This window comes from Actinomycetospora sp. NBRC 106378 (assembly GCF_030269685.1).
Lineage (GTDB): Bacteria > Actinomycetota > Actinomycetes > Mycobacteriales > Pseudonocardiaceae > Actinomycetospora.
The window spans coordinates 1-109,728 of the sequence record NZ_BSTT01000007.1; the positions used below are offsets into that span (position 1 = coordinate 1).

The window sequence follows — 109,728 nt, forward strand, 5'->3', positions numbered from 1 at the left end:
CTCGAACCCTGTCCTGCCCACAGCCGAGCAGGCTGGTCACCACCGTGACCAACCCACCCAGCGGGCCTGCTCAGTGTCCGCGATGTGCTGAGACATCAACTGTCCTCGATGTCCTGAGCACAGACATCGTCCAACCCGGAAACCTTTCGCAGCCGGGTCATGACCTTGTCGATGACCTCGACGTGATCGGCGTCGACCACCCCGTCCTGCACCGCGGCTGAGGTCGCGGGCAGCGAAGCGGGGGTGGTGGCGCCGGTGGGGGTGACGGTGTCGTGCAACGCCTCCGCGTGCCGATCCAGCTTGAGTACTGCGACCCGGTCGAGGCGGACGTGGTCCTCGAGCAGCGGCGCGAGCTTCCGGTACCCCGACTCGGCCAACACGTTCCCGGCGCGGATCGCGGTGAACGCCCGGTACACCCGCGCCCCGGCCAGCCGCTGCGCCCGCACCGCCTCCGAGAGCTCCGCCAACTCCGCCAACGACCGCGCCGACAGACCCTCCTCGGAAGGCTGCTCGTCGGTGACCCCCGGAACCGCCCAGCCCGGCTCCTCGTTCCCCGGGTCGTCGGCGGCCGCGTCGAGCTCGGCCCACCACGACAGCTCCGCTTCGTCCGGCAGCTCGAACGCCGGCTCGTCGGGATCCTCGTCCCACATCGACGGTGGCGTGGGCAGCGGCAACCCCACCTCGGGGTCCCACCCTGCCTCGATCGCCATGCAACCCATCATCGAACACATGTTCGACACAATCAAGCAGCCGATCGGAGCAACTCCCGCGACCACAGGCTAGGGTCCGGCCGTGCCCGAGCTGTGGACCGACGAGCGGGTCGCCGCGCTCCCGAGCTGGTCGGTGATCCGCACCCACCTGCTCCTGGCCCCCCGCCTGGCCCGCACGCTCGCCCCGGTCGGACTCAGCCCCACGCAGTTCGGCGTCCTCGTCCAGCTCGACAACACCCCCGGCGCGACGTCCTCCGAGCTGGCCCGCGCATGCCTCATGACCCCGCAGAGCATGAGCGAGCTGCTCCCGGGCCTGGAGGCGGCGGGATACGTGCACCGCGCTGCCGCCGGCCGCGGCCGTCCGGCACCCGTCCGTCTCACCGGCGCCGGTCGCGACGTCCTCACCCGGGCCACCCCGCTCGTCGAGGACGCGGACCGCCCGGAGGCCCTCGGACTGCAGCCCGACGAGCTGGCGACCCTCACGGCGTTGCTGAACCGCGTCGCCGAGCAGGTTTCAGGTCCCTGAAACCCTGGGCACCCGGGGACCGTGCTCAGGACCGTCGGCAAGCGCACCCGGCAGCTGCTCGTCTTCGTCCACGTCGTCGTCTCGCTCGGCTGGATGGGCGCGGGCGCCGCGAACGTCGTCCTGACCTCGACGGGATCCGTCACCGGGGACGTCGAACTGCGGCGGGCCTGCTACCTGCTCGTGTCGACGATCGACCTCTGGCTCGTCATCCCGGGCGCCTTCCTCGCGCTTGCCACCGGCGTCGTGCTGTCCCTCGTGACGCCGTGGGGACTCGTCACGTACTGGTGGGTGCTGGTCAAGCTCGTCCTCACCGTCGCCGTGATCCTCTACAGCACCTTCTTCGTCGGCGTGTGGGTCGAGCAGAGCGTCGCCCTCGGCACGTCCCCCAGCCCGGTCGCCGTGCCGCTCGTCGTCGGCCCGCTGGTCAGCATGGCGGCCTTCCTGTTCATGACGTGGGCGTCGGTCGCGAAGCCGTGGGGCCGCACGCCGTGGCGGCGGCGCCGGACACCGCGGCGGGTCCTCGCAGCGGCCTGACACCGGACGCGGGAGGCTCGACGACCGTGACCTATGTGCGACGCGGACCCTGGACCTGCGGGTTCCTCGTGGTCCTGCTCGTCGCCCACGTCTGGTTCACGGTGTCGCCCGCCGCCGATGCCGCCGTCGCGTGGCTCTCGACCAACCTCGACAACCTCGGCCGGCATCCGGTCGGGTCCCTGCTCGGGAGCGCCGTCGTCACCGACGGATCGCTCCTGGACCCGGGCCTGCTGATCACGCTCTGGCTCGGGATCGGGATCGCGCTGTGGTGGATCGAGGCCCACCGGGGCGCCGGGCGGGCGGCCGCCGTCTTCCTCGCCGGGCACGTCGGCGCGACGCTGCTGACCGCCGTCGTCCTGCTCGTCGCGATCCGGGCCGGGACCTACCCCGACGACACCCGGTCCGCCGTCGACGTCGGCATCTCCTACGGCGCCGAGGCCGCGCTCGCCGCCGCCGTCGTCGCCCTGCCACGGTGGGCGTGGGCGCCGTGGGTGCTCTTCGTCGTCGGCTGGCCGCTCGCCGACGCCGACTGGTTCGGCGCGGTACCCGACTTCACCACCGTCGGTCACCTGCTCGCGGCCACCATCGGCTTCGCCCTCGCGGCGACGGTGCTCAGAACTCCACGACCGACTTCGTGATCTGGCCCTGGGCCAGGACGACCCCGTCGGTCTCGCGCTCGGCGGTGACGGCGACGAACGCGAGCGCCCGGGTGCGGCGGACCAGCTCCGCCCGCACCCGGACCCGCTGCCCGACCGTCCCGGCCCGCAGGTACTGGGTGGAGATCTGATGGGTGACGGCGTGCTCGGCCGTGGTGAGCGTCGGCAGGACCGCGAGGTACCCCGCGAGCTCCAACGCCGCCGCCAGGGCGGCGGCGTGCAGCGTGGCGGCCGGCGTCACCGCGATCCCGGCGACCTCGAACGCCACGCCGCGCAGCGGGTCGGAGGGGTCGACGAACTCGACGCCGAGCGCGTCGGGCAACGCCACCGCGAGGGCAGCCTCGGCGCGGGCGAGCAGGGCGTCTCCGTCGAGCAGGTGGGCCATGACCACCAGCCTGGCCCGACCCGTCGTCGAGAACGTGACCGCGAGGCGACCCCCGGCCGACGTTCACCTGTCGGCCACCTCGGGCGGTCATGATCGCGCGCGTGACACCGGACCGTGGCGAGCTCGCCGACCTCGCCGACCTCGCCGACCTCTCAGCCGTGCCGATCGAGCAGCTCTCCGTCGACACCGACGGGGCGGAGGACGACGACCCCGCCCTGCTGGGGCCCGACGGCACGGTGGTCGACACCTGGCGCGAGGGCTACCCGTACGCCGAACGCCTCGACCGCCGGGAGTACGAGGAGCAGAAGCGCCTGCTCCAGATCGAGCTGCTCAAGCTCCAGGCGTGGGTCAAGGACACCGGGCAGAAGATCGTCGTGCTCTTCGAGGGCCGGGACGCCGCGGGCAAGGGCGGGACGATCAAACGGTTCACCGAGCACCTCAACCCGCGCGGCACCCGCGTCGTGGCCCTGGAGAAGCCGACCGACCGCGAGCGCACGCAGTGGTACTTCCAGCGCTACGTCGTGCACCTGCCCGCGGCCGGCGAGATCGTGCTGTTCGACCGGTCCTGGTACAACCGCGCCGGCGTCGAACGCGTGATGGGCTACGCCGAGCCGCGCGAGTACATGGAGTTCCTGCGCGAGACCCCGGAGCTCGAACGCATGCTCGTCCGCAGCGGGGTCCACCTGGTGAAGTTCTGGTTCTCGGTGTCGCAGTCCGAGCAGCGGACCCGGTTCCTCATCCGCCAGGTCGACCCGGTCCGCCGCTGGAAGCTCTCCCCCAACGACCTCGCCTCCATCCACCGCTGGGACGACTACACGGCCGCCAAGGAGGCGATGTTCTTCTACACCGACACCGCCGACGCGCCGTGGACCGTGGTGAAGTCGAACGACAAGAAGCGCGCGCGCCTCGAGGCGATCCGCCACGTCCTGCACCGCTTCGACTACCCCGAGAAGGACCTGGAGGTCGCCTACGCGGCCGATCCCGCCGTCGTCGGGCCCGCGTCGGAGCTCTTCGAGCACGGCGAGGAGGCGGGTGCCCGCCAGGCGCCGCCGTTGCGCTGAGTCCCGCGCGCGACGGCGCCGGGCCGCCTACAGCTTGTGCAGCTTCGGCTTGGTGTAGGCGGTGACGGCGGCGGCCAGGGCCTCGTCGGCCTGCTCCCGCCGGGTCCGGGCGCCGACGTGCAGCACCCCGTAGGTGAAGCTCGGTTCCCCCGCCCGGTGGGCGAGATCGGCGAGGTCGACCAGCCAGTGCGCGGCCGCCTCGCTGCGTCGCCGCTCCACCAGCGCCGCGGCGAGGGCGTCGGCGGCGCGCGCGAGCTTGCGGGCGTCCTTGCCGAGGACGGGCTGCGTGACCCTCGCCGTCGTCGCCACCGTGGTGGCCGCCGCGATGACCGGCGCGAGCTGCGGGTCGCCCGCCCGATCGGATCCCCGGGCCTCCACCACCGCCGCGTCGGCGGCCTGGCGGGCGGCCTCGTCGGCCGTCGTCAGGGTCCGGGCCAGCACCTTCGCCGTGTGCTTGGGCTTCGTGCCGGCGATGGGCGCGGTCAGCACGAGCCGGTCGGCGTGCTCGACGAGGCTCGTCCACTCCGGCTGGGTCAGCATCGTCGCGACCGCGTCCCGGCGCTCGGTGGTCCGGGCCGAGACCACCAGGCGCAGCCGCTGCTCCACCGGTCCGAGGCGCAACGACGGGTCCAGGCCGCCGAGCAGCTCCTCGAGCACGTCGACGGTCTCCTCCAGGCCGTGTGCCTCGTCGACGACGGCGCGGGCCCAGGCCAGCTCCGCGCGCAGGGCCGTGATGTCGGTGCCCTCGATCAGCGGGGCGAACCCGGCGACCACGGCGTCGAGGTCGGACAGCACCTCCGCGAGGCCCTCCACGTCGACGCCGGCGGCGACCACCGAGTCGTCGTCATCGTCGTCCGCGTCCGGCACCTCCTCGGGCGCGGCGGGCACGGTGACCGAGCTCCCGCCGTCGTCCTCGACCGAGGCCGTGTCGTCGTCGGCGGCGGCGTCGGCGGCGACCGGCTCGTCGGTCTCGAACTCCACCGCGGCGTGGAGAGCGGCCACCCGCTCCCGCAACGCGGCGAGGACGAGGGTCGAGGCGGTCACGGACGAGGCCTTGGTCTTGGTCTTTGCCACGTGCGCCGTTGTACCCCGTCGCGGAGCCCCGACCCACCCGGACGGGGACGACGATCCGGCGACGTCGGCGAGTGTTCACCGCGGCGTACACCGGGTGGCTGCACGATCAGCACCGTGACCGAGTCCCCCACGCATCCCGGGAGCGGCCTCGACGCCGCCCTCGTCCCCACGTTCACCGCCGAGCCCGGGCGGATGCCCACCACCCAGCTGCCCGACCACGAGCTCGACCCCGCGGTCGCCCACCAGCTGGTGCACGACGAGCTGATGCTCGACGGCAACTCGCGGCTCAACCTGGCCACGTTCGTGACGACGTGGATGGAGCCGCACGCCGCCGCACTCATGGCGTCCTGCGCGGACAAGAACATGATCGACAAGGACGAGTACCCCCGGACCGCCGAGCTCGAGCAGCGCTGCGTCCGGATGCTCGCCGACCTCTGGCGCGCCCCCGACCCGTCGACCGCGCCCGGGACCTCGACCGCCGGGTCGAGCGAGGCCTGCATGCTCGCCGGGCTCGCCCTCAAGCGACGGTGGGTCGCACGCGGCAGGGGGACCGGGCGACCGAACATCGTCATGGGCGGCAACGTCCAGGTGTGCTGGGACAAGTTCGCCAACTACTTCGAGGTCGAGCCGCGCCTCGTCCCCATGTCCGGCGACCGGTTCCATCTCGACGCGGCGTCCGCGCTCGAGCACGTCGACGAGAACACGATCGGCGTCGTCGCGATCCTCGGCTCCACCTTCGACGGCAGCTACGAGCCCGTCGCCGAGATCTGCGCGGCGCTGGACCGCCTCGCCGCGGACGGCGGGCCGGACGTCCCGGTGCACGTCGACGGCGCCTCGGGCGCGATGGTCGCGCCGTTCCTCGACCCCGAGCTCGTCTGGGACTTCCGGCTCCCGCGGGTCGCCTCGATCAACACCTCGGGACACAAGTACGGCCTCGTCTACCCGGGCCTGGGCTGGGTGGTCTTCCGCGAGCCCGACGCCCTGCCCGAGGAGCTCGTCTACCGCGTGAACTACCTCGGCAGCGAGCTGGCCACCTTCACCCTCAACTTCTCCCGCCCGGGCGCCCCGGTCGCCGTGCAGTACTACCAGTTCCTGCGCCTCGGCCGGGACGGCTACGCCCGGGTGCAGCGGCACTGCCGCGAGGTGGCGACGACGCTCGCCGACCGGATCGCCGACCTCGGTCCCTTCGAGCTGCTCACCCGGGGCGACGAACTCCCGGTCTTCGCGGCCCGACTGCGCGACGGGATCACGAACTACTCGGTGTTCGACGTCTCCGCCGGGCTGCGCGAGCACGGCTGGCAGGTCCCGGCCTACACCTTCCCCGCCGACCGGACCGACCTCGCCGTCCTGCGGTTCGTGGTGCGCAACGGGTTCACCCACTCCCTCGCCGAGCAGCTGCTCGACGACCTGCGCACCGTGCTCGGCCGCCTCGACCGGCAGAAGGAGTCGATCCGCACGGCCGAGGAGGACAGCTCCTTCGCCCACACGGGCCGGTAGGCCTCAGCCGGTCACCAGCCCCCAGAGGTCGTCGGCCCCGACGGCGAGCGCGCCCAGCCGCCCGGCCCAGGCGCGCTCGTCGCCGTCCTCGTCGCGCCACGACCACAGCCGCGTCGTCGCGTGCCGCAACGCGCTCCGCTCGGTGAACCCGATCGCCCCGTGCAGCTGGTGGGCGATCCGGGTGATCTCGCCGACCGACGCGGACGCCTGCGCCTTCGCGACGGCGACCCCGAACACCCCGCCCCGCTCCGCCCCCACGGCGACGGCGGCCTCCACGAGCGCGACCTCCTCGACGAGCTCCGCCACCGACTGCTTCACGGCCTGGAAGCTCGCGAGCGGCCTGCCGAACTGCTCGCGCTCGCGGACGTGGGCGATCGCCAGCTCGCTCGCCCGCCGGGCCGCGCCCGCGATCGAGGCCGCGCGCAGGAGCGCCAGCCGCTGCGCGGCACCCGTCGCCGCCTCCGGGTCGAGCGGCGACGCGGGGACCGTCATCTCGTGCAGCGTCAGGGATTCCCGCGGCTCCCCCGCCAGGTTCCGTCCGTTCCCGACGACGGCGCTGCCCGACTCGAGCAGCGTCACCAGCGGCCCGTGCGCGCCCTGGGTGACCAGCACCGTGGTCGCCGAGCGGGCCCACGGCACCCGGACGAGCTCGCCGTCGAGGACCACCCGGTCGCCGTCGGTGTCCCGGACCGCGACCCGGTCGTCGAACACCACGGTGAGCGGTCCGTCCGGGACCGGCCGACCGGCCGCCGCGAGCACCTGCCGGGCGACGAGGTCCTCGATCGTCGGGCCGTCCGTCACGCCGGCGCCGAGCACGCGGGCAGCGGCGACCTGCTCCCCGACCGGCGCGTCGGGGTCCAGGGTCACCAGGCCGTCCTGCGGCGCGGGCGGACCCCCCAGTCCCTTCGTGATGATCCCGCGCAGGATCTCGTTCGTCCCGCCGCGCAGCGTGTAGGCGGGCAGGTGACCGATGCCCAGGGCGAGCACCTCGGCGTGCGACCCGACCGGCGCCGACGGGTCGGCCACCACCGGCGACAGCGCGCGCACCTCCTCCACGACCCGGCCCTCGAAACGGGTGCCGAGGTCCTTGACCAGCGCGGCCGCCACGTCCGGCGACTCCCCGCGCTCCAGCGCGCTCGCGACCCCCAGAGAGAGCCGCCGCAACGACGCGAGCCGGGCGACGAGCAGCCCGACCGGCACCGACCCGGCGTCCGGGACCCCGAGCCGCAGCAGCGACGTCAGTAGCGGGAAGGTCGACAGGAACCGCTCCGGACCGCTGCGCTCCTGCGCGAGCTCGCCGGTGACCTGCGCCCACCCCGAGCCCTCCGGGCCCAGCGGCTCGCCGGGGACGCCCTCGAGGTGGGTGGCGTTGAAGCGGTGCTCGCCGGTGAGCAGGTGGATCGGCTCGGCGCGGACCTCGGGGGCGTGCAGGTCGACGACGTACTGGGAGAGCCCGGCGTGTCGGGACGCGGCCTCGGGGTCGGAGCGCGCGAGGACGATGGCGACGTCGTTGACGTGCGAACCGCCGGTCCACATCTTGACCCCGGTGAGGCGCCAGGTGTCGCCGTCGCGCTCCGCGCGGGTCGCGACCGCCGCCAGGTCCGAGCCGGCGCCCTCCTCGCTCATCCCGATCGAGAAGAAGCACTCGCCGCGGGTGATCGCGGGCAGGTAGCGGGCGCGCTGCTCGTCGGTCCCGTTGGCGAGGATCGAGGGCCCGGCCTGCCGGTCGGAGACCCAGTGCGCGCCGACCGGGGCACCCGCGGCGAGCAGCTCCTCGATGACGACGTAGCGCTCCAGCGGGGACCGTCCCCCGCCGCCGTACTCGGGCGGGAGGGTCATCCCGACCCACCCCTGCTCGGCCAGCCGTCGACTGAAGTCGCGGTCCCAGCCGGCGAACCAGGAGTCGGGGCGGTCGAGCACCGTCCCGCGCGCGCGTTCGGCGTCGAGGAAGGCGCGGACCTCGGCGCGGAGCTCCTCCGCCCCCTCGGGCATCCGGATCTCGGGGACGAACGTCGTCATCGGCGGACCTCCTCGCGGGTCGTCACCACAGCAGCATCGTCGACCGACCGGGCGAGCCGCTGGGCGAGCGCGGCGCAGACCATGAGCTGCAGCTGGTGGTAGAGCATCAACGGCAGGACGACCAGCCCGACGACGGGTCCGGCGAACAGCACGCCCGCCATCGGCAGGCCCGAGGCGAGCGACTTCTTCGAGCCGCAGAACATGATCGTCACCCGGTCCTCCCGGGGCAGCGAGAACAGCCGACCGGCGTGCCACGTCGCGAGGAGCACGACCGCGAGCAGCACCACCTCGAGGCCGACCAGGGCGACCAGCGACGTCACGGACGTCCGCTGCCAGACGCCCTCGACGACGCCCTCCCCGAAGGCGGAGTACACGACGAGCAGGATCGAGCCGCGGTCGACGAGGCCGAGCAGCCGGTGGTGGCGCGCGAGGAACCGTCCGATCCACGGCCGGGCGAGCTGCCCGAGCAGGAACGGTGCGAGCAGCTGCAGCGCCACGTCGAGCACCGCCCGGCCCGAGATGCCGCCCTGCCCGCCGAGGACCAGCGCGACGAGCAGGGGCGAGACCACGATCCCGAGCAGGTTGGAGAAGGACGCCGCACAGATCGCCGCGGCGACGTTCCCCCGCGCGACGGAGGTGAACGCGATCGAGCTCTGCACCGTCGAGGGCAGGCAGCACAGGAACGCGATCCCGACGGCGAGCTCGGGCGTGGGCAGGTCGGTCAGGCCGACGAGCAGGCCGAGCAGCGGGAACACCACGAAGGTCGCGACCACGACGGTGAGGTGCAGGCGCCAGTGCCGCAGCCCCGCCCACGCCTCGCGCGGCGAGAGCCGGGTGCCGTAGAGGAAGAACAGCAGCGCGATCGCGACGGTCGTGGCGTGGTCGACCACCGGGGCGAACCCGCCACGCGCGGGCAGGAGCGTCGCGATCCCCACGGTGGCCAGGAGGGACAGCACGAAGGCGTTGGCCGTGAGGAACCGCCGCATGATCGATAGGTTACGCAACCATTCGCGGTCGACGGGTTCCCCGTGACCCATCACGCCACGCCGGCTCGACCGCGGCCCACTCCCGGTCGAGCGGTCGGGGGCGTCCCGACGGCGGGTCACCGGACCGCCGCGAGCGCCGCGGCGATTGGGCGAGCCCCTTGTGTCCTGGAGCAGGATCGACGCCGTGTCCACCGCACCGACGCCGTTCGAGGAGTACGCCCCGGGGGTGCTGCTGCACGGGACGGCGGCCGAGCTCGCCGTCGGGGACCTGCTGGTCCCCGGGCGCCCCACGCACTTCGAGGCGGGGCGGATCATGAATCACGTCTACGTCACCGCGACGCTGGACGCCGCGACCTGGGGCGCGGAGATGGCGGTCGCCCTGACGCCCGGCGCGACTCGTGGGCACATCTACCTCGTCGAGCCCACCGGCGCGCTCGAGGACGATCCGAACGTCACGGACAAGAAGCTCCCGGGCAACCCCACCCGCTCGTACCGGACCCGCGAGCCGGTGCGGATCGTCGGCGAGCTCAGCGACTGGGTGGGCCACCCGCCCGAGCAGGTGCAGGCCATGCTCGCCGGCCTCGCGGACCTCCGCCGCCGCGGGGCCGCCGTGATCTACGACTGAGCGGAACCGCAGAACCGCTGCCGGCAGCACCGGTTCCAGGGCCATCAGACCGGACGTGCGTCACCGAGGGTCACCGGGTGCACATACGCCCCGGCCCGGCCCGAACGGTTCGCCGCCCCCGCCGCGAGAGGTACACCAGGCAGCGTTCCGGGCCCGTCGTCATGCCTCGTGTGCACCTCGAGGACGCGAGACAGCCGATCGGCGCGCCACGAGGACGCGCACGGGATGATCGGCGCCATGCGCAGCATGCTCGTCACCGGAGGCAGCCGAGGGATCGGGGCGGCGACCGCGCGACGGGCGGCCGCCGCCGGCTGGTCGGTCTGCCTCACCTACCGCTCCGACCAGAACGCCGCGGCCGCCGTCGTCACCGCGATCGAGCACGCGGGCGGGCGTGCCGCAGCGGTCCGCGCCGACGTCGCCGTCGAGGCCGACGTCGTCGCCGCGGTGGAGGCCGCCACGACGCTGGGGCGGCTCGGTGCCGTCGTCGCGAACGCCGGCATCGTCGGGGAGAGGACCCGCGTGGACGAGCTCACCGTCGACCGCGTCGAGCGGATGCTCACCACCAACGTCACCGGCACGATCGTGACCTGCCGCGAGGCCGTCCGGCGCATGTCCACCGCCCACGGGCACGACGGCGGGTCGATCGTCCTGGTCGGCTCCGCGGCGTCGCGGCTGGGCTCACCCGGGGAGTACGTCGACTACGCCGCGTCGAAGGCGGCCGTGGACACCCTCGGGCTGGGGCTCGCCAAGGAGGTGGCGGGCGAGGGCATCCGGGTCAACGTCGTGCGACCCGGGATCGTCGACACCGACATCCACGCGAGCGGCGGCCAGCCCGACCGCGCCGGTCGCCTCGGACCGGCCGTGCCCCTCGGACGGGCGGGCACGGCCGACGAGATCGCCGCCGCGATCGTGTGGCTGGCCTCCGACGAGGCCTCCTACGCCACCGGCAGCATCCTGGACGTCGCCGGCGGCCGGTGAGGGCTCGCCCCCGGACGGCGACTCCCACGAGATCCGTGACGGCAAGCGCTTGCGCTCCTAGGGTGATCCCCATGAGCGCCGACGCTGTGGCCCTGAACCGCGCCTCGCTGCCGGAGCTGGCCGGACGCTCGGTCCCGGTACCGGACTACGACCGCGACGCGCTCGCGGTCGGCATCGTCCACATCGGCGTCGGCGGGTTCCACCGGGCGCACCAGGCGATGTACCTGGACCGGCTGTTCGCCGCGGGGCGCGACCACGACTGGGCGCTCTGCGGGGTCGGGGTGCTCGACGCCGACCGGGCGATGGGCGCGGTGATGGAGCGCCAGGACGACCTCTACACGCTGGTGCTCAAGCACGCCGACGGGTCGCGGGAGCCGCGCGTCATCGGCTCGATGGTCGACTACCTGGTCGCCCCCGACGACCCCGACGCGGTCCTCGAGTGCATGACCGACCCGGCCACCCGCATCGTGAGCCTGACCGTCACCGAGGGCGGCTACCACGTCAACACGGCCACCGGCGAGTTCGACGGGTCCGAAGAGTCCGTCGCGTACGACATCGCCCGCAACGCCGACACGATCCCCCGCTCGGCGTTCGGCTTCCTGGTCGAGGCCCTGCGGCGGCGCCGGGCCGAGGGCACCGGGCCCTTCACCGTGATGAGCTGCGACAACATCGCCGGCAACGGCGACGTCGCGCACCGCATGATCACCGCGTTCGCCCGCCTCCGGGACGAGCGCACCGGCGACGACCTCGCCGCCTGGATCGAAGGCGAGGTCCCGTTCCCCAACTCGATGGTCGACCGCATCACGCCGCGGACCACCGACGAGGACCGCCGCGAGCTGGCCGAGCGCTCCGGGGTCGACGACGGCTGGCCGGTGGTGTGCGAGTCGTTCACGCAGTGGGTGCTCGAGGACCGCTTCGCGGCCGGGCGCCCGGCGTTCGAGGAGGCGGGCGTCCAGGTCGTCGACGACGTCGAGCCCTACGAGCTGATGAAGCTGCGGCTGCTCAACGCCTCGCACCAGGCGATCGCCTACCTCGGCTACCTCGCAGGCTTCCGCTACGCCCACGAGGTCTGCGCCGACGAGGAGTTCGTGCGCTTCGTCCGCGGCTACATGGACGACGAGGCCACGCCGACCCTGCTGCCGGTCCCCGGCGTCGACCTCGGGGACTACAAGGCCACGCTCATCGAGCGGTTCGCGAACCCGGAGATCCGCGACACCCTGGCCCGGCTCGCGGCGGAGTCGTCGGACCGCATCCCGCCGTGGCTCGTGCCGGTCATCCGCCGCAACCTCGAGCAGGGCGGCGAGATCGAGCGCTCCGCCCTGATCGTCGCGGCGTGGGCCCGCTACGCCGAGGGGGTCGACGAGGCCGGCGAGCCGATCGAGGTGGTCGACACCGGCCGCGCCGAGGAGCGCACGGCCGCCGCGCGGCGCTACCCGGACGAGCCGCTGGCGTTCCTCGAGGACCGCTCGCTGTTCGGCGACCTCGCCGCCGACGAGCGCTTCACCGCGGCCTACCGCCGTCACCTCGACCGGCTGCACGCCGAGGGTGCCCGGGCGGCCCTCCGCGCGGTGCTCGACGGCGTCTGAGGCCGCCGACACCCCGGCGCGCCGGGGCCGTCCGTCCGCGGCGGGAATGTTGAAGGTGCTAGCGTGTTGAACGATTCAGTGACCGGCGGCCGGCCCCGCCCCGCCGGTCACGCCCCTGCACCACGATCTGCCTGAAGGAGACACCGTGGCCGTCCCCGACGCCGCCACCGAGTACGCACCGCTCGTCACCAGCTGCTCCCCGCGCGCTCCCGAGACCGAGCAGGCGCGCGAGGCGCTCATCGACTCCGAGACCGCCGAGCTCAACCAGCTGCTCGACCGCATCGACGGTCTCACCCACGAGGCCCGCCGCCGGCTGCGGCGCCTCGAGCACCACCGCCGCGGCGTGGCCGTGCAGTGGACCGACCTGCACGGGTAGCAGTTCATGACGACGGATGCCATCGGCATCCGTCGTCTTCGCTCATGAGGCCAGCCGCTCCCCCGACGACGCGTCGAACGCGTGCACGGCGTCGGGGTCGACCCGCACCGCGATCGTCTCGCCGTAGCGCACCCGCGTCCGGCCCGGGCCCCGCACCACCAGCGTCGTGTCCGGGTGCTCGGCCATGTGCGCGTAGAGGTAGGACTCGCTGCCCAGCTCCTCGACGACGTCGACCACGGCCTTGATGCCGTCGCCCTCCGAGGTGAGGGACAGGTCCTCCGGGCGCAGCCCCACGGTGACCGTGTCGGCCGACCCCGCCGCGTCGGCCACCTCGCGGGTCAGCGGCAGCGTGGAGCCGCCGAGCGTCACCCCGTCGCCGGAGCGCTGCAGGTCCATGAGGTTCATCGCCGGGGAGCCGATGAACCCGGCGACGAACGCGTTGACGGGGCGGTCGTAGAGCTCCGACGGCGTCGCGTACTGCTGCAGCTTCCCGTCGCGCAGCACGGCCACGCGGTCGCCCATCGTCATGGCCTCGACCTGGTCGTGCGTGACGTACACCGTCGTGACGTCCAGCCGGTTCTGCAGCCCGGCGATCTGCGCCCGGGTCTGCACGCGCATCTTCGCGTCGAGGTTGGACAGCGGCTCGTCCATGAGGAAGACCCGCGGTTCGCGGACGATCGCGCGGCCCATCGCGACACGCTGCCGCTGACCGCCCGACAGCGCCTTCGGCTTGCGGTCGAGGTACTCGGTGAGCCCGAGGATCTCGGCCGCCTCGTTCACCCGCTTCGCCTGCTCGGCCTTGTCCATCCCGCGCATCTTCAGCGGGAACGCCATGTTGTCCCGCACCGTCTTCGACGGGTAGAGCGCGTAGCTCTGGAACACCATCGCGATGTCCCGGTCCTTGGAGGCCACGTCGACCACGTCACGGCCGTCGATGCGCAGGTGCCCTGCGTCGATCGGCTCCAGTCCCGCGAGCATCCGCAGCGCGGTCGACTTCCCCGAGCCGGACGGACCGACGAGGACCACCAGCTCGCCGTCGTTCACCGTCAGGCTCAGCTTGTCGACGGCAGGTGTCGCCCCGGGCGTGTAGATGCGCGAGGCCTCGTCGAACACCACTTCGGCCATGTCCCTGATCCCCTTACTTGACCGCGCCGAACGACAGACCCTGCACCAGCTTGTTCTGCGCCACCCAGCCGGCGATGATCACCGGGAGGGCCGCCAGCGTCGCGGCCGCCGAGAGCTGGGCGAAGTACAGCCCCTGCGAGGTCACGAACTGGACCAGGAACGTGGGCATCGTGCCCGCGTTCGCCGAGGTCAGGTTCACCGCGAAGAAGAACTCGTTCCACGAGAAGATCACGCAGATCAGCCCCGTCGCGAAGATGCCCGGCGAGATGATCGGCAGCACCACCTCGCGCAACGTCCGCGCCAGCGACGCCCCGTCCATGGTGGCCGCCTCGAGCAGTTCGCTCGGCACCTCCAGGAAGAACGAGCGCATCATCCACACCGCGATCGGCAGGTTCATCGCGGTGTAGAGGACGATCAGGGTCCAGATGTTGTCCAGGAGCCCGATGTCGTTGACCACGACGTAGATCGGCACGATCGCCGCGACCACCGGCAGCATCTTCGTGGAGATGAAGAAGAACAGGACGTCCTGGGTCTTCTCCACCGGCCGCATGGAGAGGGCGAACGCGGCCGGGATCGCGAGGAGCAGCACCAGCAGCGTCGAGATCACCGTGGCACCCAGCGAGTTGGCCAGGTACGGCCCGATCCCGGCGTCGAACACCGTGCGGAACTGCTCGAACGTCGGCGTGAACACGAAGGTCGGCGGGCTCGACTGCGCGTCGCCCTCGGTCTTGAACGCGGTGAGGACCATCCAGAGCACCGGGAAGAAGAACCCGATCCCGAGGATCCACGTGAGCGTCGTGAGCAGGACCGGACCGGTCCGGGACGTGCGCCGCGGTCCGTCGTCGACGGGGGCCGACGAGGTCGTCGTCGACCCGCGCTCGGTGGTGATCGCCATCAGTTGCTCCCCTCGGCCGCGCCGAAGCTGCGGAAGACCAGGCGCAGCGCGAAGGTCGCCACGATGATCGTCATGACCACGACGACCACGCCCATGGCGGCCGACTGTCCGATGTCGAAGCCGAGGAACGCGCGCTGGTAGATGTAGAAGGGCAGGTTCGCCGACGCCGTGCCCGGGCCGCCCTGGGTGATCATGTAGACCGCGTCGAAGGTGTTCACGAGGTAGATCGCCCCGAGCACCGTGCCCAGCTCGATGAAGCGGCGCAGGTGGGGCAGCGTGAGCTCCTTGAAGATCGCCCACGCCCCCGCGCCGTCCATCCGGGCGGCCTCGATCTGGTCGGTCGGCATCGACTGCAGCCCCGCCAGGAGCAGCAGCATCATGAACGGCGTCCACTGCCAGATCAGCGCGACCATCACCGACGCCAGCGGGAAGTCCGAGATCCACGCCTCCTCGCCCACGCCGAACGGCGACAGGACGAAGTTGATCAGGCCGTAGGTCGGGTCGAGCAGCGTCGTCTTCCACAGCAGGGCCGCCGCGACCGGGGTGATGAGGAACGGCGTCACCAGCAGGGTGCGCACGATCCCGCGGCCGATGAAGTGCCGGTTGAGCAGGAGCGCGAGGACCAGGCCGAGGACCACGGCGATGAGGACCGACCCGAGGGTCATGATCACCGTGTTGAGCGCGACCCCCCGGAACTGCGAGTCCTGGAAGACGCTGACGTAGTTGTCGAACCACACCCACTGCTGGGAGCCCGGGCGCACCAGGTTCCACGACTGCAGGGAGTAGAAGATCGTCAGCAGGAACGGGATCTGCGTGACGATGATCGTGAAGACCAGCGCCGGTAGGAGCGGGGCCCGGCGGACCCAGCCCTCGGCGCGGGCCGAGCGCGTCGGGGTCTGCCCGGGTGCGGGCGGCGGCCCGGAGGGCGCGGCGGGCCGTTCCAGTGTGGACGTCATCGCTGGTAGCTCTCCCCCACCGTCGTCGCGTACTCCTGGGACTGCTCGAGCGCCTCGGCCGGCGTGATCTGCCCGGCGATGGCGGCGCTCAGCTGCTGGCTGACGCGGGTGCCGAGGTCCTGGAACTCCGGGATCCGCAGGAACTGCACGCCCTGGTAGGGCACGGGCTCCACCGTCGGCTGCTGCGGGTTGGCGCGCACGATCGCGTCCCGGACCGTGTTGGCGAAGGCGCCGGCAGCCTGCTGGTACTGCGGGCTCTCGTAGGTCGAGGTGCGCGACCCGGGCGGCGCGGACTCCCACCCGAGCTCGTTGCCGACGCGCTGGATGTACTGCTTCGAGGTCATCCAGCTCATGAACTTCCAGGCGGCGTCCACGCGCGGCGAGGTCTTCGGGATCGCGAGCGACCAGGAGTACAGCCAGCCGGAGCTCGGGGTCGCGACGACGGGTGCGGGGACGAAGCCCACCTTCCCGACGACCTTCGAGTCCTCGGGGTTGATCACGGTTCCGGCGGCCGAGGTCGAGTCGTACCACATCGCGACGTTGCCCTGGCTGAACGCGGTGCCGCACTCGGAGAACCCGGCCTGGGAGCCGCCGGCGATCCCGTGCGCCCGCGCCAGGTCGACGTAGAACTGCGTGGCCTGCTCGAACTGGGGGCTCGTCAGCTGCGCGTTCCACTGCGGGTCGTACCAGCGGCCGCCGAAGGTGTTCACCACCGTGTTGAACGGCGCCATCATCTCGCCCCAGCCGGGCTTGCCGCGCAGGCAGATGCCCGCCGTGTTCCCGCCGCGCGCCCGGTCGTCGAGCCGGGCGGCGGCGTCGGCCACCTGCGGCCAGGTCGGCTGCGGGGGCATCGTCAGGCCGGCCTGGGCGAACAGGTCGGTGCGGTACATGAGGAACGAGGACTCGGCGTAGAACGGCACCGAGTACATCCGGCCCTCGTAGGACAGCGCGTCGCGGACCGTCGGCAGGAAGTCGTCCCGGTCGTAGCCCGGGGTCCGGGCCATCAGCGGCTCGAGGTCGGTGAGCCAGCCGTTCTGCGCCCACTGGGGCGTCTCGTAGTTCGAGATCATGACGACGTCGAACTCGCCGCCACCGGTCGCGACCGACGCGGTGATCTTGGCGCGGGCCTCGTTCTCCGAGAGCGTCACGAACCGCAGCCGGATTCCAGGGTTCTCCCGCTCGAACTCCGGGGACAGCGTGATCGCGTCCTCCATCTGCGGGTTGGACACGATCGCGACCGTCACGGTCTCCACGCCGTCCTCGGCCCCGAGGGCGCCCGCACCCGAGCACCCCGCCACGAGCGCGAGGAGAGCTGTCGCGAACAGCGCGAGCGCCGGTCGGCGGCGCCCCCGGGCTGGTCCGGCCGGTCGTCCCGTCGTCGGTCTGCGCACGCCCCGTCCCCGTCCCCGTCGGCAGTGACGTGGTTCACCTGAACGTCACGTCGGGCGACCGTAGGACTCCTGTCCGTTCGGACGCAAGCGCTTCACCGTCACATCTCGGACGGACCTCGGAATTCCGTGCTCCCTCTCCCGCCCGCCAGTTGGCATCATCGGCGTCGACGAGGACGCACGGCGGAGGCGAGGATCGACGAGTGACCACCATGGCGGATGTCGCTCGCCGTGCCGGCGTCTCGACCGCCACCGTCTCCCACGTCCTCAACAACACGCGGGCGGTCAGCGCCGACACCCGCGCGGCGGTCCTCGCCGCGGTCGAGGAGACGGCCTACACCCCGAACACGGTGGCGCGCTCGCTCGCGACCAACCGCACCACCACGCTCGGCCTCGTCCTCTCCGCCATCTCCAACCCGTACTTCGGCGAGCTGCTCTCCTCGGCCGAGTCCGCCGCCGCGGCGGCGGGCTACACGCTGCTGCTGGTCGACCCGCACGAGGACCCGGACTACGAACGCACCGTGGTGGCCCGGCTGCACCACCACCGCGTGGACGGCGTGGTGCTGGCACCCTCGGCCCGGCCCTGGGCCGCGCTGGAGTACCTCGCCCGCCACGAGGTCCCGACGGTGCTGCTGGACCGGCTGATCGCCGACGGGCGCGCCGCCGCGCTGGACCAGGTGGGCAGCGAGAACCACGAGGCGACGGCCACCCTCACCCGCCATCTCGTCGAGCACGGTCACACCCGGATCGCGCTCGTCGCGGGGCTGCAGGGCCTGACGACCACCGACGAGCGGTGTGCCGGCTTCGGTCGCGCGCTCGACGACGCCGGGGTGCCGCGCGACCCCGCCCTCGAGGTGTCCGGGGAGTCCGCGACCGAGCCCGCCCGCGCCGCGATGGCCCGGCTGCTCGCGCTGCCCGAGCCGCCCACCGCCGTCGTCGTCGGGAACAACAGCATGACGATCGGCGTGATCACCGCCCTGCGCGACGCCGGGGCGCGGGTGCCCGACGACGTCGCCGTCGTGGCCTTCGACGACTTCGCGTGGGCGGACCTGTTCTCCCCGCGGCTGACCGTCATGGCCCAGCCCTTCGACCGGATCGCGGCCGAGGCGGTCCGTCTCCTGCTGCGACGGCGGGCCCAGCCCGAGGCCCCGGTCGAGGTGCTGCGGCTCCCGCCGTCGTTCCGGATCCGGGAGAGCTGCGGCTGCGCCGTGTGAGCATGGGCGCATGCCCACCCACGTGATCGGGGTCGACTCCTCCACCCAGGCCACCAAGGTCGTCGTCGTCGATCCCGACGACGGGTCCGTCGTCCGCGAGGCCCGCCGGGCCCACCCGGAGGGGACCGAGGTCGACCCGCGCAGCTGGTGGACCGCCCTGTGCGACGCGCTCACCGAGGTCGGCACCGACGACGTCGGGGCCATCGCCGTCGCCGGTCAGCAGCACGGGATGGTGCTGTGCGACGGGCGCGGCGAACCGGTGCGCGACGCCCTGCTCTGGAACGACACCCGCTCCGCCGACGCCGGCCGGGACCTCGTCGACGAGCTCGGCGGGCCGAGCGCGTGGGCGGACGCGGTGGGCACCGTGCCGGTCGCGAGCATCACGGCGACCAAGCTGCGCTGGACGTCGCGGGCCGAGCCGGACACCGCCGCGCGGGCCCGCGCCGTGATGCTCCCGCACGACTGGCTCACGTGGCGGCTGCGCGGCGGCGCCCGGGCCGGCGCCGAGCCGGCGACCGACCGCGGGGACGCCTCGGGCACCGGCTACTGGTCGCCGCACACCGGGGACTACCGGCCCGACCTGCTGGAGCTCGCCTTCGGCCGGGCGCTCGACGTGCCGCGGGTGGCCGCGCCGGGCGAGTCCGTGGGGCGGGGCCACGAGCACGGGCCGGTGCCCGGCGCGGTCGTCGCGCCCGGTACCGGGGACAACATGGGTGCCGCGCTGGCGATCGGCACCGGCCCCGGGGAGCTGATCGTCTCGATCGGGACGTCCGGGACGGTGTTCGTCGCGGCCGACCGCCCGACCGCGGACCCGTCGGGGCTCGTCGCGGGCTTCGCCGACGCCCGCGGCGGCTTCCTGCCGCTGGTGTGCACGCTCAACGCCGCGCGGGTGCTCGGCGTCGGAGCCACCCTGCTCGGTGTCGACCCGGCCGGCTTCGACGAACTCGCCCTGGCCGCGGAGCCGGGCGCCGGCGGGCTGGTGCTGGTCCCCTACCTGGAGGGCGAGCGCACCCCCGACCGACCCGATGCCACCGGGACGGTCGCCGGTCTCACCAACGCGAACGGCACCCGCGAGAACCTCGCCCGCGCCGTCGTCGAGGGGATGCTGTGCGGGCTGGCCGCCGGCGTCGAGGCGCTGGCGGACGTCGGCATCGAGGGTTCGAAGGTCCTGCTCATCGGGGGTGGCAGCCGCTCCCGGGCGGTCTCGGCGATCGCGCCGGCGGTCTTCGGGCTCGACGTCGAGGTGCTCGCCCCGGCCGAGTACGTGGCCCTGGGCGCGGCCCGGCAGGCGGCCTGGGCCCTCACCGGCGTGGAGCCGGAGTGGCGGATCGCCCGGGACGCCGTGGTGGAGGCCACCGACGCCGACCGGCAGGCGGCCCACCACGTGCGGGAGGCCTACGCGAAGATCGTCGGGTGAGCGACGCCGAACGGATCCCGCTGGTCGAGGACGACCTGGACCAGCCCGGCATCATCGCGCCCGGCGCGATGCGCACGCACGGGACCGTGCCGCCCGACGTCGTGCTCTGCTTCTTCCCCGAGGTCCTGACCGCACTCGCGCAGCGGCACCCGGAGATCGCCGCGCTGCATTCGGAGAACGGCCGCTCCCCCGTGTACGGCGTCCCGCTGGCCGACGGCCGGACGGTCGCGGTGGCCCACCCGGGGGTCGGATCGCCCATGGCGGCGGCCAGCCTGGAGGAGCTCATCGTGCTCGGCGGCCGGCGGTTCACCGCGGTCGGCGGCGCGGGTGTCCTGGTGCCCGACCTCGTCCTCGGGCACGCGGTCGTGGTGTCCTCCGCCCTGCGCGACGAGGGCACGTCGTTCCACTACCTGCCGGCCGGCCGGGTGGTCGAGGCCGACCCGGGCGGCGTCGACGCCCTGGTGGCGGCCCTGCACGCGGCCGACGTCGCCCACACCGTCGGGCGCACCTGGACCACCGACGCCGTCTACCGCGAGACCCGGACCCGCACCGACCGCCGCCGTGCGGAGGGCTGCCTCGCCGTCGAGATGGAGGCCTCGGCCCTCATCGCGGTCGCCCGCTTCCGCGGGGTGGCGTTCTCCCAGGTGCTCTTCGCCGGGGACTCCCTGGCCGGCGAGCAGTGGGACAGCCGCCGGTGGACGACCGCCGCCGAGGCCCGGGCCGCCCTCGTCGACGTGCTGGTCAGCTCCCGGTGACCAGGGTCAGGCCGAACTGGTTGAGGATCGGACGCAGCGGCTGGAAGTAGCTCGTGCCGCCCGTGGTGCAGGTGCCGGTACCCCCCGAGAGCAGACCCTGGGCCTGGGCAGTGCCCGGCGCGAGGAACGAGCCCCCGGAGTCGCCGGACTCGGCGCAGGCGCTGGTCTGCGTGAGCCCCTGCACGGTGACGCCGTTGCCGTAGTTGACGGTGACGTTCTTCGCCTGGATCACGCCGCAGTGGTAGCCCGAGGTCGAGCCGGAGCGGCACACCTGCGTGCCCACCGGGGCCTCGGTGGCGCCGGTGACCGCGGGGCCACCCGAGACCTGGCCGCTGCCGCGCCAGGCCGCCATGTTGGTGACCTGGATGATCCCGTAGTCGGCGTTCGGCCACGCGGTGCGGGCGACGGTGCCGATCGTCTGTCCGTTCGGGCCCGACCAGCTCGAGGTGTTCTGCGTGCAGTGTCCGGCGGTGAGCAGGTAGGTCGTGGTGTTCCGCCGCACCGAGAAGCCGTCGGAGCAGCGGATCCCGCTGCGCGTGGTCGTGCCGCCCGAGGTCGTCGTGCTGGTCACCGTCGTGATCGCGGCGCCGCCGACCAGCGGAGCGGCGGCGAGCGGCCGGACGGGCGCCGACATCGGCTGCACCCGGACCGCCGCGGGGTTCTCGTCCGCGGCGAAGTCGGTCGCGGCCTTGGTGGCCGGGCCGACCACGGCGACGACGGTCTGGTTGGTCGCCGGGTCGACGTACCAGGCGGTCACGTTGGCCGGCGCACGCCCGCGTCGCTCGTCCATGCGCTGCTTCGCGGCCTGCCCGGCCCGGGGCTCCACCGGGGTGGGCCGGTTGGTCGAGCCGGGGCCGGACGGCAGGGGCGGCGGGGTCGGGGTCTGCGCGAGGGCGGGCACGGCCAGCGCGAGCACCGCGGCGAGGGCCAGCGCCACCACGGCGCCGGCGCGGCGGGTGAGCGGGTCGGTGAGGGGCACGCGGGATCCTCCGGGTCGGGCAGCTGCGCGGACGGTGAGCAGTCGTGCGTCGGGGGTATCGCCGCCGCCGCACCCGCTATTACTCCGTTCGGCCTAATCACCGACGTGGGTGACCCTACGTCCACCGCTCCGGCCGCGCCCGTCGTCGTCGCCCGGACGGGGTGGGGCCGCCGACCGGCCGCACGCCGCGGAAAAGGCGTCGGATCGCTTTCCCGACCCTTTTCGCCCGTCGTCGGGAAATAGTTTCCCGACGGCGGGCGGGGTCGGCTCGGGCCCCTCGGCTATCGTGGCGCCGTGGCCGACCGCTGGGATCCGCGACCGGGCGGCGGACGGGCTCCCCGTCCGGCCGGGCCGTCGCGCTGGTCCACCGGCTCCCTCGGCCGGTCGCCACGCCCCGACCGGCCCGCCCCCCGGCGTCCGGCGCGCGACCCGCAGCCCCGTCAGGCCGGACGCTTCGCCGTCGGCCCGGGGTTCCCGTGGCCGCTCGTCTCCGCAGGTGCCCTGGTGGCGACGGCGCTGCTGGCCTGGCTGCTGCAGAACCGCGCCGGGATCCTCGGGTTGCTCTTCCCGGTCGGCTACCTCGTGGTCAGCCTCGTCGCGGTCTGCGCCGTCCGGGTGGACGGGGTGCTCGTGCCGGCGCTGCAGGCGCCCGTGGTCGCCCTCCTCGGCCTGGTCGTGGCGGCGATCGTCCGTGGCGACACGGCCGGCAGCACGCTGTTCCTCCTCGGTGTCTTCGCGCCGCTCGCGCAATTGTTCTGGTGGATGCTCGTCGCACTCGTGGGCAGTGCACTCGTCGGATTCCTGCGATTCCGGGAGGCGAATCCCGGTTTCTCGGTCCTGGGCGCCGTCCGCGGTGTGAGGGCGTGATGGCGGGCGAGGATTCCGGTCGTCCCGGGCAGTTCCGGATGCCCCGGCGCGGGGACACCCGGCCCGAGGGCGGCTCGCCCGCGCCACGGCCCGGTCCGCCGCCGGCCCGCCCCGCGGGTCCCCCGCCCGGCGCGCGCCCCGGACCGGCCGGTCCCGGGCCGGGGATGCCACCTCCCGCAGGCCCCGGTCCGTCGGGCCCGCCGGGACCCGCCGCTCCGCGCCCGGGCGCCCGCGGCGCGCCGGGGCGGCCGGCCGGGCCGGGTGGGTCGCCGCCCCCGGGACCGCCCCCGCGCCGCCCGGCGCCGACCCCCACCCGGGTCGCCCCGTCCCCCGTGCCCGGTGGGCCGGACCGGCCCGACGGAGCCGGGGACGGCCCGTCGTCGGGACGGGGTGGCGGTGCCGTCGCGCTGCTCGAGCGCATCCGGATCCACGCGACCAGCCGCGTGCTGCTCCTCGTGCTCGCCGCCGCGTCGGTGATCGTCCTGCTGATCTCGGGGGCGACGGTGCTCGCCGCGCGGACCTTCGACTCCGGGCTCTCGCGCGTCGACGTCATCTCGACGTCGTTCGGGTCGATCTTCGGCACCGACGAGAACATCCTGCTCGTCGGACTCGACACCCGCACCGACTCGTTCGGCAACCCGTTGCCGAAGGACATCCTGGCGTCGCTCAACGCGGGGGCAGGCGACTCCGGCGGCGACTCCACCGACACGATCATCGTGCTGCACATCCCCGGGGGCGGCGGACCCGCCACCGGGTTCTCGATCCCGCGCGACTCCTACGTCGACGTCACGGGCGGGTTCGGCACCCACAAGATCAACTCGGCGTACTCCTACGGCTCGAACGCGGCCCGGCAGGAGCTGTCGAAGGACGGCGTGCGTGGGAGCGACCTCGCCGTGCAGGCGGGTGCCGCGGGAGCGAAGACGACGATCGGCGCCGTCGAGGGCCTCACCGGTCTGACCATCACGCACTTCGCCGCGGTGAACCTCGCCGGGTTCGCGCAGATCAGCGAGGCGATCGGCGGCGTACCGGTCTGTCTGAACAAGGCCGTCGACGACTCGTTCTCGGGGGCGAAGTTCCCGGCCGGCCAGACCACGGTCTCCGGTCCGCAGGCGCTCGCCTTCGTCCGACAGCGCCACGGCCTGCCCGGCGGCGACCTGGACCGCGCGCGGCGCCAGCAGGTCTTCCTGTCCAGCATGGCCCGCACCGTGCTCTCGTCGGACACCCTGACCGACTCGACCAAGCGGAACGCGCTGATCGACGCGGTCGACAAGGCCGTGACGGTGGACCGCCAGCTCGACGTCCTCGACCTCGCCACGCAGGTGCAGGGCGTCAGCTCGGGCTCGATCGGCTTCCACACCATCCCGATCGTCAACGCCAGCTACGACACCGCCGAGGACGGCGAAGCGGTCAAGGTCGACCCGTCGGCGGTGCAGAAGTACATCTCGGACACGATCTCCGGGGCCGGCGACACGACGACCGCGCCGAAGGCGAGCGGCTCGTCGGGGAGCGCGGCGGGCTCCAACACCGGCGGGTCCTCCCCCGGCAGCGCGGCGCCGAAGACGAGCGCCGCCCCGGCCGTGCCCGCCGAGGACGCGGGCACCACCGCGCCGACGGTGCCCTGCGTCAACTGATCACCGCAGGACGTTGACGGCCCGCGCCACGACCAGCGCCACCGTGGCGAGGGAGACCGCGGACTGCACCAGCATCGTCAGCTTGGCCCACCGCGAGAGCGGCATGGTGTCGGTCGGGCTGAACGCCGTGGCGTTGGTGAAGGAGACGTAGAGGTAGTCGACGAACTGCGGCTCCCACTCCGGGTCCAGGTCCGGCGACTGCATCTGCGGGAACCAGAAGTCCGGGACGTCCCGGTCACCCCGGGCCCGCGCGGAGGGGCCACCGCGGTCGAACTGCCAGTACCAGAGGGCGAAGCCGATGACGTTGGTCGCCCAGATCGCGGCACCCGTGGCGAGCAGGGTGCCGGGGTCGTCCCCGCCGCGGCCCTCGACGAGGTGGTACACGAGCCGGACGGCGGCGAACGCGTTGGCGACGCTGATGAGCGCGGTGAGCACGAGGCTCACCCGTCGGCGCCAGCGGGGCTCCGCCTCGAAGGTGTTCGCGACCAGCAGGACGGCGAGCACCGCGAGCTCGAGGACCGGCAGCAGCCAGCGCGAACCGAGGACGACCTCGTCGGGAAGGGTCAGCTGCAGGCCGGCGACGACGAGGACGGCGAGGGCCACCGGCCAGCGCCGCTCGCCGGTGGTGGCCCGCCGCCAGGCGGGGAGGGTGGTGCTCACCCGCGTCAGTGAACCTCCTCGAGGGAGCGGCCCGTCGTCAGGGGCCCGAGGAGCCCGACGTCGAGGCAGAGCAGCACGATGAGGAACGCCGACCCGCCGAAGACCCACACCGGACCCGCCGTCGCGAGCAGTGGTACGGCGATGAACGGCAGGACCACCGAGGTGCCGCGCGAGAGCGAGTAGGCGACGCCGGAGGCGGTGGAGCGGATCGCCGTCGGGAAGATCTCGGCCTGGTAGATGTGGAAGGCGTTGGAGAAGACGTTGCTGGCCGTCGTGAGCAGGAAGCCCGCCAGGACGATCAGCCAGGGTGTGGCCGCCGCCGCGAAGACGAGGCCGAACACGGCGATCGCGAGCGCCGCGGCGATGATCAGGTACTTGCGTTCGAAGCGTTCCACCAGCGGCACCGAGAGCAGCGAGCCGAGTGGGTAGCCGGCGAACGAGAGCGCCGCGTACCCGAGCGACTCGGTGACCTCGAAGCCCTTGGAGACCAGGACCAGCGGGGCGAGCGTGCCGAAGCCGTAGTAGCCGACGGTCTGCAGCACCTGGAAGACGAACAGCATGATCGTGCGCCGGCGGTAGGCGGTGAAGGCGATCCGCAGCACCTCGCGGGTGGTCCGGTCGCGCCCCTGCTCCGGCGCGGGCGCACGGGGCCCGAGCTCGTCGACCGCGTGCGGGGCGCCGACCTTCGCCGCGATCGCGCGGACCGTCGCCTCGGACTCCTCGTACCGACCCCGCGACTCGAGCCAGCGCGGTGACTCCGGCAGCACGCGGCGCATGACGATGACGAACAGCGCGCCGAGGGCGCCTGCGACGAGGAGCCAGCGCCAGCCGGCGAAGCCCGCGATCTCCTGCGCGGCGACGAGCTTGCCGCCGAGCAGGGCGGCCACCGGCACGCCGAGGAAGCCCACCGTGTAGGCCCACGCGATGTAGCGCCCGCGGACCCGCGCGGGCAGGAACTCGGCGAGGTAGGTGTCGACGAGGACCAGCTCGCACCCGAGGCCGATCCCGCCGAGGAAGCGCAGCAGCAGGAAGACCTCGATGTTCGGGGAGAACGCCGCCAGCAGGCTGAACAGGCTGTAGATCAGCAGGTTGAGCAGGAACACGCGTTTCCGGCCCAGGCGGTCGGCCACCACCGAGAGCACGTTGGCGCCGACGAACATCCCGAGGAACCCGCTCGCGACGACCGCGGCCTTGCCGAGCGACCCGAGCTGGAACTCGCGGGCCAGGATCGGCGCGAGGACGCCGCCGAGGAAGACCTCGTACAGGTCGAAGAACGACCCGATCCCCACGAGGACCACGATCATGCGGTGCCAGCGCGAGAGCGGGAGGTCCTCCAGCGCCGCGCTGGCCCCCGCCGTCGAGACCGGTCCGGCTGTGGCCATCGTGCGCCTCCCTGCGCTCGGTACTGAGCGCAAGAAAGTACCCCCCGGATCAGGTGAGGTCGAATTGCTCCCGTCGTCCGGTCGGGACCAGGTCGACGTAGTCCGGGTGCTTGGCGATCCACCCGCGGATGAAGGGGCAGAAGGGCAGCACGGCGAGGCCCCGCGCCCGGGCGTCGTCGAGGGCCGCGCGGGCGAGGCGCCCCGCCAGACCCCGGCCGGCGAAGGCGTCGTCGACCTCGGTGTGGATGAAGGCGATGGTCTCCCCGTCGCCGTGGGGGTCCGTGCGCAGCGCGTACTCGGCGAACCCGGCGGTCGTCCCGCCCACGCGGATCTCGTAGCGGTGGCGCTCCGGGACGTCGTTGACGTCCGTGTCCTCGGTGACGTCGGGCTGGTCGGTCATGGTCGGCCTCCTCGGTCATGCTGGCGGGGTGCGACTCTATGTCGACCCGGTGTGCCCGTTCGCCCACCTCGCCCTGCGCTGGCTCGAGGAGGTCGCCGCGCAGCGGACGGTCGAGGTGGAGGTGCGGCTGATGAGCCTGGCAGTGCTCGGGGAGGCCGACCCGCGCCGCGGACCGGAGTCCGCCCGCGGCGCCGGCCTGATGTTCTCGTGACCGGCCGCGGGCGGTCGTTCGGTCGCATCGCGGACGACTACGACCGGGTCCGTCCGGGCTATCCGCCCGACGCCCTCCGATCCGTCGTCGGGGACCTCGTGGTGGACGTGGGCGCCGGGACCGGGAAGCTCACGGCTCTGCTGGCGGCTTCCCGACGCCGGGTGGTGGCGGTCGAGCCCGACCCCACGATGCGGACGGTCCTCGCCGGGCGGGTCGGCCCCGGCGTCGAGGTCGTCGACGGGACGGCGGAGCACCTACCGGTGGCGTCGGGCACGGCCTCCGCGGTGGTGTACGGGCAGTCCTGGCACTGGGCGGACCCGCAGGCCGCGGCCGCCGAGGCCCGGCGGGTGCTGGTCGACGACGGGGTGCTGCTCCTGCTGTGGAACATCCCTGACGTCACGGTGGACTGGGTGCAGGAGCTCAACCGGCTCGCGGGGCTTCCGGTGGGCTTCCCCGACCTCACGCCGACGGAGCTGGCCGGCTTCTCCCCCGGTGTGGTGGAGCGGGTGCCGTGGGAACAGACACTCGACGCCTCCGACCTGGTGCGGCTGTTCTCCACGTTCTCGCGGGTCGCCACACGGGAACCGGACGACCGGGACCGTGTCCTGGCGTCGATCCGAGCGGCGTTGACCGGCTGCACGGTCGTGGCGTACCCGTACGTCTGCGTGAGCGTGACGTACCGCCGGGAACCGAGATCCCGACGCGCGGAGCGACGTGCTCGCTGAGCGACCACTTCGCTCCGCAGAACGAGATCTCGGCCGGCGGACGACAGCGGGTGCGGTCGGGCCGCCGACCCGTCCACGCCCGCCGTCGGGACCCTCAGACGCTCTCGAGCTCCCGCGCCTGCGAGCGCGGACCGACCGACCGCTCCGCGAGCGCCCCGAACACCAGCCCGAGGACGCCCCACAGCAGGACCTGCGCGGTGATCGCGTACACCCGGAACGAGTACAGGACGTCCGGGTCGAAGCCGGGGAACACGATCCGTCCGGCCGGGTCGCGCAGCGGCTGCGGCGTCTCGGTGGTCGCGGGGCCGTACGTGGCGACGTTCGCGGCCAGCTCGCCGAGCGAGGGCAGGAGGGCCACGAGCAGGCCCGCCAGCACCACGTAGAGCGCACCACCGACGAGGACCGCGTTCCAGGTGCCGAGCCGCTCCCGCACCGCCCGCGCCACGAGGACGGCCACGACGAGAGCCACGACCGACCCCACGATCATCACGAGGTAGAGCCCCGACCGGTCGCCGATCGTCTCGTCGTGGCCGACGGCCGGCGGGTTGGCCGGGTACTTGACGAACGGCGACGCGTACAGCGTGAGGAACCCGGCGCCCGCCACGAGCAGGGCCAGCACCCGCGGGCGCAACGCCACCTTCCCCTGCGCCAGGGTGTAGACCACCGCGAACAGCAGGCCCAGGGCGACACCCGCGAGCACCATCCCGGCGCCGATGCCCCACACGCCCTGCACCGTCCGGCTGAAGATCTCCGGGCCCTCCTCGGGCGGGGCGATCCCGGCGGCGGCGTCCAGCGCGGCCTCGGCCTCGCCCCGCTCGGCCTCGTAGTCGATCGCGGCCTGGATCAGCGGCTCGGCGAACCACAGCGCGAACAGCCAGGCGACCACGCCGCCCAGCGCTCCCGCGAGCGCCGCCCGCGGGATGACGACCTTCGCGGGCATCAGTGGCACGGGAAGCCCAGGAAGTGGCGGGCGTCGTGCACGAACTCGTGCACGACCATCGTGTTGCCGAACAGCGAGGTCGCGCCCTCGTCGAAGCCGACGAGGTAGAAGAGCAGCAGCCCGACGACGAGCGCGCCGACCAGGTACGGCAGGTTGCCGATCGCGGTCGTCGCGGCGGCGCGGGCGCGGGCGGTGGAGGCAGAGGTCACGGGGGTCTCCTCGATCTCGTGAGGAGCCCGAACCTAGGACCGACGGTTGTCCATCGCAATACCTCAGCAGCTACTGAGATGTGACGTTCACGCGGGCCGCAGCCGCCAGTCCCCCGCCCGCTCGTCCCAGTCCATCCCCACGACGCCGCGTGCCCGGGCGGCCTTGGCGAAGGAGAGGAACGAGGCGAAGCCGTAGGTCTTCTCGCTGAAGTCCGGCCGCCGCTTGCGCACCTGGTCCTTCAGGCCGGACAGCGGCACCGATCCGTCACGGCCCGCCAGGTCACCGACGACCTGCGCCAGCAGCCGGAACGCGTCGTCCTCGGCCGGCTCGTCGACCGGGAAGCTGACCTCGGGATCGCCGTGCGCCGACCCCTCCCCCAACGCCACGATCCGCCGCTCCTGCAGGTGGCGCAGCAGCTCACCGAAGCCGCGGAAGCCGTGCTCGGCCTCGTCGAACGTCGGGTCCTGGCGCAGCATCGCCCGCTTCAGCCGCGACGCGAGCACCGGTCCGTCGCCCCGGCGGGCGAGCCCGGACAGGGTGCGCGTCACCAGCCGCTCCACGGCCTCCCCGCCCTCGGGCTCCGCCTCCGGCTCACCCTTCCCGACGGCGGGTGTGGCGGGTTCCGGCGCGGGCGGGGCGGTCTCGACCAGCCGGTCGTAGAACAGGAACTCGTCGCAGGCGGGCGGGAGGAGCCGCGAGGTGGAGGAGGCGACCCCGATCCCGATCACCCGCTTGTCGAGCTCGCGCAGCTTGTGCACGAGCGGGGTGAAGTCCGAGTCGCCGGTGCCGATGGCGAACGTCGTCACCCAGGACCGCTCGTAGGCGATCTCGATCGCGTCCACCGCCATCTTGATGTCGGCGGCGTTCTTGCGGGACCCGCCGAGGCGCTGCGGGATGTCGATGAGCTCGACCTGCGCCCGGGCCAGCAGCCGGCGGTCCTCGTCGAACGAGGACCAGTCGGCGTACGCCCGCCGGGCGACCACGCGTCCGCGCACGGCGAGCGCGTCGGCCACCGGGCCGAGATCGAAGGGGGAGACGCCCAGTCCCTCCCGCGCCCCGATGGCGAGGTTCTCGTAGTCCAGGAGCAGGGCGATGCGCTCGTCGCGCTCGTCCGGGGTGGCGGCCATGGGGGAAGCCTCCCAGCCCGCCGGGCTACGGGACGATCTGCACCTGGTCGTAGACGTTCAGGTAGTCGAAGAACTTCTCCGACGCGTCGTGCGAGAGGTGCACGCAGCCCGCGGAGTCGCGCTGCAGGCTGCCCTCGTGGAAGGCGTCGCCGGGAGCGAAGAACACCGAGTTGTTCATCGGGGCGTGGTCGTACTCGTCGGACTTGTGGTCCTTGTCCTTCCACATCACCGAGAAGGTGCCGGTCGGCGTCTCGTAGCCCTTGCCGCCCGTCGTGATGGGCACGGCCCCGTAGACGATCTTGCCGTGGCCGTCGGTCAGCCAGGCCTTCTTCGCCGAGATGTCCACGCACGCCTTGGCGGTGGGCGCGCACGGGGTCTGGCTGCCGGGCGCGGTGGCGGGCGCCGGCGCGGGGGCCGCGGCGGGCGCGGCGAGCGCCGGGGCACCCAGGGCCAGCAGGCTCACGCCCACCGCGCCGAGCGATCCGGCGCCCACCCGCAGTCGCGCTCCCGTGCCACCTGACGGTGAGGACGCGGCCCGGTGGTGACGACCCATGGTGTGGTTCCTTCGCGGTCGGTGATGCGGAGTGCTCGCTCCCTCAACGCCCGCGGAGCGGGACCGTTGCGGTCGGGCGCCGAGAGTCTGCACCCCGAGATCCACTGCGGACGGGCGGGGACCAGGCCGCTGAGCAGGGCATCCGTACTCAGTTCGCCATCAACCGGACGAGCGTGCTCGACCGGGCGAACCGGACGCGGTGTCATCGACGGGGCGACACGCCGGGCGTTCCTGAGAGGTCGTGGTGAATCCCGGCACGCGTCCGACGCGCCTTCAACCGTGTGGGTGTGACGCAGCTCTCAGCTGACGAGGCGGAGATCCACGCCCAGGCTCGCGGCGCTCTCCCGGGCACAGGCCACGACGCGGGCCTGCGCCGCGGGCAGCGGCTCGGCGTCCACGTGCAGCTCGAGGTCGAGGCCGGCGCCGGCAGCGCGCTCGATCGCCACGTGGAGCCGGCAGCTGAGCGTGGCCGCGTCCGGCAGCGTCCCGCGGGCGTCCACCGGGAGGCCGGGCCGTCGGGGCGCGCGCGTGGGGCCCAGCGTCGGGGTCGCCTCGAGGGTCATGGCCGCCTCCTCATCACCCGGCGGTGGGAGCGCCGGACGGGGCCCGGCGGCGGAGCCCCCGGACCTCAGGTAGAGCGTCTACCCGATCGTGCGTCGGATCACTCCTCCTCCGCGGAACCGGACGTTCCCGGCACGGCGCCCATCCCCGCCCGACGGTCCGCGGCGCCGCGCGATCGGGAGCAGACTGCCGGGCGTGTCCATCGACGAGGCCGCACCGTCGCGGGCGGACGTGATCGCCGAGCTGACCGGGCCCGGCGGGGCGTTCGAGCTCGCGCCGGTCGACGTGCGGGGCATCCCGCTGCGGGTGCACGTGACCGGCCCGCAGACCCTCCGCGAGGCCCACGAGACCCTCGCGGTCGGCGACGACCGGTCGTTCACGGTCTACGCCGGCGAGCGGGTCACCTTCGGGCAGCACCGGGCGCGGGTGGCGACGCTCGCCCGTCGGTTCGCCGAGGCCGGCCTGCGCCCCGGCGACCGGATCGCGGTGTGCCTGCGCAACTACCCCGAATGGCCCGCCCTCTGCTGGGCGGCCTGGGTCTCCGGCCTGGTCGTCGTCCCCCTCAACGCGTGGTGGCAGGCCGCGGAGCTCGCCCACGCGGTTGCCGACGCCGGGCCGCGGCTCGTGGTGGCCGACGGCGAGCGCAGCGCGGTGCTGCGCGAGGTCACCCCGGGCGACGTCCCGGTCGTCACCGTGCGCGGGCCCGGGACGACCACGTTCGAGGCCTTCCTCGGCGACCCCGTCGACGGGCCGCTGCCCGAGCACCGGCCGTCCCCCGACGACGACGCCTTCATCCTCTACACCTCGGGCACGACGGGTCGACCCAAGGGCGCGGTGGGCAGCCACCGCAACCTGCTGACCGACGTCGCGAACCGCCGCCTCGGCGTCGCCGTCGCCCAGCGACTCACCGGCGTCGCCCCGCCGGAGCGCCCGGGCACGCTCCTCGCGTTCCCGATCTTCCACGTCGCCGGCCTGTGCGCGATGGTCAACGCGACGCTGGCCGGGTCGGTCCTCGCCACGCTGTACCGCTGGGACGCCCGCGAGGCGCTGCGCGTGATCGCCGCCGAGGGGCTGACGACCGTCGCGGGCGTGCCCACGATCGCGAGCGACCTCCTGCGGGTCGCCGAGAGCACCGGCTCCCGCGAGGCCCTCGCCACCCTGGTCGGCATCGGGATGGGCGGTGCCCCGATCCCGCCCGAGCTGGTGCGCCGCGCCGCCCCGGTCGCCCCGCCGAGCAACGGCTACGGCCTGACCGAGACGACGGCCGGGATCGCCTTCAACACCGGCGCGGACTACCTCGCCGCCCCCGACGCCGTCGGGCGGGCGGTGCCGAGCGCCGACGTCCGGGTGGTCGACCCCTCGTCGGGAGCCGATCTCGGCGACGGCCAGGTCGGCGAGCTGTGGTTCCGCGGCCCGAACGTGGTCCGCGGGTACTGGAACGCCCCGGAGGCGACCGCGGCGGCCTTCGTCGACGGCTGGTTCCGCACCGGCGACCTCGGGCGGGTCGACGACGGCGTGATCCGGGTGGTCGACCGGCTCAAGGACGTCGTCATCCGCGGCGGGGAGAACGTCTACTGCGCGGCGGTGGAGGCCGAGCTGCTCGAGGTGGCCGGGGTGCTCGACGCCGCGGTCGTCGGCATCCCGCACCCGAGCTACGGCGAGGAGGTCGCCGCCGTCGTCGTCCACGCCCCGGGGCACGTCCCCGACGAGGCCGCGCTGCGCGACCGGGTGGCCTCGCGCATCGCGGCGTTCGCCGCACCGACGACCATCCGGACGACGACGGATCCGCTGCCGCGCAACGCCGTCGGGAAGGTCCTCAAGCGCGACCTGCGCGAGTCGATCACCAGGGGATGAGGCCGTTACGCGAGGTCGACCGACCGGACGGGCCCTCCGTGTCGAGGACCGCGGCGACGAGCGCGTCGGTGCCCTCGTCGAGGGTCTGGGATCCGCGGTGGTCGTTGAACTCGGTGGCCGTGAAGCCCGGGTTGACGATGGTCACGAGCACGTCCGGCAGGGTCTTCGCGTACATCAGCCCGATCATGTTCAGGGCCGACTTCGACGACGGGTAGGCCAGGTACGGGTAGTTCTCCCAGCGCCCCGCGTCCATCGAACTCAACGACCCGAGCTGCGAGGACACGAGCACCAGGCGGGGGTGCTCCGCGGCCCGGAGCAGCGGCAGGAACGCGTGGGTGACGCGGACGGGACCGAACACGTTGGTCTCGTAGGCCTCGCGGACGCCGTCCGCGGTGGCGTCCGCGGGCGCGACCTCGGGGCCGGTGATGCCGGCGTTGTTGACGAGCACGTCGAGGCCCCCGTAGGTGGTCTCGACCTCCTTGACGGCCGCCGCGACGGACGCGTCGTCGGTGACGTCCAGGGCGATCGGGTGGATGTTCTCCTCGGGGAACGACGTGGCCGCGGGCGTGCGGGCGCCCGCGAGGACGGTCACCCCCTGCGCCGCGAGACGGCGGGCGGCGTGGGCGCCGATCCCGCGGGAGGCTCCGGTGACGAGTGCTGTGGTCATGTCGATCACCGTGCGCCGGGCGCGGGCGCCCAGCCAGGGACCCCCGGTCCCAGGCACCGGCGGCCCCGACCGGGCAGGCTGGACGCGTGATCGACGCCGGAGAACTCGCCGCGGCGCTGCGCCAGTGGCGCGAGCGCCTCTCCCCCGCCGAGGTCGGCCTGCCCGCCGGGCCCCGCCGTCGGACGCCGGGGCTCCGGCGCGAGGAGGTGGCCCAGCTCGCCGGGGTGTCGGTGGACTACGTGGTCCGGCTCGAACAGGCCCGCGGGCCGCACCCCTCGGAGTCCGTGCTCGGGGCGCTCGCCCGCGCCCTGCGGCTCGCGCCCGCCGAGACCGCCCACCTGTTCACGCTGGCGGGCGTCGCCCTGCCGGGCCCCGAGCGGGTCCGGGACACCGTGCGGCCCTCGGTCCTCCGCCTGCTCGACCGGATGCACGACCTCCCGGCGATGCTGGTCGGTGCGCGGGAGGACGTCCTGGCCTGGAACCCGCTGCTCGCGGCCCTGTGGGGCGACGTGTCCGCGGTGCCCCGCGAGCGCCGCAACCTGCTGTGGCTGCAGTTCGCGGGCGACGTCCGCCTCGCCACCGACGAGCAGGGCGACCACTCCCGCCTGGAGCTCTCGGCGGTCGCGCGGGCCCGGGCCGGCCTCGCCCGCTACCCGCAGGACCGCCGACTGCGCGGGATCGTCGACGAGCTGTACCGGACCCACCCACGCTTCGCCGCGCTCTGGGACGCGCGCCCCGTCGAGCACGAGCGGGTCGCCCGCAAGCGCTACGACGTGCCCGGGATCGGGCCGATCGTCCTGGACTGCGACGTCCTCGAGGTGCCCCAGGACGACCAGCGCCTGATCGTCTACTCGGCGGCCCCGGGGACCGAGGACGCCGAGAAGCTCGACCTGCTCCGGGTCGTGGGCCTGCAGACCGTCGGTTAGGCGCCCCGGAAGACCGGCTTCTCCTTCGCCACGAAGGCGTCGACCGCGTTGCGGTGGTCCTCGGTGGCGCCCAGCCGGGCCTGCGCCGACGCCTCGTGCTCCAGGACCTCCCGCAGCGAGGACACGGTGCCCATCGCGACCGCGGCCTTGATCTCGGCGAAGGCGAGCGTCGGGCCCGCCGCGAGCCGCCGGGCCAGGGCGAGGGCGGCCGCGTCGGTGGCCTCGGAGGTCTCCGCGACCTCGCGCACGATGCCCCAGTCGCGGGCCTGCTCGGCGGTGAACGTCTCGCCGAGCATGAGCAGCTCGGTCGCCCGTGAGGAGCCGACGCAGTGCGCGAGGGTGCCCGAGAGCCCGGAGTCCCCGCCGAAGCCGATGCCCGCGAACGCCGTCGCGAACTTCGTGCCCGCCGCCGCCACGCGCAGGTCGCAGGCCAGCGCGAAACCCAGCCCGGCACCGACGGCCGTGCCGTTGATCGCGCAGACGACCGGCTTGCGCATCGTGCCGAGCGCGGCGGCGATGCGGTTGTAGTGCTCGGGCACGGTCGAGAGCGCGTCCGCGCCGATCCCGCCGTCCTCCCCGGCCCGCAACGCCTCGGCGTGCTCGCGCAGGTCCTGCCCGACGCAGAAGGCCTTGCCCGAGGACGCGAGCACGACCGCGCGCACCGACGGGTCGTCGGCCACGGCCTCCAGGGCGTCGCGCAGCGCGACCTTGAGCTCGAGGGTCAGCGCGTTGCGGTTGTCCGGCCGGTTGAGCCGGACGGTGGTCACCGCCTCCTGGTCGTCGGTCTCGACGAGCACGGGCGGGGTGTCGGCGGCGCTGCTCATGGCGGTGATCGTGACACGTGATTCAGTGGTGGTGTGAGGCCGCATCCCGCCGCGATCACGGTGTTCGTCGCCGTCGTGTGGGTGGTCGGCGTCCTGCTCGCGACCAGCTCGCTGCACGGCACCGGTGCCCGCGACGTCGGGGTGCGCGGCAACGGCCCCGAGGGCCCCTCGGTCGCCGAGCTGGCCGCCGGACGCTGCGCCCCGACGATCACCAACCCCGGCGGCACCAACAACTACGTCCCGAAGGCGCCGTTCGCCGACCCGCTGGGCGCCGGTTTCACCGTGACCGGCACGGTCCGCGACGAGGCCTGCCGCCCGGTGCCGGGCGTGCGCATCCAGGTCTGGGCGCAGACCGCGACCGCGAGCGAGCAGCGCAACCGCACGTCGGTCCGCACCGACGCCCAGGGGCGCTACCGGGTCGACTCCGACCCGCTCGTCGCCCAGTTCGGCGAGCCGAACGTGCACGTCGGGTACGACGACCCCGGGCCCTGGCGGCGGGTGTTCCTCCGCAACGTCACGCGCGACGGCGACACCGGCGCGCAGGTCGACCTGGTGCTCTCGCCGTGAGGAGACGCAGCGCCGCGGAGCTCGACCGCGTGGCACGGGTCGGGTTCCTGACGGCGGGTGTGCTCGGCCTGGCGGGCCTCGTCGTCGCGCTGACCTCGCCGCACCTGGCGGGCGCGCCGGTCGTGCTGGTGGTCTCGACCCTGACCGCGGTCGCCGCCGTCGCCGGGCTGGCCGCCCAACCCTGGCTGGTGCGCGGGCGGGTCCGGGTGCACACCGGGGTCGGGCTCGCGGTGCTCGGCCTCGTGGTCGTGCACGTCGCCGCGCTGCTCGTGCTCTCCCCCGACGACGCACTGTTCGCGATGTCCCCGGACGGGCCGACGCGGGCCCGCATGGCGTTGATCTCGCTGGTCCTGCTCGTGGTGGTCGTGCTCCTGGGGCTGGCCCGACGCCGACTCGGGTGGGCCGGCCCGACGTTCCGGCTGCTGCACGGCGGGTTCGCGCTGCTCGCGACCGTGCTCGGCATCGGGCACGCCGTGCTCACCGACGGTGCACTGGAGGGGTGGGGGACGGTCGTCCTCCTGGCCTCCGGCGTGCTCTCGGTGGCGGGCGGTGCCGCGGCCGTGCTCAGACGCCGGCCGGCGCGAGCGGCTCGGGCATCGGGAACAGGTCGAGCAACCGTTCCACCGCCGCCTGCTCCCCGGTGACGGTCAGCATCCCGTCGGACACCGCCGAGGCCAGCGGATGGCCCGTGTAGAGCACGGCGGCCCAGGCCTCGGGGGCCCCGGCCACGGTGGCGTCGGGCGCGGTCGCCTCCCCGCGGACGATCGTGAAGGCCCCGTCGTGCAGGGTCGCGACGAACGGCTGGTCACCGAACACGAACTGCACGACCTCCTCGACGCCCGCGGCACGCCCGGGCGCGAACATCGTGCGCATCGACATGACGAGCGAGTCGACCCCGATGGAGTCGGCCTGCGGCAGCGAGCGGGCCGCCCAGCGCCCGAGGGTCTGCAGGACCGGCTCGAGCTCGTAGCCCCAGTCGGTGAGCTCGTAGACCGCCGACGCGGCGGGCGGGGGCAGCCGGCGCCGGTGCAGCACCCCGGCGTCCTCGAGCTCGCGCAACCGCTGGGACAGGACGTTCGGGCTCGCGTGCGGGAGGCCGGTGCGCAGGTCGGTGAACCGCTTCGGACCGAGCATCAGTTCCCGGACGACGAGCAGCGCCCAACGCTCCCCCACCAGGTCGAGGCCGTGGGCGGCCGCGCAGCCGTCGAAGTAGTCGCGCCGTGGAGCCATGGGGCGAAGCTACCCCGGCTCCACCCCTGGGTCACTTTGTAGGACTGTGAGTCGCCACATCAGGACGTCACGACGCCGTGCTCCCACGCCCAGGCGATGAGCCGCGGCCGGTCCGGCACCGCCAGCTCGTCGAGGATCCGGCCCAGGTGGGTCTTCACCGTCGTCTCCCCCCGGTGCAGCCGCGCGGCCACCTCGGCGTTCGCGAGCCCGCGCGCGACCAGCCCGAGGACCTCGGACTCCCGCCGGGTCAGGGGCCCGCTGCTCGTGATCGGCGCGGCTGGTGCGGCGCTGAGGCCGCTCGGGACAGGACGAACGGGCCGTTCGTCACGATCCACCGTGACGAACGGCCCGTTCGTGGCGTCTCAGGTACCGGGCGCGATGAAGAACTCGAGCGCGATCCCGTCGGGGTCGCGGAACGAGATGCCCGACCCGTAGTGCGCCTTCTTGATGCCGCCGTGCTGCACGCCGAGCTCGTCCAGCTTGCGACCCCACTCCTCGAGGGAGGCCGAGTCGGGCAGGGCGAACCCGACGTGGTCGAGGCCGGTGCGGCGCTCGTCGAAGGCGTCCTTCGACTCGCGCCCCTGGTGGGTGTGCAGGCCGAAGAGCATGCCGCCGTCGAGGGCGAAGACGGTGTGGTGGAACTCGCCGCCCTCCTCGTCCTCGTCGAGGACCGGGTCGGCACCGAAGAGCTTCGCGTACCAGTCGGTGGATCGCTGCAGGTCCGACACCGTGATGGCGACGTGCTGCAGGCCGGGGAACGACATGCGACAGGGCTCCTTTGCCTCGACTGCTCGACTTACCGGTGCGCCCAGACGGGCCGGCGCTTCTGCAGGAAGGCCGACATGCCCTCCTGGGCGTCACAGGTCATGGCGTTGGTCGCCATCACCTCGCTCATCTCGGCGTACGCCTCGTCCTCGGAGAGGTCGATCTGGCGGTAGAACGCCTCCTTGCCGATCCGCAGCGTCGCGCCGCTCGCGTCGGCGACCTGCCGCGCGAGCTCGGCCACGCGGGCCTCGAGCGCCTCGGCGGGGACGGCCTCGTTGACCAGGCCCCACTCGACCGCCGTGGCGGCGTCGATGGTCTCGCCGGTCAGCAGCAGCTGCATCGCGCGCTTGCGGCCGATCGCGCGGCTCACCGCCACCATCGGGGTCGAGCAGAACAGCCCGATCTTCACGCCCGGGGTCCCGAAGACGGCGTGGTCGGCGGCGACGGCGAGGTCGGCGGTGGCGACGAGCTGACAGCCCGCCGCGACGGCCATCCCCTGGACGGCCGCGATGACCGGCTGCGGGACGTCGTGCACCGCCCGCATCATCTCGGTGCACACGGTGAAGACCTCGCGCTCCTCGGCGAGGGTGCGGTCGACCATCTCGGAGAGGTCGTGGCCGGCGGAGAACGCGGGCCCCTCGGCCGCGAGCACGATCACCCGCACGCCCTCGGTCGCGGCGACCTCCCGCAGCCCCGCGGTCACCGCGCGCATCGTCGTCACCGACAGGGGGTTGCGGCGGCGTGCGGCGGTCAGCACCACCCGCGCGGCGGGCCCGTCGACCTCCACCCGCACCGTGTCCTGCTCCTGCGTCACCGGGGCGGCCATGACCCATGGTCTAGCAGCCATGCGTTCCCGGCGACAGGTCGGAGGGGATCACGGCCCGGACGCGGACTGGTCCGAGAGGACTCACCCCTCCGTCCGGACGGGTCCTCAGGCCATCGCGGAGCCGCGATCGTGGTCGTGGTCCTCCTCGATCGCCATCCACCGCGCACGCCGGTCCTCGTGGGTGCGCAACGCGTCGATCTCGGCGAGCCGGCGGCGCTGCTCCGCGGAGGCGGACCCACTCACCACGGCCCGCGACGCCTCGGCCATCTCCCGGTCGGCCCGCATCTCGGCCCGCGTCTTCGGGCGGGAGGGCAGCGACGCCGACGGGTCCTCCGAGCGCTCGTCGTCGTCGCCGGCGGTGCGGTAGGGGTTGTCGTCGGGCAGCTTCGCGCTCACCCGGCCGTAGCTGCCGAGGATGAGCAGCACGAGTCCGGCGCCGATGGAGAAGAAGACGTTGGGCAGCCGGAAGGCGAGCAGGTTGTACGGCGTCGTCATGACCGCGAGGTTCGCGAAGGCGGAGACGAGGAAGAGGGCCCCCACCACGATCATCACCGTGGAGGAGAGTCGCCCGCCCCGGGCGGCCGCGGCGATCAGCACGACCGCCGTGACGATCGAGATCGTCGAGAGCAGGCCGTTCGACGACAGGCCCAGCACCGGGCTGCCCTGGGTGTCGAAGAAGCCGAGGCCACCGACGAACCCGAGGACGCCGAACGTGGCGATCGCGAGGGCGACGAGGACCGCGCCCACGCGGTGGACGACGACGACCTTGTGGTCGGCGATGAGGTTGGGGGCGTTCATGCGGGGCTCCCGGAACGTGTGCGATGGCGGCCTGTGCTCTGGGGTGTCCGCTGTCGGTGCTGCCAACCACCCCCGTCGTCGGGCGGTCGGCTTTGCCGCCTCGCGAACGCGGGCGTTCCGCGGTGTCGGGGGTCCGTGCCACCGTCGGCGCATGAGCGACAGGGTCCCCGCGGCCATCGTCGGCCCGGGCAACATCGGCACCGACCTGCTGGCCAAGCTCGCGCGCACGAGCTCGATCGAGGTCACGGCGATGGTCGGCGTGGTGGAGTCGCCCGGGCTGGACCGGGCCCGCGCGGCGGGCATCCCGGCCTCGGCCGAAGGGGTCGACTGGCTGCTCGCCCAGGACCCGCTCCCCCGCATCGTGTTCGAGGCGACCTCCGCCCGGGCGCACGCCGCGAACGCCCCGCGCTACGCCGCCGCGGGCATCCGCGCGGTCGACCTCACCCCGGCGCACCTCGGGCCGATGGTCTGTCCGGCGGTCAACATGCCGGACCACCTCGACGCGACGAACGTCAACATGATCACCTGCGGCGGCCAGGCCACGATCCCGGTCGTCGCCGCGGTCTCCCAGGTCGTCGACGTGCCCTACGCCGAGATCGTGGCCTCGGCGGCCTCCCGCTCGGCCGGGCCGGGCACGCGGGCCAACATCGACGAGTTCACGCAGACCACCGCGCGGGCGGTCGAGGAGGTCGGCGGGGCGACCCGGGGCAAGGCCATCATCATCCTCAACCCGGTCGAGCCGCCGATGATCATGCGCGACACCGTGTACTGCGCCGTCCCGGGCGAGGTCTACGACGACACGACGACGACCGCGATCGCCGCCTCGGTGCACGCGATGGTCGCCCGGGTCCAGGAGTACGTGCCGGGTTACACGCTGCGGGCCGATCCGCAGTTCGACCCGCCACGCCCGGAGTGGGGCGGCAACGGCCGGGTCGCGAGCTTCCTCGAGGTCCGCGGGGCGGGCGACTTCCTGCCCGAGTACGCCGGGAACCTCGACATCATGACGGCGGCGGCCACCCGCGTCGGCGAGCTCCTGGCGGCCGAGCTGGGCGCGGGGGTGGCGGCATGAGGCCGACGATCGCCCACGACGTCCGCATCACCGACACGACGCTGCGCGACGGCTCCCACGCGCAGGCCCACCAGTTCACCGAGACGCAGGTCCGCGACACGGTCCGCGCCCTCGACCGGGCCGGCGTCGAGGTCATCGAGGTCTCCCACGGCGACGGCATCGGTGGCTCGTCGTTCAACTACGGCTTCTCCCACACCGACGAGCTGCGCCTCATCGCCGCGGCCCGCGAGGAGGCCCGCAGCGCCCGGATCGCCGTGCTCCTCGTCCCCGGCATCGGGACGGTCGACGACCTGCGCCGCGCCCACGACGCCGGCGCCGAGGTCGTCCGCGTCGCCACCCACTGCACCGAGGCCGACGTCAGCCCGCAGCACTTCGGCGTCGCCCGCGACCTGGGGATGGAGACGGTCGGGTTCCTCATGATGGCCCACCGGACCTCGCCGGAGGACCTCGCGAAGCAGGCGCGGATCATGGTCGACGCGGGCTGCCAGTGCCCCTACGTCACCGACTCCGCCGGCGCGCTGCTCATGCACGAGGCCCGGGCGCGGTTCGAGGCGCTGGTGGCGGAGGTCGGCGACGAGGCGTGGGTCGGCTACCACGGCCACCAGAACCTCTCGTTCGGCGTCGCGAACTCGGTGATCGCCGCCGAGGCGGGGGTGAAGGAGATCGACGGCTCGCTCTGCGCGCTCGGCGCCGGATCGGGCAACTCCCCCACCGAGGTGCTCGCCGCGGTCTTCGACCGGCTCGGCGTCTCCACCGGCCTCGACGTCATGGGCCTGCTCGACGCCGCCGAGGACGTCGTGCGCCCCTACCTGCACCGCTGGCCCAAGATGGACCGCAACGCGATCGTCCAGGGCTGGGCGGGGGTGTACTCGTCGTTCCTGCTCCACGCCGAGCACGCGGCGGAGCGCTACAAGGTGCCCACCCACGAGATCCTGCGCCGCTGCGGGGAGCTCGGGCTCGTCGGCGGCCAGGAGGACATGATCATCGACGTCGCGATGGAGCTCGCGCGGGCCCGCGAACAGGGCTGAGGAGGTACGTTCACGCCATGCCGGTCGTGGAGATCCACCTGGTCGAGGGAGATCACGACGACCGCCGGATCGAGGATCTCCTCCGGCGGGTCAGCGAGCGCTACGCCGCGGTGCTGGAGTCCCCGATCGACCGGGTCCGCGCCTTCGTGACGATGCACGCGCCGCAGCACTGGATGACGGGCGGCCGGACCGCCGCCGTCGACGGCGACCCCGCGCCCTACTTCGCCGCCGCCGTGCTCGAGGGGCGGCCGGTCGAGCAACGGCACCGGCTGCTCGGCGAGCTCACCGACGTGCTCTGCGACGTCCTCGGGGTCACCCGGTCCCGCGTGCGCGGCCGGGTCGTCCAGGTCCCGCCCGACGACTGGGCCATCGGCGGCGTCCCCGCGGCGAGCCGCCGTCGGGACGAGATCGTGGCGCGGTCCTCACGGCTGTAGGGGCCGGGGCTCTCCCCGCGAGGTGCACACCGGGCAGGTCCGGCGGGCCGGGGACCTGCCTCACGTGACCCTCGCGGTCACCTCCGGGTCGGGGCGGAGTCGTCCGCCGCGCGCGGCGCCGGCGCCCGCGGCCCGTCGTCGGGAAGCGAACCGACCAGCGACAGGATCAGCTCGTCCTGCGCGACGAGATGCTGCCGCAGGTGGCGGCACTGCTGCAGCACCACCGCGGTGTGGTTCGCGGTCTGGATCACGCGGCGGTCCGACGCCTCCCCGAGCACGTCCTGCCCGACCATGATCAGGAACATGAAGACGAGCTGCGCGAGCGACGAGCAGAACAGCAGGAACGGGAACGGGTAGGGGTCGGGGACCACGCCGGCCAGGGCGAGGACCATCCACCCGGCCACGATCACCGCGGTCCACACCACGGCGGCGGTCGAGCCGAGCTGCTGCACCAGCCACGCGGCGATCCGGCGGTTCGGGCTGGAGGCGGCGGGCTCCACCGTCGCGGGCGGAGCGATCATGATCGGCGCGGTGTCGCAGGGGTCGAGCCGCGCGGACGGCGCGGCCGCGCGGTTGAGGATCCGCGCCTGCTCGTCGATGTGCGCCTGCAGGCGGTGGCACTCGCGCAGGATCGCCTGGGCGTCGTCGTAGGTCTGCTGCGAGCGCCGCTCCCCCGCCGCCGAGAGCGTCCGCTGTCCCACGAGGATCACGAAGATCAGCAGCAGCTGCACCACGTTGCCGACGAACAGCAGCACCGGGTACGGGTAGGGGTCGAAGCCGACGACCCCCCGCGCGCCGAGCACCATCCACAGCGCCGACAGCGCCACCGTCGCGTACACCGTGACCATCGAGCTCAGCCGCCGCGTCATCCACGCCGCCGCCCGGTCGCCCGCCGTACCCCGGTCCGGATCCGTGACCGCCACCCGCGATTCCCCCGCCGTGCCGGTCCGCCGGTGCACCCCGCGGGCCCGACCCACCCGCGGCGTGCTGTCTCGATCCAGAGACGCCGACCGCGCCGCCCGGGTTCCGAGGTTGCGCCGTTCGTGACTGCATGCCTTGACCGGCATATTCCACTATCGGCATACTCGTGGTCGTGAGCACCTGGACCGCGCTCGCCGACCCGACCCGGCGCGCCATCCTCGACCTGCTGCGGGAGCGCCCGCACGCGGTCGGCGAGGTCGTCTCGCGCCTCGACCTCGCCCAGCCCACGGCGTCCAAGCACCTCGCGACGTTGCGCCGCGAGGGTCTGGTGCGGGCGTCGGTCGACGCGCAGCGCCGCGTCTACTCCCTCGACCCGCGCCCGATCGCGGAGCTCGAGGCCTGGCTCGCGCCCTACCGCGCGCTCTGGTCGGACGCCCTCGACCGCCTCGACGCCCACCTGGAGGACCGATGACCACGGGCACCTACCTCGAGATCGACGGCCGCCCCGCGCTCCGGTTCGTCCGCGAGTACCCGGACACCGTCGAACGGCTCTGGGACGCGGTCAGCGACCCGACCGAGCTCACCGCCTGGTTCCCCGCCCGGGTCTCCTTTCCCGACGCCGGGTCGCCCGAGCCCGGCGGGGCGGTCACCTTCACGTTCACCGAGGAGGGCGACGGCGGGACCGGGACGGTGCTGGCGTGCGACCCGCCGTCGCGCCTGACCCTCACGTGGGCCGGCGACGAGCTCCGCTTCGAGCTCTCCCCGCTGAAGGCCGGGAGCCGGCTGACGTTCACCACGGTGCTCGCCGACCGGGACACCGCCGCCCGCTCCGCCGCCGGCTGGGAGGTGTGCCTGGCGGCGCTGGACGAGGCGACGGCCGGACGCACCCCGGACGCGCCGGGCGGCCCGACCCCGACCTGGCGCCGGCACTACGACGACTACCGGGCGGCCGGCGTCCCCGCCGGTGCCCCCGTCCCGGACGCCTAGAACAGACCCCGTCGCGCGCCGACGTCGAGCGCCAGCGTCGACCCGGTCAGGGCGTCGGCCTCGGGGTCGAGCAGCGTCGCGACCGCCCACGCCACCTGCGCGGGGGTGACCAGCGCCGACAGCGGCGACTCGGCCCGCCGCTCGTCGAGGATCACCCCCACGTCCACGCCGCGCTCGTCGGCCCGCGCCTGCGAGAGCCGCCGCAGCCGGTCGGTGTCGGCCGGCCCGGGGGCGACGAGGTGGGCGGTGACGCCGTCGGGCCCGTGGTGATCGGCGAGCTGGCGCACCAGGTTCGCCAGCGCCGCGTTCGTGACCCCCGCCGCGCACGTGTGCGGCGAGGGCTCGCTGCCGTAGTGCCCGCCGAGGGCGACGAGCCGCGACCCCGGCGCCAGCCGGTGCGACACCGCCCGCACGAGCCGGAGCATGCCGCCGACCTTGAGCCCGACCGCCGTGCCGAGCGCCGTCGGGTCGATGGTCGGCAGCGGCCCGGCCGCGGGGAGCCCGGCGGCCTGCACCACCATCCGCACCGGTCGGTCGAGGGTGTCGACCGCCTCGCGGATCGCCGTGACCGCCCCGTCCTCCCCGATGTCGGCCGCGCACGGGTGCAGGCCCGACGTCGGCTCGGGAGGCTTCCGCGCGACGGCCACCACGGCGAGCCCGGCCCCGACGAGCCGCTCCGCGATCGCCGAACCGAGCGCCCCCGAGGCGCCGACGACGACGGCGGTGGCGGACCCGTCGTCCGGGCTCATGCCGCGGCCCGCAGCGCGAGGAGGTCGCGGGCCCGGTCCCACGCGGCGGCCGGGTCGCGCAGGTCGACCTCGACGGTGACGATGCCCGCCGCGCGGGCGCCGTCGCAGTTGCCGGGGATGTCGTCGACGAAGACGACCTCGTCGGGTGCCGCCCCGAGGACCTCCAGGGCGTGGGCGTAGGCCCGCGGGTCGGGCTTGAGGACACCCGTCACGGAGCCGTCGACGATCGCGTCGAACCGGCCGAGGACCGGGTGACGGGTGAGGTCGGCGTCCCCGTGGAAGGCGGCCAGGTCGTTGGTCAGCGCGGCCACCGCGAGGCCGTCCCGGTGGGCGTCGTCCATCAGCGCGACGACCTCGGGCCGGAAGGGCCCGTCGTCGTCGTAGAGCGCCTCCATCAGCTCGGGGACGGTGCCGCCGCCCCCGGTCAGTGCCCCGTACTCGGCGGCGCGGTCGGCCCAGTAGGCGCGTTCCCGCCCACGTCCGGCGAGCACGTCGTCCCACGCCGGGTCGGGCCGCGGGCCGAGCACGCCGCGCACCTCGGTGAACTCCGGCGGTGCCGCCAGCGTCGCCATGCGCTCGTGGCCCGAGGTGAGCAGGACCCCTCCGATGTCGAGCAGCAGTGCCCTCATCGGACGCACGGTAGGGGCTGCGCCGCGCTCGGTGACACGTCGTGTTCGCGCCCTCGCAACGTTCCGGCCCGGCGAACGTGTTGCTTGCGTCACTCCTACGGTTGGATCACGGTCGGCTCGATCTCATCGCCGAGGAGGGTTCGATGGCCAACGTCGTTCCGGTGGACGCCTACAGCACGGGCGAGTGGTACCCGGGGTACAAGCCGGAGTTCTTCGACATGCCGTGGATCGTCGACCCCGCAGGCCCCTTCAAGCCCGGTGACGAGAACCAGTTCTGGTTCCTCGACTTCCACTGGTCGCGCGGGCTCACCCCGCTCGGCGCGACGCTGTGGAGCGGCGACGGCTACTGCTGGGGCACCCAGCACGCCGCCGAGTCCCTGCCGCTGCCGCCGGGCCGCGGGGTCAGCGCCCGCTTCGCCGGCACCCACCTCTACGGCAGCGCCCTCCCCGAGACCGACCCCCGCGAGATCGAGGCCCGGGCCGGCCGCATCGCCACCAACCTCCCGCACTTCCTGCAGAACTACCGCCACATCTGGGAGAGCGGGCGCGACGAGCTGGAGAACGCCTGGTCGTACTTCCGGGGCGTCGACTTCTCCTCGGCCCGCGGCGACCAGCTCCCGGACCTGCTGACCCAGGGTCGCCGCTACCACAAGCGGTCGATGGAGATCCACTTCGGCGTCATGTACCCGATGCTCGCGAACTTCCTGGGCTTCTACGGGGCCTGCGCGGACATGGGGATCGACCCGAACGAGATCGGCAAGTTCCTCCAGGGCGAGGACACCAAGATCATGGAGACCGACCGCCTGCTCTACGGCCTCGCGATGAAGGCCCGGGCGGCAGGCCTGGAGCCGGTGTTCGAGGCGCACTCGGGCTCGCAGCTCCGCGCGGCGCTCGGGCGGCACGGCGGCGCGGCCTCGGTCTGGCTCACCGAGTTCGACGCGTTCCTGCAGACCTACGGCTGGCGCGCCGAGGCCACCTGCGACGTCGGCGTGCCGAGCTGGATCGAGGACAACACGATCCCGCTGGACCTCGTGAAGACGTTCCTGCAGCGCCGCGACGCCCACGACTTCGAGGCGGCCGCCCGCAACGCGCTCGCCGAGCGCGAGGAGGCGATCGAGAACGCCCGGGCCGGCTTGACCCGTGAGGAGCAGGCGGTCTTCGACGCCGGGCTGGCGTCCAACCAGGAGGCCAACTTCCCCTGGTGGCAGGACGACCACAACTACTACATCGACCTCAAGGTCATGCTGCCGCTGCGGTGGGGCTGCCAGGAGCTCGCGCAGCGGGTGAAGGCCGACCGCCAGGACGACATGCTCTACCTCTTCTGGCCCGAGCTCATGGACGTCGCCACCGGCGAGAAGCCCTACGACGCCGGGCTCCGCTCGCTCGTCGAGTCCCGCCGCCAGTACTTCGACGAGTGGCACGGCCGACGAGGCGAGATGCCGAAGGTGCTCGGCACGATCCCCGAGGCGGTCGAGGACCCGATCCTCATCGAGATCTTCGGGCTGAACCCGCAGTCGATCCGGGCCGTGCAGAACCCCGACGCCGCGCAGCAGACGACGATCTCCGGGGTGGCCGCGGCCAAGGGCGTCGCGCGCGGCATCGCCCGGGTGCTGCAGTCCTCCGACGAGCTCCACCGCCTCGAGCCCGGCTCGATCCTGGTGTGCGAGTCGACCTCCCCGAACTGGACCCCGGCGTTCGGCAAGATCGCCGGGGCGGTCTGCGACGGGGGCGGGATGCTCTCCCACGCCGCCATCGTGGGCCGGGAGTACGGCGTCCCCACGGTCACCGCGACCGGCGTGGCGACGCTGTCGATCAACGACGGTGACGAGGTCGAGGTGGACGGCACCGCCGGCACCGTCACGGTGCTGACCCGCGCCGCGGACGTGGCGGCGCCGGCCGCCGAGGAGGTCACCGCATGACGGTGGTGTCGGGGATGGCGGAGGTGACGGCGGTGGACACCGAACGGCACAGCTGCGAGTCGATCGCGTGGCTGGACGAAGTGGATCCGGCCCGGGCGGTCGCGTGCGGCGGCGCGAAGATGGGACGGCTCGCCGAGCTGCTGGCCTCGGGGGTGCAGGTGCCCCAGGGCTTCGCGGTCACCGTCGAGGCCTACCGGCGGCACTGCGCCGAGTCCGGGCTCGACGCCCGGATCGACACGGTGCTGGCGGGGCTCGGACCCGATCCCGACGACGGACCGGTGGAGGCCGCGTCCGCGGCCATCCGCGAGCTCTTCGTGGAGACGCCGGTGTCCGAGGCGCTCACCGCCCGGCTCACCGAGGCCTACGAGGAACTCTGCCTGCGGTGCGTCGACGTCAACGTCCCGGTGGCCGTCCGCTCCTCGGCCACCGGTGAGGACGCGGCCGACGCCTCGTTCGCGGGCATCTTCGACACCTACCTCGGCGTCTCGGGCATCGAGCGGGTGGTCGACTCGGTGCGTCGCTGCTGGGGCTCGCTGTTCACCGCGCGGGCCCTGTCCTACCGGCTGCGCCGGGGCATCAGCCACCACGAGATGCCGATCGCGGTCGGCGTCATCGAGCTCATCCACGCCCGCGCGTCCGGGGTGGCGTTCTCGGTGCACCCCGTGACCGGCAAGCGCGACCGCATCGTCGTCGAGACCAGCTGGGGCTGGGGCGAGGCGATCGTGCAGGGTCTGGTCGACCCGGACCACGTCGAGATCGGCAAGGCCGACGGGCGGGTCCTGCGCTACGACGTCGCCCACAAGAAGGTGGTCTCCGCCTTCGACTTCGCCGTCGGGGCCGTGACCGAGATCGAGATGCCGGCGAAGCTCGCCGACCGCCGCGTCCTCGACGACGAGCAGATCGGCGCGATCGCCGCGGCGGTCACCGCCATCGAGGACCACTACGGGCACCCGGTCGACGTCGAGTGGGTCGTCAGCCGGCACCGCCGGGCCGGTGACCCGGTGTGCATCGTGCAGACCCGCCCGGTCACCACCGTGGAGCCGGAGACCCCGGCCGCTCCCGCGTACGACCCGGTCGCCCTCGCCCAGAAGTACCTCTTCTCCGGCAGGCCGATCCCGGGACGCTAGACGCCGGTCGCGGGTGGGCCGCCCCTGCGCGGGGCGGCCCGTCCGTGCGCGTGCGGTCCACCGGGACGGGCTCGTGCGGGGTGGCATCCGGCGACTGTCGGACCCCCGGTGCACGATGGTGGAACCGGATGCCCTCGTGGGCGTCCGTCTCTACGGCGTGCCGGCGGGGGCACGCGGGGAACGGCTGGGGGTTGTCGCATGGCACTCGGGCGCGCGGTGCTCGGGCTGATGGTGGCGTTCGCGGTGGCGCTGGCCGCGATCACGGTGTGGGGCACGGTGGAACGGGCGTCGGGTGCGACGTCCGGGGCGTCGGGCGGGACGAGCGCGGCGGAGGCGCCGGAGGCGCCGGCCGCGCCGCAGGCCCAGGTCACGCTGAACCCGGCGAACGGGGCGACGGACGTGGCGCCGGCCGCGCCCGCCGTCGTGACGGTCGCGCAGGGACGGCTGACCGACGTCGCGCTGTTGGGCTCCGACGGCAAGGGCGTCGCCGGTCGGCCGACGCCCGACGGGTGGACCTCGACCGGGACGCTGGCCTACGGGACCACCTACACGTGGAAGGGCCTCGCCGTCGACGCGGCGGGGAACCCGACGCCGGTCACCGGGTCGTTCACCACGGTGACGCCGCAGCGCAAGATCGCGGCGAACATCAACATCGCGGACGACGCGACGGTGGGCGTCGGTGCACCGATCATCGTGCAGTTCGACGGTGACGTCGCGGACAAGGCGGCGGCCCAGCGGGCGCTGACGGTGCGCACCTCGGTGCCCACCGAGGGGTCCTGGGCGTGGCTGCCCGACACCGAACAGGGCTCGCGGGCGCACTGGCGGCCGAAGGAGTACTGGAAGCCGGGCACGCAGGTCGACGTCGCGGCCGATCTCCTCGGGGTGGACGTGGGCGGCGGCACCTGGGGCACGGCGACCGTCACCTCGCACTTCACGATCGGCCGCTCGCAGATCGTCAAGGCGGACGTGAACTCGTTCGAGATGGTCGTGGTGCGCGACGGGCAGACCGTGATGACGGTGCCGGCGAGCTACGGGCTGGGCTCCGACCCGAACCGCAACACCACCAACGGGATCCACGTGGTCATGAGCAAGCAGCAGACGGTGCTCATGTCGAACCCGGCCTACGGCTACAACAACGTGCCGGAGCACTGGGCGGTCCGGATCTCGAACAACGGCGAGTTCATCCACGCGAACCCGCTCTCCGAAGGGGCCCAGGGGAACGAGAACGTGACCCACGGGTGCGTGAACCTGTCCACGCAGGACGCGGAGAACTACTTCAACACCGCGCTGTTCGGCGACCCGGTGGAGGTCACCGGCAGCCCGGTGCCGATGCCGCGGACCGACATCTACGACTGGTCGCTGTCCTGGCAGGAGTGGCAGTCGCTCTCGGCCCTGCCGACGTAGCTGTCCCGCTGGTGCGCGCCCCGGGTCACGGCGCGCACCGGCGGCGCCGTCAGCCGACGGTGACGATCACCTTGCCGGTCGCGTGGCCGCCCTCGACGAGTGCGAGGGCGGCCTCGACCTCCTCGAGGGGACGGACGTCGGTGACGTGCGGGTCGAGGGTGCCGTCGGCGACCAGTCCGACCAGCCGCTCCAGCACGGCGGTGCTGCGGTCGCGGACGATCTGCTGCCCGCCGAGCTCGGTGGACAGCCCGTAGTCGGCGACCGAGATCAGCTTCGACGGGTCGGTCAGCAGCGGGGCGACGGTGCGCAGGGCGTCGCCGCCGACGAGGTCGAACACCCCGTCGACGCCGTCGGGGGCGACCTCGCGCAGCCGGTCGACCACGCCCTCGCCGTACGCCACGGGGGTGGCGCCGAAGCCGCGGAGCAGGTCGTGCTTGCCCGGGCTCGCCGTCGTCACCACCCGCAGCCCGCGGGCCGCAGCGAGCTGGATCATCGGGATGCCCACGCCGCCGCCGCCCCCGTTGACGAGCAGGGTGGCGCCCGACGGCAGGCCGAGCTGCTCGAGCGCGTCCCACGCGGTCCCGGCGGCGACCGGGAGGGCGGCCGCGTCCACGGCGCTGACGGCCGACGGACGGTGCGCCGCGAACCCGGCGGTCACCCGCGCCCGCGGCGCCCAGCCGCCCTGCATGTCCGGGCACCCGCCGAACACCTCGTCGCCCACGGCGAAGCCGCCGGCGTCCGGGCCCACCTCGAGCACCACCCCCGCGACCTCCCGGCCGAGGACGGCGGGCCCGCTGATGCCGTAGGACCCGTCGCGGACCTTCCAGTCCCCCGGGTTCACCCCGGCGGCCCGCACCGCGACGAGCAGCTCCCCCGCGCCCGGCTTCGGTTCGTCGACCTCCACCCACGCCTGCTGTTCCGGACCACCGACCGCGACGAACCCGTACCCACGCACGGGGCCGCATCCTGCTCCCGTCGTCGGGCAGGCGCACCATGGACTCCGTGCAGATGCCGATGGGACCGACCCCGGGTCCGGCGTGGGCGGACGTCCTCACCACCTGGTCCCCCGCGTGGGGTGTGAACGTGGTGCTGCTGGCGCTGGCGGCGCTCTACCTGGTCGCCGCCCGTCGCCACGGCGGGTGGCCCCGGTGGCGGACGGCCTCCTTCCTCGCCGCGCTCGCGAGCGCCGTCGTGACCTGGAACTCCGGCATCGCCGTGTTCGGGCACGAGGCCTTCGCCGTGCACATGGTCATGCACCTGGCGCTGATCATGGTGGTGCCGGCGTTCTGGGTGGCGGCGCACCCGCTGGAGCTGCTGCGCTCGGCGCTGCCGGAGCGGGCGGGCGCCCGGTTCGACACGGCGCTGCACTCGCGGGCCTCGCGGGCCCTCTTCTTCCCCGGCACCGCGCTGGTGTTCTACGCGCTGGTGATCGTGCTGACCCACCTGACGTCGTTCATGGAGGCGATGGCGGGGTCGATGGCCCTGCACCACTCCGAGCAGGCCCTGTACCTGGTGGCGGGCATCCTCTTCTTCCACGTCGCGATCGGCGTGGACCTGATGCCGAACCGGCCGGCCTACTTCGTGCGCTACGTGCTCATGGCGCTGGCGATGGGGGTCGACACGCTCGTGGGCGTCGTGCTCATGCAGGCGCCGGCGACGATGTTCCCGGCCTACGACCTCGAGGGCGTCCACCTCGGCGGCGCCCTGATGTGGGTGGTCGGTGACGGGCTGATGATGGTGATCATGGTGCTGCTCGGGCGGCTGTGGGTCACCGACGCCTCCGCGAAGATCGATTTCGGGCCCTGGCTGGAGTCGGCGCGCCGCGACGCGTTCCGGGAGCAGACCGGGGCGGGCTCCGACGGGGACCCGGACGCCGACCTCGACGACGACGACGAGGCGCTCGCCGCCTACAACCGGATGCTGACCCGCCTCAACCACGGCGAGCACTGACGGGCCGCTCCCCGCCGCGAGGGTGACGCCAGGCAGGTCCGACGGCCCGCCGACCTGCACGGTGTGAGTCTCGCGCCCGGAGCACCCGGTGCGCCGTCGTCCCGCACTGCGGCACACGACGCTTCCGCCGCCGGGCCCGTCGTTCGTACCGTGACCGGGACCACCACTTCCCGGGAGGGCAGCCGTGCTGACCGCCGAGCAGAACGACGAACTCACCGCCGTCGAGGCCGGGACCCGCATGGGCGAGGTGCTCCGGCGCTACTGGTACCCCGTGGCCTTCGCGCGGGAGCTCGCCGAGTTCCCCGTCAAGCGGGTCGAACTGCTGGGCGAGTTCTTCGCCCTGTGGCGCTCGCCGTCGGGGCGGTACGGGATCATCCCCGAGCCGTGTCCGCACCGGAAGGCGTCGATGGCCTACGGGGTCGTCGAGGAGGACGGGCTGCGCTGCCCGTACCACGGCTGGCGGTTCGACACCGACGGCGCGTGCACCGACCAGCCCGCCGAGAAGGACAACACGAACTTCCAGAACCGGGTCCGCGCGACGGCGGGGAAGGTCGAGGAGCTCGGGGGCCTGGTGTGGGCCTACGTCGGCCCGGACCCGGCGCCCCTGCTCCCCCGGTTCGACGTGTACGTGATGGACGGGTTCCGCGACATCGGCTGGGCCGACCTGCCGTGCAACTACGTGCAGATCATGGAGAACGCGGTCGACCCGCACCACGTCGAGTACCTGCACGGGCGGTACTTCGAGTTCATCGGCGCGCACGAGGGCTTCACGGCCCCGGCGTCGTTCGGCAAGCAGCACCAGCGGATCGGCTTCGACGCGTTCGAGTACGGCATCATCAAGCGCCGCATCCTGGCGGGCGCCTCCGAGGAGAACGACGACTGGAAGGTCGGCCACCCGCTGGTCTTCCCGTACAATATGCGGGTCGGGGGCGGCGGCATCCACCAGATGCAGATCCGGGTCCCGATCAACCGGACCACCACCCGGTTCATGCTCTACACCGTCCACGCCCCCGAGGGCTACGAGCCGCTCGAGCAGCCGGCGATCCCCGACTACGAGATCCCGGTGTTCGACGACCGCGGACGGCACGTCGTCAACTACGTCGAGGGCCAGGACATCATGGCCTGGTGCACGCAGGGTCCGATCACGGACCGCACCACGGAGCACCTCGGCCGCTCCGACATCGGGGTCGCGATGCTGCGCAAGATGTTCCGCCAGCAGATGGTCGCCGTCGAGAACGGCGAGGACCCGCTGGGCACCGTCCGGGAGCCGCACGAGCGGATCGACCTGCCGTGCGAGAAGGACAAGTTCCACGCGGGCGGGGCGCAGTTCGCGCTCGACTTCTGCGACATGGGCTCGACGCGGTTCTCCCCGATGCTCGACACGATCCGCAAGGTGCACCTGTCGGCCGCCGACCGCGTGGTGAAGGACAAGGCGGCGGGCCGACCGTCGTTCACCCCGGAGGGCGGCATCGGCAGCGCCACCCTCGAGCCGGGCACCACCGCCCAGGTGGACTCGGAGAGGTGATCGGCGACCGGCGGTTCACCGCGGACGCGGACGCGCACCGCCGGGACCAGCCGCGGTACTGCCCCGCGTGCGCGGCGGCGCTCGATCTCGCCAGCGAGTTCTGGGAGGGCGACGCGCGCCGGTTCTACTGCTGGTGCGCGGGCTGCGGCTGGACCGGCGAGGTCACGACGACGGGTGCGACCGCGGTGGGGCACGAACCGGAGCACTAGCCGATCACGGGGAGCAGGATGGGACCGTGAGCCAGTTCGAACTCGGCACCGACGGTCCCTCCCTGATCCTCGCCGCGGTCGACGGCTCGACCACCTCGCTCCGGGCGGGCGCGTACGCCGTGGGCCTCGCGCGGCGCCAGCGCAGCGAGCTCGTCGTCGTCACCGTGACGACGACGCCCGCGCTCTCCAGCCTGTCCGCGGACGCCGCCACGGTGCTCGCGCAGTCGGCCCACGAGCTCGCGGCCGACCTCCACGAGCAGGCCAAGGAGTACCTGCGCCTGCTGGAGATGGAGGCGCGCCTGATCACCGTGCACGGCGACCCGTACCTCGAGATCGTGCGCACCGCGGACGACCTGCGGGCCGACGCCGTCGTGGTGGGCGCCTCGATGAAGGCCGGTCACCGGTTGGTCGGGTCGCTCGCCGGGCGGCTGATCAAGGCCGGGAAGTGGCCGGTCACCGTGGTTCCCTGACCTCCACCACGAGCGCGCGGTGGTCGGACACGGTGGTCGGCACGGCCACGGCCGTGACGACGTCGAGGGCCGTCGCGGGCCGCACCAGCACGTGGTCGAGCTGGATGCGCGGGTCCTCGGTGGGGAACGTCGGCTCCCGCACGAGCGAGCGCCAGTCCGCCAGCACGGCGCGCGGGACCGGACCGGGCAGGTTCAGGTCACCGAGCAGCACCACCGGTGGGCGGGCGTCGCGCAGGGCCCGGACGAGGCGCAGGAGCTGCACCACGTTCACGCCGGGCGCGAACGACAGGTGCGTCGCGACCACGGTGCCCACCGGCCCGTCGCCCGCGAGTTCGGCGGCCACCGCGACCCGCGGCTCGTCGCGCACCAGGGCCGGGCGGCGGGCGTCGATCAGCAGCGGCAACCGCGCGGGCGAGGTCCCGAGCGGAATGCGCCGCCAGCGCGCGACGGGGAGCCGGCTGGCGAGGCCGACCCCGTAGGTCGGCTCGGCGTCGGCGTCGCCCACCTCCGCGGCCCGCCACCGCTCCCCCGGCGTCCCGACGAGGGCAGGCACGAAGCGGGCGTCGACGGCGCCGAGGGCGTGCGCCGCCACCGCCGTCTGGTCGACCCGGCCGCTGCGGTCCTGCCCCCGGTCGACCTCCTGGAGGGCGAGCACGTCGGCGTCGAGCGACGCGACGGCCGCGACCAGCCGGTCGGGGTCGACGACGCCGTCGGCCGGGGAGCGGCCGTGCAGCAGGTTGAACGTCGCCAGGCGCACGGCACGCACCCTCCCCGATCGGCGCCCGTCACGCCGTGCGGGTGACCCCCAATGGCGTCACCACGTGAGCGGCAGGCTCCGCATCCCGTAGATGAACGTGCCCTCGCGGAAGTCCGCGCGGGCGACGTCGTTGACCGGGGCCAACGTCGGGAAGCGCCGCAGGAGCGCCGGGAAGGCGGTGGCCATCTCCATCCGCGCGAGCGGGGCGCCGAGGCAGTGGTGGACCCCGTGCCCGAACGCGACGTGGGGTGCGGCGGCCCGCCCGATGTCGAGCTGGTCGGGATCGTCGGCGAGCGCCCGGTCGCGGTCGGCCGCGGCGAGCTGCACCAGCACCATGTCGCCGGCCGCGATCTGCTCGCCGCCGACCTCGGTGTCGTCCACGGCGACCCGCGGGACCGCGGCGTGCACGATCGACAGGAACCGCATCAGTTCCTCGACGGCGGGGGCGACGGCGTCCGGGTCCGCACGGAGCAGCGCGGCCTGGTCGGGGTGGCGCAGCAACGCGAGCGTGCCGAGGGCCAGCATGTTGGCGGTGGTCTCGTGCCCGGCGATGAGGAGCAGGGACGCGATGCCGATCAGCTCGTCGCGGGTCACGTCGTCACCGTGCTCGCGGACGAGCATGCCGAGCAGGTCGTCGCCCGGGGACGCCACGGCGCGGTCGACGAGACCGCCCATGTATTCCCGCGACTCGAGCGCGACCTTCCCGCGCTCCGCCATCGGCAGCGTCAGGTCGATCTGCTTCGACGCCCGAGTCTGGAAGTCGTCCCGGTCGTCGTAGGGCACCCCGAGCAGCTCGCAGATGACGAGGCTGGGGATGGGCAGCGCGAAGTCGGTGACGAGGTCGGCGGGCGGGCCGGCGGTCGCCATCGCGTCCAGGTGCTCGTCGACGATCTCCTGCACGCGCGGCTGAAGACGGCGGATCCGCCTGACGGTGAACTCGCCCGTGAGCAGGCGACGCAGCCGGGTGTGGTCCGGCGGGTCGAGCGCGAGCAGCTGCCCGGCGCGCATCTTCTCGGGGTCGACCCCGGGCATCGGGACGGCGGGGACGCGTTGGTTGGAGAAGCGGGTGGCGTCGCCGAGCACCTCCCGGGCGTCGTCGTAGCGGGTGACCAGCCAGGCCTCGCGGCCCAGCGAGTCGTGCACCCGCTCCAGGCCCGGCCGGTCGCGCAGGGCGCTGATCTCCGCAGGTGGGTCGAACTGGTCGCGCTGCACGTGGAGCGGGAGCTCGCTGGCATCGACGGACACGGTGGTGACTCCTCACGACGGCGGCACCACCGACGGTAACACCGAAAATGAGAGCGCGCTCCCGCTTAGCCGGTCACCAGACGGATCGTCCGCACCTCGTCGCCGTCGTCCACCACGGCCGCCCGGCAGAACAGCCGGACGTGGTCCAGCAGGCCGGGCCGACGGCCCGGGTGCCGCGGGAGGCGGTCGGTGGCGGTCCCGACGTCGGGCCGGGCCGGCTTCGGGCCACGGACCTCCGCGGCCAGCGAGCGGACCCCGGCCCACACCTGCACGGCGCACGCCACCCGCCCCGGCCACACGGCGCTGCCGACGACCACGGCGGCCTCGTGCACGGCGATGACGGCGCGGTGGACGTCGTCCTCGGCCAGGCCCGCCGCGCGCGCCGCCGCCTCGACCCGGACACGCAGGCTGCGCAGGTCGACGGTGCCCCGCACGGCGACCGAGAGGACGCGCACGTCGTCGGGGCGCGGCAGCACCAGCGGGTCGGCGACCCCGTGGAAGCCGGGGTTGACCCGGATGCCGTCGGCGTGGAGCAGGCGCGGGTGCGTCGCGCGCAGCGTCGTCACCCGTGCGTCGCGGTCGTCGTGGGCGCACGCGCATACGAGGGTGACCGGCAGGTCCGCCGGCAGCCGGTTCACCTCCTCCTCCCCCGCGCGCAGGTCGGTGTCGGCGAGGTCGAACACGGAGTACTGCGCGAGCACCAGACCGCCAGCCGGGGTCGCCGTGTCGCGGACGTGGGCGAGGAAGCCGTCCGACGGCGCGGTCCGCAGCGCACCCGCCGTCGGGAAGCCGATCGCGACGTCGGGTCCGAGCGCCTCCACCAGCGCCCGCCGGGTCCGGCGCTCGACGACGGCCGACACGCGGCCGCCCGCCGCGAGGGTCGAGCGGACCCGGGGCAGGACGGCGGCGACGAACTCCTCCGACGTCCCGGACAAGTGCCCGAGGTGCTCGAGCCCGGGCGTCGGCGCGCGCATCAGGGCGTCGACTCGAAGCGCAGCGTGCGAGGCAGGCCGACGGCCGCCACGAGGTCCTGCAGGTGCCGGCCCGCCCCGTGCACCACCACGGTCTGGTTGCGCGCCGCCGTGTGCGCGGCGAGGAGGAGGCTCTGGGCGCCCGCGACGTCGAAGAAGGCCACGCGTGAGGCGTCGACGTGCAGGTCCGGATCGCCGGGGCCGTCGAACCGCAGGCGCAGCGCCCCGTGCAGGGCCGCGCCGAAGCAGGCGGCCACGTGCACGTCGATTTCGCCGTCCAGCTCCCACCGGCCGTGCACCCAGCGGGCCCGCCACTGACCGTCGACGATCCCGCCGCAGTGCAGCGACGCGGTCTCCCAGCTCGCCGTCCGGTTCTCGAACGCGGCCGTGAGCTGGCAGCGCGTGATCACCGGCGCCCGCCGGGCGAGCTCGTCGTACGCGCTCTCCTGGGCCGCGTACTCGGCGACCTCCGCCGCGTCCATCATCGGCCGTCCCGCGCTCTCCTGGGACATCGCGATCCGCGGCCAGCCCTCGTCGAGCCCCCGGTCGACCTCCGACTCCTGCAGCCGGCGCAGCCCCTCGGTCGTCCCACCCGCGGCCCGGACCACCTCGGCGAGGTCCATGACCTCGAGCTGCCCGGACGCCAGCGCCGCCGACGCCCGCGGCGGTCCGTCGGGGCCGGTCAGCCAGTCACGACCGTCGTCCGGCCGCACCTTGTAGAACACCTTGGTACCGGCGGCGAGGTGGTGGTCGAGCCAGGCCGCGGTGCCGGTGCGCTGCTCGTGGACGGTGGCCGCGACGGCGAGGGTGTGCACGCCCTCGCCCGCTCCGGCCGGCCGTGCCGTCCGAGCGCCCGCCATGCCTGCCCCCTCGCCCGGGTGTGACGTTTCTCGACGGGGGCAGACCCTACGCAGCCGGGCCGCCGCACGGTCGCGACGGGCCTCGTCACGCACGGCGACGAGCGACCGCCCACCACCCGACCGTCGCGGCCGCGAGGAGGACCACCGCCACGACCGGATCCAGGGGGTCCACCGCCGACCCGTCAGCCGCGTCGAGCGCCCCGACGGTCGTGCCGACCGGGGGCAGCCACGGCACCGTCGCGGTGACGATGACCACGACGCCCGCCACGGCGGCCGCCCACCCCGGACGGTCGACGACCGGCCGCGAGCACGCCAGCCCGACGGCCGTCCCGGCGAGGGCCGCCGTCAGGTGGGCGACGAGGGCCTCCCCGACGACGGCGGGCGCGTAGCCCGCGGGCTGCAGGAGCGCGGGGAGCAGCGCGCCGACGACGACCGCGGGCACCTCCAGCAGCAACGCCGCCCCTGCCGCTGCGAGCACCCACCGGGCGGGCCCGCCGACCGCGGCGGTCGCGACCGTCCGGTCCTCCCCCGCCCGGGTCGCCGCGAGCGACGCCCAGGTGCACGCGGCGTAGAGGACCGGGACGGTCACCGGCCAGGGCCCCGGGGCGGGCGACGGGTCGTTCACCACCAGCACGAGGACGGCGACCACGAACAGCACGAGCGGGACGAGGGCGCGCTGGGCGGCGACCACCTCCGCCACGCGCAGGGCGACGAGCGCGCGGACCCGGCCCGCTCCCGCCGTCGTCACCCGGACCCGCCCGGCAACCGGGTCACGTCCACCACCGAGCACCCCGCCGCCAGCGCGGCGGCGAGCCACCGGTCGGCGCGCGGCGCCTCGACCGTCACGACCAGGACGTCGCCCTCGCACCGTTCGGTGGCCGCGCCGGGCAACCCCGCCGAGACCGCCCCGGCGGGGCCGCCGCAGGACACCTCGATGCGGGTCCGACCCGGGCGCACCACCCCGGGGAGGAGACGCCCGCGCTCCACGCGGTGCACGACCGCGCCGGGCAGCGCGGACCCGCGCCCCGAGTGGTCGGCCAGGACGACGACGCGGGCGGCCGGCTCGGCGAGGAGCGCGGTGAGCCCGGCGGCGGCCCGGTCGTCGAGCGCCGTCCACGGCTCGTCGAGCACGACCAGGCCGTCCCGGACCGCCAGCGCCTGGGCCAGCCCCACCTTGGTGCGGGTGCCCGCTGAGAGTCCGGCGACCGGGGCGTCGGCGTCGTCGTCGAATCCGAGGGCCTCGAGCACCGCGAGGGCGCACCCGCGCGGGAGCCCGTGCACGGCGTCGAGGTGGCCCAGGAGCCGTCGCGTCGTCAGCCGGGTCGTCGGGAACGGGGTGGGCAGGTAACCGGTCACCGCCGGTCGTCCCACGACGGTCCCCGCGCTCGGCGTCAGCACCCCGGCCGCGATCCGCAGCAGGGTCGACTTCCCGGATCCGTTCGTTCCGGTCACGACGACGGGCCGTCCCGGCTCCGCCCGCAGGTCGATGCCGTCGAGCACCCAGCCCGTGCCCCGGTAGCGGTGCCGGACCCGACGGAGTCTCACGACCCCGACCGGTGCAGCCGCCAGCAGCACACGACCGTGCCGGGCAGCGCGAGGAGGTAGCCCCGGACCTCGCGCCGCCGGGCGGGGCCGTCACCGACGTGGTCGAGCACGGCCGCCATCTCGGCCCGCCAGTCCTCCCGGGCACCGGGTGGCAGCAGCCCGGCGAGCCGGGTCAAGACGCGACGGTCGCGGTCGGGGGCGCGGAGGGCGTCGAGCAGCACCGACGCGACGAGCAAGGACCCGAGCAGGCCCCAGGCCCGCGGGACGGCCGGGTCGGTGAGCCGGGGCACCAGGACGAGCACCACCGTCATCGAGGCGAAGGGGGCGAGCCAGACGAGCGGTCGGGTCATGTCGCCGCCCCGGGCTGCGCGTCCCCGAGCCGCGGGTTCCCGACGGCGGGTGCGGTCGCGTGCACCGCCCGGGCCCGACCCGTCGTCGTGAGCCGGTAGTAGCGCCGCGGCGGGCGCCCCTCGGTCCGGCCGACCTCCGGGTCCTCCCAGGCGTCCTCCACCCACCCGGCGGCGACGAGCCGGGCGAGGATCGGGTAGACCGTGCCCGCCTTCAGCCCGGTCGCCCGTCCGATCTCGAAGCCCCACGCCTGCTCACGGTCGAGGAGGGCACCGAGCACCGCGGCGGTCTGCGGGGTGATCCGGGGTCCGGGCACGAACCGAACTCTATCTAGGTAGAGCGAAGCCGCGTCAGTCCCCCCGCGCGTGGGCCCGCAGCCGCTCCGACCAGGACAGGGTCGGCAGCGGCTCGCCCACGTCGGCGAACCACCCGCCGTCGCGCTCGACCACCGGGTACACGCCCAGCTCGTGGGCGTCGGTGGTACGGCAGACCCCGGTGTCGAGGTCGAACCGGTACCAGTGCCAGGGGCAGCGCACCTCGCCGTCGCGCACGCGGCCCTCGACCATCGGCCCGCCCCGGTGGGGGCAGCCGGCGTCGGTCACCCGCACCGCCCCGGCGTCGGGAGCGACGAAGACGGCGAACTCCCGGCCGTCCGGGCTGGTGACGGTCCACGCGGAGCGGCCGGCCGGGTCGCCCAGGGCGACCAGCATCAGCGCCGCCCGGACGCCCGCAGCTCCGCCAGCGACTCGCCGCCGACGAACCAGTGCTCGGGCTCGCACTCGGTGACCACGACGCGGACGTTGCTCGCCGGGGCGCCGACCGCCTCGGCGACCGCGGCGGTGACCTTCTCCCCCAGCGCCGCGAGCTGTTCGGGGGTCCGCCCGCGGGCGAGGGTGATCTGGACGAGGGGCACGGGGTCTCCTTGGTCGGTGAGGGCTCAGTCGGTGACGGCCATCTCGACGGTGCCGAGCCGGTCGATCGACACCGTCACCACGTCGCCGGGCGCGACCGGCGTCGCCGCCGTCAGCCCGCCGGAGAGCACGACCTCCCCGGCCCGCAGGCCCTCCCCGGACAGCGCGAGCCGCCGCACCAGCCAGGCGACCGCCGCGGCCGGGTGGCCCAGCGAGGCCGCGCCGCTCGCCGTCGCGACCAGCTCGCCGTTCTTCTCGAGCAGCACGCCGACGAGGCGGACGTCGATCCCGGACGGGGGGACGGGGGTCCCGACGACGTAGCGGGCCGCGGAGGTGTTGTCCGCGACGACGTCGGCCATCGTGAAGCGGTAGTCGCGGAAGCGGGAGTCGAGCACCTCGATGCCGACCGCGAGCCCGGAGGTGGCGGAGAGGACGTCGACGGCGGTGCAGTGCGCGCCGTGCAGGTCACGGCCGAGCACGAAGACGATCTCCGGCTCGGCCCGGGGCTGGATCAGCTCGCGGGCGGGCAGCGGCTCGCCGAGGTCGAGGGCCGCCGCGGCCGGGAGGAACCCGCACACCGGCGCGGACACGCCGACCTGGGCCTGTTTGGCGCGCGAGGTCACCCCGAGCTTCCACCCGGCGAGCGGGCCGGCCTGGTCGCGCAGCACCCGCTGGACGGCGTAGCCCGCCTCGAGGTCGAGGTCGGGGTGCTCGTCGGTGAGCGGCTCGATCGCGGTGCGCTCGGCGACCGCCTTCGAGAGCCGGGCCGCCAGTTCGTCGTGGTTGATGCTCACGCCGGTCCTCCCTGGGTCGAGCTCCGCTCCGCTGCGTCTCCCGTCACCCTGATGCTGATCGGACCGAGCCGGTCGAACTCCGCCCGGTACACCTCACCCGCCGTCATGGGGACCGCCGCGTGCAGCGCCCCGGTCATGATCAGGTGTCCGGGCTCCAGCGCCACCCCGTGCTCGCCGAGCACGTTCGCGAGCCACGCCACGACGGCCAGCGGGTCGCCCAGCGCCGCCGCACCCGCGCCGGTGTCGAGCAGCTCGCCGTTCCGGGTCAGCGTCATGCCGATCAGCCGCGTGTCCAGGCCTGCCAGCGGCACCAGCCGCGAGGACACCGCGACCGCGCCGTTGGAGGCGAGGTCGGCCACGGTGTCGGCGAGCTTGATGCGCCAGTCCGCGATCCGGGAGTCGACGATCTCCATCGCCGCCGCCGCGCCGGCCACCGCCCGGGCGGCGTCGGTCGGGCCCACGCCCGGGCCCGCCAGCCGCTCCCCCATCACGAACACGATCTCGGCCTCGACCTTGGGGGCGATGAAGTCGGCGAGCGAGAGCGTGTCGCCGTCGCGGTAGACGGTGGAGGCGAGCACCGGGCCGTGGTCCGGCGCGTCGACGCCCACCATCGTCTGCATGGCCTTCGACGTCAGCCCGACCTTGTGGCCGACGACCCGGTCGCCGTCCTCCAGCAGCATCGGGACGAGCTCGCGCTGGATCGCGTAGCCGTCCGCCATCCCCAACGACGGGTCGTCGTCGGTGAACGGCGGGATCGGGGTCCGCGTGCGTCGCGCCTCGTAGAGCGCGCGCGCCTTGGCCTGCGGGTCAGACACGGGCATGGAGGTGGTCCGTCCTCTCTGCTGATGCTTCCGGGTTCCACCCGAGTCGCCGCGACACGGCCTCCCCGGCCTCGACCACGCACCGCACCAGGTGATCACGCGGGAGGGTGAGGAACCGCATCACCGGGGCGCCCACGCTGATCGCGGCCACGACGTCGCCGCCGGGGCCGAACACCGGCGCGGCGAGGGACGCGACGCCGATCTCGCGCTCGTCGACCGCGTCGGCCCAGCCCCGGCGGCGGACGGCGGCGAGCTCGGCGCGGACGGCGTCGGGCTCGACGATGGTGTGCGGGGTGAGGGCCGGGAAGCCGCGGGCGATCACGGCCTCCCGGCGCTCGGCGGGCATCGCCGCGAGCAGCACCTTGCCCGAGCTGGTGCAGTGCAGGGGGACGCGGCGCCCGGTCTCGTGGAAGAGCCGCAGCGAGTGCGTGCTCTCCAGCCGGTCGACGTAGACCACCTCGTCGCCGTCGAGCACGCCCACCTGCGAGGACTCGCCCGTCTGCTCCCGCAGCTCGACGAGGACCGGACCGGCCGCGCCGTGCAGGTCCAGGTGCGCGCGCACGGCCTCGCCCAGCTCGAACATCACCATCCCCAGCCGGTAGGTGCCGTTGTCGGCCCGGGCGACCAGGCCCTCGGCCGCGAGCGTGGCGAGCAGCCGGTGGACGGCGGACTTGCCCAGGCCCAGGCGTCGGGAGAGCTCCGAGACCCCGAGTGTCTCCTCCCGGGACAGGAACGCCTTGAGCAGGCGCGCCGCGTTGGTGACCGACTGCAGCGTGGCGTCCACTCACACCGCCCCGGCGGTGCCGGCCGGCGTACCCCCGAGCGCGGCGACGAGGACGCGCCGGACGGCGTCGGGATCGGGCGCCGAGCCGGGCCGCAGAGCGGCGTCGACGGCGTCGGAGACCGGCGCGTTGTGCGGCGCGATCGCCCGGGCGAGCAGGACCTGCGCCCGCGCGAGCCCCGCCGTCGCCGCACCCTGCATCTCGTCGACGAGGGCCTCGCGGCCGCGCGCGCGGGACCGGAGGGCGTCGAAGTCGCGGGCGGCCGCGGAGTGGCCGGCGGCGAGCCCCGAGCCGACGTGGCCGGCGTGGTGCGGCGAGAGGCCGGAGCCGGGCTGCGTCACCAGGTGGTAGAGGACGGTGGAGATGCCGAGCGTGCCCCGGACCTCGTCGGGACGGGGTCCCTGTCCCTCGTCGATCAGCCCGAGCGCGGGCAGCACGACGGGGTCGTAGAACCGGACCCTCCAGTCCAGGCCGTCGAGCGACCCCGGGAGCTCGACCTCCTCGCCCCGCAGCGGTCCGAGGGGCTCGGTGGTGGCGAGGACGTGGAGGTGGCGGGCCCCGGCGGCGACCACCGTGAAGCGTCCGGCCGCGAGCAGCGGCATCCGCCCGCGCACCGCCGGCGGGAACGTCGCCGCCTGCTGGGCGTAGGCCGCGTGGATGCCCTCGACGTAGCCCGCGACGGCACGACGCATCGCCATCGGGTCGGCCACCGCGCCTCCTCGGGGTCGTTCCGGCTTCCGGAACGCGGGCTCTTCTCCCCGGAACGCTAGGGCGGTTAGCGTCGTGACGTCAAGCACACGAGTCCCCGACGGAGAGGACCCCGACGTGGGCATCCTGCGCCTCGCACACATCGACGTGCGGACCCCCGACCTCGACCTCTCGACGGCCTACTACACCGAGGTCATGGGCCTGCAGCAGGTGCAGCGGACCGACGACACGGTGTACCTGAAGTGCTGGGACGAGGAGGACCACCACTCCCTGCGGATGCGGTACAACCCGCGCACCGGGATGGACTCCTTCACGTTCCGCGTGGAGGCCGAGGACGACCTCGCCGACTTCGAGAACAAGGTCGAGGCCTACGGCTGCCCGACCTCGCGGGTGAGCCGCGGCGAGGCGGTCGGCCAGGGCGAGTCGTTGCGCTTCGAGGTCCCGTCCGGCCAGATCATGGAGCTGGTCTGGGACATCGAGAAGACCGGCAACCTGCTCGGCAAGCACAACCCGTCGCCGACCCCGCCGCCCGACCTCCCGGGCATCGCGCCCCCGCGCATGGACCACATGCTGGTCAACGCCGAGGAGGTCGCCGAGTCGGCGCGGTTCTTCATCGACGTGCTCGGGCTGCGGATGACCGAGCAGGTCCTCGACGGCAACGGCCACCAGCTCGGCGTCTGGCTCGCCGGCCGCACGAACTCGCCGCACGACATCGCGATCGTCAACGGCCCGAACGGCGCACTGCACCACTGGGCCTACTGGCTCGACGACTGGGACCACATCCGCAAGGCCGCCGACACGCTCGCCTTCAACGGCGTGCAGATCGACCAGGGCCCGACCCGCCACGGCGTGACCCGGGGCAACACCATCTACTTCTTCGACCCGCTCGGCATCCGCAACGAGGTCTTCACCGGCGGCTACTGGGTCGACCCCGACACCGAGATCCTCACGTGGACCGAGGACAACTTCGGCAAGGGCCTCTTCTACTACGAGAACGTCGTCAGCCAGCGCTTCCTGCGCATGCACACCTAGGCGGCCGAACCATGCCCACCAATTCCTCGTCCGACCGCATCCTCCGGCTGCAGCACGTCGAGATCCGGGTCCCCGACCTCGAGCTCGCCGCCGCCTACTACACGGAGGTGCTCGGCCTCGTCGAGACCGCCCGCGACGAGCGCGACGGCGCCGAGCGCGTGTTCCTCAAGTGCTGGGACGAGCGCGAGCACCACTCGGTCATCCTGCGCGCCGCGCCCACCCACGGCCTCGACCACATGTCGTTCAAGCTGCACGCCCCCGAGGACCTCGACCACTTCACGACGAAGCTCGAGGCGGCCGGGGTGGGAGTCAAGCGCTTCGCCGCCCGCGAGCTCGGCCCGGGCTGGGGCGAGGCCATCCGGTTCGAGGCCCCGTCGGGCCACCTCGTCGAGCTGACCCACGGCACCGAGCGCATCGGGAACATGCTGCCGATGCAGAACCCGCCGCCCCGGCCGCAGGACCTGGTGGGGATCGCGCCGCCCCGGCTCGACCACATCTTCGTCATGGCCGAGGACGTCGAGACGTTCACCGCGTTCTTCACCGAGCTGCTCGAGTTCCGGCTCACCGAGCAGATCCTCGCGAACGACGGCCACCAGCTCGCCACGTTCCTCGAGCACTCCCACACCCCGCACGACATCGCCGTCATCACGGGCCCGAACGGCGCGTTGCACCACTTCGCGTTCTGGATGGACGACTGGAACGGCATCCGCGACGCCGCCGACACCCTCGCCTACCACGGTGTGCCGATCGACGTGGCCCCCACGCGCCACGGTGTCACCCGCGGCTACACCACGTACTTCTTCGACCCGGCCGGCAACCGGAACGAGCTGTTCACCGGCGGCTACTGGGTCGACCCCGACTTCGAGCCGATCACGTGGACCGAGGAGGAGATGGGCCGGGCGATCTTCTACTACCACCGCCAGGTCAACGAGCGCTTCTTCACGGTGCACTCCTGATGGCGCGCGACCCGCGGTCCGTCGACCGTTACGAGACGCCGGACTACCTCTCGAAGTACCGGTCCCGCCGGCAGGTGGCGACCTCGGAGGCGCCGACCGAGGACGGCACGCCGCTCTACCTGCGCCGCTTCCGCGAACGGACCACGGCCTCGTCGGGCACCGAGACCAGCGTCTCCTACGACGGCGAGCGCTTCACGCCGGCCCTCGCCGAGGCCAGCCGCGGCAAGGAGATCGCCGCGCCGGTGGAGCGGAAGGCCACCGAGAAGATCACCTGCGAGATCTCGATCATCCGCCACGGGATCACGCAGGGGTACTCGACCGACGCCGGACTGACCCCGATGGGCGCCTGGCAGGCGCATCGGCGCGGTCACGAGCTCGCGCGACGCTTCTCCGACGGCGACCGCGTGCTCCTGGTCTGCGCCGACACCAACCGGGCCCGCCAGACCGCCGACCAGCTCTTCCGCGGCGCGAAGGACGGCCTGTCGATGTGGGGCATCGACGCCGAGATCACCGACAAGGAGCCGATCCCGGAGCTGCGCAACTTCGGGGTGTGGACCCCCGACGGGCTGCGCGACGTGACCTCGGCGTTCCGGCAGTACCAGGCGACGAACGAGACGCTCGAGCGGCTCGCCGTCGGGGACCGGCCGCGGTGGCTCGTCGAGATCGACCGGTTCTACCGGACCCAGCTGGGCGGGGCGGACCCGATCCAGGAGTGGCTGACGATCCCGATGATGTACTTCGAGCCGCCCGCGATGTGCGTGCGGCGGTTCTGGCGGGGCTTCCACCGGCTGATGACGGAGCAGCCCGGCCACCAGCGGATCCTGGCGGCGACGCACTCCGGCCCGATGCGTGCCTTCGCCACGTGGGCGCACGGCTACGACCCCGGCGAGCCCCTCAACACCGAGGAGATCCGGGTCAAGATGCGCGAGGGCGGACGCACCGCGTTCGTCTCCTACCGGAATCGGGTGACCGAGGTGAACGTGCCACCGCCCGACGAGTTCCCGAACTGGGAGGCGTGACCATGACGGTGCTGCCCTTCTCGCCGCCGGTGTCCGACGACGCGCTCGAGGACGCGCCGCTGCGGTCGGTCTCCACCGCGGTCGCCGTCCTCGACTGCTTCGCCTCCGAGGCCGAGCTCGGTGCGACGAAGGTCGCGGCGCGCCTCGGGATCGCGAAGTCCACGGCCTGCCGGATGCTCGCCGCCCTCGCCGCGGGTGGACTGCTGGAGAAGGCGGGGTCGGGGCGCTACCGGCTCGGGCTGCGGCTCTTCGAGTACGGCCAGCTCGCGGTGGACCGGCTGCTGCTGCGCGAGGTCGCGATGCCGATCCTCGGCGAGCTGCGGGAGACGGTCCGCGAGACCGTGCAGCTCGGCGTCGCGGTGGGCACCGACGTGCTCTACCTGGAGCGGTTGGAGACGGCGGGTGCGGGGCTGCGGTTCCGCACCGACTACCACCGCAACCCGGCGCACTCCTCGTCGATCGGGCGGGTGCTCGCGGCGTCCGACCCCTCGCTGACGATGGCGATCCTGGAGCGCGGCCTGGAGCGCCGGACCCCGTTCACGGTCGTCGACCCGCGCCGCTGGCGGCAGACGCTCGTGCAGACCCGCGAGCAGGGCTACGCCACGTGCCGCGACGAGTACGACCAGGGCTGGTCGTCCATCGCGGCGCCCATCCTCACCGGGGCCTCCGGTCGGCGCCGGGCCGTCGCCGCCGTGTCGGTGGTCGGCTCGACCTCCCGCGTGCTCGGGCCGCGCAAGCCCGCGCTCGTGCAGGGGGTCCGCCGCGCCGCCGAGCGGATCACGGTGGCGTTGGAGCGGGCCGGGTCCTGAGCCCCTTCGTGGCAGGAAAGCGTCGTTGCCGGCGTCCAGTGGCAGCAACGACGCTTTCCTGCCATCACACCTGAGGGACGGCCACGCCGATCAGACAGTCCCGGGTGACGACGGCGAGCTGCTCATCGTCCGGGAGCGCGTCCACCCCGTCCGGCGCCATCGGCACGACGAGGTACCGCGCCTCGGCGCTCGCGTCCCACACCCGGACCTCGACGTCGTCCGGCAGCGTCGTCCCGAACTCCGCCAGCACGCCACGCGGGTCGCGCACCACCCGCGACCGGTAGGCCTCGCTCTTGTACCAGGCCGGGGGCGGGCCGAGCCAGGCCAGCGGGTAGCAGGAGCACAGGGTGCAGACGACGACGTTGTGCAGCTCGGGCGTGTTCGCCACCGCGTGCAGCCGGATCTCCGACGAGTAGCCCCCGCCCGCGACGCCGAGCTCGGCCGCGGCCGCCCCGGCGTCGCCGAGCAGACGCTCCCGGTACCCGTCGTCGTTCCAGGCCCGGACCACCATCCGCGCCCCGTTGACCGGCGACACCGACCGGTCCAGCGTCTCGATCCGCCGGTCGATCTCCTCGCGGTCGACGATCCCGCGCTCCTCGGCGAGGGCCAGCAGCGCGTTCACCCGCGCCTGCAGCTCGCCGTTGCGGTGGTGGCCGGTCATGGGTGCTCCAGGTACGACTCGAAGAGGTCCACGTGCACGAGGTCCCGCGCGCCGCCGTCGGGACCCCACAGCTCTCTCCCGGTGAAGGCCACCGTCCAGATCGCCTCCCGCCGGGCGTCCGCCCCGACCGCCGCCGCCTCGTCGGGGAAGCGCCCGTCGCCCACCGGGCGCACGACGACACCGGTCCGCCCCCGCACGTACGACGGCGCCCGGTTGTGCCCCGGCGGGTTCAGCGCGCGGACCCGCACGCGGTCGCCCGCCTTCACGCCGCCAGCAACCGTTCGACCGCGTACAGCCAGCGCTCGTAGTACGGCATCGCGTAGTACTGCGCCGGCGGGATCCGCTCCATCGTGTGCCGGAACTCGTCGAGTGTATAGACGCCCGCGGCCACGCACGCCTGGTTCAGCGCGAAGACCTGGGCCTCCCACACCGACTCGAAGCCGTGGTCCTCCGGCAGGTCCCCGAACCCGTGCATGCCACCGACGTCGTTCGCATACGCCACGGCCCCGAGTCTCACGAGGGGAACCCTCGCACCACAAGAGCGCTCACATCCTCCCCTCACGATCGCAAGCCACCGTCTGATCCGCCAGTCAGTCCTTGCGATCCGAGCAAGGGAGCCGTAGCGTTCCAGCTATGGACGACGACGGGCTCCGCGACCGGGTCCGCGCGGCGATCGACGCCGCGGGTTCCCGACGACGGGTCGCGGCGGCGGTCGGGCTCGACGAGACCAAGCTGTCGAAGTCGCTGGCCGGTCGGCGCCGCTTCACCCCGGACGAGCTGGACCGGATCGCCGCGCACACGGACGTCGAGCTGACCTGGCTGCTCCGCGGCGAGGGCGCTCCCCCGGTGACGGCCGCGTCCGACCTCATCGCGGCCCGGGACGAGCCCGACGACGCCCGCAAGCGCATCCTCGACGCGGCGTGGACGCTCATCGCGACGCGCGGCTACCACCGGGTGCGCATCGCCGACGTCGGCGAGGCCGCGGGCACCAGCAGCGCGAGCGTCCACTACCACTTCGCCGACAAGGACGCGCTGCTCGACGAGGCGCTGCGCCACAACGTGGAGCTCGCCCACGACCGGCAGGCCGCCGCGCTCGCCGGCGTCGACGACCCGCTCGAGCGGTTGCAGACCCTGCTCGACCTGCAGATGCCCGAGGGCCCGGTCCTGGAGCCGGAGTGGTCGATCTGGATGCAGGTCTGGGTCGAGGCGCTCACCGAACCCCGCCACCGCGACCTCTACGCCCGCGGGCAGGACCGCTGGTTCCGCACCGTCCTGATGACCCTCGTCGACGGAGCCGAGCGCGGGGTGTTCACCCACGGCGACCAGGAGCTGCGCGCCCGCCAGCTCACCGCCCTCGTCGACGGTCTCGGCGTCGGCGTGATGACCGGCGCTTCCACCCCCGCCCAGATGCGCGCCGCCCTGCGCGACTTCACCACGACCATCGTCCGGAAGGACCTGCCATGACCCGTCCGAGGAACCGTCGGGTGGTGATCACGGCCGCGCTCACCGGCGCCGCCGACTCCCCCGCCAAGAGCCCGCACGTCCCCGTCACCCCGCAGCAGATCGCCGACGACGCGATCGCCGCCGCCCGGGCGGGCGCGGCGGTCGTCCACGTGCACGTGCGGCACCCCGAGACCGGCATCCGCTCCCGCGACGTCGCGCTCTACCGCGAGGCGGCCGGGTTGATCCGGGCGAGCGACGTCGACGTCGTCCTCAACCTGACCGCGGGCATGGGCGGCGACCTCGTGGTCGACGCCGAGGACCCGCTCAAGCCCGTCGACGGCACCGACCTCGTCAGCCAGCACGACCGGATGCCGCACGTCGAGGAGCTGCTCCCCGACATCGCGACCCTCGACTGCGGCTCCTACAACTTCGGCGACGGCCAGGCGCTCTACGTCTCGACCACCGACATGCTGCGCGAGGGCGCGAAGCGGTTCCAGGAGATCGGCGTGAAGCCCGAGCTGGAGGTGTTCGACTCCGGCCAGCTGTGGTTCGCCAAGGTCCTGCGCGAGGAGGGCCTCATCGACGCGCCGGGGCTCTTCCAGCTCTGCATGGGCGTGCCGTACGGCGCGCCCGCCGACCCCGGCCTGCTCGCCGCCATGGTCAACCTGCTCCCCGACGACGCCGAGTTCACCTCCTTCGCCCTCGGCCGCGACCAGCTGCCGTGGGTCGCGCAGTCGGTGCTCCTCGGCGGCCACGCCCGCGTCGGGCTGGAGGACAACCTCTACCTCTCCCGCGGGGTGCAGGCGACGAACGCCCAGCTCGTGGACAAGGCGGTGACGATCATCGAGTCGCTCGGCTCGGCCGTGGCCACGCCCGACGAGGCACGCGAGATCTTCGGGCTGCAGCGGTGATCGCCTGCATCGGCGCCGGCGTCATCGGCGGCGGCTGGGCCGCGTACTTCCTCGCGCAGGGCCACGACGTCGTCGCCTGGGACCCTGCCCCCGACGCCGAGGCGCGGCTGCGCACGATCATCGAGGCAGCCCGTCCCGCGCTCAACTCGTTGGGCCTTCCCGACGACAGGTGGGGCGGGTTGCGCGTGGCGGCGTCCTTGGAGGACGCCGTGCGGGACGCGGAGTTCGTGCAGGAGTCGGCGCCCGAGGACCTCGAGCTGAAGCGGTCACTCCTGGCCGACCTGGCCGCGGCGACGGGGCCGGACACGATCGTCGCGTCGTCGACGTCGGGCTTCCCCATGACCGACATGGCGGTGCGCGCGGCGGACCCGTCGCGGCTCGTCGTCGGGCACCCGTTCAACCCCCCGTACCTCATCCCGCTCGTGGAGGTGGTCGGCGGCGAGGCGACCGCACCCGCCGTCGTGAAGCAGGCGGCGGAGTTCTACCGGTCGCTCGGCAAGTCCGTGATCGAGATGGATCGGGAGGTGCCCGGGTTCGTCGCGAACCGGCTGCAGGAGGCGCTCTGGCGCGAGGCGCTGCACATGGTGGCCAACGGGGAGGCGACGGTCGAGCAGATCGACGCGTCGATCACCGAGGGGCCGGGCCTGCGCTGGCCGGTCCACGGCCCGTGCCGGACGTTCCACCTGGCGGGCGGGGAGGGCGGGATGGCGCACATGCTCGACCACTTCGGCCCGTCGTTGCAGGCGCCGTGGACGCGGCTCGAGGCGCCGTCGCTCACGCCGGAGCTGCGCGACGCGATGGTGGACGGCACCGCGACCGACCGGTCGTTCGCGGAGCTCGTCACCGAGCGCGACCGGGCCGTGATCGCCATCCGCCGGGCCGTGGAGGAGTCGCGAGCGGGCTGACTTCTGCGCGTCGCGGACTAACCCAGCATCTGCTGCGATACGTTGACGATCCGGGGCCGATGCCGCGATAAGCCCTCTTATCGCGGCACTGGCTATGTGGCCACAGCCGTGTCCGGCAGAGAGCGAGCAGTCTTCCGGACGGACCTTCTCGCTCCCGGTCGACCTCCGGCACGTCTTTGGCGGCGGCGTGCTGGACGTCGGAGCGCTAGTCGGTCGGCGTCCCGAGGTGGTCTGCTCGCATCCGTGTTGGCGGCTGTCTCTCCAGCGAGGGCGGCTGGCCCGAGCTCACGTGAGGAACCTCTGGAGGGCCGCGGCGACGAGGGCGGGTCGCCCGCCTCGGCCGGTGTTCCAGGGTCCGGAGTGCCCGAGTCCGTCGAGTTCGACGTGCTCGGCGTGGGGCAGCGGCCGGGCCAGCTCTCGGCTCCGGTCGCGGAGGAACGCTGGGCTCTTGGTTCCACTAAGCAGGAGGACCGGCGTGGTCATCCCGGCGAAGGTGTCGATCTTCCCGTTCATCGCGCCGACGACGGCGAAGTCGTAGCGGATACCGGGCAGGAGGTCGCGGAACCGCTGCGGGGGTACGGCCACCAGGTCGTGCACCCGGAGCGCGAGGGCGGCGATCCATCGCGCGAGGCCCCGTGGCAGGACCCGGAAGGGTGCCGGTGCGGTTCCCGCGGTCAGGAGTGCGGTGACCAGCGCGGCGGCGAGGTCGCCGCGCTCGATCTCCTCCCCGAGTCGCCGCTCTCCGTTGTCGGAACGGCCCGCCGCATAGAAGGGCGGCTCGTACACCGCGGCGCGGGCAACCCGCGGGAGTGTCCGCGCCGCTTCGAGGGTGATGACGGCGCCGGAGCTGAGGCCGAAGAGCCGGTCGGCGCCGGTGGCGGCCAGGACCGCGTCGAGGTCCTCGACGTCGCGGGCGATGTCGTGGTCGACGTCGTAGGGCCTCGGGCTCATCCCGCGGCCGCGACGATCGGGGCGGACCACGGTGAAATCGCGGGCGAGCTCCCGCGCGAGCTCGTCGTACTGCTCGGCCGTGGCCATCGCGCCCTGGACCAGCACGACCCCTGGTCCGTTGCCTTGGCGCAGGAAACCGATCCGCGTGCCGTCCCGGGAGACCACGTCGCTTCTGGTGATCGTCTCGACGGTCGGTGCCGCGAACGAACCCGGCCCTGGTAGGAGCACGGGTCTCCCGCCGGCGGTTCCGTCGCGGTCGTCACGGTTGGCCTGCACGGCCTGTTCGAGGGGATAGGCGACGGTCGTCGGAGGGCGCAGACGGCCCGCCGCGATCTGCGCCGTCGCATCGGCGAGTGCGCCGGGCACCCATCGTCGACCGACGAAGCGCACGCCGTGGACGCCCGCGTCGGGGCGAGCGATGGTGACCACCTGTTCCGGTCCACCCGCCAGCGCCAGGAGGTCGTCGAGCTCTCCTCGTCCGGCCACGTCGAGCACCGCATCGACGACCGGCCCCGTCGACTCCGGTCGCCCCAGAGCGGCGCGGACCCGGCTCACGAGGCCGTCCCCGTAGACGACCGGGGTCGCGCCCAGGGTCGTGACCTGCTCCTGACGAGCCGGTCCAGCGCTGCCGATGACGTGCAGCCCGTCCGCGACGGCGGCCTGGACGGCCATCGTCCCGACACCGCCGGAGGCGCCGTGCACGAGCAGGACCGCGCCCGGCTCGAGGGAGAGCTCGTCGAGGGCGCTGCGAGCGGTGTGCACGGCGACCTCGAGAGCGCCGGCGACCTGCCAACTCATCGTCGGAGGCTTCGCCACGATCTCCTTGACCGACGCGAGGGCCTTCTCGGCGTGGGAGCCGCCGGTGGCGCGTCCGAGCACCTCGTCTCCTACGACCAGGTCGGCGACGCCCTCACCGAGGGCCTCGATCACCCCGGCGACGTCGGTCCCGGGGATCACCGGCGCGTCGGGATCATTGGAAGTAGCCAGCAGTCCGTCGCGCAGCAGTTGGTCGAACGGGTTCACCGCCGCTGCCCGGACCACGAGCCGGACCTGGCCTGGGCCGGGTCGCGGGTCCTCCCGCTGTACCAGCTCCAGCATCTCCGGCCCGCCGTAGCGGCGGTAGCAGACGGCTCGGGAGCCCCGCTCGATGTCCTCGGTGGTCATGACGCTCGCTCCCGTTCGCTGGTCGATACCGCGGTCCCCCGGCGCCAAACGCTCCGGTAAGTTGCTCTACAGCATACCTACTTTGTGGCAGCGTGACTTGGTAACCGGCTAAGCTGGTGCGCGAGTTCGACGGCGAGGAGGGACGTGGGCGAACATGGCGACGAAGGACGTCGGCGCGAGCAGCTGATCGAGAACCTTCAGGGTTACGCATCCGGCCAGAGCGAGCTCGGCCGCGAGTTCGCCCGGCACGAGCACATGCACGTCACCGACTCCGCCGCGATCGTGGAGATCCTGCGAGCCGAGGGACGAGGGCTTCCGCTGACTCCGGCCCGCCTCGCCGAGCGGGTGGGCCTGAGCTCCGGCGCGACCTCCATCCTGCTCAACCGCCTCGAGGATGCCGGGCACGTCGCGCGTCGGCGCGGCCACAGTGACCGACGCCTGGTCACGTTGCACTCGACCCCGTCGGTGCACGCATCCGCCGACGCCTTCTTCAGCCCGCTGCGCGCCCGCATCGATGAACTCATGGATCGCTACACGATCGAGCAACTCGACCTCGTCGACGAGTTCGTGACCGACATGCGTCGGGCGGTGGAGAACCACCTGCAGAACCGGCCGGGCTGACACGCTCGGCCGCGCCCCCTCGATCAACTGCGCCTCAGACCGACGGCGGCGGTGGCCCGCGCCCCCGGGTCGCGGCATCGACAGGCTGACACCACCAGCGAAGGAGTGTTCAGCGTCGGTCCCCGCCAGCCCTCCCGGGCGCTCCATCACAGCAGTTCCGCGACCGATCGCTCAGCGACGAGAAGGTGTCACGCGCTCGGCGCCAGCCCAACGCCCCTCGCCTTCGCTGGCGTCGCACGCGAGCGGGCGACCAGTGCCACGACCAGGCCGATCGCGGAGAGGACGGGGAGGTCGACGACCCCGAACGCGTGCAGGGTGATGTCGATCAGGGGTAGCCCGACCATCATCGCGAAGACCCACCTCGGGGCGGTGGGCCGGCGTCCCGGGGCCCGCCGTCCCCACCGTGTCCGGCCACCGGGCTTGGCGACCGAGAGCCACACCTGCGCGGCGAGACCCGTCGCAACGAGCCCGAGCCCGAGCGCCACCGGGAGCGCGGCCCCGTGGGCGCCCGACCGCGCGTCCTCCACGACGCCGGGCAGGGCCTGGCCGAGTACCCCGGTCCCGAGCGCGATCTGCGCGAGGGTGAGGACGACCTTCGCCGAGACCCACCGGTGCTGGAAGCATCCCCAGGCGGTGGCGGTGGACAGCGCGAAGCCGGACAGTGCCGCGATCATGGCTGAGAATCCGAGCACGGTGAGGTCGAGTTCGTTCGCCATCGCCGCTGCGGCGACCCGGGTCTCGCCCGGCGGGGACGAGAGGCTCAGGCCCAGCAGGGCGACCAGGGCGACGGCGAGGCCGAGCCAGCAGACGGACGCGATGACGTGGATCGAGACGAGCAGGGCTCGCCAGGACCGGACCGAGGGCAAGGATGCCGAGGACGGCACGTGCGGGACCCGCATGCCCGCAGGCTACCCGGATAGCTAAGCTGTTTAACGAAACTGTTTGACGAACTCGGAGGATCGGAGCCGGAGATGACCGACGAGGCGGCCTCCCTGGACGCCGAGCTCGACGCCCTCGACGACACCACGCTCGCGGTCCGCGACCTCATCAGTGCCTCGCAGGACCTCACCGCCCGGATGGCCCGGCGCATGCGGATGAACGTCAGCGACATGACCGCGATCCTCATGCTCTCCGAACGCGGGCCCCTGGGTGGCACCGAGCTCGCCCGCCTGCTCGGGGTGTCCACCGCCGCGGTCACGATCCTGGTCGACCGGCTCGAGCGGTCCGGCCACGTCGAGCGTTCCCGCGATCCCGACGACGGGCGCCGGATGCGGGTGTCGGGGACCACGGCGGCCCGCACCGCGGCCCTGCGCGCGTGGATGCCGGCGATCCAGGACCTCGACGAGGTCTGCCGGTCGCTGTCCACCGCCGAACGCGCCGTCGCCCGGGACATCCTGGGACGTCTTGCTGCGGCGATGGCGCGGCACGCACAGGTCTGACCCGTAGGGTGGCCACCCCTGGACGAACTGGACTTGATGTCGCGGTTGGGCTGCTACCCCGACTCCGTCACGTCCGCTCGCTCTGCTCGTGCCGCGATAAGCCCCTTTATCGCGGCATGGCTCCGTGCGCGGACCACGGTGGCTGGTCCACTGACCTGGCACCGCTGCCACTTTCGCCCTCGCCCCCGAACCGGGCAAAGTCGATCGCTGGTATCTCCCTGCGACCCCGAACGGTCGATTCGTGTGTGCCCCGCGCAAGGATCGACTCGGTTCCTCGCCTCGTTCCCGATAAGTGTGCGTCCCGTGCACAGGCACACTCGAGCTGTGCCCTCCCCCGTCCGGCTCCGCGTCGCCGTCGCCCTGACCCGCGAGACCGACCACGGGCCCGAGGTGCTCGTGTTCGACCACCGGGACGTCCCGCAGGCCGGCACGCAGCTCCCGGGCGGCGGCGTCGACCCGGGCGAGTCGCTCGAGGCGGCGGCCCACCGGGAGGTGTTCGAGGAGACCGGCCTGACCGGCATCACCGTCGGCGCCCGGATCGCCGTGCACAACCGCCCGACCGCGGAGGGCGCCCCGCAGCACACGGTCCTGGTCCGCGCTAGGACCACCGAGACGCGCGACCGGTGGCAGTACACCGTCGAGGGCGAGGGCCACGACCGCGGCCTGGTCTACCTGTGCCGCTTCGTCCCGCTTCCCGCGCACGTCGACTTCCACCACGTGCCCCGTCCCGCACACGCGAACGATGCGGTGTCTCGGGGGAACGCCCGTTCCTAGCGTCGGGGCCATGCAGCGCAGCGGAGAGCGGATCCTCACCACCCACGTCGGCAGCCTCGCCCGTCCGGAGGCGCTGCTCGACACCATGCGGGAGAAGGAGCACGGCCGCCCGTACGACGAGGCCGGGTTCGCCAAGCAGGTGGCCGAGGCGGTCCGCGACGTGGTGGCGAAGCAGGTCGAGGTGGGTCTCGACGTCGTGACCGACGGCGAGATGGGCAAGGTCAGCTTCGCGACCTACATCCAGGACCGCCTCGAGGGCTTCTCCCCCAGCAGCGGGGAGAAGCTGCTCCCGCCGTCGTGGCAGCTCGAGCTCGACGCCTTCCCCGGCTACTACGAGCAGTACATGGGGAAGTACACGAAGACGGTCGCGCCGATGGTGACCGTGGCGTGCGTCGGACCGGTGTCCTACTCGGGCCACGACCAGCTGCGCACCGACATCGACAACCTGAAGGCGGCGCTCGTCGGCGTCGACGCCACCGAGGCGTTCATGCCCTCGACCTCACCGCGCGGGTTCGGGCGCAACGAGTACTACGCGACCGACACCGAGTACTACACGGCCGTCGCCGAGGCGCTGCGCGAGGAGTACCTGGCGATCGTCGACGCCGGGTTCCTGCTGCAGATCGACGACCCGTGGCTCATCGAGATCCTCTCCGACCCGGAGCTGTCCCCCGAGGAGCGACAGCGCACCGCCGCCGAGCACGCCGAGATCGTCAACCACGCGCTGCGCGACATCCCGACCGAGAAGATCCGCCTCCACACCTGCTACGGCCTCAACCACGGGCCGCGCATCCACGACATCACGATGGCTGAGGTCGCCGGTCCGATGCTGGCGATCCGGGCGGGGGCGTACTCCTTCGAGGTCGCGAACCCGCGCCACATGCACGAGTGGACGATCTGGTCGGACGCGGCGCTGAGGGAGAAGCTCGGCGACGCGATCCTCGTCCCGGGCCTGCTCGGGCACGCCCAGAACTACGTCGAGCACCCCGACCTGATCGCCGAGATGCTGCGCCACTACGTCGACGCCGTCGGTCGCAAGCAGGTCATCGCGGGCGCCGACTGCGGGTTCTCCTCGCGGGCGAGCTACCAGCCCGAGGTGCACCCGACCGTCGTCTGGGAGAAGTTCCGCGCCCTGCGCGCCGGCGCAGACCGCGTCTAGACCGGCCGCTCCCCCGCCCACGCCCGGCCGAGCAGCGACCGCAGCCCCTCGCGGGTCAGCTCGGCCGGGTTGGGATACGGGGTCCCGACGGCGAGCTCGGCCGCCCGGTCCAGGTCGGCCTCCGCCATCCCGAGCTCGCGCAGGGAGGTCGGACCACCCGCCGTCGTGACCAGGTCGAACACGCCGCCCGGAGCGTCCGGGACGTCGAGGGCCTCGGCGAGCCGGCGCATCGCCCCGGGAGCGGCCGCGGCGTTGTAGGCCATCGCGTGCGGGAGCACGACGGTGTGGGTCGGGGCGTGCGGCAGGTCGAACGAACCGCCGAGCGTGTGGCAGAGCTTGTGGTGCAGCCCCATGCCCACCGACCCGAGGCACGTCCCCGCCAGCCACGCACCCATCAGCAGGTCGTCGCGGGCACCCGGGGTGTCGAGCCCGCGCAGGCCGGCGGCCAGCCGGCGGACGGCGTCGAGGGCGAGCAGGTCGACGACCGGGTTCGCCTGCGGCGAGTACACCGCCTCGACGGCGTGGGCGAGGGCGTTGACCGCGCTCGTGACGGTGACGTCGTGGGGCAGCGAGCGGGAGAGCTCGACGTCGTAGAGGACGGTCTCGGGGAGGATGTCCGGCGAGCTCCGCGTCGTCTTGACGCCGTCGGCGGTCTCCCCGAGGACGGGCGTGACCTCGGAGCCGGAGTACGTGGTCGGCACGATCACCTGGTCGACCCCGGTGCGCACCGCGAGCGCCTTCGCCAGGCCGGTCGCCGAGCCGCCGCCGACGGCCACGACGCAGTCGGCGTCCGCCTCGCGCAGAACGGTCAACGCCTTCTCGGTCACCGCCACCGGCGTGTGCATCGCCGCGCCCTCGAAGGTCCCAACGGCGAGCTCTCCCAGCACGGCCTCGATCCGCGCACGGTGCCGGGCGCCGGCGAGCACGAGGATCCGGGACCGGCCGAGCCGCTCGACCTCCTCGGCGAGCCGGTCGAGACTCCCGGCGCCGAAGACGACGCGGGCGGGCTGCGCGGTGTAGACGAACACGCCTCCTTCTACCGCAATGGTCAAGGGTTCAACCGTGCACGCGGCGGGGCACCCGCCCCTCATGCACGCGCTCTCCCGTCCCCTGATCGTCGGCGTCACCGGCATCGTCGGCCACGCCCTCGCCGAGCGGCTCACCGTCCGCGGCGGGCACGTCCTCGGGCTGTCGCGACGCTCGTCGTCGACGGTCCGCGAGGTCGAGGGCCTGCACGCCGACCTCACCGACGCCGACGCCCTGCGCTCGACGATCGCCGGCACGCGGCCGAGCTCGGTCTTCCTCACCGCCTGGTCCCGCCAGGACACCGAGGAGGAGAACATCCGGGTCAACGGCGGGATGGTCCGCGACGTCCTCGCCGCGGCCGGTGCCGAGGGGACGGTGCAGCACGTCGCGCTGATGACGGGGCTCAAGCACTACCTCGGCCCGTTCGAGGCCTACGGCCAGGGCGACATGCCGGAGACCCCGTTCGTCGAGACCGAACCGCGCCTCGACCACCCCAACTTCTACTACGCGCAGGAGGACGAGCTGTTCGCCGCCGCGCGCGAGCACCGGTTCTCCTGGAGCGTGCACCGGGCCCACACGGTCGTGGGGTACGCGGTCGGCAACGCCATGAACATCGCCTCGACCCTCGCCGCCTACGCTGCGCTGTGCCGCGAGACCGGCCGGCCGTTCACCTTCCCCGGCTCGCAGCAACAGTGGGACGGGCTCACCGACATGACCGACGCCGGCCAGGCCGCCGAGCAGATGATCTGGGCGACCGGGTCGCCGTCGGCCCACGACCAGGCGCTGAACGTGGTCAACGGCGACGTCTTCCGGTGGCGCTGGATGTGGCCGCGTCTCGCCGAGTTGCTCGGGGTGAAGGCGGAGGGGTTCGACGGCACCGTCCGCCCGCTCGAGGAGCAGACCGCAGGCATGGACGACGTGTGGGCGCGGATCGCCGAGCGAGAGGGTCTCGTCGAGACCGACCTCGGCCGGGTCGCCTCGTTCTGGCACACCGACGGCGATCTCGGTCGCGACATCGAGTGCCTCACCGACATGTCGCGCTCCCGGCTCGCGGGGTTCACCGGCTACGTCCGCACAGTCGACGCGTTCGAGGCCGTGTTCGACCGGCTCGCCGCCGACCGCATCGTCCCGCACGTCCGGACGTGACCTCCGCCCGCGCAGGTGCGGGAGAGCTCGAGGGCGGGAAGACACAGCCATGAGCTGGAGCCGGAAGAACCTCGAGGGCGTCGAGACGCTCGCGCCCGCGGCGAGCGTGTACCTCACCCCGGAGCGGCTGGAGCTGCAGCGGGTCGCGCGGACGTTCGCGATGGAGGAGGTGCTGCCGGTCGCCGACGAGCTCGACCCGCAGCGCGCCGAGATCCCCGACGAGCTGATGGCGCGGCTCGCCGAGCTCGGCTACTTCGGCGTGATGATCGACCGCGAGCACGGCGGGCTCGGGCTCGGCGTGCTCGAGTACGCCCTGATCTGCGAGGAGCTCGCGCGGGCGTGGATGAGCGTCGCGAGCATCATCGCCCGCGGCAACGGCACCGGGTGCGCCGGCCGCCCGGACCTGCTGGAGCGTTCCGCCCGGGGTGAGTGGATCGGCGGGATCGCGTTCTCGGAGCCCTCGGCCGGCTCGGACCTGGCCAACGTGGGCTGCCACGCCGAGCGGGACGGTGAGGATTGGGTCATCACCGGCACGAAGCGCTGGGTGGGGCACGCGAAGCGCGCCGACTTCCTGCACCTGCTCGCCCGCACCCGCGAGCCCCGTGAGGGGCACGGCCGCTCGGACGGGCTGGAGCTGTTCCTGGTCGAGAAGGCCCGCGGCGAGTTCCCCGAGGGCGTCACCGGCACCCCGATCGACAAGATCGGCTACTACGGCCTGACGACGTGGGAGCTGCAGATCGACGGGCTGCGGCTCCCGGCCGACGCGCTGCAGGACACCGGGCAGGACGAGGGCCAGGGGTTCAAGGAGTCGCTGCGCTGGCTCGGACCGGCGCGCGTGCAGACGGCGGCACGGGCCGTCGGGCTGGCGCGCGGGGCGGTCGAGGACGCGATCGCCTACGTGAAGCAGCGGGTCCAGTTCGGGCACCCGATCGGCGACCAGCAGGTGATCCGACACGCGCTCGCCGACCTCTCCGCGGACGTCGAGGCCGCCCGCCAGCTCTACCTGCACGCCGCGTGGCTGGTCGACTCCGGCGTGCGCGCGGACGTCGAGACCTCGCAGGCCAAGCTCGTGGCCTCCGAGACCGCGGAGCGGGTGACGTCGCGGGCGCTGCAGATCTTCGGTGGCAACGGCTACACCACCGAGTACTCGGCCGAGCGGTACTGGCGCGACGCCCGGCTGACCACGATCTTCGAGGGCACGTCCGAGATCCAGCGCAAGATCGTGTCGGACGCGCTGCTCACCGATTGAGCGAAGGGCACCTTCGGTCGAATAGGCGGGCCGGGGGCGCCCTTCGCCAGTGGCGCCTCCGCGGGCGAAGGGCGCCCTCGGGCGGATAGACCGACCGGAGGGCCCCTTCGCTCACAATGGGGTGGTGCGCCCGCCACCGTCCCTGCCGCCCCGCTTCGGCCTCGACCCTGCGCGCATGCGGCTCCCGGTGTCGCAGGAGTGGGCGACGATCCGCGACCACGTGGTGACGCGGGTGCCGCTGCCGGCGTCGCAGGTCGACGCCATGTTCGACGCCGGGCGCTTCCACGACGCCGACGGGCCGCTGGCGCTCGACGCGCCCTACGTCAGCGGCGGGTCGGTCTGGTTTCACCGCGACCTCCCCGACGAGGCCCCGGTCCCGTTCGGCGTCGACGTGGCGTTCCGGGACGACCGGGTGCTGGTCGCGGACAAGCCGCACTTCCTGGCGACGATCCCGCGGGGCCGCCACGTGCGGGAGACCGCGCTCGTCCGGATGCGTGACGAGCACGGGCTGCCCGACCTCTCCCCCGCCCACCGGCTGGACCGGGTGACGGCCGGGCTCGTGCTGTTCGTCATCCACCGGGAGGACCGCGGGACTTTCCAGAACCTGTTCCGCGACCGACGGGTGTCCAAGACGTACGAGGCGATCACCCGCTACGACCCCACCCTGCCGCCGGAGCAGGTCGTCCGGTCCCGGATCGTGAAGGAACGGGGGATCGTGACCGCCCGCGAGGTCGACGGCGAGCCCAACGCCGAGACGCTCGTGGAGCTCGTCGCGCACCGCGACGATCCGGTGCTCGGACCGATCGCGCGGTACCGGCTCACTCCGCGGACCGGCCGCACCCACCAGCTGCGGCTGCACCTGTGCTCGCTCGGGATCCCGATCCTCGGCGACCCCTTCTACCCGGACCTCCGCGACGTCCCGCTGGACGACCTGCGCGCGCCGCTCCAGCTGCTCGCCCGGACCCTGGGCTGGCCCGATCCGGCGACCGGCGACCCGGTGGCGGTGCACTCGCAGCGCACCCTGCAGGCGTGGGACGACCCGGCCGGCTGGCTCGCCGGGCCAGCGGGTACCTCCCCCCGGTGCCCGACCCGCTGATCATCTCCGCCGTCCTCGTCCCCGACGCCCAGGCCGACCTCGACGCGCAGCGTCGGCGCTGGTTCCCCGCGGACCGGCTGCACGTCGGGGCGCACATCACCCTGTTCCACGCCCTGCCCGGGGACCTCCTCGACGACGTCCGGACCCAGCTCTCCCGCCTCACCCGGGGCGAGCGGCCCGCCATCCACGTGGGCGAGCCGTTCAAGCTCGGGCGCGGCGTGGGCCTGCGCCTGCAGTCCTCCGAGCTCGAGGGCATCCGCGGCGCGATCGCCAAGCGCTTCGAGGCGAACCTCACCGACCAGGACGCCCGGCGCTGGCGCCCGCACGTGACGATCCAGAACAAGGTGAGCCCCGACGAGGCCCGCCGGACGTTGGAGAGCGTCCGGGAAACGCACGTCCCGTACGACACCGAGGTCGATGCGCTCGCGCTGTGGCACTACCGTGGCGGCCCGTGGGAGGCGGCGGGGGACTTCGGATTCGCACGGCCGGACTAGTCCGGACCAGCACGAACGGCGCGGACGGATGCGCCCGGTGAACCCGATCGTCGCGGCGCCCATGGCGGGCGGCCCGTCCACCCCGACCCTGGTGGCCGCCGTGGCAGGGGCGGGCGCCTTCGGCTACCTCGCGGCCGGCTACCTGACCGCCGACGCGCTCGCCGCCCAGCTCGCCGAGCTCCGGCAGCGCTCGGACGCGCCGTTCGGGGTGAACCTGTTCCTGCCGGACCAGGGTCCCCGCGCCGGCCGTCGGGACCGCGCCGTCGCGGCCTTCGCGACGCGGATCGCGGGCGAGGCCCGCGCGCTGCACGTGGAGCTCGGGGACCCCCGTCCAGCCGACGATCCCGACGACGGGCCCGGGCTCGACGCGAAGATCCGGGTGCTGGCCGCGGACCCGCCGGACACCATCAGCGTCACCTTCGCCCTGCCCGACGCCGGGCGCCTGAGCGCGCTGCGGGCGACCGGCGCACGCCTGGTCGCCACCGTGACCAGCGTGGAGGAGGCCCGGGCGGCCGCCACCGCCGGGTTCGACGGCCTGGTCGTCCAGGGCACCGACGCGGGCGGGCACCGTGGCACGCACGCGGTGGCGACCGAGCCGAACGACCTCGACACCGTCGACCTGCTGCGGGCGATCAGGCCGTACACGGCGTTGCCGCTGGTCGCGGCCGGCGGGGTGGCGGACGCACCCGGGGTCCGTCGGGCGCTCGACGCGGGCGCGAGCCAGGTGCAGCTCGGCACGGCGTTCCTGCGTACCGACGAGGCCGGCACCTCGACGACGCATCGCGAGGCCCTGGCCGACCCCACCTTCTCCGGCACCACCGTCACCCGCGCCTTCACCGGACGGGCGGCCCGCGCGTTGACCAACCGGTTCGCCGTGGAGCACGGTCCCGCCGCGCCCGCCGCCTATCCCGAGCTGCACCATCTGACCCGCCCGGTCCGGACGGCGGCGGCGAAGGCCGGTGACGCGACGCGGCTGCACCTCTGGGCCGGGGTCCACTTCCGGCGGGCGGGCACCGGTCCCGCCGCCGAGGTGGTGCGGGCGCTGGTCCGATAGGACGCGTCCCGCCGCCGACGTTCGGGTACCAGCGCGCGCCGAACGGGAGGAGACGAGCCATGTCCGACGGTGCCGAACCCACCGACACCAGCACGACCCGGCGCGCGGGCGACCGACTCGCCGGAGCCGTGAAGAAGGCGGCCGGAGCGGTCACGGGCAACGACACGCTGCGCGCCGAGGGCGAACTGCAGGCCGAGCGCGCCGACGCCGAGAAGGACGCGCAGCGCGCCGAGGCCGAGGCCCGGCAGAAGCGCGAGGAGGCCGAGGCCGAGGCGCGCGCCGAGGAACTGCAGGTCGAGCGCGAGCGGCTCGCCGCCGAGGACGCGCGTAGCGAGCGTGAGGAGCGGGCCGAGGCCGAGCGCGTGGCCCGCGAGCAACGGATCGAGAGCGAGACCGCGCAGCGCGAGCAGGCGGTCTCGCAGACGGCCCGCGCCCAGGAGCAGGCCGCCCGGCGCGACGAGGCCGCCGCCGTGGCGGAGCGGGGCGAGGCGGAGAGCCGCGTGCGCGACGAGGAGCAGCGGGCCGAGGAGGCCCGCCGCACGGCGCGCACGCTCGAGCACGTCGAGGAGGAGGACCGATGAGCAATCCGGTGTCGGCGGTGGCGGGGCCCGTGATCTCGCTGGGCTTCGGCGTGGTGCGCGTGCCGGTGGGGCTGTTGGCCCAGGTCACCGGCAACGGCGGCAACAAGGAGTGGGGGCCGTCGCTGGCGGTCGACGCGGTCGAGGGCGGCGTGCGGCAGCTCCTCGGGTCGCTGCTCGGCGACCCGGGCCTGGCGGCCCAGGGCGACGTCACCGATGCCCGGGTGCAGCAGCGGACCGAGGCCGCCGAGCGGGACCAGGCGGCGCAGGCCCGCCGCGAGGTCGCCGACGACCGCCTCGCGCAACGCCGTGAGCGCGACCAGGAGGCCAGGCAGCAGGCCCGGAAGGCCGAGCAGGAGCAGCACCAGCGGCTCGAGCGCGAGAAGCAGCAGCGTCAGCAGCAGGAGAAGGAGCGCGAGCAGGAGCACAAGCAGGCCGCGCAGCGCGAGGAGCAGCGGAAGCAGGAGATCGCCGACGAGCACGCCCACGAGGCGCGGCGCACGCGTGTCGAGGCGGAGTCCGAGGCCGTCGAGGCCGAGCGGGCGGCCGCCGCGGCGAAGGCCGAGGCACTCGACCTCGCGAACGCGAAGGAGAAGGCGAAGAACGCCCGCAAGCAGTGACCGATTCCGTGGGGGCGGATCCGCTCGGGACCGCCCCCACGGGGTACCACCCGATCATGCTGGCCATCGAGGACCACGGAGTGATCGGCGACCTGCGGACGGTCGCGCTGGTGGGTACCGACGGCAGCATCGACTTCGCGTGCCTTCCCGACTTCGACTCCCCCGCCGTCTTCTCGGCCCTGCTCACCGAAGAGGGCGCGGCCGCCGAGCGGAGCACGTTCACGGTGCGCCCGGGCTCGTGCACCCGCACCAAGCAGCTCTACCTGCCCGACTCCAACGTCCTGATGACCCGCTTCCTCGACGCGGACTCGGTCGCCGAGGTGGTCGACCTCATGGACCCCGAGGACGACGGGACGCGCCCGCTGGTCCGCACGGTGCGCGTCGTCCGCGGCCGCCAGAGCTTCACCGTGCGCTGCGCGCCGGCCTTCGACTGGGGGCGGGTCCGCCACTCCGTCGAACTGCTGGAGGGCGTCGGTGCGGTCTTCCTTCCCAGCGACGACTCGGCCGGGTCGGGCTGTCTGGTCCTGCGGACCTCCGCCGCACTGCGGGTGGCCGACGACCCCGAGGCGACCGGACCCGCCGTCGTCGCCGAGATCGACCTCGGCGCGGGCGAGGCCGCGGACTTCCTGCTCACCTGGCACGACGAGGCCCCGCACCGCAACGACGTCGACGTCCTCGGCGAGCACGAGGCCGACCGGCGCCGCGACGCGGTGCTCGCCTACTGGCAGCAGTGGCTGGCCCGCTCGACCTACGCCGGACGCTGGCGCGAGATGGTGCACCGCTCGGCCCTGCTCCTGAAGCTCATGGTGCACCGCCCCACCGGGGCGCTGATCGCGGCGCCGACCGCGGGTCTGCCCGAGGAGATCGGCGGGGAGCGCAACTGGGACTACCGCTACGCGTGGCTGCGCGACGCGGCGTTCACCTCCTACGCGCTCATGCGACTCGGGTTCGTCGAGGAGGGCCGGGCGTTCCTGTCGTGGCTCGAGCAGCGGATGGCCGAGGCGGACGACGAGTCGGGCCTGCTGCCGGTCTACACCGTGCACGGGGCTCCGCCGCCGGAGGAGGTCGAGCTGACGCACCTGTCGGGGTACCGCGGCTCGCGGCCGGTGCGGATCGGGAACGCCGCCGGGTCGCAGCGCCAGCTCGACACCTACGGCGAGGTGATGGACTCGGTCTACATCGCCAACAAGGAGACCCCCATCTCCTACGACCTCTGGACGCGGGTCCGCGGGTCGCTGGACTGGCTCGACCGCAACCGCCACCTGCCCGACCAGGGGCTCTGGGAGTCGCGGGGCGAGCCGCAGTTCCACACCTACTCGCGGGTGATGGTGTGGGTGGCGTTCGAACGCGCCCTGCGACTGGCACGCCAGCGGGGCCTCCCCGCACCCGTCGAGGCGTGGGAGAAGGCCGCCGCCGAGGCCTACGAGGAGGTCCAGCGCGACTGCTGGGACGGCGACCTCGGGACGTACACGCAGTTCCCCGGGACCGACCAGGTGGAGGCGGGGCTGCTGATCCTGCCCCTGGTGAAGTTCTCCGGACCGACCGACCCCCGCTTCCTCTCGACGCTGCAGCGGATCGAGAGCGACCTGGTCGTCGACTCCCTCGTCCAGCGCTACCCGCCGGACGGTTCCGACGGGCTCGACGGCGGGGAGGGCACCTTCAACCTGTGCTCGTTCTGGTACGTGGAGGCCCTCACCCGGTCGGGGCGGCTCGACCGGGCCCGCAACGTGCTGGAAAAGGCGTTCACCTACGCCAACCACGTCGGGCTGTTCGCCGAGGAGCTCTCCGCCTCGGGTGAGCAGCTCGGCAACTTCCCCCAGGCCCTCACGCACCTCGGGCTGATCAGTGCCGCGGTGAACCTGGACCGGGCGCTCGGTTGACCGCGGCGAACCACGCGTTCGAGGCCGGGAGGAAGAGCAGCACGAGGACCGCGACCTGGCACCCCAGCGCCAGGACGGGCAGCAGGGTGGCCCAGAGCGGGACGCAGAGCACCGCCGAGACCAGCGCGCCCAGTCCGGTCAGCACGGCGTACCCGACGCGGGCCGGCGACGAGCCGCTCCGCATCCGGAGGCCGAGGAGGAGCCAGACGATGTTGGTGCCGACCCCGAGGACCAGGATCGCGGCCGCGAACAGGTACAGCGACAGGGCGCTGTACCCCAGCGCCCAGATCAGCGTGAAGCCGGCGCCGGCGAGCGACCCGACGACTCCGACGGCCGCGGGCGGGACCATCGTCCAGAAGGCGGCCTCGACCTCGGTCGGCCGACCCGGTGGCGCACCGGCGGGCGGGGCCGGAGGTAGGACGGCGGAGGCGCCGACGGTGGCGGGACGGCCGGAGTACGCAGGAAGAGTCATGGAGCGATCGTGACGCTCCGTATCACAAAAGAGAAGAAGTCTGGCGAAAATCGCCACGCGTCACTACGGAGTGTGATGCGTGCGCCCGTCCCCCTCGCCGGGGACGGGCGTTCGCGTCGAAGGCCCCGGGTCGCCCCCGCTTCCCGGGGCTCCCGGCTAGAAGTAGGTCTTGCGCCCGCCCACACCGCGGCCGACGGCGCCGAGGATGGTGAGGATGAGACCGACGACCACCAGGATCCAGCCGATCGTGTAGAGGATCGGGATACCGATGAGGTAACCGATGATGAGGCAGATGATGCCCAGGATGATCATGACACTCCCTCGTGTGGAGCCGGCTGGTCAGCCGGCGGCAGCGAAGTACCCGAGCGTCACGCGGCACACACACAAGGTCCACACTTCACCGGTGTGAGTGGCACCGACCCTGACTCCTCGTCGCGCCGTGAGACACAAGGAACGTCCCTGCCTCCTGCTGACGCCTGGGCCACCCACGAGGTGAGCACCGTCTGGGCCGCACCCCTCACCGTCACCACGGACGACGACGACGCCACGATCCGCGTCGACCTGCACGACGTCACCGCGCCCGAGGGCGACCGCTTCGACTATCCCGTGGTGCACCTGCCGTCGGTCGCGGTCGCCGTGGTGGTCCGCGACGGCGAGGTCCTCGTGCTCCGGACCTACCGCTACCCGGTGGGCCGCTACGGCTGGGAGCTCCCCGGCGGGGGCGTGGACCGGGGCGAGGATCCGGCGGTCGCGGCGGCCCGGGAGACCGCGGAGGAGACCGGGTGGGCGCCGGTCGGACCCGGCCGGCCGCTGATCTCCTTCCAGCCACTGCCCGGCGGCGTGGTCTCCACGGTGCACGTCCACGTCTGGACCGACGCCGAACGGAGCGACGCCCCCCTCGACCGCCACGAGCCCGGTCGGGCGCAGTGGATCCCCGTGGCCGACGTCGTCCGGCTCGCCGCGGCCGGGGAGCTGCTCGGCTCGGGGACCCTCGTCGGGCTCCTGCAGTACGTCGCCGAGTCGCAGACCTGACGGACGACCGACCACCACCGGCCGTGACAGACGGCCAACGCAGAGTCATCGTCGCATTTACTAGGACGTCCTACTAATGTGGGTCGCGTACGTAGGCCCCCACCCCCGGCGACCGAGGACGATACGAGCATGGCCGAAGAGCTGTACGTGCCGAGCAACCCGATCCGGGTGGTGACCGCCGCGAGCCTGTTCGACGGGCACGACGCCGCGATCAACATCATGCGGCGCATCCTGCAGCGGCAGGGCGCCGAGGTGATCCACCTCGGGCACGACCGCTCGGTCGACGACGTGGTGTCGGCGGCGGTCGAGGAGGACGCGCACGCCGTCGCCATCAGCTCCTACCAGGGCGGGCACGTCGAGTACTTCACCTACCTCGTCGACCTGCTGCGCGAGCGCGGTGCGGGCCACGTCCGCGTGTACGGCGGGGGCGGCGGCGTCATCGTCCAGCGCGAGATCGACCAGCTGCACGCCCACGGCGTCGCGCGCATCTTCTCCCCGCAGGACGGCCAGCAGCTCGGCCTCCCGGGCATGATCAACATGATCATCCGCGAGTGCGACGAGGACCTCGGCGCGCAGGCCCCGTCGTCGTGGGACGGACTGTTCACCGGCGAGCGCGCGGTGGTGGCGCGCGCGGTGACGGCGGCCGAGTCGGGGGTGCTGCCCGGGGACGTCCGCGAGCGCGTCGACGCCGCGAACTCCGAGCGCCACGTCCCGGTCCTCGGCATCACCGGCACGGGCGGGTCGGGCAAGTCCTCGCTCACCGACGAGCTGGTCCGCCGCACCCGCATGGACCGCGAGGACAAGCTCAAGGTGTCGGTGCTCGCGGTCGACCCGACCCGGCGTCGGGGCGGCGGCGCCCTGCTCGGCGACCGCATCCGGATGAACGCCCTCGGCGGCCCGGTCTCCTTCCGGTCGATGGCCAACCGCGGATCGGGCACGGCGCTGCCCGAGCGGCTGGCCGACGTCATCGCCGTGCTCCGCGCCTCCGGGGCCGACCTCGTCATCGTCGAGACGCCGGGCATCGGGCAGGGCGACGCGGGCATCGTCGAGCACGCCGACGTCTCGCTCTACGTCATGACCCCGGAGTTCGGCGCGGCCTCCCAGCTCGAGAAGATCGACATGCTGGACTTCGCCGACGTCGTCGCGATCAACAAGTTCGAGCGCCGCGGCGGCGACGACGCCCGCCGGGACGTCGCCCGCCAGCTGGTGCGCAACCGCGACGCGTGGGGTGCGAGCTGGGAGGACATGCCGGTCTACGGCACCAGCGCCGCCACCTTCCACGACGAGGGCGTCACCGCGCTCTACGGCAAGCTCGTCTCGCTCCTGTCGGAGAAGGGCCTCCCGGAGGGCACCGCCCACCTCGAGATCCCCGACACCCGCGTCTCCACCTTCGCGGGCTCGGCCATTCCCGCCGAGCGCGAGCGCTACCTCGCCGACATCGCCGCCACCGTGCGGAAGTACCACGAGGACACCGAGGCGATGGTCGGCGCGACCCGGAAGCGCTCGGCGCTGAAGCAGGCGGCGGACCTGCTCGGCGACCGCGACGCCGGGGAGCTGCCCGCGGTGCTCGAGGAGGCCGAGCGGGACGTGCCGCGCGAGGCCGGTGACCTGCTCGCCGGTTGGGAGCAGACCAGGGAGGACTACGCGGGCGACGAGTTCGTCTACAAGGTCCGCGACAAGGAGAACCGGATCCAGCTGACCAGGGAGACGCTCTCCGGGTCGAAGGTCAACCGCGTCTCGCTGCCGTCGTTCACCGCCGACGAGGAGGTCGTGCGCTTCCTGCGCACCGAGAACCTCCCCGGGTACTTCCCGTTCACCGCGGGCGTCTTCGCGTTCAAGCGCGACGGCGAGGACCCCGCCCGGATGTTCGCCGGCGAGGGCGACCCGTTCCGCACCAACCGCCGCTTCCACTACCTGTCCGAGGACTCGCCGGCCAAGCGCCTGTCGACCGCCTTCGACTCCGTGACCCTCTACGGCCGGGACCCGGCCACTCCCCCGGACGTCTACGGCAAGGTCGGCACCTCCGGGGTCTCGATCGCGACGCTCGACGACATGAAGGTGCTCTACGGCGGGTTCGACCTGACCTCGCCGACCACCTCGGTGTCGATGACGATCAACGGCCCCGCGCCGACCATGCTCGCGTTCTTCCTCAACACCGCGATCGACCAGGTGGTCGACACGTACCGCGAGGAGCACGGCGAGGAGCCCTCGGAGGAGAAGCGCGCGGAGCTCGTCGCGCACGCCGTCTCGAACGTCCGCGGCACGGTGCAGGCCGACATCCTCAAGGAGGACCAGGGCCAGAACACCTGCATCTTCTCGACCGAGTTCTCGCTCCGGATGATGGCCGACATCCAGGAGTGGTTCATCAGCCACCAGGTCCGGAACTTCTACTCGGTCTCGATCTCCGGCTACCACATCGCCGAGGCCGGGGCGAACCCCATCTCGCAGCTGGCGTTCACCTTGTCGAACGGCTTCACCTACGTCGAGTCCTACCTCGCGCGCGGGATGGACGTCGACGACTTCGCGCCCAACCTGTCGTTCTTCTTCTCCAACGGCATGGACGCGGAGTACTCGGTGATCGGCCGGGTCGCGCGCCGGATCTGGGCCGTGGCGATGCGCGAGCGCTACGGGGCCAACGAGCGCTCGCAGAAGCTCAAGTACCACGTCCAGACGTCGGGTCGTTCCCTGCACGCGCAGGAGATGCAGTTCAACGACATCCGGACGACGCTGCAGGCGCTCTGCGCGCTCTACGACAACGCGAACTCGTTGCACACCAACGCCTACGACGAGGCCGTGACGACCCCGTCGCAGGAGTCGGTGCGCCGGGCCCTCGCGATCCAGCTGATCATCAACCGGGAGTGGGGCCTCTCCCTCAACGAGAACCCGCTGCAGGGCTCGTTCGTGATCGAGGAGCTCACCGATCTCGTCGAGGAGGCCGTGCTCGCCGAGTTCGACCGGATCGCCGAGCGCGGGGGCGTGCTGGGCGCCATGGAGACCGGCTACCAACGCGGCAAGATCCAGGACGAGTCGATGCTCTACGAGGGCCGCAAGCACGACGGGTCGCTGCCGATCATCGGGGTGAACACGTTCCTGCCCCCGGCCGACGCCGACGGCGAGGAGCCGAAGGAGATCGAGCTCTCCCGGGCCACGGAGGAGGAGAAGAGCTCGCAGCTGCAGCGCCTCGACGACTTCCAGGCCCGCCACCAGAGCGAGTCCGCCGAGGCGATCGCGCGCCTGCAGGCCGCGGCGACGGCCGGGGAGAACGTGTTCGACGAGCTGATGAAGGCCGCCCGCGTGTGCTCGCTCGGCCAGCTCACCGATGCGTTCTTCGAGGTCGGTGGGCAGTACCGGCGTTCCATGTGAGCTCCGCTCAGGTGAGCACTAATCCGTGCTCTGGCACGGATTAGTGCTCACGAGGCGCGCAGCGCCACACCCAGCTTCGCCGCCGCCTCGTGGGCCTCGGCCCGCTTCTGCGCGGCGAGCGGGCGGAGCTCGGCCATGGCCGGGACCACCTCGGCGAGGGTCAGCTCGGCCTCGACCACGGTGACGTCGGCGCCCCAGACGTCGCGCAGGATGCGGGTGATCCAGCCGGTGCCGTGGTCCCAGCCCTCGCGCGGGGTGCCCGGGCCGTAGCCGCCGCCGCGGGAGACCACGAGGACCACCGGGGTGCCGGCCAGGGGTGAGGTGCCGGGCGCGAAGCGCGGGTCGGTGATGAGCACGTCGACCCAGCTCTTGAGGTGGGCCGCGATCCCGAAGTTGTAGAGCGGCGAGCCGATGACCACCGCGTCGGCGGCCAGGAGTTCGTCGGCCAGCTCGGCCGCCGTCGCGAGGGCCGCCCGCTGCTCCTCGGTGCGCTCGCCCTCCGGCGTCATCCCGGCGCCGACGGCGGTCGCCCAGGTCGCCGCTCCGATCGGGTCGGCGCCGAGGTCGCGGCGGACCACCGCGGCGCCCGGGTCCGACTCGAGGTAGGAGCGCTCGAGGCTGTCGAGCACCTCACGGCTCACCGAGCCCTGCGGACGGATGCTGCTGTCGATGCGGAGCAGGCTCATGTCGATCTCCCGGGTGTGCGTCTGTCGAGATGTTCTGCTCAACAGACTATCTCTACGGAAGATTTCCTGCGCAACCGCGTATGTTGAGATCGTGAGCACGCCGCGGCAGGTGGAGTCGGACCTGGGCTGGGCCCTCGGTCGCGTCGCGCGCGCCCACCTGAAGACCGCCCAGACCGTGCTGGTCGGCCTCCCGGGTGGCCCGCGCGGCTACCAGGTCCTGGCGGCGGTCGCCCGCGGGGAACCGAGCACGCAGCTCGCGCTCGCCCGCAAGCTCGGCGTCGACCGCACGGTGATGACCTACCTGCTCGACGAGATCCAGTCCGAGGGCCTGGTCGAACGCCGGCCCGATCCGGCCGACCGTCGCGCCCGGCGCGTCGAGCTCACCGAAGCCGGCCGCGAGCGCCTCTGCGAGCTCGAGCGGCGGCTGCGCGAGGCCGAGGACCACATGCTCGCCCCGCTCGGCCCCGACGAGCGCGACACCCTGCGCGAGCTGCTCGCCCGCCTGGCCACCGCGGACCCGGACCAGCCGTCGGCGTGCCAGGTCGCGCAGGACCTGCAGGACGGCTGCACGGAGGGTTAGGGCACCAGGACGATCCGGCCGAACACCTCGCCCGCGTCCATCCGCCGGTGGGCCTCCACGGCGTCGGCGAGCGGGAGGACGTCGTGCACCACGGTGGTCAGCTCTCCGCGGGCGGCCGCCGCGAACTGGTCGTCCCGGACGGCGTGCTGCCGGTCGCGGGGGACCGTGTCGGCGCTGAAGGTGCCGATCGAGACGGACCGCCGGAAGTTCGCGAACAGGCGCGACCCGAGGTCCGCGGGCGGCATGCCGGCGACCACCCCGACCACGACCAGGCGCCCGTTCGGTGCGAGGCGGTCGACGAAGGACGGGAGGTCGGCCCCGCCGATGACGTCGACCACGACGTCGAACTCGGCGGGCCCACCGACCCCGGCGCGGTCGAGGACGTCGGTGGCTCCGAGCGCGCGGAGCCGCTCCCCCCGTCCGGCCGACGACGTCGTCACGGCGACGGCACCCGCGCCCGCCCGGCGCGCCAGCTGCACCGTCGCGATCCCGATGCTCCCGGCGGCACCCCGGACGAGCACCGACTCCCCCGCGGCGAGGTGGGCCTGCGCGAGCGCGAAGTGGGCGACCACGCCCGAGTTCCCGAGGGTCACCGCCGCAGCGCCGTCCAGCCCCTTCGGCAGGACGGCCAGGTCCCGCGCGTCCGCGACGGCCTGCTCGGCGTAGGCCCCGCCGGTCCCGGTGAAGGCCCACACGCGCCGGCCGACCCAGCCCGGGTCGACGCCCTCGCCCGCCGCCGTGACCGTCCCCGCGACCTCGGCGCCGGGGACGAACCCCGTCGGGAACCCGTACCCGCCGAGGGTGCCGCGACGGATCACGGCGTCGACCCCACCGACGCCGATCGCCTCGGCCGCCACCACCACCTGCCCGGCCCCCGGGACCGGCTCGGGGCGGTCCACCACCACCAGCCCCTCGGCGGGCCCGAACGTCCCGATCTCGACCGTCTGCACGGCGCCGGACGCTCACGGACGGAGGCGTCCGGTTGACTCAGGTGAGAGTCGTGGGCGAGCAGATGACCCGGATCCGGCGCAGCGACGCCGTGGAGAACCGCGCCCGCCGGCTCGACGCGGCCCGCGTCCTGTTCGCCCGCGACGGGCTCGACGTGCCGATGCGGGAGGTCGCCCGGCACGCCGGTGTCGGCCCGGCCACGCTCTACCGGCACTTCCCGACGAAGCAGGACCTCGCCGCGGACGCGTTCGCGGCCGAGATGCAGGTCTGCCGCGCCGCGGTCGACGAGGGCCTCGCCGCCCCGTCCGCGTGGGAGGGCCTGCGCCGGATGATCGACCGGCTGTGCGTCCTGCACGCCCGCAACCGCGGCTTCACCGAGGCCTTCCTGACGACCTTCCCCGACGCCGTCGACCTCTCCACCGAACGACGGGTCGCGCTGGACGGGGTCGCCCGCCTCGTCCGGCGGGCGCAGGCCGAGGGGAATCTGCGCCGGGACTTCCGCCCGGACGACCTCGTCCTCACCCTCCTGGCGACGCGCGGGCTCGACGGCCTGCCCGAGGCGGACCGCCCGGCGGCGGCCCGGCGGCTCGCCGCGCTCCTCGTCGAGGGGCTGCGCGCGGGGTGAGATCGGTGCGAGGACCTAGCACCCGACGCGCAGGACGCCCCCGGTCCCGGTCAGCCCGACCACCAGCCCGCCGTCGTGCACGGCCAACGCCGCGTACGGCGCGGGCCGCTGCGCGAGCGACCCGGTGCCCGACCCGTGCGCGGGCACGTGGGGCGGCAGCGTCGCCAGCGGGAGGTTCCCGACGACGGGTGTGCTCGTCCGGGTGCGCGGGTCCACCCGCGTGAGCCGACCCGCGGCCGCCTCGACCACGACGAGCGCACCGCGATGGGCCACCAGACCCTCGGGCCGCGCGAGTCCGGCGGCCACCACGAGACCGTCCGAGAGCCGCACGACCTGGCCGCGGCCCGCGTCGGTCACCCACACCTCGCCGTCGGCCGCGGCGAGGTCGACCAGGCGGTCGAACCCCGACGCGACGGGGTCGATCTCGCCGGCGCGGCCGACGCGCACCACGCGGTCGACCCCCGACTCCGCGACCAGCACCTCTCCCCCGGCCGCCACCAGCCCGCACGGCCGGTCCAAGCCGCGCGCCACCCGGTGCCACCGGCCGCCGACGGTCCCGCACCGCAGCTCGCCCGCCTCGGTGGTGACGAGCAGCTCGCCGTGCATCGCCGCCAGCCCCCGCAACCCGTGGGCCCCGACCTCGTGGGCGCACACGGCACCGTCGACCAGCTCGGCCAGCGTGTGGTGGTCCGCCGCCACGATCCGGCCGCCCACCGACGCCAGGCCGAACGGACCGCACAGGCCCGGCGGGAGGACCTGCCGTCGGGACCCGCCGGGCGCGAGCGCCACCAGCCCGCCGGTGAAGGCACCGGTGACGTACCAGGTGCCGTCCGGGCCGACCGCGAGGTTGTCCGCCCCGCGCACGCCGGTCGACACCGGGTCACGCCCGTCCACCAGCACCGACCCGTCCGCGTTCGACAGCACCAGCATCCGGCCCCCCGCGTCGAACCGGACCGCCACGGGCCGGTCGAGGCCGTCGAGCAGCCGCTCGGGCTCCCCGCCGTCGGGATCGACCGCCCACACCTCGCCGCCCGACAGGTGCGGGTACACGAGCCGCCCGTCGGGACCGACGGCCATCGCGTTGCCCAGGGCGAGCCCGGCCGCCAGCTCGTGCCACCGGCCGTCGGGAAGGATCTCCAGCAGCCGACCGTCGGGCGCGAGTTCGTTGACGAACAGGCGCCCCCGCCACGTGGCGATCCCGTCCGGTGCGACGATCCCGTCGGTGACCAGCGACAGCGTCCCGTCCGGCGTCCGCCGCCAGACCAGGCCGGGCGGGAGGTCGACGACGTAGCAGGACCCGTCGTCGGCGAAGGCGAGGTCGTCCGGCGCGGTCAGCGGTCCCTCCGACCCGAGCACGGGCTCGAGCGAGCCGGTCGCGAGGTCGAGCGCGGACACGGTGCCACCGAGGAACTGCGCGATCCACAGCCGGCCGTCCGGGGCGAACGCGAGGCCGTTGGAGGCGTGCAGCGGGTTCGGCTCCACGAGCGCGGAGACGACGACGCCGGGCGCGAGCGGCTCGGGCGTCCCGCCGACGCCGTGGAACGGGCGGGCCGTCATCGGGCCGTGAACACCTCCTCGCGGTCGCCGTGCGCACGCCACTCGGCGAGCACCGCGTGGAACTCGACGGGGCCGCCGCCGAACTGCTCGGACCGGCGTCGCGGCCGCCCCTCGCCGTTGTAGTACCCGGGCGTGCAGGCGGCCTGGAACACCTGCAGGTCCACCGCCCGCTCGCGGATCGTCGCCACCCAGCGGTCCTCGGCGGCGGCGCTCGGCTCCACCAGCACGTCGCCGCGGGCCTCGGCCTCCGCGACCACCCCGGCAACGTGCTCGGCCTGCACCTCGAGGACGTGCGCGAAGTTGGGCGAGGCGGCGTTCTGGGTCGAACCGAGGTGGAACAGGTTCGGGAAGCCGCGGCTGACCCAGCCGTGCAACGTGCGCAGCCCGTCGGCCCAGTACTCGGCCAGCGGCAGCCCGCCGCGCCCGCGGATGTCGGCGCCCGCCCGCGTCGCGGGGTCCACGCCGAGCTCGAAGCCGGTGGCCAGCACGATCGTGTCGACGGGGTACTCGACGCCGTCGACGACGATCCCGTCGGCGGTCACGCGCTCGACGCCGGCGCCGCGGGTGTCGAGCAGCGTGACGTCGGGCCGGTTGAACGCCTGCAGGTAGCGGTCGGAGAACGTCGGGCGCTTGCACATCTGGCGGTACCAGGGCTTGAGCGCCGCAGCGACCGTCGGGTCGACGACGAGGTCGTCCACCCGCGCCCGGATCTCGGTCATCTTCTCGGCGTCCGCCAGCTCGGTCGCCAGCGCGGGTTCCTCCTCGCCCCGTGCCCGACGACGGCTGCCCCGCACCGGGGCGGTGTCGGTCCAGCGGTCGTCGACGAGGTCGACGTCGGCGTGCCGCCCGTCGACCAGGTCGAGGAAGTTCTCCCGTCGCGCGCGCTGCCAGCCGGGTTCGAGGGAGTCCCACCAGGCCGGGTCGGTCGGCCGGTCGCCGCGCTCGTCGACGGTGGACGGCGTGCGCTGCACGACGTACAGGTGCCGCGCACCCTCGGCCAGGTGCGGGACCGCCTGGATCGCCGTGGCCCCGGTGCCGATGACGGCGACCCGACGGTCGGCGAGCCGGTCGAGGCCGCCGTCGGGACCCCCGCCGGTGTGGGCGTAGTCCCAGCGGCTGGTGTGGAAGGTGTGGCCGCGGAAGTCGGCGAGGCCGGGGATGCCGGGCAGCTTCGGCCGGTTGAACGGGCCGCTGGAGACGACGACGTAGCGGGCCGCGACGACGTCGCCGTGGTCGGTGCGGACGGTCCAACGGGCGGCGTCGTCGTCCCAGCGCAGGCTCGTGACCTCGGTGCGCAGGAGCGCGTCGCGGTACAGGTCGAACCGTCGGCCGATGGCCCGGGCGTGCTGACGGATCTCCTCGCCCGGCGCATACTTGCGGGTCGGCATCACCCCGACCTCCTCGAGCAGCGGCAGGTAGATGTAGGACTCCACGTCACAGGCCACGCCCGGGTAGCGGTTCCAGTACCAGGTGCCGCCGAGGTCACCCGCGGCGTCGACGATCCGGATCCGCTCGAGCCCGGCGTCGCGCAGGCGGGCCGCCGCGACCAGGCCGCCGAACCCGCCGCCGACCACCAGGGCGTCCACCGCGTCGTCCACCGGGTCGCGCCGGTCCTCGCCGGAGGTCCAGGGGTCGCCGGCGCCGCGTCGGTCGGCCAGCGGGGTGTACTGGTCGTCGCCGTCGGGGCGCAGACGGCGGTCCCGCTCGGCCCGGTACCGGGCGCGCAGGGCTTCCAGGTCGATCCGCTGCTCCGGGTGCACCGTCACGGTTGCTCCTTCCGCTCGGGTCGTCCCACGGTATCTTTTGTGGCAGTAGGCGCCATCAAATGAGGAATCGGCCACAGCCGAAGGGACGGGCACATGAGCGGACGGGTCGAGGGAAAGGTCGCGCTGGTCACCGGCGCTGCCCGCGGGCAGGGGCGGGCGGATGCGGTCCGGCTCGCCGAGGAGGGGGCCGACGTGATCGTCGTCGACGTCTGCGGGCCGCTGCCCGGGGTCGACTACGCCGCGGCGACGCCGGGCGAGCTCGACGAGACCGTGGCCCTGGTGGAGAAGACCGGGCGGCGGGCGGTCGCGGGCCGGGTCGACGTCCGCGACCTCGACGGGCTGCGCACCCTGGTCGACGACGCCGTGGCGCGGTTGGGGCGGCTCGACGTCGTCGTGGCCAACGCGGGCATCTGCATCCCCCGCACCTGGCACCGGGTGACGCCGGAGATCTTCCGGGACACCCTCGACGTCAACGTGACCGGCACCTGGAACACGATCATGGTGGGCGCACCGCACCTGGTGACGGCGGGCGGGGGCTCGGTCATCGTCATCAGCTCGGCGGCCGGCATGAAGGTGCAGCCGTACATGGTCCCGTACACCGCGAGCAAGTGGGCCGTCCGCGGCATGGCGAAGGCGTTCGCCGCCGAGCTCGCGCAGCACTCGATCCGCGTCAACAGCGTGCACCCGACGGGCGTCCTCACCGGGATGACCGGCGAGGCGATGCAGTCCGCGCTCGGCGAGGCGATGGCCGAGAACCCCCGCCCGCGGGCGATGTTCACCAACCTGCTGCCGGTGGACGTGACGATGCCGGAGGACGTCGCGCAGACGGTGCTCTTCCTCGCCTCGGACGAGTCGCGCTACATCACGGCGCACGAGCTGGCGCCCGACGCGGGGGTCACCGAGTTCTAGCGCCTCCGGTCACGCGAAGTGATCCCGCCTCCCGGACCACCGCGGGGAACCGGTGCGAGCGGCATCGGTTCCCCGGCACGGTCCGCGGAGACGGGTCACCCGCCGTCACCGCGTCGCTCACAGAGCGCGCAGCTCCTCGTCCAACGCCTCCGCGAACCGGTCGAGGCCCTCCTGCCCGCCGATGAGCCCGAGGTCGGCGTCGATGCCCAGCCGCACGCGGCCCGCGTAGGACAGCACGGAGACGCCGAGTCCGAGCCGCGCGGAGCACGGCACCCAGAACATGACGTCCCGGACGTGCACCGACCCGAGGGTGAGCTCCTCCAGCGGTCCCGGCACGTTCGAGATGATCAGCGAGCCGGCCCGGGCGTAGCGCGCGACCAGCTTCTGGGTGTGCGACGGCGTCCCCAACCCGGCCGCCGCGATCCCGGTGAAGCTCGCCAGCGCCTGGTTCGTGCGCTTGATCGTCGCCATCGACCGGTGCATCCGCTCGATGCGCCGACCGCGGTCCGGCTCGTCGGTGGGCAGCGGCGGCAGGACCAGCCCGAACTCGTTGCCGAGCTCGGCGGAGATCGGCCGGTCCAACGGTCGCAGGTTGGTCGGCATCACCGCGCGCAGCCGGGGCACGTCCTCACCGAGGTACGTCCGCAGGGCCCCGGCGATCGCCGCGCACAGGACGTCGTTGACGCTGCCGCCCGCAGCCTTCCCGGCCGCCTTCACGACGTCGAGCTCCAGGTCCCGGGTCCACCGGGCCCCCTTCGCGACGCCGGGCCGCCCCTGCAGCGGGGAGGGCTTCTCCCGGGGCGGGCTCGCGAGCAGCCACGCCGAGTTCTTGATCGCCCGGCCGGTGGCGCCGAGCTCCGCGGCCCCCTCGGGCGTCCCCGAGCGCCGGACCGTCGCCCAGAGCGCGGACGCCCGGTCCCGGACCTCGCGGCGGAAGAGCCGGACGTCGTGAACCGGCTGCGCCCCGCGCGGCGGCTCGACGTAGGCGGCCGGCGTGCGCGGGTCGGACACCGGGTCGGCCAGGGCGTGGAACAGGTGGTTGAGCGCCACCCCGTCGGCGAGACCGTGGTGGATCGCGACGTGCACGGCGGTGCCGTCGTAGCCGGTGATCGCCTCCACGCGCCACCAGGGCCGGTCGGCGGGCAGCGGCGTCGACATCAGCTCGCCGATCCGCCGGGCCAGCGTCCGGTCGTCCCCCGGCGCCGCGAGGGCCATCGTCGTGACGTGCACGGAGAGGTCCGGCGGCGCGTCCACCCACCGGGCGGGGCCGATCGGGCCGGTCGGCCAGGTGGGGCGTTGCCGGAACCCCGGGTAGACGTCGACCCACCGTTCCCGGATCCGCGCCCGCAGCTCGTCGAGATCGACCGGGCCGTCACAGAACAACAGCCCGTGCACGACCATCCGGTTGGTCTCCTGCTCGAGCTGCAGCCACGCGGTGTCGATGCCGGACGCCCAGCGGTCCATCACGTCTCCTCGCCAGTGTGAGGTACGCACGGTACCGGGTGAGCGACGCCACCGCGCGGGGGCACCCGGCAGACTGGTGACCATGAGCGCCACGCCGATCGACGACCAGGGGACGACCGTGGAGGTGCCGGCCACGGTGCGCCGGGTGGTCAGCCTCGTCCCCTCCCTCACCGAGGCGATCGGCGTCTCCGACCCGCACCTGCTCGTCGGCGTCACCGACTGGTGCACCCACCCGACCGACCTCGACGAGCAGGTCGTGACCCCGCCCCAGCGCATCCGTGGGACGAAGAACCCCGACCTCGACGCGATCGTCGCCCTCGCGCCCGACCTCGTCGTCGCGAACGACGAGGAGAACAAGCCCGAGCACATCGCGGAGCTGCGCGAGCGCGGGATCGCCGTGTACGTGACCGACGTCCGCACCGTCGACGGCGCGTTCTCCAGCCTCGACGGGATGCTCGCCGCCTGCGGCCTGGAGCGTCCGGCGTGGCTGGAGGGGGCGGAGAAGGCCTGGTCGGAGATCGAGCGGGTTCCCGACGACGAGCGGCGCAGCGCGGTCGTGCCGATCTGGCGCAGGCCGTGGATGGCGGTCGGCTGCGACACGTTCGCGGGGGCGCTGCTCGATCGGCTCGGCGTCGACAACGTCCTCGCCGACGGCGGGCCGGGCGCGGAGCGCTACCCGCGCTTCGACCCGACCGACCTCCCGGCCCACGACCTCGTGGTCCTGCCCGACGAGCCCTACCGGTTCACCGCCGACGACGGTCCGGAGGCGTTCGACGCGCCCGCCGCGCTGGTCAGCGGGCGGCTGCTGACCTGGTACGGGCCGAGCCTGCTCGAGGCGGCGACCACGCTGCCCGGGGCGCTCCGCGTGCCTACGACGTGAGCAGCCCGCCCTCGACCGGCAGCGTGATGCCGGTGCAGTAGGACCCGGCGTCGGAGACCAGGAAGATCAGCGCCGCCGCGAGCTCCTCGGGGTCGCCGATGCGGCGGGCGAGGATGCGCGGGAGCTGGGAGTCCAGGTAGCCGTCCTGGTAGGTGTCGGTCATCTCCGAGGTGAAGAAGCCGGGCGCGATCGCGTTGACGCGGATGCCCTTGCGGGGCGTCCACTGCTGGGCGAGGTCGCGGGTCAGGCCGATCAGACCGGCCTTGGACGCCGAGTACGCCGCCTGCGGCAGACCCGCCGTCGTCATGCCGAGGACCGACGAGATGTTGACGATGGAGCTGCCCTCCCCCATCACACGCGCCGCGGCCTGGGCCATCCAGTAACAACCGTTGAGGTTCACGTCGATGACCTGCCGGAACTGCTCCGGGGTCTCCTTCGTGGCCGGCACCGCGGTGCCGATGCCCGCGTTGTTGACCAGCACGTCCACCCGCTCGAACTCCGTCATCGCGGTGTCGATGAGCGTCTGGCAGTCGTCGGGCGAGGCCACGTCGGTGCGCACCGCGACGGCGCGGCGACCGGCCTTCTCGACGGCGGCCCGGGTCTCGTCGAGCTTGTCGATCCGGCGGGCGCCGAGCACCACGTCGGCACCCGCCTCGGCGAGGGTGCGCGCGAACACCGCGCCGAGCCCGGAGGAGGCGCCGGTGACCACGGCGACGCGGTCGTCGAGACGGAAACGATCGAGGATGCCCACGGCGGGCACCGTAGCCAGTTCCCGTCGCGGGCGTCAGGCCCGCGAGCTCTCCAACGCCGCCGGCGCCGGCCCCCGATCGGCGTGCTCGGATGCAGCGTCGGGACCCAGGTCCTCCCGCGGTTCCGGATCGAGCGCCCCGGGCTCCGGCTCGGGCGCCGGCTCGGGCCATACCCGCCCGCCGAGCCGGCCGAGCTGGGTCTCCTCCGGGTCGGCGAAGATGTGCAGGCCGAAGCGGTCGGAGAGCTCCCGGAACACGTTGATGCCGCGGACCGAGTTGCCGTGCATGTCCAGGCCGGGTGAGAACACCGACAGGCCGACCTGGTTGGGGATCGCGGCCATGATCCCGCCGGAGACCCCGCTCTTGGCCGGGATGCCGACGTCGTTGGCCCACTGCCCCGCGGCGTCGTACATGCCACAGGTGAACATGACGCCGATGACGTCGCGGACGTAGGTGCGCGGCATGGCTCGCTCGCCGGTCCGCGGATTCACCCCGCCGTTGGCGAGCGTGGCGCCCATCTCCGAGAGCTCCGCGGTGCTGACGTGCACGGAGCACGCGGCGAGGTAGACGCGGAGGATCTCGTCGACCTCGTTGACGAGCATCCCCAGCGAGCGCATGTAGTAGCTGATGCCGAGGTTGCGGTCGGCGTCGGCGAGCATCGCGTCGAGGAGCTCGTCGTCGACGTCCAGGTCGGGGTTCCCGGCGTAGATGCGCATCCGCTCCAGGAGCCGGCCGATCTTCTCGTCGACGTCCGATCCGCCCAGGATGTCCGCGGCGACCAGGGCACCGGCGTTGACCATCGGGTTGTGCGGGCGCCGGTTGACCTGGTCGAACTCCAACGCGTTGAAGGGGTCACCGGAGGGTTCGACGCCGACGCGGGTGAGCGTCGTCTCCCGCCCGTTGTCCTCCAGCGCCAACGCATAGGTGAACACCTTGGAGATCGACTGCAGGGGGAATCGGTGGTCGCAGTCGCCCACCGCCCACTGCGTGCCGTCGACGTGCGTACCCGCCAGGGCGAACAGGTCGCGCTGCGCGATCGCCTCCGGGGGGTAGTAGGTGACGACGTCGGCGTGCCCCATCCGGGCCTGCCGTTCCAGCAGCTGCTCGAGCTGCTCCCGGGCACGCCGCTTCTCCTGCTCGGTGAGCGTTTCTTCCCACGACACGACGCGCATGATGACGTGCCGCATGGCTGATCGTCACGACGGGAAACCCCGAACGTGCAACACGGCATCATGATGTTCCCGACCGACTACGCCATCGACCCGGCCACCCTGGCCAAGGAGGTCGAGGACCGCGGGTTCGACTCGCTGTGGTTCCCCGAGCACTCCCACATCCCGGTCTCGCGGCAGTCGCCGTATCCCGGCGGCGGTGACCTGCCCCGGATGTACGTCCACACCTACGACCCGTTCGTCGCGCTCTCCTTCGCCGCGGCCGCCACGACGACGCTGAAGGTCGCCACCGGCATCTGCCTGCTCATCCAGCGGGACACGATCCACACGGCGAAGGAGGTCGCCTCCCTCGACCGGCTCTCCGGCGGCCGCTTCCTGTTCGGGATCGGCGGCGGGTGGAACCGCGAGGAGATGGCCGACCACGGGACGAACCCGAAGACCCGCATGCGCCTCCTCGGCGAGCAGGTCCACGCCATGAAGGCCCTGTGGACGCAGGAGGAGGCCGCCTACGACGGCGAGTTCGTGCAGTTCGAGAACTCCTGGGCGTGGCCCAAGCCGGTCACCTCCCCGCACCCACCGGTGATCATCGGTGGCATGGGGCCGACCGTCGAGGACCGCATCCTCTCCTTCGGCGACGAGTGGCTGCCGCAGAGCGTCGGCCCGGACAACGTCGACGAGTTCATCGAGCGCGCCGAGAAGCTCCAGCAGCGCGCCGCCGACGCCGGGCGCGGCCGGATCCCGATGTCCCTCTTCGGCGCCGAGACCTCCCAGGAGGCCCTCGACGGCTACCACCGCGCCGGGCTCGACCGCGTGATCTACGGCGTCACCAGCGCCGACCGCGACACGGTACTCAAGGAGCTCGACGAGCTCGCACCGCTGGTGCAGCAGCACTGATGCCGACCCTCGGGCCGGACGACGCACGCGCACGCTTCGCCGCCGCGCGCGTCGCCCGGCTCGGGACCGTCACCCCCTCCGGAGCGCCGCACCTCGTGCCGGTGGTGTTCGCGGTGGCGGACGACCGGGTGCTGATCGCCGTCGACCAGAAGCCCAAACGGACCCGCGACCTGGCGCGGCTGCGCCACATCGAGGCCAACCCGGCGGTGTCCCTGCTCGTGGACGAGTACTCCGACGACTGGTCCACGCTCTGGTGGGTCCGCGCCGACGGGGAGGCGTCGGTGCGGTGGGACGCGCTCGACGAGGCCAGGTCCCTGCTGGCCGACCGCTACCCCCAGCACGCCGCCGACCCGCCCGAGGGGCCGGTGATCGACGTGGCGGTCGGCCGGTGGTCCGGGTGGTCGGCGCGCTGACGCCCCCTCCTCCGTGGCAGGACCCTTCCTCCGTGGCAGGAAAGCGTCGTTGCCGGCATCCAGCGGCAGAAACGCCGCATCGTCCATCGGCCCGGTCTCCGCGTCGCGCGCACACTCCGGCCGGTCCGGCGAGCGACCCCGCTCGCCCCTGCGCGTCCCGCACACACTCCGGCCGGTCCGGCGATCGACCTCGGGCACCCCTGCGCGTCCCGCACACCCTTACCGCCAACGCCGGTGACACCCCGACGTCCTGAGCGCGTCGCACGACCACGTGCGCACGTCGCTCACGAACTCGCGAGCACGCCGGTGCCGGCCCCGCCACGCCGTCGACCGCTCAGGAGTGTGCGTCCCGCGGGATACACGCCGGAGTAGACGTGCCGGGGGCCGGATCTGTGTGCGTCGCGCGCGGTCCTCGCCGGACCCGGATCGGTGCGCATCCCGAATGTGCGCGTCCCGCACTCCAACCGCCGTGCGAACTCCACAACCCCGAGCGAAGGGCACCCTCGGCCGGACAGACCGGCCGAGGGGCCCCTTCGGTCACCAACGACGCCTCACGCGGGAACCAGCACACCGTCGACCCGGCGCGCCTCCCGGCGGGCCTGCACCTGGAGCCCGCCGCTGACCAGCAGCACCGCCAGCCCGGCGACCGCCAGCACGGCACCGACCAGGGCCGGGGCGAGGAGGCCGAACCCGGCGGCGATCACGATCCCGCCGAGCCAGGCGCCGAGCGAGTTCGCGACGTTCGAGGCGGACTGGATCGCGGCCGACGCCATGGTGGGGGCGTCGCCGACGATGTCCATGATCCGGGTCTGGATGGCCGGGCCGAGGGCGAGCGAGAACATCCCGGCACCGAACAGCGAGACGACGGCGAGCCCCGGGGTCCCGACCGTCAGCGGGAAGGTCGCGAGCACCACGGCGAGGGCGACGAGGCAGCCGCACAGCGTCTTGAGCGGCGCGCGGTCGGCGAGGCGGCCGCCGACGACCGACCCCGCCGTCATGCCGAGGCCCACCACGGCGAGGAGCAGGGTGACGGTGGTCGGGGCGAAGCCGCCGACGTCGGTGAGCATCGGAGTGACGTAGGAGTAGCAGGCGAACATCGCGCCGAAGCCGAACACCACGGCGCCGAGCGAGAGCAGGACCTGCGGGTGGCGCAGCGCCGACACCTCGCTCTTCAGCGCGGCCCGGCCCCCACCCGTCGGTGCGGCCTCCGGCACCAACGCCCACACCGCGACGACGGCGAGCACCCCGATCACGCCGACCGCGGCAAACGTCGCCCGCCAGCCGAGCGCCTGTCCGAGCAGGGTGCCGAGCGGGACGCCGGCGACGTTGGCGATCGTCAGGCCGAGGAACACCCGGGCGACGGCGGTGGCACGGCGCTCGCGGGCGACCATCGAGGCGGCGGCCACGGAGGCCGCGCCGAAGAACGCGCCGTGCGGCAGGCCCGTCAGGAACCGGATCACGAGCAGCGAGCCCATCTCGGGGGCGAGCGCGGAGAGCAGGTTCCCGACGGCGAACGTGCCCATCAACGCGACCAGCACCTGCCGTCGGGAGAAGCTCACCCCGGCGCCGGCGAGCAGCGGGGCCCCGACGACGACGCCGAGGGCGTAGGCGGAGATCAGGTGCCCGGCCTCCGACACCGACACCCCGAGTCCGGCGGCGACCTCGGGCAGCAGGCCCATGATGACGAACTCGGTGGTCCCGATGCCGAAGGTGCCAACGGCGAGGGCGAAGAGGGCGAGCCCTGCAGTAGGACGACGGATCACGGCGGCTTCTCCAACGGGATCGATCCAGCAACGACCCGATCCAGGGTTGGCACCCGCCCGCCATAAGTCGAAGAACCGTCCTACGACAGTCCATAAGCTGGGCTTGTCTATCCTGGTCACGTGCCGACGCTGCGTCAGCTGGAGTCGTTCCTCACGGTCGTCGATGAGGGCTCGTTCACACGGGCGGCCGGGATCCTGGGTGTCTCGCAGCCCGGGCTGTCCCAGCAGATCGCCGCCCTGGAGGGCGAGCTGGGCACGGCGCTGTTCAGCCGGCTGCCGCGCACGGTCACGCTGACCCCCACCGGGCGGGCGCTGCTGCCCCACGCGCGGGCCGCGGTCGACGCCGCCGCCCGCGGGACCAGCGCGGCTCGGGCCGTCGTCGGGTCGGGCGCCGGGGAGCTGCGGATCGCGACGGTCTACTCCACCGGGCTCGGCGTCCTCCCGGCCGTGCTCACGCGGTGGCGCGCCGAGCACCCCGACGTGACGGTGCGGCTGCTGGAGCACCGCACGACCGAGGCCATGACGACCGCCATGCAGGCGGGTCAGGCCGACGTCGCCGTGGGGCCGACGCCACCGGGGTGGCGCGGCCGGGTGCGGGCGCTGGGCACCGAGGAGCTGGTCGTGCTGCTCCCGGCCGAGGGCCCGCCCGACCTCCGGCACCACGAGATCGCGCTGGAGCGGCTCGCCGACGCCGCGTGGGTGCAGTACGCGCCGAGCCACGGCCTCGCCGAGGAGCTCGACCGGGCCGCCCGGGACGCCGGGTTCCGGCCCCGACCCGCCGTGCGCACCGAGCAGACCGCGATGGCGCCGCTGCTCGTGGAGGCGGGCCTCGGACCGGCGCTCGTCCCCGCGGGCATCGTCCCGCCGTCGTTCGCGGGCCGCATCGCGCGCCCGGTCCCCGCGATCACGCGCGAGCTGGCCGCGACGACGGGCCCGGAGCCCGACGAGCTGACCTCACGCTTCGTCGCGCTCCTGGCCCGACGGGCCGTCCTCATGCCCCCGCACGTCGCCGAACGGCTGCGTTGAGGCCGCGAAATCGCGCACCGAGGCGGCGCGCCGTCGACGACGGCAGGCCCTCCGGCACCTCCAGCGGGGGCAGCGTCCCCAGGGCACGGGTGAGGAGCAGATCGGCCAGGGCCGGGTTCCGTGCGAGGACCGGGCCGTGGAAGTAGGTCCCCACGATGCTGCCGCCCCGGCCACCCACCGCGCCCTCGATCCGGTCGCCGGTGCCGTTGCCCGCGCCGGCGCCCCGCACGCGGGCCAGCGGCGCCGCGTCGGCCCCCAGGGTGGTGACCCCGCCGTGGTTCTCGAACCCCACCAGCAGCTCGTCGAGCCCGTCGAGGAGCGGGTCCGCCGTCACGTCGCCGATGCGCCGCGCGCCGCGGCCGGGGGTGGTCTCGACGTCGAGCATCCCCAGACCGGGCACCCACGTGCCGTCGGCGACGGTGAACGCCCGGCCCAGGATCTGCAGCCCGGCGCAGACCGCGAGCGTGGGAGCCCCGCGGTCCAGCGCCCGGCGCAGCCCGGCGGAGCCCCGCAGCCGCTCCACGGCGAGCATCTGCGCGGCGTCCTCCCCGCCGCCGAGGACGTAGACGTCGCCGCCCTCGGGCACCGCGTCGTCCCAGCCGACGGTGTGGACGTGCGCGTCGATCCCGCGCCAGCGCAGCCGGGCGGCGAGCACGGCCGCGTTGCCGGCATCGCCGTAGGTGCCGAGCACCTCGGGGAGCAGCAGGACGATCCGGGCGCTCACGTGAGCACCCGCGCCGCGTCGTGGAAGGCCGTGTAGTTGCCGACCAGGTCCACCGGCCCGACCGTGTCGCGCGTCGCCGCCACGGCGTCGTCGGCGAGCCGGTGCGGGAGTCCCGCGTAGGCCAGCCGGACCGACAGCTCCGCCGCCCGCTCCCCCGCGACCACCACGGGGTGCCCGGCCAGCCGCTCGAACGGCACGTCCCAGAGCCACGACACGTCCCGCCCGTCGGCCTCGCGCGAGTTGACCGCGACGACCACGGGCCGCCCCGGGCCCTCGTCGAGCAGGTCCAGCACCTGCGCCCACCCGGCCGGGTTCTTCGCCAGCAGCAGCCGCGTGGTCCCGCCCGGGCGCGTCACCGTCCGGTAGCGGCCGCCGACCTGCTCCAGGCCCCGCAGCCGGGCGGCGGCCACGGCGGGCGCGACGCCGAGCTCGGTGGCCACCGCGATCGCGAACGCCGCGTTGAGCCGGTTCGCGTGCCCGGGCAGCGCGAGCTCCAGCGGCACCTCGACGCCGTCGGGACCCCGCACCGACCACCCGGCGTCGTCGCGCACCAGCGCCCAGTTGCCCGGCGGGCGCTCGAGCCCGCACGACCCGCACGTCCAGCGCAGCCCGGCGTGCGTGACGGGCCCGTCGCAGCGGGGGCACACCCCGGCGTCCCCGGTCCACGAGGACGGCGAGGACACCCAGAGCGGCGACGCCGAGCGCAGTCCGGCGCCGGCGCAGAGGACGTCGTCGGCGAACGCGACCACCCGGGCCCGCGGGTGCGCGGCGACCGCGTCGCCGACCCGGCGGGCCACGGTACGCACCTCGCCGACCCGGTCGAGCTGGTCTCGGCTGAAGTTGAGCAGGACGATGACGGCCGGGTCGGTGGCCGCGGCGACCTCGCCGAGGTAGGACTCGTCGACCTCCATCACCGCGAGGCGCGTGCCGGGGGCGTCGAGCAGGGCGGTCGTGATCCCGTCGGGCATGTTGGCGCCGAGGTGGTTGGTGGCCACGTCACCGTCGCCGCCTGTCCCGGTCGAGCTCCGCTCCGCTGCGTCTCCCCCCAGGGCACGCGCGATCATCGAGGTCGTCGTGGTCTTCCCGTTGGTGCCCGTCACGAGCACGACGGTGCGGCCGGCGGCGAGGCGGCCCAGCACCCGTCGGTCGAGCACGGTGGCGACCCGTCCGCCGATGACGGACCCGTTCCGCCCCGTCCGGCGGGCCAGTCCGCTCACGCTGCGGGCAGCGGCGACGGCCAGACGGGCACGCGCGGGCAGCCTCGGGATCACGCCGCCGATCGTGCGCGCGGACGGGTTAACGGTCGGCAAGACGACGCGCGGCCTACCGTGATCGCCTGTGGCGCAGCTGTGGGTCGTCGAGGACGACGACACGATTCGCGGAGTGCTGAGTTCGCGCCTGCAGGCGGAGGGCCACCAGGTGCGGGCCCTTCCCGACGGCGGGTCGGCGCTGGTCCGCTCGCTCCCCTCCCCCGACCTGGTGCTGCTCGACCTCGGACTGCCCGACCTCGAGGGCACCGAGGTGTGCCGCCGGCTCCGGGTGAGCCACCCGGATGCGGTCCTGGTCGTGGTGACCGCGCGCGACGACGAGATGGACGTGGTCGTCGCCCTGGAGGCAGGAGCGGACGACTACCTCACCAAACCCGTCCGCTTCACCGAGCTCGCCGCCCGGGTCCGTGCCCACCTGCGTCGGGCGGGGGCCGCGCTGCCCGAGGAGCGGGGGGCACGGCTCGTCGTCGGGACCCTCGCGATCGACCTCGCCGCGCGGCGGGTCACCCGGGAGGGCGGCGAGCTGCCGTTGCGCGCCAAGGAGTTCGACCTGCTGGCGCGGCTCGCGGCGGAGCCGGGCGTGGTGGTCACCCGCGAGGCGCTGATGAGCGACGTGTGGGACGAGCACTGGTCGGGGTCGACCAAGACCCTCGACGTCCACATCGCCGCCCTGCGTCGCAAGCTCGGGCCCGAACCGGTGATCACGACCGTGCGCGGGCACGGGTACCGCCTCGAGAAGCCCTGATGCGCGCGCGGATCGTGCGGTTCGCGGTGATCGTGTCGATGGTCGCGATCACCGTGTTCGGGCTGCCGCTCGCGGTCGGCGC

The 109,728-nt window shown here is 73.7% G+C and carries 123 protein-coding genes (1 of these 123 only partly in view); 62 read left to right on the top strand and 61 right to left on the bottom strand.

Annotated elements, in window-relative coordinates:
* Positions 1-95: 95 nt before the first annotated feature.
* Entirely contained in the window at positions 96-710 is a 615-nt protein-coding gene (locus tag QSK00_RS16655) for a DUF222 domain-containing protein (RefSeq protein ID WP_285592253.1), read from the bottom strand.
* Positions 711-792: 82 nt separating this feature from the next.
* Here QSK00_RS16655 and QSK00_RS16660 point away from each other — a divergent pair, with 82 nt between their 5' ends.
* The 3 genes from QSK00_RS16660 to QSK00_RS16670 are packed head-to-tail and all read left to right on the top strand — an operon-like array spanning position 793 to position 2,408.
* A complete protein-coding gene (locus QSK00_RS16660) occupies positions 793-1,236 on the top strand; it encodes a MarR family winged helix-turn-helix transcriptional regulator (protein ID WP_285592254.1) in 444 nt (147 codons plus the stop codon).
* A 21-nt stretch (positions 1,237-1,257) separates the two neighbouring features.
* On the top strand, positions 1,258-1,770 hold the full coding sequence (locus QSK00_RS16665; protein ID WP_285592255.1) for a hypothetical protein: 513 nt from the start codon (positions 1,258-1,260) through the stop codon (positions 1,768-1,770).
* Between the two features lie 35 nt (positions 1,771-1,805).
* On the top strand, positions 1,806-2,408 hold the full coding sequence (locus QSK00_RS16670; RefSeq protein WP_285592256.1) for a rhomboid-like protein: 603 nt from the start codon (positions 1,806-1,808) through the stop codon (positions 2,406-2,408).
* On the opposite strand, the gene QSK00_RS16675 is transcribed toward QSK00_RS16670, so the two are convergent.
* The gene (locus QSK00_RS16675; RefSeq protein WP_285592257.1) at positions 2,383-2,811 is read right to left on the bottom strand and encodes a PaaI family thioesterase; all 429 of its coding nucleotides are present in this window, start codon (positions 2,809-2,811) and stop codon (positions 2,383-2,385) included. The two genes, QSK00_RS16670 and QSK00_RS16675, sit on opposite strands and share 26 nt — an antisense overlap.
* Positions 2,812-2,900: 89 nt before the next feature.
* On the opposite strand from QSK00_RS16675, the gene ppk2 reads away from it, so the two are divergent.
* Complete coding sequence (gene ppk2, locus QSK00_RS16680; RefSeq protein ID WP_285592259.1) at positions 2,901-3,872, top strand: polyphosphate kinase 2; 972 nt, start codon at positions 2,901-2,903, stop codon at positions 3,870-3,872.
* Positions 3,873-3,899: 27 nt separating this feature from the next.
* Here ppk2 and QSK00_RS16685 read toward each other — a convergent pair whose 3' ends face one another.
* Entirely contained in the window at positions 3,900-4,946 is a 1,047-nt protein-coding gene (locus tag QSK00_RS16685) for a CHAD domain-containing protein (RefSeq protein ID WP_285592261.1), read from the bottom strand.
* A gap of 114 nt (positions 4,947-5,060) precedes the next feature.
* Between QSK00_RS16685 and gad the strand changes: the two genes are divergently transcribed.
* Entirely contained in the window at positions 5,061-6,443 is a 1,383-nt protein-coding gene (gene gad, locus QSK00_RS16690; protein WP_285592263.1) for a glutamate decarboxylase, read from the top strand.
* A gap of 3 nt (positions 6,444-6,446) precedes the next feature.
* Here the strand turns inward: gad and QSK00_RS16695 are convergent, their stop codons facing one another.
* On the bottom strand, positions 6,447-8,462 hold the full coding sequence (locus QSK00_RS16695) for an acyl-CoA dehydrogenase family protein (protein ID WP_285592264.1): 2,016 nt from the start codon (positions 8,460-8,462) through the stop codon (positions 6,447-6,449).
* Positions 8,459-9,448 carry a bile acid:sodium symporter family protein gene (locus tag QSK00_RS16700; RefSeq protein ID WP_285592265.1) on the bottom strand — a complete coding sequence of 330 codons (990 nt, stop codon included), beginning with the start codon at positions 9,446-9,448 and terminating at the stop codon, positions 8,459-8,461. Before QSK00_RS16700 ends, QSK00_RS16695 begins: the two co-directional genes overlap by 4 nt.
* A gap of 184 nt (positions 9,449-9,632) precedes the next feature.
* Here QSK00_RS16700 and arr point away from each other — a divergent pair, with 184 nt between their 5' ends.
* From arr to QSK00_RS16720, 4 genes are all read left to right on the top strand, one after another.
* Positions 9,633-10,073 (top strand): NAD(+)--rifampin ADP-ribosyltransferase, encoded by a 441-nt coding sequence (gene arr, locus QSK00_RS16705; protein ID WP_285592266.1) that lies wholly within the window; start codon positions 9,633-9,635, stop codon positions 10,071-10,073.
* Between the two features lie 237 nt (positions 10,074-10,310).
* Positions 10,311-11,051, top strand: coding sequence for an SDR family oxidoreductase (locus tag QSK00_RS16710; RefSeq protein ID WP_285592267.1), 741 nt, complete (start codon positions 10,311-10,313; stop codon positions 11,049-11,051).
* Between the two features lie 71 nt (positions 11,052-11,122).
* Positions 11,123-12,637: a mannitol dehydrogenase family protein gene (locus QSK00_RS16715; protein WP_285592268.1), complete on the top strand. Its 1,515-nt coding sequence runs from the start codon at positions 11,123-11,125 to the stop codon at positions 12,635-12,637.
* A gap of 145 nt (positions 12,638-12,782) precedes the next feature.
* Positions 12,783-13,013: a hypothetical protein gene (locus QSK00_RS16720; RefSeq protein WP_285592269.1), complete on the top strand. Its 231-nt coding sequence runs from the start codon at positions 12,783-12,785 to the stop codon at positions 13,011-13,013.
* A 42-nt stretch (positions 13,014-13,055) separates the two neighbouring features.
* Here the strand turns inward: QSK00_RS16720 and QSK00_RS16725 are convergent, their stop codons facing one another.
* Genes QSK00_RS16725 through QSK00_RS16740 form a run of 4 tightly spaced genes read right to left on the bottom strand, consistent with a single transcriptional unit; the run spans position 13,056 to position 17,380 of the window.
* A complete protein-coding gene (locus QSK00_RS16725) occupies positions 13,056-14,138 on the bottom strand; it encodes an ABC transporter ATP-binding protein (protein ID WP_285592270.1) in 1,083 nt (360 codons plus the stop codon).
* 13 nt (positions 14,139-14,151) lie between these two features.
* The gene (locus QSK00_RS16730) at positions 14,152-15,033 is read right to left on the bottom strand and encodes a carbohydrate ABC transporter permease (protein ID WP_285592271.1); all 882 of its coding nucleotides are present in this window, start codon (positions 15,031-15,033) and stop codon (positions 14,152-14,154) included.
* The gene (locus QSK00_RS16735; protein WP_285592272.1) at positions 15,033-15,989 is read right to left on the bottom strand and encodes a carbohydrate ABC transporter permease; all 957 of its coding nucleotides are present in this window, start codon (positions 15,987-15,989) and stop codon (positions 15,033-15,035) included. The genes QSK00_RS16730 and QSK00_RS16735 overlap by 1 nt, the downstream gene beginning before the upstream one ends.
* Positions 15,986-17,380 (bottom strand): ABC transporter substrate-binding protein, encoded by a 1,395-nt coding sequence (locus QSK00_RS16740; RefSeq protein ID WP_285592273.1) that lies wholly within the window; start codon positions 17,378-17,380, stop codon positions 15,986-15,988. Before QSK00_RS16740 ends, QSK00_RS16735 begins: the two co-directional genes overlap by 4 nt.
* A gap of 209 nt (positions 17,381-17,589) precedes the next feature.
* Between QSK00_RS16740 and QSK00_RS16745 the strand changes: the two genes are divergently transcribed.
* Genes QSK00_RS16745 through QSK00_RS16755 form a run of 3 tightly spaced genes read left to right on the top strand, consistent with a single transcriptional unit; the run spans position 17,590 to position 20,763 of the window.
* The gene (locus QSK00_RS16745) at positions 17,590-18,591 is read left to right on the top strand and encodes a LacI family DNA-binding transcriptional regulator (RefSeq protein ID WP_285592274.1); all 1,002 of its coding nucleotides are present in this window, start codon (positions 17,590-17,592) and stop codon (positions 18,589-18,591) included.
* A 10-nt stretch (positions 18,592-18,601) separates the two neighbouring features.
* Positions 18,602-20,008, top strand: a complete 1,407-nt coding sequence (gene xylB, locus QSK00_RS16750; RefSeq protein WP_285592275.1) for a xylulokinase — start codon at positions 18,602-18,604, stop codon at positions 20,006-20,008.
* Positions 20,005-20,763, top strand: a complete 759-nt coding sequence (locus QSK00_RS16755) for a nucleoside phosphorylase (RefSeq protein ID WP_285592276.1) — start codon at positions 20,005-20,007, stop codon at positions 20,761-20,763. The genes xylB and QSK00_RS16755 overlap by 4 nt, the downstream gene beginning before the upstream one ends.
* Here the strand turns inward: QSK00_RS16755 and QSK00_RS16760 are convergent.
* A complete protein-coding gene (locus QSK00_RS16760; protein ID WP_285592277.1) occupies positions 20,750-21,742 on the bottom strand; it encodes a S1 family peptidase in 993 nt (330 codons plus the stop codon). The genes QSK00_RS16755 and QSK00_RS16760 overlap by 14 nt on opposite strands.
* 294 nt (positions 21,743-22,036) lie before the next feature.
* On the opposite strand from QSK00_RS16760, the gene QSK00_RS16765 reads away from it, so the two are divergent.
* Together QSK00_RS16765 and QSK00_RS16770 are read left to right on the top strand one after the other, a co-directional pair.
* Positions 22,037-22,609, top strand: a complete 573-nt coding sequence (locus tag QSK00_RS16765; RefSeq protein ID WP_285592278.1) for a DUF6542 domain-containing protein — start codon at positions 22,037-22,039, stop codon at positions 22,607-22,609.
* A gap of 332 nt (positions 22,610-22,941) precedes the next feature.
* Positions 22,942-24,240: an LCP family protein gene (locus QSK00_RS16770; RefSeq protein ID WP_285592279.1), complete on the top strand. Its 1,299-nt coding sequence runs from the start codon at positions 22,942-22,944 to the stop codon at positions 24,238-24,240.
* Here QSK00_RS16770 and QSK00_RS16775 read toward each other — a convergent pair whose 3' ends face one another.
* The 3 genes from QSK00_RS16775 to QSK00_RS16785 are packed head-to-tail and all read right to left on the bottom strand — an operon-like array spanning position 24,241 to position 26,682.
* Positions 24,241-24,900, bottom strand: coding sequence for a DUF1345 domain-containing protein (locus QSK00_RS16775; protein WP_285592280.1), 660 nt, complete (start codon positions 24,898-24,900; stop codon positions 24,241-24,243). It lies immediately after the preceding gene.
* A 5-nt stretch (positions 24,901-24,905) separates the two neighbouring features.
* The gene (locus QSK00_RS16780; RefSeq protein WP_285592281.1) at positions 24,906-26,282 is read right to left on the bottom strand and encodes an MFS transporter; all 1,377 of its coding nucleotides are present in this window, start codon (positions 26,280-26,282) and stop codon (positions 24,906-24,908) included.
* A 49-nt stretch (positions 26,283-26,331) separates the two neighbouring features.
* Positions 26,332-26,682 (bottom strand): GNAT family N-acetyltransferase, encoded by a 351-nt coding sequence (locus QSK00_RS16785; protein WP_285592282.1) that lies wholly within the window; start codon positions 26,680-26,682, stop codon positions 26,332-26,334.
* A 28-nt stretch (positions 26,683-26,710) separates the two neighbouring features.
* Here QSK00_RS16785 and QSK00_RS16790 point away from each other — a divergent pair, with 28 nt between their 5' ends.
* The gene (locus QSK00_RS16790; protein WP_285592283.1) at positions 26,711-26,893 is read left to right on the top strand and encodes a mycothiol-dependent nitroreductase Rv2466c family protein; all 183 of its coding nucleotides are present in this window, start codon (positions 26,711-26,713) and stop codon (positions 26,891-26,893) included.
* Positions 26,890-27,618 carry a class I SAM-dependent methyltransferase gene (locus QSK00_RS16795; RefSeq protein ID WP_285592284.1) on the top strand — a complete coding sequence of 243 codons (729 nt, stop codon included), beginning with the start codon at positions 26,890-26,892 and terminating at the stop codon, positions 27,616-27,618. The genes QSK00_RS16790 and QSK00_RS16795 overlap by 4 nt, the downstream gene beginning before the upstream one ends.
* Before the next feature lie 94 nt (positions 27,619-27,712).
* On the opposite strand, the gene QSK00_RS16800 is transcribed toward QSK00_RS16795, so the two are convergent.
* The 5 genes from QSK00_RS16800 to QSK00_RS16820 form a co-directional block, all read right to left on the bottom strand.
* Entirely contained in the window at positions 27,713-28,558 is an 846-nt protein-coding gene (locus QSK00_RS16800; protein WP_285592285.1) for a CbtA family protein, read from the bottom strand.
* The gene (locus QSK00_RS16805) at positions 28,558-28,767 is read right to left on the bottom strand and encodes a CbtB domain-containing protein (protein ID WP_285592286.1); all 210 of its coding nucleotides are present in this window, start codon (positions 28,765-28,767) and stop codon (positions 28,558-28,560) included. Before QSK00_RS16805 ends, QSK00_RS16800 begins: the two co-directional genes overlap by 1 nt.
* An 87-nt stretch (positions 28,768-28,854) precedes the next feature.
* Positions 28,855-29,895: a PIN domain-containing protein gene (locus tag QSK00_RS16810; RefSeq protein ID WP_285592287.1), complete on the bottom strand. Its 1,041-nt coding sequence runs from the start codon at positions 29,893-29,895 to the stop codon at positions 28,855-28,857.
* Positions 29,896-29,920: 25 nt separating this feature from the next.
* Positions 29,921-30,388, bottom strand: a complete 468-nt coding sequence (locus QSK00_RS16815; RefSeq protein ID WP_285592288.1) for a L,D-transpeptidase — start codon at positions 30,386-30,388, stop codon at positions 29,921-29,923.
* A 359-nt stretch (positions 30,389-30,747) separates the two neighbouring features.
* Complete coding sequence (locus tag QSK00_RS16820; RefSeq protein ID WP_285592289.1) at positions 30,748-31,011, bottom strand: hypothetical protein; 264 nt, start codon at positions 31,009-31,011, stop codon at positions 30,748-30,750.
* A 193-nt stretch (positions 31,012-31,204) separates the two neighbouring features.
* Here QSK00_RS16820 and QSK00_RS16825 point away from each other — a divergent pair, with 193 nt between their 5' ends.
* Positions 31,205-32,863: a class I adenylate-forming enzyme family protein gene (locus QSK00_RS16825; protein ID WP_285592290.1), complete on the top strand. Its 1,659-nt coding sequence runs from the start codon at positions 31,205-31,207 to the stop codon at positions 32,861-32,863.
* On the opposite strand, the gene QSK00_RS16830 is transcribed toward QSK00_RS16825, so the two are convergent.
* On the bottom strand, positions 32,850-33,530 hold the full coding sequence (locus QSK00_RS16830; RefSeq protein ID WP_285592291.1) for an SDR family NAD(P)-dependent oxidoreductase: 681 nt from the start codon (positions 33,528-33,530) through the stop codon (positions 32,850-32,852). The two genes, QSK00_RS16825 and QSK00_RS16830, sit on opposite strands and share 14 nt — an antisense overlap.
* An 86-nt stretch (positions 33,531-33,616) precedes the next feature.
* Between QSK00_RS16830 and QSK00_RS16835 the strand changes: the two genes are divergently transcribed.
* Entirely contained in the window at positions 33,617-34,456 is an 840-nt protein-coding gene (locus tag QSK00_RS16835) for a helix-turn-helix transcriptional regulator (protein WP_285592292.1), read from the top strand.
* On the opposite strand, the gene QSK00_RS16840 is transcribed toward QSK00_RS16835, so the two are convergent.
* Positions 34,453-35,280: an enoyl-CoA hydratase/isomerase family protein gene (locus tag QSK00_RS16840; RefSeq protein ID WP_285592293.1), complete on the bottom strand. Its 828-nt coding sequence runs from the start codon at positions 35,278-35,280 to the stop codon at positions 34,453-34,455. The genes QSK00_RS16835 and QSK00_RS16840 overlap by 4 nt on opposite strands.
* 33 nt (positions 35,281-35,313) lie before the next feature.
* On the opposite strand from QSK00_RS16840, the gene QSK00_RS16845 reads away from it, so the two are divergent.
* The gene (locus QSK00_RS16845; RefSeq protein ID WP_285592294.1) at positions 35,314-35,847 is read left to right on the top strand and encodes a carboxypeptidase regulatory-like domain-containing protein; all 534 of its coding nucleotides are present in this window, start codon (positions 35,314-35,316) and stop codon (positions 35,845-35,847) included.
* A complete protein-coding gene (locus QSK00_RS16850; RefSeq protein ID WP_285592296.1) occupies positions 35,844-36,491 on the top strand; it encodes a hypothetical protein in 648 nt (215 codons plus the stop codon). Before QSK00_RS16845 ends, QSK00_RS16850 begins: the two co-directional genes overlap by 4 nt.
* Here the strand turns inward: QSK00_RS16850 and QSK00_RS16855 are convergent.
* The 5 genes from QSK00_RS16855 to QSK00_RS16875 all read right to left on the bottom strand — a co-directional run bounded on the left by QSK00_RS16855 (position 36,412) and on the right by QSK00_RS16875 (position 39,466).
* Complete coding sequence (locus QSK00_RS16855; RefSeq protein WP_285592297.1) at positions 36,412-37,077, bottom strand: winged helix-turn-helix transcriptional regulator; 666 nt, start codon at positions 37,075-37,077, stop codon at positions 36,412-36,414. The two genes, QSK00_RS16850 and QSK00_RS16855, sit on opposite strands and share 80 nt — an antisense overlap.
* A 59-nt stretch (positions 37,078-37,136) precedes the next feature.
* On the bottom strand, positions 37,137-37,412 hold the full coding sequence (locus QSK00_RS16860) for a response regulator transcription factor (protein ID WP_285592298.1): 276 nt from the start codon (positions 37,410-37,412) through the stop codon (positions 37,137-37,139).
* 27 nt (positions 37,413-37,439) lie between these two features.
* Positions 37,440-37,841: a VOC family protein gene (locus QSK00_RS16865; RefSeq protein ID WP_285592299.1), complete on the bottom strand. Its 402-nt coding sequence runs from the start codon at positions 37,839-37,841 to the stop codon at positions 37,440-37,442.
* Between the two features lie 32 nt (positions 37,842-37,873).
* On the bottom strand, positions 37,874-38,668 hold the full coding sequence (locus QSK00_RS16870) for an enoyl-CoA hydratase (protein ID WP_285592300.1): 795 nt from the start codon (positions 38,666-38,668) through the stop codon (positions 37,874-37,876).
* Between the two features lie 105 nt (positions 38,669-38,773).
* Positions 38,774-39,466 carry a DUF4383 domain-containing protein gene (locus tag QSK00_RS16875; RefSeq protein WP_285592301.1) on the bottom strand — a complete coding sequence of 231 codons (693 nt, stop codon included), beginning with the start codon at positions 39,464-39,466 and terminating at the stop codon, positions 38,774-38,776.
* Positions 39,467-39,617: 151 nt separating this feature from the next.
* Here QSK00_RS16875 and QSK00_RS16880 point away from each other — a divergent pair, with 151 nt between their 5' ends.
* Genes QSK00_RS16880 through QSK00_RS16890 form a run of 3 tightly spaced genes read left to right on the top strand, consistent with a single transcriptional unit; the run spans position 39,618 to position 41,997 of the window.
* Positions 39,618-40,535 (top strand): acetaldehyde dehydrogenase (acetylating), encoded by a 918-nt coding sequence (locus QSK00_RS16880; protein WP_285592302.1) that lies wholly within the window; start codon positions 39,618-39,620, stop codon positions 40,533-40,535.
* Positions 40,532-41,563, top strand: coding sequence for a 4-hydroxy-2-oxovalerate aldolase (gene dmpG / locus QSK00_RS16885; protein WP_285592303.1), 1,032 nt, complete (start codon positions 40,532-40,534; stop codon positions 41,561-41,563). Before QSK00_RS16880 ends, dmpG begins: the two co-directional genes overlap by 4 nt.
* A gap of 17 nt (positions 41,564-41,580) precedes the next feature.
* Positions 41,581-41,997: a tautomerase family protein gene (locus QSK00_RS16890; protein ID WP_285592304.1), complete on the top strand. Its 417-nt coding sequence runs from the start codon at positions 41,581-41,583 to the stop codon at positions 41,995-41,997.
* A gap of 77 nt (positions 41,998-42,074) precedes the next feature.
* Here QSK00_RS16890 and QSK00_RS16895 read toward each other — a convergent pair whose 3' ends face one another.
* Entirely contained in the window at positions 42,075-42,920 is an 846-nt protein-coding gene (locus QSK00_RS16895; RefSeq protein ID WP_285592305.1) for a DUF1003 domain-containing protein, read from the bottom strand.
* Positions 42,921-43,090: 170 nt separating this feature from the next.
* Here QSK00_RS16895 and QSK00_RS16900 point away from each other — a divergent pair, with 170 nt between their 5' ends.
* Positions 43,091-43,390, top strand: a complete 300-nt coding sequence (locus QSK00_RS16900) for an ArsR/SmtB family transcription factor (RefSeq protein WP_285592306.1) — start codon at positions 43,091-43,093, stop codon at positions 43,388-43,390.
* Entirely contained in the window at positions 43,387-43,905 is a 519-nt protein-coding gene (locus QSK00_RS16905; RefSeq protein ID WP_285592307.1) for an SRPBCC family protein, read from the top strand. The genes QSK00_RS16900 and QSK00_RS16905 overlap by 4 nt, the downstream gene beginning before the upstream one ends.
* Here the strand turns inward: QSK00_RS16905 and QSK00_RS16910 are convergent.
* Both QSK00_RS16910 and QSK00_RS16915 read right to left on the bottom strand, forming a co-directional pair.
* A complete protein-coding gene (locus QSK00_RS16910; RefSeq protein ID WP_285592308.1) occupies positions 43,902-44,654 on the bottom strand; it encodes an SDR family oxidoreductase in 753 nt (250 codons plus the stop codon). The genes QSK00_RS16905 and QSK00_RS16910 overlap by 4 nt on opposite strands.
* A complete protein-coding gene (locus QSK00_RS16915; RefSeq protein ID WP_285592309.1) occupies positions 44,651-45,283 on the bottom strand; it encodes an HAD family hydrolase in 633 nt (210 codons plus the stop codon). The genes QSK00_RS16910 and QSK00_RS16915 overlap by 4 nt, the downstream gene beginning before the upstream one ends.
* Before the next feature lie 143 nt (positions 45,284-45,426).
* Between QSK00_RS16915 and QSK00_RS16920 the strand changes: the two genes are divergently transcribed.
* The 3 genes from QSK00_RS16920 to QSK00_RS16930 all read left to right on the top strand — a co-directional run bounded on the left by QSK00_RS16920 (position 45,427) and on the right by QSK00_RS16930 (position 49,733).
* Positions 45,427-47,202 carry a PEP-utilizing enzyme gene (locus QSK00_RS16920; protein WP_285592311.1) on the top strand — a complete coding sequence of 592 codons (1,776 nt, stop codon included), beginning with the start codon at positions 45,427-45,429 and terminating at the stop codon, positions 47,200-47,202.
* The gene (locus QSK00_RS16925) at positions 47,199-48,329 is read left to right on the top strand and encodes a PEP/pyruvate-binding domain-containing protein (protein ID WP_285592312.1); all 1,131 of its coding nucleotides are present in this window, start codon (positions 47,199-47,201) and stop codon (positions 48,327-48,329) included. The genes QSK00_RS16920 and QSK00_RS16925 overlap by 4 nt, the downstream gene beginning before the upstream one ends.
* Before the next feature lie 198 nt (positions 48,330-48,527).
* Positions 48,528-49,733, top strand: coding sequence for a L,D-transpeptidase (locus tag QSK00_RS16930; protein WP_285592313.1), 1,206 nt, complete (start codon positions 48,528-48,530; stop codon positions 49,731-49,733).
* A 49-nt stretch (positions 49,734-49,782) separates the two neighbouring features.
* Here the strand turns inward: QSK00_RS16930 and QSK00_RS16935 are convergent, their stop codons facing one another.
* On the bottom strand, positions 49,783-50,688 hold the full coding sequence (locus QSK00_RS16935; RefSeq protein WP_285592314.1) for an NADP-dependent oxidoreductase: 906 nt from the start codon (positions 50,686-50,688) through the stop codon (positions 49,783-49,785).
* Between the two features lie 53 nt (positions 50,689-50,741).
* Here QSK00_RS16935 and QSK00_RS16940 point away from each other — a divergent pair, with 53 nt between their 5' ends.
* The 4 genes from QSK00_RS16940 (at position 50,742) to QSK00_RS16955 (ending at position 53,887) form a co-directional block, all read left to right on the top strand.
* Positions 50,742-51,683 carry a cytochrome c oxidase assembly protein gene (locus QSK00_RS16940; protein ID WP_285592546.1) on the top strand — a complete coding sequence of 314 codons (942 nt, stop codon included), beginning with the start codon at positions 50,742-50,744 and terminating at the stop codon, positions 51,681-51,683.
* Between the two features lie 184 nt (positions 51,684-51,867).
* Positions 51,868-53,208 (top strand): Rieske 2Fe-2S domain-containing protein, encoded by a 1,341-nt coding sequence (locus QSK00_RS16945; protein ID WP_285592315.1) that lies wholly within the window; start codon positions 51,868-51,870, stop codon positions 53,206-53,208.
* Positions 53,205-53,417, top strand: coding sequence for a hypothetical protein (locus QSK00_RS16950; RefSeq protein ID WP_285592316.1), 213 nt, complete (start codon positions 53,205-53,207; stop codon positions 53,415-53,417). Before QSK00_RS16945 ends, QSK00_RS16950 begins: the two co-directional genes overlap by 4 nt.
* Positions 53,418-53,443: 26 nt before the next feature.
* Positions 53,444-53,887, top strand: coding sequence for a universal stress protein (locus tag QSK00_RS16955; RefSeq protein WP_285592317.1), 444 nt, complete (start codon positions 53,444-53,446; stop codon positions 53,885-53,887).
* Here QSK00_RS16955 and QSK00_RS16960 read toward each other — a convergent pair.
* From QSK00_RS16960 to QSK00_RS17025, 14 genes are all read right to left on the bottom strand, one after another.
* A complete protein-coding gene (locus QSK00_RS16960; RefSeq protein WP_285592318.1) occupies positions 53,871-54,644 on the bottom strand; it encodes an endonuclease/exonuclease/phosphatase family protein in 774 nt (257 codons plus the stop codon). The two genes, QSK00_RS16955 and QSK00_RS16960, sit on opposite strands and share 17 nt — an antisense overlap.
* A 57-nt stretch (positions 54,645-54,701) precedes the next feature.
* Positions 54,702-55,889: a cytochrome P450 gene (locus QSK00_RS16965; RefSeq protein WP_285592319.1), complete on the bottom strand. Its 1,188-nt coding sequence runs from the start codon at positions 55,887-55,889 to the stop codon at positions 54,702-54,704.
* Between the two features lie 65 nt (positions 55,890-55,954).
* On the bottom strand, positions 55,955-56,863 hold the full coding sequence (locus tag QSK00_RS16970) for a DEAD/DEAH box helicase family protein (RefSeq protein ID WP_285592320.1): 909 nt from the start codon (positions 56,861-56,863) through the stop codon (positions 55,955-55,957).
* Entirely contained in the window at positions 56,863-57,720 is an 858-nt protein-coding gene (locus tag QSK00_RS16975) for an STAS domain-containing protein (protein WP_285592321.1), read from the bottom strand. The genes QSK00_RS16970 and QSK00_RS16975 overlap by 1 nt, the downstream gene beginning before the upstream one ends.
* 85 nt (positions 57,721-57,805) lie before the next feature.
* Complete coding sequence (locus tag QSK00_RS16980) at positions 57,806-58,468, bottom strand: hypothetical protein (RefSeq protein ID WP_285592323.1); 663 nt, start codon at positions 58,466-58,468, stop codon at positions 57,806-57,808.
* Positions 58,465-59,265: an ABC transporter ATP-binding protein gene (locus QSK00_RS16985; RefSeq protein WP_285592325.1), complete on the bottom strand. Its 801-nt coding sequence runs from the start codon at positions 59,263-59,265 to the stop codon at positions 58,465-58,467. Before QSK00_RS16985 ends, QSK00_RS16980 begins: the two co-directional genes overlap by 4 nt.
* Positions 59,262-59,615, bottom strand: a complete 354-nt coding sequence (locus QSK00_RS16990; RefSeq protein ID WP_285592326.1) for a hypothetical protein — start codon at positions 59,613-59,615, stop codon at positions 59,262-59,264. The genes QSK00_RS16985 and QSK00_RS16990 overlap by 4 nt, the downstream gene beginning before the upstream one ends.
* Positions 59,612-59,929, bottom strand: coding sequence for a PadR family transcriptional regulator (locus QSK00_RS16995; RefSeq protein WP_285592327.1), 318 nt, complete (start codon positions 59,927-59,929; stop codon positions 59,612-59,614). Before QSK00_RS16995 ends, QSK00_RS16990 begins: the two co-directional genes overlap by 4 nt.
* 34 nt (positions 59,930-59,963) lie before the next feature.
* On the bottom strand, positions 59,964-60,323 hold the full coding sequence (locus tag QSK00_RS17000) for a Rieske (2Fe-2S) protein (RefSeq protein WP_285592328.1): 360 nt from the start codon (positions 60,321-60,323) through the stop codon (positions 59,964-59,966).
* Positions 60,323-60,526 (bottom strand): 2-hydroxymuconate tautomerase, encoded by a 204-nt coding sequence (thmT, locus tag QSK00_RS17005; RefSeq protein WP_285592329.1) that lies wholly within the window; start codon positions 60,524-60,526, stop codon positions 60,323-60,325. The genes QSK00_RS17000 and thmT overlap by 1 nt, the downstream gene beginning before the upstream one ends.
* Positions 60,527-60,550: 24 nt before the next feature.
* Positions 60,551-61,318 carry a 2-keto-4-pentenoate hydratase gene (locus QSK00_RS17010; RefSeq protein WP_285592331.1) on the bottom strand — a complete coding sequence of 256 codons (768 nt, stop codon included), beginning with the start codon at positions 61,316-61,318 and terminating at the stop codon, positions 60,551-60,553.
* Positions 61,315-62,139, bottom strand: a complete 825-nt coding sequence (locus QSK00_RS17015) for a 2-keto-4-pentenoate hydratase (protein WP_285592332.1) — start codon at positions 62,137-62,139, stop codon at positions 61,315-61,317. The genes QSK00_RS17010 and QSK00_RS17015 overlap by 4 nt, the downstream gene beginning before the upstream one ends.
* Positions 62,126-62,923, bottom strand: coding sequence for an IclR family transcriptional regulator (locus tag QSK00_RS17020; protein ID WP_285592333.1), 798 nt, complete (start codon positions 62,921-62,923; stop codon positions 62,126-62,128). Before QSK00_RS17020 ends, QSK00_RS17015 begins: the two co-directional genes overlap by 14 nt.
* Positions 62,924-63,631: a hypothetical protein gene (locus QSK00_RS17025; RefSeq protein ID WP_285592334.1), complete on the bottom strand. Its 708-nt coding sequence runs from the start codon at positions 63,629-63,631 to the stop codon at positions 62,924-62,926.
* Positions 63,632-63,746: 115 nt separating this feature from the next.
* Here QSK00_RS17025 and QSK00_RS17030 point away from each other — a divergent pair, with 115 nt between their 5' ends.
* The 4 genes from QSK00_RS17030 to QSK00_RS17045 are packed head-to-tail and all read left to right on the top strand — an operon-like array spanning position 63,747 to position 67,445.
* Positions 63,747-64,661, top strand: coding sequence for a catechol 2,3-dioxygenase (locus QSK00_RS17030; protein WP_285592335.1), 915 nt, complete (start codon positions 63,747-63,749; stop codon positions 64,659-64,661).
* An 11-nt stretch (positions 64,662-64,672) separates the two neighbouring features.
* Positions 64,673-65,617, top strand: coding sequence for a catechol 2,3-dioxygenase (locus QSK00_RS17035; protein ID WP_285592336.1), 945 nt, complete (start codon positions 64,673-64,675; stop codon positions 65,615-65,617).
* On the top strand, positions 65,617-66,636 hold the full coding sequence (locus QSK00_RS17040; RefSeq protein ID WP_285592337.1) for a histidine phosphatase family protein: 1,020 nt from the start codon (positions 65,617-65,619) through the stop codon (positions 66,634-66,636). The genes QSK00_RS17035 and QSK00_RS17040 overlap by 1 nt, the downstream gene beginning before the upstream one ends.
* Before the next feature lie 2 nt (positions 66,637-66,638).
* Positions 66,639-67,445 (top strand): IclR family transcriptional regulator, encoded by an 807-nt coding sequence (locus QSK00_RS17045; protein WP_285592338.1) that lies wholly within the window; start codon positions 66,639-66,641, stop codon positions 67,443-67,445.
* A 64-nt stretch (positions 67,446-67,509) separates the two neighbouring features.
* Here the strand turns inward: QSK00_RS17045 and QSK00_RS17050 are convergent, their stop codons facing one another.
* From QSK00_RS17050 to QSK00_RS17060, 3 genes are read right to left on the bottom strand one after another with little or no spacing between them, the layout of a single operon-like run.
* A complete protein-coding gene (locus tag QSK00_RS17050; RefSeq protein ID WP_285592339.1) occupies positions 67,510-68,106 on the bottom strand; it encodes a nitrile hydratase subunit alpha in 597 nt (198 codons plus the stop codon).
* A complete protein-coding gene (locus tag QSK00_RS17055) occupies positions 68,103-68,372 on the bottom strand; it encodes an SH3-like domain-containing protein (protein WP_285592341.1) in 270 nt (89 codons plus the stop codon). The genes QSK00_RS17050 and QSK00_RS17055 overlap by 4 nt, the downstream gene beginning before the upstream one ends.
* Positions 68,369-68,608, bottom strand: a complete 240-nt coding sequence (locus QSK00_RS17060; protein ID WP_285592342.1) for an SH3-like domain-containing protein — start codon at positions 68,606-68,608, stop codon at positions 68,369-68,371. Before QSK00_RS17060 ends, QSK00_RS17055 begins: the two co-directional genes overlap by 4 nt.
* Positions 68,609-68,739: 131 nt before the next feature.
* Here QSK00_RS17060 and QSK00_RS17065 point away from each other — a divergent pair, with 131 nt between their 5' ends.
* The 3 genes from QSK00_RS17065 to QSK00_RS17075 are packed head-to-tail and all read left to right on the top strand — an operon-like array spanning position 68,740 to position 71,365.
* Positions 68,740-69,570 carry a TetR/AcrR family transcriptional regulator gene (locus QSK00_RS17065; RefSeq protein ID WP_285592344.1) on the top strand — a complete coding sequence of 277 codons (831 nt, stop codon included), beginning with the start codon at positions 68,740-68,742 and terminating at the stop codon, positions 69,568-69,570.
* Entirely contained in the window at positions 69,567-70,460 is an 894-nt protein-coding gene (locus QSK00_RS17070; RefSeq protein ID WP_285592345.1) for a beta-keto acid cleavage family enzyme, read from the top strand. The genes QSK00_RS17065 and QSK00_RS17070 overlap by 4 nt, the downstream gene beginning before the upstream one ends.
* Entirely contained in the window at positions 70,457-71,365 is a 909-nt protein-coding gene (locus QSK00_RS17075) for a 3-hydroxyacyl-CoA dehydrogenase NAD-binding domain-containing protein (protein WP_285592346.1), read from the top strand. Before QSK00_RS17070 ends, QSK00_RS17075 begins: the two co-directional genes overlap by 4 nt.
* 285 nt (positions 71,366-71,650) lie before the next feature.
* Here QSK00_RS17075 and QSK00_RS17080 read toward each other — a convergent pair whose 3' ends face one another.
* Positions 71,651-73,480 carry an alpha/beta fold hydrolase gene (locus QSK00_RS17080; protein ID WP_285592347.1) on the bottom strand — a complete coding sequence of 610 codons (1,830 nt, stop codon included), beginning with the start codon at positions 73,478-73,480 and terminating at the stop codon, positions 71,651-71,653.
* A 144-nt stretch (positions 73,481-73,624) separates the two neighbouring features.
* Between QSK00_RS17080 and QSK00_RS17085 the strand changes: the two genes are divergently transcribed.
* A complete protein-coding gene (locus QSK00_RS17085; protein ID WP_285592348.1) occupies positions 73,625-74,101 on the top strand; it encodes a MarR family transcriptional regulator in 477 nt (158 codons plus the stop codon).
* A gap of 188 nt (positions 74,102-74,289) precedes the next feature.
* On the opposite strand, the gene QSK00_RS17090 is transcribed toward QSK00_RS17085, so the two are convergent.
* Entirely contained in the window at positions 74,290-75,000 is a 711-nt protein-coding gene (locus tag QSK00_RS17090; protein ID WP_285592349.1) for a hypothetical protein, read from the bottom strand.
* Positions 75,001-75,072: 72 nt separating this feature from the next.
* Here QSK00_RS17090 and QSK00_RS17095 point away from each other — a divergent pair, with 72 nt between their 5' ends.
* From QSK00_RS17095 to QSK00_RS17105, 3 genes are all read left to right on the top strand, one after another.
* Complete coding sequence (locus QSK00_RS17095) at positions 75,073-75,540, top strand: MarR family winged helix-turn-helix transcriptional regulator (protein WP_285592350.1); 468 nt, start codon at positions 75,073-75,075, stop codon at positions 75,538-75,540.
* Positions 75,541-75,864: 324 nt separating this feature from the next.
* Complete coding sequence (locus QSK00_RS17100) at positions 75,865-76,314, top strand: NUDIX domain-containing protein (protein WP_285592352.1); 450 nt, start codon at positions 75,865-75,867, stop codon at positions 76,312-76,314.
* Between the two features lie 10 nt (positions 76,315-76,324).
* Positions 76,325-77,470 carry a cobalamin-independent methionine synthase II family protein gene (locus QSK00_RS17105; protein WP_285592353.1) on the top strand — a complete coding sequence of 382 codons (1,146 nt, stop codon included), beginning with the start codon at positions 76,325-76,327 and terminating at the stop codon, positions 77,468-77,470.
* Here the strand turns inward: QSK00_RS17105 and QSK00_RS17110 are convergent.
* Positions 77,467-78,498, bottom strand: coding sequence for a maleylacetate reductase (locus QSK00_RS17110; protein ID WP_285592354.1), 1,032 nt, complete (start codon positions 78,496-78,498; stop codon positions 77,467-77,469). The two genes, QSK00_RS17105 and QSK00_RS17110, sit on opposite strands and share 4 nt — an antisense overlap.
* Before the next feature lie 34 nt (positions 78,499-78,532).
* Between QSK00_RS17110 and QSK00_RS17115 the strand changes: the two genes are divergently transcribed.
* The 8 genes from QSK00_RS17115 to QSK00_RS17150 all read left to right on the top strand — a co-directional run bounded on the left by QSK00_RS17115 (position 78,533) and on the right by QSK00_RS17150 (position 86,613).
* A complete protein-coding gene (locus QSK00_RS17115) occupies positions 78,533-79,642 on the top strand; it encodes an SDR family oxidoreductase (RefSeq protein WP_285592355.1) in 1,110 nt (369 codons plus the stop codon).
* Positions 79,643-79,691: 49 nt separating this feature from the next.
* Positions 79,692-80,891, top strand: a complete 1,200-nt coding sequence (locus QSK00_RS17120; protein WP_285592357.1) for an acyl-CoA dehydrogenase family protein — start codon at positions 79,692-79,694, stop codon at positions 80,889-80,891.
* Between the two features lie 175 nt (positions 80,892-81,066).
* The gene (locus tag QSK00_RS17125; RefSeq protein WP_285592358.1) at positions 81,067-81,987 is read left to right on the top strand and encodes a pseudouridine synthase; all 921 of its coding nucleotides are present in this window, start codon (positions 81,067-81,069) and stop codon (positions 81,985-81,987) included.
* Positions 81,972-82,481 carry a 2'-5' RNA ligase family protein gene (locus tag QSK00_RS17130; protein ID WP_285592360.1) on the top strand — a complete coding sequence of 170 codons (510 nt, stop codon included), beginning with the start codon at positions 81,972-81,974 and terminating at the stop codon, positions 82,479-82,481. Before QSK00_RS17125 ends, QSK00_RS17130 begins: the two co-directional genes overlap by 16 nt.
* Positions 82,482-82,518: 37 nt before the next feature.
* Positions 82,519-83,535 carry a nitronate monooxygenase gene (locus QSK00_RS17135; protein ID WP_285592362.1) on the top strand — a complete coding sequence of 339 codons (1,017 nt, stop codon included), beginning with the start codon at positions 82,519-82,521 and terminating at the stop codon, positions 83,533-83,535.
* A 59-nt stretch (positions 83,536-83,594) separates the two neighbouring features.
* Positions 83,595-84,116, top strand: a complete 522-nt coding sequence (locus QSK00_RS17140; RefSeq protein WP_285592363.1) for a hypothetical protein — start codon at positions 83,595-83,597, stop codon at positions 84,114-84,116.
* The gene (locus QSK00_RS17145) at positions 84,113-84,733 is read left to right on the top strand and encodes a hypothetical protein (RefSeq protein ID WP_285592365.1); all 621 of its coding nucleotides are present in this window, start codon (positions 84,113-84,115) and stop codon (positions 84,731-84,733) included. Before QSK00_RS17140 ends, QSK00_RS17145 begins: the two co-directional genes overlap by 4 nt.
* Positions 84,734-84,789: 56 nt before the next feature.
* The gene (locus tag QSK00_RS17150) at positions 84,790-86,613 is read left to right on the top strand and encodes a glycoside hydrolase family 15 protein (RefSeq protein ID WP_285592366.1); all 1,824 of its coding nucleotides are present in this window, start codon (positions 84,790-84,792) and stop codon (positions 86,611-86,613) included.
* On the opposite strand, the gene QSK00_RS17155 is transcribed toward QSK00_RS17150, so the two are convergent.
* Positions 86,576-87,085 carry a hypothetical protein gene (locus tag QSK00_RS17155; protein ID WP_285592367.1) on the bottom strand — a complete coding sequence of 170 codons (510 nt, stop codon included), beginning with the start codon at positions 87,083-87,085 and terminating at the stop codon, positions 86,576-86,578. The genes QSK00_RS17150 and QSK00_RS17155 overlap by 38 nt on opposite strands.
* A 156-nt stretch (positions 87,086-87,241) precedes the next feature.
* The gene (locus tag QSK00_RS17160) at positions 87,242-87,397 is read right to left on the bottom strand and encodes a hypothetical protein (protein ID WP_285592368.1); all 156 of its coding nucleotides are present in this window, start codon (positions 87,395-87,397) and stop codon (positions 87,242-87,244) included.
* 180 nt (positions 87,398-87,577) lie between these two features.
* On the opposite strand from QSK00_RS17160, the gene QSK00_RS17165 reads away from it, so the two are divergent.
* Both QSK00_RS17165 and icmF read left to right on the top strand, forming a co-directional pair.
* On the top strand, positions 87,578-88,117 hold the full coding sequence (locus QSK00_RS17165) for an NUDIX hydrolase (protein ID WP_285592369.1): 540 nt from the start codon (positions 87,578-87,580) through the stop codon (positions 88,115-88,117).
* A gap of 129 nt (positions 88,118-88,246) precedes the next feature.
* A complete protein-coding gene (gene icmF / locus QSK00_RS17170; protein ID WP_285592370.1) occupies positions 88,247-91,480 on the top strand; it encodes a fused isobutyryl-CoA mutase/GTPase IcmF in 3,234 nt (1,077 codons plus the stop codon).
* 47 nt (positions 91,481-91,527) lie between these two features.
* On the opposite strand, the gene QSK00_RS17175 is transcribed toward icmF, so the two are convergent.
* Complete coding sequence (locus tag QSK00_RS17175) at positions 91,528-92,166, bottom strand: FMN-dependent NADH-azoreductase (protein ID WP_285592371.1); 639 nt, start codon at positions 92,164-92,166, stop codon at positions 91,528-91,530.
* A 91-nt stretch (positions 92,167-92,257) separates the two neighbouring features.
* Here QSK00_RS17175 and QSK00_RS17180 point away from each other — a divergent pair, with 91 nt between their 5' ends.
* The gene (locus tag QSK00_RS17180) at positions 92,258-92,746 is read left to right on the top strand and encodes a MarR family winged helix-turn-helix transcriptional regulator (RefSeq protein WP_285592372.1); all 489 of its coding nucleotides are present in this window, start codon (positions 92,258-92,260) and stop codon (positions 92,744-92,746) included.
* Here the strand turns inward: QSK00_RS17180 and QSK00_RS17185 are convergent.
* Entirely contained in the window at positions 92,743-93,696 is a 954-nt protein-coding gene (locus tag QSK00_RS17185) for a zinc-binding dehydrogenase (protein WP_285592373.1), read from the bottom strand. The genes QSK00_RS17180 and QSK00_RS17185 overlap by 4 nt on opposite strands.
* A 50-nt stretch (positions 93,697-93,746) precedes the next feature.
* Here QSK00_RS17185 and QSK00_RS17190 point away from each other — a divergent pair, with 50 nt between their 5' ends.
* Positions 93,747-94,319: a TetR/AcrR family transcriptional regulator gene (locus QSK00_RS17190; RefSeq protein ID WP_285592374.1), complete on the top strand. Its 573-nt coding sequence runs from the start codon at positions 93,747-93,749 to the stop codon at positions 94,317-94,319.
* Between the two features lie 15 nt (positions 94,320-94,334).
* On the opposite strand, the gene QSK00_RS17195 is transcribed toward QSK00_RS17190, so the two are convergent.
* Positions 94,335-95,876, bottom strand: coding sequence for a hypothetical protein (locus QSK00_RS17195; protein ID WP_285592375.1), 1,542 nt, complete (start codon positions 95,874-95,876; stop codon positions 94,335-94,337).
* Positions 95,873-97,642 carry a flavin-containing monooxygenase gene (locus QSK00_RS17200; protein ID WP_285592377.1) on the bottom strand — a complete coding sequence of 590 codons (1,770 nt, stop codon included), beginning with the start codon at positions 97,640-97,642 and terminating at the stop codon, positions 95,873-95,875. Before QSK00_RS17200 ends, QSK00_RS17195 begins: the two co-directional genes overlap by 4 nt.
* A gap of 93 nt (positions 97,643-97,735) precedes the next feature.
* On the opposite strand from QSK00_RS17200, the gene QSK00_RS17205 reads away from it, so the two are divergent.
* Positions 97,736-98,551: a mycofactocin-coupled SDR family oxidoreductase gene (locus QSK00_RS17205; protein WP_285592379.1), complete on the top strand. Its 816-nt coding sequence runs from the start codon at positions 97,736-97,738 to the stop codon at positions 98,549-98,551.
* A gap of 117 nt (positions 98,552-98,668) precedes the next feature.
* On the opposite strand, the gene QSK00_RS17210 is transcribed toward QSK00_RS17205, so the two are convergent.
* Positions 98,669-100,015: a wax ester/triacylglycerol synthase domain-containing protein gene (locus QSK00_RS17210; RefSeq protein WP_285592381.1), complete on the bottom strand. Its 1,347-nt coding sequence runs from the start codon at positions 100,013-100,015 to the stop codon at positions 98,669-98,671.
* Positions 100,016-100,097: 82 nt separating this feature from the next.
* On the opposite strand from QSK00_RS17210, the gene QSK00_RS17215 reads away from it, so the two are divergent.
* A complete protein-coding gene (locus tag QSK00_RS17215; protein WP_285592383.1) occupies positions 100,098-100,895 on the top strand; it encodes a helical backbone metal receptor in 798 nt (265 codons plus the stop codon).
* Here QSK00_RS17215 and QSK00_RS17220 read toward each other — a convergent pair.
* Both QSK00_RS17220 and glsA read right to left on the bottom strand, forming a co-directional pair.
* Positions 100,885-101,646, bottom strand: coding sequence for an SDR family NAD(P)-dependent oxidoreductase (locus tag QSK00_RS17220; protein WP_285592384.1), 762 nt, complete (start codon positions 101,644-101,646; stop codon positions 100,885-100,887). The genes QSK00_RS17215 and QSK00_RS17220 overlap by 11 nt on opposite strands.
* A gap of 33 nt (positions 101,647-101,679) precedes the next feature.
* The gene (gene glsA / locus QSK00_RS17225; RefSeq protein WP_285592548.1) at positions 101,680-102,816 is read right to left on the bottom strand and encodes a glutaminase A; all 1,137 of its coding nucleotides are present in this window, start codon (positions 102,814-102,816) and stop codon (positions 101,680-101,682) included.
* Positions 102,817-102,876: 60 nt separating this feature from the next.
* On the opposite strand from glsA, the gene QSK00_RS17230 reads away from it, so the two are divergent.
* On the top strand, positions 102,877-103,707 hold the full coding sequence (locus tag QSK00_RS17230; protein WP_285592385.1) for an LLM class F420-dependent oxidoreductase: 831 nt from the start codon (positions 102,877-102,879) through the stop codon (positions 103,705-103,707).
* The gene (locus QSK00_RS17235; protein WP_285592386.1) at positions 103,707-104,120 is read left to right on the top strand and encodes a TIGR03668 family PPOX class F420-dependent oxidoreductase; all 414 of its coding nucleotides are present in this window, start codon (positions 103,707-103,709) and stop codon (positions 104,118-104,120) included. Before QSK00_RS17230 ends, QSK00_RS17235 begins: the two co-directional genes overlap by 1 nt.
* 551 nt (positions 104,121-104,671) lie before the next feature.
* On the opposite strand, the gene QSK00_RS17240 is transcribed toward QSK00_RS17235, so the two are convergent.
* Positions 104,672-105,883 (bottom strand): MFS transporter, encoded by a 1,212-nt coding sequence (locus QSK00_RS17240; protein WP_285592387.1) that lies wholly within the window; start codon positions 105,881-105,883, stop codon positions 104,672-104,674.
* 120 nt (positions 105,884-106,003) lie between these two features.
* On the opposite strand from QSK00_RS17240, the gene QSK00_RS17245 reads away from it, so the two are divergent.
* Entirely contained in the window at positions 106,004-106,909 is a 906-nt protein-coding gene (locus tag QSK00_RS17245) for a LysR family transcriptional regulator (protein WP_285592388.1), read from the top strand.
* On the opposite strand, the gene QSK00_RS17250 is transcribed toward QSK00_RS17245, so the two are convergent.
* Both QSK00_RS17250 and QSK00_RS17255 read right to left on the bottom strand, forming a co-directional pair.
* The gene (locus QSK00_RS17250) at positions 106,875-107,633 is read right to left on the bottom strand and encodes a type 1 glutamine amidotransferase (protein WP_285592389.1); all 759 of its coding nucleotides are present in this window, start codon (positions 107,631-107,633) and stop codon (positions 106,875-106,877) included. The genes QSK00_RS17245 and QSK00_RS17250 overlap by 35 nt on opposite strands.
* Entirely contained in the window at positions 107,630-108,904 is a 1,275-nt protein-coding gene (locus tag QSK00_RS17255; protein WP_285592390.1) for a Mur ligase family protein, read from the bottom strand. The genes QSK00_RS17250 and QSK00_RS17255 overlap by 4 nt, the downstream gene beginning before the upstream one ends.
* A 67-nt stretch (positions 108,905-108,971) precedes the next feature.
* On the opposite strand from QSK00_RS17255, the gene QSK00_RS17260 reads away from it, so the two are divergent.
* Both QSK00_RS17260 and QSK00_RS17265 read left to right on the top strand, forming a co-directional pair.
* Positions 108,972-109,646 carry a response regulator transcription factor gene (locus QSK00_RS17260; RefSeq protein ID WP_285592391.1) on the top strand — a complete coding sequence of 225 codons (675 nt, stop codon included), beginning with the start codon at positions 108,972-108,974 and terminating at the stop codon, positions 109,644-109,646.
* Positions 109,646-109,728: the 5' end (the start) of a sensor histidine kinase gene (locus QSK00_RS17265; protein WP_285592392.1), read on the top strand. 1,216 nt of this gene lie beyond the right edge of the window; 83 of the gene's 1,299 nt are visible here — the first part of the coding sequence; it begins with the start codon at positions 109,646-109,648; its stop codon lies off the right edge, out of view. Before QSK00_RS17260 ends, QSK00_RS17265 begins: the two co-directional genes overlap by 1 nt.

Excerpts from the sequence above, each read along its gene's own strand:
- QSK00_RS16655 (WP_285592253.1), bottom strand. The coding sequence starts at position 710 with ATGGCGATCGAGGCAGGGTGGGACCCCGAGGTGGGGTTGCCGCTGCCC.
- QSK00_RS16675 (WP_285592257.1), bottom strand. The coding sequence starts at position 2,811 with ATGGCCCACCTGCTCGACGGAGACGCCCTGCTCGCCCGCGCCGAGGCT.
- ppk2 (WP_285592259.1), top strand. The coding sequence starts at position 2,901 with ATGATCGCGCGCGTGACACCGGACCGTGGCGAGCTCGCCGACCTCGCC.
- QSK00_RS16695 (WP_285592264.1), bottom strand. The coding sequence starts at position 8,462 with ATGACGACGTTCGTCCCCGAGATCCGGATGCCCGAGGGGGCGGAGGAG.
- QSK00_RS16700 (WP_285592265.1), bottom strand. The coding sequence starts at position 9,448 with ATGCGGCGGTTCCTCACGGCCAACGCCTTCGTGCTGTCCCTCCTGGCC.
- QSK00_RS16710 (WP_285592267.1), top strand. The coding sequence starts at position 10,311 with ATGCGCAGCATGCTCGTCACCGGAGGCAGCCGAGGGATCGGGGCGGCG.
- QSK00_RS16715 (WP_285592268.1), top strand. The coding sequence starts at position 11,123 with ATGAGCGCCGACGCTGTGGCCCTGAACCGCGCCTCGCTGCCGGAGCTG.
- QSK00_RS16725 (WP_285592270.1), bottom strand. The coding sequence starts at position 14,138 with ATGGCCGAAGTGGTGTTCGACGAGGCCTCGCGCATCTACACGCCCGGG.
- QSK00_RS16730 (WP_285592271.1), bottom strand. The coding sequence starts at position 15,033 with ATGGCGATCACCACCGAGCGCGGGTCGACGACGACCTCGTCGGCCCCC.
- QSK00_RS16735 (WP_285592272.1), bottom strand. The coding sequence starts at position 15,989 with ATGACGTCCACACTGGAACGGCCCGCCGCGCCCTCCGGGCCGCCGCCC.
- QSK00_RS16745 (WP_285592274.1), top strand. The coding sequence starts at position 17,590 with ATGGCGGATGTCGCTCGCCGTGCCGGCGTCTCGACCGCCACCGTCTCC.
- xylB (WP_285592275.1), top strand. The coding sequence starts at position 18,602 with ATGCCCACCCACGTGATCGGGGTCGACTCCTCCACCCAGGCCACCAAG.
- QSK00_RS16780 (WP_285592281.1), bottom strand. The coding sequence starts at position 26,282 with ATGGCCACAGCCGGACCGGTCTCGACGGCGGGGGCCAGCGCGGCGCTG.
- QSK00_RS16785 (WP_285592282.1), bottom strand. The coding sequence starts at position 26,682 with ATGACCGACCAGCCCGACGTCACCGAGGACACGGACGTCAACGACGTC.
- QSK00_RS16800 (WP_285592285.1), bottom strand. The coding sequence starts at position 28,558 with ATGCCCGCGAAGGTCGTCATCCCGCGGGCGGCGCTCGCGGGAGCGCTG.
- QSK00_RS16810 (WP_285592287.1), bottom strand. The coding sequence starts at position 29,895 with ATGGCCGCCACCCCGGACGAGCGCGACGAGCGCATCGCCCTGCTCCTG.
- QSK00_RS16820 (WP_285592289.1), bottom strand. The coding sequence starts at position 31,011 with ATGACCCTCGAGGCGACCCCGACGCTGGGCCCCACGCGCGCGCCCCGA.
- QSK00_RS16830 (WP_285592291.1), bottom strand. The coding sequence starts at position 33,530 with ATGACCACAGCACTCGTCACCGGAGCCTCCCGCGGGATCGGCGCCCAC.
- QSK00_RS16840 (WP_285592293.1), bottom strand. The coding sequence starts at position 35,280 with ATGAGCAGCGCCGCCGACACCCCGCCCGTGCTCGTCGAGACCGACGAC.
- QSK00_RS16855 (WP_285592297.1), bottom strand. The coding sequence starts at position 37,077 with ATGGCTCCACGGCGCGACTACTTCGACGGCTGCGCGGCCGCCCACGGC.
- QSK00_RS16865 (WP_285592299.1), bottom strand. The coding sequence starts at position 37,841 with ATGTCGTTCCCCGGCCTGCAGCACGTCGCCATCACGGTGTCGGACCTG.
- QSK00_RS16870 (WP_285592300.1), bottom strand. The coding sequence starts at position 38,668 with ATGGCCGCCCCGGTGACGCAGGAGCAGGACACGGTGCGGGTGGAGGTC.
- QSK00_RS16875 (WP_285592301.1), bottom strand. The coding sequence starts at position 39,466 with ATGAACGCCCCCAACCTCATCGCCGACCACAAGGTCGTCGTCGTCCAC.
- QSK00_RS16880 (WP_285592302.1), top strand. The coding sequence starts at position 39,618 with ATGAGCGACAGGGTCCCCGCGGCCATCGTCGGCCCGGGCAACATCGGC.
- dmpG (WP_285592303.1), top strand. The coding sequence starts at position 40,532 with ATGAGGCCGACGATCGCCCACGACGTCCGCATCACCGACACGACGCTG.
- QSK00_RS16890 (WP_285592304.1), top strand. The coding sequence starts at position 41,581 with ATGCCGGTCGTGGAGATCCACCTGGTCGAGGGAGATCACGACGACCGC.
- QSK00_RS16905 (WP_285592307.1), top strand. The coding sequence starts at position 43,387 with ATGACCACGGGCACCTACCTCGAGATCGACGGCCGCCCCGCGCTCCGG.
- QSK00_RS16910 (WP_285592308.1), bottom strand. The coding sequence starts at position 44,654 with ATGAGCCCGGACGACGGGTCCGCCACCGCCGTCGTCGTCGGCGCCTCG.
- QSK00_RS16915 (WP_285592309.1), bottom strand. The coding sequence starts at position 45,283 with ATGAGGGCACTGCTGCTCGACATCGGAGGGGTCCTGCTCACCTCGGGC.
- QSK00_RS16920 (WP_285592311.1), top strand. The coding sequence starts at position 45,427 with ATGGCCAACGTCGTTCCGGTGGACGCCTACAGCACGGGCGAGTGGTAC.
- QSK00_RS16925 (WP_285592312.1), top strand. The coding sequence starts at position 47,199 with ATGACGGTGGTGTCGGGGATGGCGGAGGTGACGGCGGTGGACACCGAA.
- QSK00_RS16930 (WP_285592313.1), top strand. The coding sequence starts at position 48,528 with ATGGCACTCGGGCGCGCGGTGCTCGGGCTGATGGTGGCGTTCGCGGTG.
- QSK00_RS16940 (WP_285592546.1), top strand. The coding sequence starts at position 50,742 with ATGCCGATGGGACCGACCCCGGGTCCGGCGTGGGCGGACGTCCTCACC.
- QSK00_RS16970 (WP_285592320.1), bottom strand. The coding sequence starts at position 56,863 with ATGCGCGCGCCGACGCCCGGGCTCGAGCACCTCGGGCACTTGTCCGGG.
- QSK00_RS16975 (WP_285592321.1), bottom strand. The coding sequence starts at position 57,720 with ATGGCGGGCGCTCGGACGGCACGGCCGGCCGGAGCGGGCGAGGGCGTG.
- QSK00_RS16990 (WP_285592326.1), bottom strand. The coding sequence starts at position 59,615 with ATGACCCGACCGCTCGTCTGGCTCGCCCCCTTCGCCTCGATGACGGTG.
- QSK00_RS17000 (WP_285592328.1), bottom strand. The coding sequence starts at position 60,323 with ATGCTGGTCGCCCTGGGCGACCCGGCCGGCCGCTCCGCGTGGACCGTC.
- QSK00_RS17015 (WP_285592332.1), bottom strand. The coding sequence starts at position 62,139 with ATGCCCGTGTCTGACCCGCAGGCCAAGGCGCGCGCGCTCTACGAGGCG.
- QSK00_RS17035 (WP_285592336.1), top strand. The coding sequence starts at position 64,673 with ATGCCCACCAATTCCTCGTCCGACCGCATCCTCCGGCTGCAGCACGTC.
- QSK00_RS17040 (WP_285592337.1), top strand. The coding sequence starts at position 65,617 with ATGGCGCGCGACCCGCGGTCCGTCGACCGTTACGAGACGCCGGACTAC.
- QSK00_RS17045 (WP_285592338.1), top strand. The coding sequence starts at position 66,639 with ATGACGGTGCTGCCCTTCTCGCCGCCGGTGTCCGACGACGCGCTCGAG.
- QSK00_RS17050 (WP_285592339.1), bottom strand. The coding sequence starts at position 68,106 with ATGACCGGCCACCACCGCAACGGCGAGCTGCAGGCGCGGGTGAACGCG.
- QSK00_RS17065 (WP_285592344.1), top strand. The coding sequence starts at position 68,740 with ATGGACGACGACGGGCTCCGCGACCGGGTCCGCGCGGCGATCGACGCC.
- QSK00_RS17070 (WP_285592345.1), top strand. The coding sequence starts at position 69,567 with ATGACCCGTCCGAGGAACCGTCGGGTGGTGATCACGGCCGCGCTCACC.
- QSK00_RS17080 (WP_285592347.1), bottom strand. The coding sequence starts at position 73,480 with ATGACCACCGAGGACATCGAGCGGGGCTCCCGAGCCGTCTGCTACCGC.
- QSK00_RS17090 (WP_285592349.1), bottom strand. The coding sequence starts at position 75,000 with ATGCGGGTCCCGCACGTGCCGTCCTCGGCATCCTTGCCCTCGGTCCGG.
- QSK00_RS17095 (WP_285592350.1), top strand. The coding sequence starts at position 75,073 with ATGACCGACGAGGCGGCCTCCCTGGACGCCGAGCTCGACGCCCTCGAC.
- QSK00_RS17105 (WP_285592353.1), top strand. The coding sequence starts at position 76,325 with ATGCAGCGCAGCGGAGAGCGGATCCTCACCACCCACGTCGGCAGCCTC.
- QSK00_RS17120 (WP_285592357.1), top strand. The coding sequence starts at position 79,692 with ATGAGCTGGAGCCGGAAGAACCTCGAGGGCGTCGAGACGCTCGCGCCC.
- QSK00_RS17125 (WP_285592358.1), top strand. The coding sequence starts at position 81,067 with ATGCGGCTCCCGGTGTCGCAGGAGTGGGCGACGATCCGCGACCACGTG.
- QSK00_RS17140 (WP_285592363.1), top strand. The coding sequence starts at position 83,595 with ATGTCCGACGGTGCCGAACCCACCGACACCAGCACGACCCGGCGCGCG.
- QSK00_RS17145 (WP_285592365.1), top strand. The coding sequence starts at position 84,113 with ATGAGCAATCCGGTGTCGGCGGTGGCGGGGCCCGTGATCTCGCTGGGC.
- QSK00_RS17150 (WP_285592366.1), top strand. The coding sequence starts at position 84,790 with ATGCTGGCCATCGAGGACCACGGAGTGATCGGCGACCTGCGGACGGTC.
- QSK00_RS17155 (WP_285592367.1), bottom strand. The coding sequence starts at position 87,085 with ATGACTCTTCCTGCGTACTCCGGCCGTCCCGCCACCGTCGGCGCCTCC.
- QSK00_RS17160 (WP_285592368.1), bottom strand. The coding sequence starts at position 87,397 with ATGATCATCCTGGGCATCATCTGCCTCATCATCGGTTACCTCATCGGT.
- icmF (WP_285592370.1), top strand. The coding sequence starts at position 88,247 with ATGGCCGAAGAGCTGTACGTGCCGAGCAACCCGATCCGGGTGGTGACC.
- QSK00_RS17175 (WP_285592371.1), bottom strand. The coding sequence starts at position 92,166 with ATGAGCCTGCTCCGCATCGACAGCAGCATCCGTCCGCAGGGCTCGGTG.
- QSK00_RS17195 (WP_285592375.1), bottom strand. The coding sequence starts at position 95,876 with ATGACGGCCCGCCCGTTCCACGGCGTCGGCGGGACGCCCGAGCCGCTC.
- QSK00_RS17205 (WP_285592379.1), top strand. The coding sequence starts at position 97,736 with ATGAGCGGACGGGTCGAGGGAAAGGTCGCGCTGGTCACCGGCGCTGCC.
- QSK00_RS17210 (WP_285592381.1), bottom strand. The coding sequence starts at position 100,015 with ATGGACCGCTGGGCGTCCGGCATCGACACCGCGTGGCTGCAGCTCGAG.
- QSK00_RS17215 (WP_285592383.1), top strand. The coding sequence starts at position 100,098 with ATGAGCGCCACGCCGATCGACGACCAGGGGACGACCGTGGAGGTGCCG.
- glsA (WP_285592548.1), bottom strand. The coding sequence starts at position 102,816 with ATGCGCGTCGTGTCGTGGGAAGAAACGCTCACCGAGCAGGAGAAGCGG.
- QSK00_RS17230 (WP_285592385.1), top strand. The coding sequence starts at position 102,877 with ATGATGTTCCCGACCGACTACGCCATCGACCCGGCCACCCTGGCCAAG.
- QSK00_RS17235 (WP_285592386.1), top strand. The coding sequence starts at position 103,707 with ATGCCGACCCTCGGGCCGGACGACGCACGCGCACGCTTCGCCGCCGCG.